This is a genomic window from Pseudonocardia sp. NPDC049635 (genome assembly GCF_040659795.1).
Lineage (GTDB): Bacteria > Actinomycetota > Actinomycetes > Mycobacteriales > Pseudonocardiaceae > Pseudonocardia.
The window spans coordinates 167476-280543 of the sequence record NZ_JBFAON010000003.1; the positions used below are offsets into that span (position 1 = coordinate 167476).

Annotated in this window: 114 protein-coding genes and 1 pseudogene (2 of these 115 running past the window's edge); 42 read left to right on the forward strand and 73 right to left on the reverse strand. The window is 73.4% G+C overall.

Annotation, left to right across the window (positions count from 1 at the left end):
* Positions 1–397, reverse strand: partial view of a radical SAM protein gene (locus tag AB0J24_RS05575; RefSeq protein ID WP_358675883.1) — the 5' portion only. It extends 1127 nt beyond the left edge of the window; only the first 397 of its 1524 coding nucleotides appear in the window; the start codon lies at positions 395–397; the stop codon falls past the left edge of the window.
* 59 nt (positions 398–456) lie between these two features.
* Here AB0J24_RS05575 and AB0J24_RS05580 point away from each other — a divergent pair, with 59 nt between their 5' ends.
* From AB0J24_RS05580 to AB0J24_RS05590, 3 genes are read left to right on the forward strand one after another with little or no spacing between them, the layout of a single operon-like run.
* A complete protein-coding gene (locus AB0J24_RS05580; protein WP_358675886.1) occupies positions 457–990 on the forward strand; it encodes an amino-acid N-acetyltransferase in 534 nt (177 codons plus the stop codon).
* Positions 991–1021: 31 nt separating this feature from the next.
* Entirely contained in the window at positions 1022–1861 is an 840-nt protein-coding gene (locus AB0J24_RS05585; RefSeq protein WP_358675889.1) for a helix-turn-helix transcriptional regulator, read from the forward strand.
* A 13-nt stretch (positions 1862–1874) separates the two neighbouring features.
* A complete protein-coding gene (locus tag AB0J24_RS05590) occupies positions 1875–2336 on the forward strand; it encodes a tRNA (cytidine(34)-2'-O)-methyltransferase (RefSeq protein WP_358675892.1) in 462 nt (153 codons plus the stop codon).
* Positions 2337–2352: 16 nt separating this feature from the next.
* Here AB0J24_RS05590 and AB0J24_RS05595 read toward each other — a convergent pair whose 3' ends face one another.
* Entirely contained in the window at positions 2353–2748 is a 396-nt protein-coding gene (locus AB0J24_RS05595) for a hypothetical protein (protein WP_358675895.1), read from the reverse strand.
* 156 nt (positions 2749–2904) lie between these two features.
* On the opposite strand from AB0J24_RS05595, the gene AB0J24_RS05600 reads away from it, so the two are divergent.
* Positions 2905–3294: a helix-turn-helix transcriptional regulator gene (locus tag AB0J24_RS05600; RefSeq protein ID WP_358675897.1), complete on the forward strand. Its 390-nt coding sequence runs from the start codon at positions 2905–2907 to the stop codon at positions 3292–3294.
* Here AB0J24_RS05600 and AB0J24_RS05605 read toward each other — a convergent pair.
* From AB0J24_RS05605 to AB0J24_RS05680, 16 genes are all read right to left on the reverse strand, one after another.
* A complete protein-coding gene (locus tag AB0J24_RS05605) occupies positions 3209–3508 on the reverse strand; it encodes a gas vesicle protein K (RefSeq protein WP_358675899.1) in 300 nt (99 codons plus the stop codon). The genes AB0J24_RS05600 and AB0J24_RS05605 overlap by 86 nt on opposite strands.
* Positions 3498–3728 carry a gas vesicle protein gene (locus AB0J24_RS05610; protein WP_358675902.1) on the reverse strand — a complete coding sequence of 77 codons (231 nt, stop codon included), beginning with the start codon at positions 3726–3728 and terminating at the stop codon, positions 3498–3500. The genes AB0J24_RS05605 and AB0J24_RS05610 overlap by 11 nt, the downstream gene beginning before the upstream one ends.
* Positions 3725–4474, reverse strand: a complete 750-nt coding sequence (locus AB0J24_RS05615) for a GvpL/GvpF family gas vesicle protein (protein ID WP_358675905.1) — start codon at positions 4472–4474, stop codon at positions 3725–3727. The genes AB0J24_RS05610 and AB0J24_RS05615 overlap by 4 nt, the downstream gene beginning before the upstream one ends.
* 3 nt (positions 4475–4477) lie before the next feature.
* Positions 4478–4954, reverse strand: coding sequence for a gas vesicle protein (locus tag AB0J24_RS05620; protein WP_358675908.1), 477 nt, complete (start codon positions 4952–4954; stop codon positions 4478–4480).
* A gap of 29 nt (positions 4955–4983) precedes the next feature.
* Positions 4984–5604: a gas vesicle protein gene (locus AB0J24_RS05625; protein WP_358675911.1), complete on the reverse strand. Its 621-nt coding sequence runs from the start codon at positions 5602–5604 to the stop codon at positions 4984–4986.
* 445 nt (positions 5605–6049) lie between these two features.
* Positions 6050–6292, reverse strand: coding sequence for a gas vesicle protein GvpG (locus AB0J24_RS05630; RefSeq protein WP_358675914.1), 243 nt, complete (start codon positions 6290–6292; stop codon positions 6050–6052).
* 1 nt (position 6293) lies between these two features.
* The gene (locus tag AB0J24_RS05635; RefSeq protein ID WP_358675917.1) at positions 6294–7043 is read right to left on the reverse strand and encodes a GvpL/GvpF family gas vesicle protein; all 750 of its coding nucleotides are present in this window, start codon (positions 7041–7043) and stop codon (positions 6294–6296) included.
* Positions 7040–7426 carry a gas vesicle protein GvpJ gene (gene gvpJ, locus AB0J24_RS05640; protein WP_358675920.1) on the reverse strand — a complete coding sequence of 129 codons (387 nt, stop codon included), beginning with the start codon at positions 7424–7426 and terminating at the stop codon, positions 7040–7042. The genes AB0J24_RS05635 and gvpJ overlap by 4 nt, the downstream gene beginning before the upstream one ends.
* Before the next feature lie 45 nt (positions 7427–7471).
* Entirely contained in the window at positions 7472–8698 is a 1227-nt protein-coding gene (locus tag AB0J24_RS05645; RefSeq protein WP_358675923.1) for an SRPBCC family protein, read from the reverse strand.
* The gene (locus tag AB0J24_RS05650; protein ID WP_358675925.1) at positions 8691–9545 is read right to left on the reverse strand and encodes a hypothetical protein; all 855 of its coding nucleotides are present in this window, start codon (positions 9543–9545) and stop codon (positions 8691–8693) included. The genes AB0J24_RS05645 and AB0J24_RS05650 overlap by 8 nt, the downstream gene beginning before the upstream one ends.
* A gap of 581 nt (positions 9546–10126) precedes the next feature.
* The gene (locus AB0J24_RS05655) at positions 10127–11002 is read right to left on the reverse strand and encodes a YceI family protein (protein ID WP_358675928.1); all 876 of its coding nucleotides are present in this window, start codon (positions 11000–11002) and stop codon (positions 10127–10129) included.
* 176 nt (positions 11003–11178) lie between these two features.
* Positions 11179–13734, reverse strand: coding sequence for a DNA translocase FtsK (locus AB0J24_RS05660; RefSeq protein ID WP_358675931.1), 2556 nt, complete (start codon positions 13732–13734; stop codon positions 11179–11181).
* A gap of 209 nt (positions 13735–13943) precedes the next feature.
* Positions 13944–14150 carry a hypothetical protein gene (locus AB0J24_RS05665; protein ID WP_358675934.1) on the reverse strand — a complete coding sequence of 69 codons (207 nt, stop codon included), beginning with the start codon at positions 14148–14150 and terminating at the stop codon, positions 13944–13946.
* Positions 14151–14522: 372 nt separating this feature from the next.
* Complete coding sequence (locus tag AB0J24_RS05670; protein ID WP_358676445.1) at positions 14523–16232, reverse strand: ribonuclease J; 1710 nt, start codon at positions 16230–16232, stop codon at positions 14523–14525.
* Positions 16233–16337: 105 nt separating this feature from the next.
* Entirely contained in the window at positions 16338–17363 is a 1026-nt protein-coding gene (gene dapA, locus AB0J24_RS05675) for a 4-hydroxy-tetrahydrodipicolinate synthase (RefSeq protein WP_358675937.1), read from the reverse strand.
* A 27-nt stretch (positions 17364–17390) separates the two neighbouring features.
* Positions 17391–18017, reverse strand: a complete 627-nt coding sequence (locus AB0J24_RS05680; RefSeq protein WP_358675940.1) for a TIGR03085 family metal-binding protein — start codon at positions 18015–18017, stop codon at positions 17391–17393.
* A 225-nt stretch (positions 18018–18242) separates the two neighbouring features.
* Here AB0J24_RS05680 and AB0J24_RS05685 point away from each other — a divergent pair, with 225 nt between their 5' ends.
* Positions 18243–19562 (forward strand): MFS transporter, encoded by a 1320-nt coding sequence (locus AB0J24_RS05685; protein WP_358675942.1) that lies wholly within the window; start codon positions 18243–18245, stop codon positions 19560–19562.
* Between the two features lie 162 nt (positions 19563–19724).
* Positions 19725–20450 carry a Crp/Fnr family transcriptional regulator gene (locus AB0J24_RS05690; protein WP_358675945.1) on the forward strand — a complete coding sequence of 242 codons (726 nt, stop codon included), beginning with the start codon at positions 19725–19727 and terminating at the stop codon, positions 20448–20450.
* Here AB0J24_RS05690 and AB0J24_RS05695 read toward each other — a convergent pair.
* From AB0J24_RS05695 to thyX, 4 genes are all read right to left on the reverse strand, one after another.
* Positions 20395–21108 carry a response regulator transcription factor gene (locus AB0J24_RS05695; protein WP_358675948.1) on the reverse strand — a complete coding sequence of 238 codons (714 nt, stop codon included), beginning with the start codon at positions 21106–21108 and terminating at the stop codon, positions 20395–20397. The two genes, AB0J24_RS05690 and AB0J24_RS05695, sit on opposite strands and share 56 nt — an antisense overlap.
* A complete protein-coding gene (locus AB0J24_RS05700) occupies positions 21099–22310 on the reverse strand; it encodes a histidine kinase (RefSeq protein ID WP_358675951.1) in 1212 nt (403 codons plus the stop codon). The genes AB0J24_RS05695 and AB0J24_RS05700 overlap by 10 nt, the downstream gene beginning before the upstream one ends.
* Entirely contained in the window at positions 22307–23737 is a 1431-nt protein-coding gene (locus tag AB0J24_RS05705) for an alpha/beta hydrolase (protein WP_358675954.1), read from the reverse strand. Before AB0J24_RS05705 ends, AB0J24_RS05700 begins: the two co-directional genes overlap by 4 nt.
* A gap of 87 nt (positions 23738–23824) precedes the next feature.
* Positions 23825–24589: an FAD-dependent thymidylate synthase gene (gene thyX, locus AB0J24_RS05710; protein WP_358675957.1), complete on the reverse strand. Its 765-nt coding sequence runs from the start codon at positions 24587–24589 to the stop codon at positions 23825–23827.
* Positions 24590–24678: 89 nt separating this feature from the next.
* Between thyX and AB0J24_RS05715 the strand changes: the two genes are divergently transcribed.
* The 3 genes from AB0J24_RS05715 (at position 24679) to AB0J24_RS05725 (ending at position 27951) form a co-directional block, all read left to right on the forward strand.
* Positions 24679–25191 (forward strand): toxin-antitoxin system HicB family antitoxin, encoded by a 513-nt coding sequence (locus AB0J24_RS05715; protein WP_358675960.1) that lies wholly within the window; start codon positions 24679–24681, stop codon positions 25189–25191.
* Positions 25188–26174 (forward strand): DUF4097 family beta strand repeat-containing protein, encoded by a 987-nt coding sequence (locus AB0J24_RS05720; RefSeq protein ID WP_358675963.1) that lies wholly within the window; start codon positions 25188–25190, stop codon positions 26172–26174. The genes AB0J24_RS05715 and AB0J24_RS05720 overlap by 4 nt, the downstream gene beginning before the upstream one ends.
* Before the next feature lie 187 nt (positions 26175–26361).
* The gene (locus tag AB0J24_RS05725; RefSeq protein WP_358675966.1) at positions 26362–27951 is read left to right on the forward strand and encodes an AbgT family transporter; all 1590 of its coding nucleotides are present in this window, start codon (positions 26362–26364) and stop codon (positions 27949–27951) included.
* Here the strand turns inward: AB0J24_RS05725 and AB0J24_RS05730 are convergent, their stop codons facing one another.
* Entirely contained in the window at positions 27952–29199 is a 1248-nt protein-coding gene (locus AB0J24_RS05730; protein ID WP_358675969.1) for a crosslink repair DNA glycosylase YcaQ family protein, read from the reverse strand.
* Between the two features lie 171 nt (positions 29200–29370).
* Between AB0J24_RS05730 and AB0J24_RS05735 the strand changes: the two genes are divergently transcribed.
* Positions 29371–29901: a GNAT family N-acetyltransferase gene (locus AB0J24_RS05735; RefSeq protein ID WP_358675972.1), complete on the forward strand. Its 531-nt coding sequence runs from the start codon at positions 29371–29373 to the stop codon at positions 29899–29901.
* Between the two features lie 4 nt (positions 29902–29905).
* Here the strand turns inward: AB0J24_RS05735 and dapB are convergent, their stop codons facing one another.
* Positions 29906–30661 (reverse strand): 4-hydroxy-tetrahydrodipicolinate reductase, encoded by a 756-nt coding sequence (gene dapB, locus AB0J24_RS05740; protein WP_358675975.1) that lies wholly within the window; start codon positions 30659–30661, stop codon positions 29906–29908.
* A gap of 55 nt (positions 30662–30716) precedes the next feature.
* A complete protein-coding gene (locus AB0J24_RS05745) occupies positions 30717–31196 on the reverse strand; it encodes a DUF456 domain-containing protein (protein ID WP_358675978.1) in 480 nt (159 codons plus the stop codon).
* A gap of 222 nt (positions 31197–31418) precedes the next feature.
* Here AB0J24_RS05745 and AB0J24_RS05750 point away from each other — a divergent pair, with 222 nt between their 5' ends.
* The 5 genes from AB0J24_RS05750 to AB0J24_RS05770 all read left to right on the forward strand — a co-directional run bounded on the left by AB0J24_RS05750 (position 31419) and on the right by AB0J24_RS05770 (position 38949).
* On the forward strand, positions 31419–33098 hold the full coding sequence (locus AB0J24_RS05750; protein WP_358675981.1) for an ABC transporter family substrate-binding protein: 1680 nt from the start codon (positions 31419–31421) through the stop codon (positions 33096–33098).
* 135 nt (positions 33099–33233) lie between these two features.
* Positions 33234–34226 (forward strand): ABC transporter permease, encoded by a 993-nt coding sequence (locus AB0J24_RS05755; RefSeq protein ID WP_358675984.1) that lies wholly within the window; start codon positions 33234–33236, stop codon positions 34224–34226.
* A 2-nt stretch (positions 34227–34228) separates the two neighbouring features.
* Positions 34229–35143 carry an ABC transporter permease gene (locus tag AB0J24_RS05760; RefSeq protein ID WP_358675987.1) on the forward strand — a complete coding sequence of 305 codons (915 nt, stop codon included), beginning with the start codon at positions 34229–34231 and terminating at the stop codon, positions 35141–35143.
* Entirely contained in the window at positions 35140–37233 is a 2094-nt protein-coding gene (locus AB0J24_RS05765; protein WP_358675990.1) for an ABC transporter ATP-binding protein, read from the forward strand. The genes AB0J24_RS05760 and AB0J24_RS05765 overlap by 4 nt, the downstream gene beginning before the upstream one ends.
* A 33-nt stretch (positions 37234–37266) precedes the next feature.
* Complete coding sequence (locus tag AB0J24_RS05770; protein ID WP_358675993.1) at positions 37267–38949, forward strand: ABC transporter family substrate-binding protein; 1683 nt, start codon at positions 37267–37269, stop codon at positions 38947–38949.
* A gap of 34 nt (positions 38950–38983) precedes the next feature.
* Here AB0J24_RS05770 and AB0J24_RS05775 read toward each other — a convergent pair whose 3' ends face one another.
* The 4 genes from AB0J24_RS05775 to AB0J24_RS05790 form a co-directional block, all read right to left on the reverse strand.
* Complete coding sequence (locus AB0J24_RS05775; protein ID WP_358676447.1) at positions 38984–40294, reverse strand: pitrilysin family protein; 1311 nt, start codon at positions 40292–40294, stop codon at positions 38984–38986.
* A gap of 70 nt (positions 40295–40364) precedes the next feature.
* A complete protein-coding gene (locus AB0J24_RS05780) occupies positions 40365–42683 on the reverse strand; it encodes a polyribonucleotide nucleotidyltransferase (protein WP_358675995.1) in 2319 nt (772 codons plus the stop codon).
* Positions 42684–42904: 221 nt separating this feature from the next.
* Positions 42905–43174, reverse strand: a complete 270-nt coding sequence (gene rpsO, locus AB0J24_RS05785; protein WP_093337181.1) for a 30S ribosomal protein S15 — start codon at positions 43172–43174, stop codon at positions 42905–42907.
* A 195-nt stretch (positions 43175–43369) separates the two neighbouring features.
* Positions 43370–43966 (reverse strand): hypothetical protein, encoded by a 597-nt coding sequence (locus AB0J24_RS05790; protein WP_358675998.1) that lies wholly within the window; start codon positions 43964–43966, stop codon positions 43370–43372.
* 109 nt (positions 43967–44075) lie between these two features.
* Here AB0J24_RS05790 and AB0J24_RS05795 point away from each other — a divergent pair, with 109 nt between their 5' ends.
* Complete coding sequence (locus tag AB0J24_RS05795) at positions 44076–45080, forward strand: ABC transporter substrate-binding protein (protein ID WP_358676001.1); 1005 nt, start codon at positions 44076–44078, stop codon at positions 45078–45080.
* Positions 45081–45114: 34 nt separating this feature from the next.
* Here the strand turns inward: AB0J24_RS05795 and AB0J24_RS05800 are convergent, their stop codons facing one another.
* The 4 genes from AB0J24_RS05800 to AB0J24_RS05815 form a co-directional block, all read right to left on the reverse strand.
* A complete protein-coding gene (locus tag AB0J24_RS05800; RefSeq protein ID WP_358676004.1) occupies positions 45115–45651 on the reverse strand; it encodes a helix-turn-helix domain-containing protein in 537 nt (178 codons plus the stop codon).
* A gap of 107 nt (positions 45652–45758) precedes the next feature.
* A complete protein-coding gene (locus tag AB0J24_RS05805) occupies positions 45759–46721 on the reverse strand; it encodes a bifunctional riboflavin kinase/FAD synthetase (RefSeq protein ID WP_358676007.1) in 963 nt (320 codons plus the stop codon).
* Positions 46722–46773: 52 nt separating this feature from the next.
* Entirely contained in the window at positions 46774–47670 is an 897-nt protein-coding gene (truB, locus tag AB0J24_RS05810; RefSeq protein ID WP_358676010.1) for a tRNA pseudouridine(55) synthase TruB, read from the reverse strand.
* 170 nt (positions 47671–47840) lie between these two features.
* The gene (locus AB0J24_RS05815) at positions 47841–48500 is read right to left on the reverse strand and encodes a response regulator transcription factor (protein ID WP_358676012.1); all 660 of its coding nucleotides are present in this window, start codon (positions 48498–48500) and stop codon (positions 47841–47843) included.
* Positions 48501–48616: 116 nt separating this feature from the next.
* On the opposite strand from AB0J24_RS05815, the gene AB0J24_RS05820 reads away from it, so the two are divergent.
* Positions 48617–50071, forward strand: a complete 1455-nt coding sequence (locus AB0J24_RS05820; protein ID WP_358676015.1) for a cation:dicarboxylase symporter family transporter — start codon at positions 48617–48619, stop codon at positions 50069–50071.
* 19 nt (positions 50072–50090) lie between these two features.
* Positions 50091–51782 (forward strand): annotated as a pseudogene (locus AB0J24_RS05825) (ATP-binding protein); the annotation flags it as partial.
* Between the two features lie 54 nt (positions 51783–51836).
* Here AB0J24_RS05825 and AB0J24_RS05830 read toward each other — a convergent pair.
* The 9 genes from AB0J24_RS05830 to rimP all read right to left on the reverse strand — a co-directional run bounded on the left by AB0J24_RS05830 (position 51837) and on the right by rimP (position 61033).
* On the reverse strand, positions 51837–53201 hold the full coding sequence (locus AB0J24_RS05830; RefSeq protein ID WP_358676018.1) for an MATE family efflux transporter: 1365 nt from the start codon (positions 53199–53201) through the stop codon (positions 51837–51839).
* Between the two features lie 3 nt (positions 53202–53204).
* Positions 53205–53834 carry a methyltransferase domain-containing protein gene (locus AB0J24_RS05835; RefSeq protein ID WP_358676021.1) on the reverse strand — a complete coding sequence of 210 codons (630 nt, stop codon included), beginning with the start codon at positions 53832–53834 and terminating at the stop codon, positions 53205–53207.
* Positions 53835–53964: 130 nt separating this feature from the next.
* Positions 53965–54981, reverse strand: a complete 1017-nt coding sequence (locus tag AB0J24_RS05840; RefSeq protein ID WP_358676024.1) for a DHH family phosphoesterase — start codon at positions 54979–54981, stop codon at positions 53965–53967.
* The gene (gene rbfA, locus AB0J24_RS05845) at positions 54978–55424 is read right to left on the reverse strand and encodes a 30S ribosome-binding factor RbfA (protein WP_358676027.1); all 447 of its coding nucleotides are present in this window, start codon (positions 55422–55424) and stop codon (positions 54978–54980) included. The genes AB0J24_RS05840 and rbfA overlap by 4 nt, the downstream gene beginning before the upstream one ends.
* Positions 55425–55503: 79 nt before the next feature.
* Positions 55504–55797: a DUF503 domain-containing protein gene (locus AB0J24_RS05850; RefSeq protein WP_358676029.1), complete on the reverse strand. Its 294-nt coding sequence runs from the start codon at positions 55795–55797 to the stop codon at positions 55504–55506.
* 77 nt (positions 55798–55874) lie between these two features.
* Positions 55875–58889 carry a translation initiation factor IF-2 gene (gene infB / locus AB0J24_RS05855; protein ID WP_358676032.1) on the reverse strand — a complete coding sequence of 1005 codons (3015 nt, stop codon included), beginning with the start codon at positions 58887–58889 and terminating at the stop codon, positions 55875–55877.
* A gap of 97 nt (positions 58890–58986) precedes the next feature.
* On the reverse strand, positions 58987–59364 hold the full coding sequence (locus tag AB0J24_RS05860) for a YlxR family protein (RefSeq protein ID WP_358676035.1): 378 nt from the start codon (positions 59362–59364) through the stop codon (positions 58987–58989).
* A gap of 29 nt (positions 59365–59393) precedes the next feature.
* The gene (nusA, locus tag AB0J24_RS05865) at positions 59394–60434 is read right to left on the reverse strand and encodes a transcription termination factor NusA (RefSeq protein ID WP_358676038.1); all 1041 of its coding nucleotides are present in this window, start codon (positions 60432–60434) and stop codon (positions 59394–59396) included.
* Positions 60431–61033 carry a ribosome maturation factor RimP gene (gene rimP, locus AB0J24_RS05870; RefSeq protein WP_358676041.1) on the reverse strand — a complete coding sequence of 201 codons (603 nt, stop codon included), beginning with the start codon at positions 61031–61033 and terminating at the stop codon, positions 60431–60433. Before rimP ends, nusA begins: the two co-directional genes overlap by 4 nt.
* Before the next feature lie 302 nt (positions 61034–61335).
* Here rimP and AB0J24_RS05875 point away from each other — a divergent pair, with 302 nt between their 5' ends.
* Both AB0J24_RS05875 and AB0J24_RS05880 read left to right on the forward strand, forming a co-directional pair.
* Entirely contained in the window at positions 61336–61788 is a 453-nt protein-coding gene (locus AB0J24_RS05875; RefSeq protein ID WP_358676044.1) for a hypothetical protein, read from the forward strand.
* Positions 61789–61867: 79 nt separating this feature from the next.
* Positions 61868–62362, forward strand: a complete 495-nt coding sequence (locus AB0J24_RS05880) for a ferritin-like domain-containing protein (protein ID WP_358676046.1) — start codon at positions 61868–61870, stop codon at positions 62360–62362.
* A gap of 54 nt (positions 62363–62416) precedes the next feature.
* Here AB0J24_RS05880 and AB0J24_RS05885 read toward each other — a convergent pair whose 3' ends face one another.
* Positions 62417–63481: an aminotransferase class V-fold PLP-dependent enzyme gene (locus tag AB0J24_RS05885; RefSeq protein WP_358676049.1), complete on the reverse strand. Its 1065-nt coding sequence runs from the start codon at positions 63479–63481 to the stop codon at positions 62417–62419.
* A gap of 37 nt (positions 63482–63518) precedes the next feature.
* Here AB0J24_RS05885 and AB0J24_RS05890 point away from each other — a divergent pair, with 37 nt between their 5' ends.
* A complete protein-coding gene (locus AB0J24_RS05890; RefSeq protein ID WP_358676051.1) occupies positions 63519–63929 on the forward strand; it encodes a secondary thiamine-phosphate synthase enzyme YjbQ in 411 nt (136 codons plus the stop codon).
* Positions 63930–64009: 80 nt separating this feature from the next.
* A complete protein-coding gene (locus AB0J24_RS05895) occupies positions 64010–64774 on the forward strand; it encodes a hypothetical protein (RefSeq protein WP_358676053.1) in 765 nt (254 codons plus the stop codon).
* A gap of 35 nt (positions 64775–64809) precedes the next feature.
* Here the strand turns inward: AB0J24_RS05895 and AB0J24_RS05900 are convergent, their stop codons facing one another.
* Positions 64810–66567, reverse strand: a complete 1758-nt coding sequence (locus AB0J24_RS05900) for a proline--tRNA ligase (protein WP_358676055.1) — start codon at positions 66565–66567, stop codon at positions 64810–64812.
* A 170-nt stretch (positions 66568–66737) separates the two neighbouring features.
* Between AB0J24_RS05900 and AB0J24_RS05905 the strand changes: the two genes are divergently transcribed.
* On the forward strand, positions 66738–67157 hold the full coding sequence (locus AB0J24_RS05905) for a PPOX class F420-dependent oxidoreductase (protein WP_358676057.1): 420 nt from the start codon (positions 66738–66740) through the stop codon (positions 67155–67157).
* Between the two features lie 3 nt (positions 67158–67160).
* Here AB0J24_RS05905 and AB0J24_RS05910 read toward each other — a convergent pair whose 3' ends face one another.
* Positions 67161–68291: a homoserine O-acetyltransferase gene (locus AB0J24_RS05910; RefSeq protein WP_358676059.1), complete on the reverse strand. Its 1131-nt coding sequence runs from the start codon at positions 68289–68291 to the stop codon at positions 67161–67163.
* A 13-nt stretch (positions 68292–68304) separates the two neighbouring features.
* Complete coding sequence (locus AB0J24_RS05915; RefSeq protein WP_358676061.1) at positions 68305–69615, reverse strand: bifunctional o-acetylhomoserine/o-acetylserine sulfhydrylase; 1311 nt, start codon at positions 69613–69615, stop codon at positions 68305–68307.
* A gap of 494 nt (positions 69616–70109) precedes the next feature.
* On the opposite strand from AB0J24_RS05915, the gene yaaA reads away from it, so the two are divergent.
* Positions 70110–70859, forward strand: coding sequence for a peroxide stress protein YaaA (yaaA, locus tag AB0J24_RS05920; RefSeq protein ID WP_358676063.1), 750 nt, complete (start codon positions 70110–70112; stop codon positions 70857–70859).
* 109 nt (positions 70860–70968) lie between these two features.
* Here yaaA and AB0J24_RS05925 read toward each other — a convergent pair whose 3' ends face one another.
* Positions 70969–71439, reverse strand: coding sequence for a hypothetical protein (locus tag AB0J24_RS05925; RefSeq protein WP_358676066.1), 471 nt, complete (start codon positions 71437–71439; stop codon positions 70969–70971).
* Positions 71440–71759: 320 nt separating this feature from the next.
* Between AB0J24_RS05925 and AB0J24_RS05930 the strand changes: the two genes are divergently transcribed.
* Positions 71760–72668 (forward strand): RIO1 family regulatory kinase/ATPase, encoded by a 909-nt coding sequence (locus AB0J24_RS05930; RefSeq protein WP_358676069.1) that lies wholly within the window; start codon positions 71760–71762, stop codon positions 72666–72668.
* Between the two features lie 597 nt (positions 72669–73265).
* Positions 73266–74498: a DEAD/DEAH box helicase gene (locus tag AB0J24_RS05935; RefSeq protein WP_358676450.1), complete on the forward strand. Its 1233-nt coding sequence runs from the start codon at positions 73266–73268 to the stop codon at positions 74496–74498.
* Between the two features lie 22 nt (positions 74499–74520).
* Here the strand turns inward: AB0J24_RS05935 and AB0J24_RS05940 are convergent, their stop codons facing one another.
* Positions 74521–74961, reverse strand: a complete 441-nt coding sequence (locus tag AB0J24_RS05940; RefSeq protein ID WP_358676072.1) for a lipopolysaccharide assembly protein LapA domain-containing protein — start codon at positions 74959–74961, stop codon at positions 74521–74523.
* 148 nt (positions 74962–75109) lie between these two features.
* Positions 75110–75577, reverse strand: coding sequence for a GNAT family N-acetyltransferase (locus tag AB0J24_RS05945; protein ID WP_358676075.1), 468 nt, complete (start codon positions 75575–75577; stop codon positions 75110–75112).
* 53 nt (positions 75578–75630) lie between these two features.
* Here AB0J24_RS05945 and AB0J24_RS05950 point away from each other — a divergent pair, with 53 nt between their 5' ends.
* Complete coding sequence (locus AB0J24_RS05950; protein ID WP_358676078.1) at positions 75631–77022, forward strand: mycothione reductase; 1392 nt, start codon at positions 75631–75633, stop codon at positions 77020–77022.
* Here the strand turns inward: AB0J24_RS05950 and AB0J24_RS05955 are convergent.
* The gene (locus AB0J24_RS05955) at positions 77019–77828 is read right to left on the reverse strand and encodes a lysophospholipid acyltransferase family protein (protein ID WP_358676081.1); all 810 of its coding nucleotides are present in this window, start codon (positions 77826–77828) and stop codon (positions 77019–77021) included. The two genes, AB0J24_RS05950 and AB0J24_RS05955, sit on opposite strands and share 4 nt — an antisense overlap.
* A gap of 289 nt (positions 77829–78117) precedes the next feature.
* On the opposite strand from AB0J24_RS05955, the gene AB0J24_RS05960 reads away from it, so the two are divergent.
* Positions 78118–78582, forward strand: coding sequence for a peroxiredoxin (locus AB0J24_RS05960; protein WP_358676084.1), 465 nt, complete (start codon positions 78118–78120; stop codon positions 78580–78582).
* Between the two features lie 43 nt (positions 78583–78625).
* Here AB0J24_RS05960 and map read toward each other — a convergent pair whose 3' ends face one another.
* The 6 genes from map to AB0J24_RS05990 all read right to left on the reverse strand — a co-directional run bounded on the left by map (position 78626) and on the right by AB0J24_RS05990 (position 84849).
* Entirely contained in the window at positions 78626–79483 is an 858-nt protein-coding gene (gene map, locus AB0J24_RS05965; RefSeq protein ID WP_358676087.1) for a type I methionyl aminopeptidase, read from the reverse strand.
* A 149-nt stretch (positions 79484–79632) separates the two neighbouring features.
* On the reverse strand, positions 79633–80019 hold the full coding sequence (locus AB0J24_RS05970; RefSeq protein ID WP_358676090.1) for a DUF3054 domain-containing protein: 387 nt from the start codon (positions 80017–80019) through the stop codon (positions 79633–79635).
* 125 nt (positions 80020–80144) lie between these two features.
* Positions 80145–81983 (reverse strand): penicillin-binding transpeptidase domain-containing protein, encoded by a 1839-nt coding sequence (locus tag AB0J24_RS05975; RefSeq protein WP_358676093.1) that lies wholly within the window; start codon positions 81981–81983, stop codon positions 80145–80147.
* Positions 81984–82064: 81 nt separating this feature from the next.
* The gene (locus AB0J24_RS05980; protein ID WP_358676453.1) at positions 82065–82898 is read right to left on the reverse strand and encodes a GNAT family N-acetyltransferase; all 834 of its coding nucleotides are present in this window, start codon (positions 82896–82898) and stop codon (positions 82065–82067) included.
* Between the two features lie 29 nt (positions 82899–82927).
* Positions 82928–84085 (reverse strand): flavodoxin-dependent (E)-4-hydroxy-3-methylbut-2-enyl-diphosphate synthase, encoded by a 1158-nt coding sequence (ispG, locus tag AB0J24_RS05985; RefSeq protein WP_358676096.1) that lies wholly within the window; start codon positions 84083–84085, stop codon positions 82928–82930.
* Positions 84086–84093: 8 nt separating this feature from the next.
* Positions 84094–84849, reverse strand: coding sequence for a DUF899 family protein (locus tag AB0J24_RS05990; protein ID WP_358676456.1), 756 nt, complete (start codon positions 84847–84849; stop codon positions 84094–84096).
* A 184-nt stretch (positions 84850–85033) separates the two neighbouring features.
* Between AB0J24_RS05990 and AB0J24_RS05995 the strand changes: the two genes are divergently transcribed.
* Positions 85034–85405 carry a hypothetical protein gene (locus AB0J24_RS05995; protein ID WP_358676099.1) on the forward strand — a complete coding sequence of 124 codons (372 nt, stop codon included), beginning with the start codon at positions 85034–85036 and terminating at the stop codon, positions 85403–85405.
* A gap of 193 nt (positions 85406–85598) precedes the next feature.
* Here AB0J24_RS05995 and AB0J24_RS06000 read toward each other — a convergent pair whose 3' ends face one another.
* From AB0J24_RS06000 to dxr, 3 genes are read right to left on the reverse strand one after another with little or no spacing between them, the layout of a single operon-like run.
* Positions 85599–86087: a hypothetical protein gene (locus AB0J24_RS06000; protein ID WP_358676101.1), complete on the reverse strand. Its 489-nt coding sequence runs from the start codon at positions 86085–86087 to the stop codon at positions 85599–85601.
* On the reverse strand, positions 86084–87397 hold the full coding sequence (locus tag AB0J24_RS06005) for a site-2 protease family protein (RefSeq protein WP_358676104.1): 1314 nt from the start codon (positions 87395–87397) through the stop codon (positions 86084–86086). Before AB0J24_RS06005 ends, AB0J24_RS06000 begins: the two co-directional genes overlap by 4 nt.
* Positions 87394–88539 carry a 1-deoxy-D-xylulose-5-phosphate reductoisomerase gene (gene dxr / locus AB0J24_RS06010; RefSeq protein ID WP_358676107.1) on the reverse strand — a complete coding sequence of 382 codons (1146 nt, stop codon included), beginning with the start codon at positions 88537–88539 and terminating at the stop codon, positions 87394–87396. The genes AB0J24_RS06005 and dxr overlap by 4 nt, the downstream gene beginning before the upstream one ends.
* Before the next feature lie 77 nt (positions 88540–88616).
* Here dxr and AB0J24_RS06015 point away from each other — a divergent pair, with 77 nt between their 5' ends.
* Genes AB0J24_RS06015 through AB0J24_RS06030 form a run of 4 tightly spaced genes read left to right on the forward strand, consistent with a single transcriptional unit; the run spans position 88617 to position 90257 of the window.
* On the forward strand, positions 88617–88877 hold the full coding sequence (locus tag AB0J24_RS06015; RefSeq protein ID WP_358676110.1) for a DUF2631 domain-containing protein: 261 nt from the start codon (positions 88617–88619) through the stop codon (positions 88875–88877).
* Between the two features lie 5 nt (positions 88878–88882).
* Positions 88883–89851 carry a non-homologous end-joining DNA ligase gene (gene ligD, locus AB0J24_RS06020; protein WP_358676113.1) on the forward strand — a complete coding sequence of 323 codons (969 nt, stop codon included), beginning with the start codon at positions 88883–88885 and terminating at the stop codon, positions 89849–89851.
* 9 nt (positions 89852–89860) lie between these two features.
* Positions 89861–90079: a hypothetical protein gene (locus tag AB0J24_RS06025; protein ID WP_358676115.1), complete on the forward strand. Its 219-nt coding sequence runs from the start codon at positions 89861–89863 to the stop codon at positions 90077–90079.
* Positions 90072–90257 (forward strand): hypothetical protein, encoded by a 186-nt coding sequence (locus tag AB0J24_RS06030; RefSeq protein WP_358676118.1) that lies wholly within the window; start codon positions 90072–90074, stop codon positions 90255–90257. Before AB0J24_RS06025 ends, AB0J24_RS06030 begins: the two co-directional genes overlap by 8 nt.
* Before the next feature lie 22 nt (positions 90258–90279).
* On the opposite strand, the gene mug is transcribed toward AB0J24_RS06030, so the two are convergent.
* Positions 90280–90834, reverse strand: a complete 555-nt coding sequence (gene mug / locus AB0J24_RS06035) for a G/U mismatch-specific DNA glycosylase (RefSeq protein WP_358676121.1) — start codon at positions 90832–90834, stop codon at positions 90280–90282.
* Positions 90835–90924: 90 nt separating this feature from the next.
* Between mug and AB0J24_RS06040 the strand changes: the two genes are divergently transcribed.
* Together AB0J24_RS06040 and AB0J24_RS06045 are read left to right on the forward strand one after the other, a co-directional pair.
* Complete coding sequence (locus AB0J24_RS06040; RefSeq protein WP_358676124.1) at positions 90925–91995, forward strand: ATP-dependent DNA ligase; 1071 nt, start codon at positions 90925–90927, stop codon at positions 91993–91995.
* A 151-nt stretch (positions 91996–92146) separates the two neighbouring features.
* Entirely contained in the window at positions 92147–93016 is an 870-nt protein-coding gene (locus AB0J24_RS06045; RefSeq protein WP_358676127.1) for a type IV toxin-antitoxin system AbiEi family antitoxin domain-containing protein, read from the forward strand.
* 110 nt (positions 93017–93126) lie between these two features.
* Here AB0J24_RS06045 and AB0J24_RS06050 read toward each other — a convergent pair whose 3' ends face one another.
* A complete protein-coding gene (locus AB0J24_RS06050) occupies positions 93127–94119 on the reverse strand; it encodes a LacI family DNA-binding transcriptional regulator (RefSeq protein ID WP_358676130.1) in 993 nt (330 codons plus the stop codon).
* A gap of 214 nt (positions 94120–94333) precedes the next feature.
* Here AB0J24_RS06050 and AB0J24_RS06055 point away from each other — a divergent pair, with 214 nt between their 5' ends.
* The 4 genes from AB0J24_RS06055 to AB0J24_RS06070 all read left to right on the forward strand — a co-directional run bounded on the left by AB0J24_RS06055 (position 94334) and on the right by AB0J24_RS06070 (position 98744).
* Positions 94334–95746 (forward strand): sugar ABC transporter substrate-binding protein, encoded by a 1413-nt coding sequence (locus AB0J24_RS06055; protein WP_358676133.1) that lies wholly within the window; start codon positions 94334–94336, stop codon positions 95744–95746.
* 113 nt (positions 95747–95859) lie between these two features.
* Positions 95860–96717 (forward strand): sugar ABC transporter permease, encoded by an 858-nt coding sequence (locus AB0J24_RS06060; protein ID WP_358676458.1) that lies wholly within the window; start codon positions 95860–95862, stop codon positions 96715–96717.
* Complete coding sequence (locus tag AB0J24_RS06065) at positions 96717–97589, forward strand: carbohydrate ABC transporter permease (protein WP_358676136.1); 873 nt, start codon at positions 96717–96719, stop codon at positions 97587–97589. The genes AB0J24_RS06060 and AB0J24_RS06065 overlap by 1 nt, the downstream gene beginning before the upstream one ends.
* Positions 97590–97619: 30 nt before the next feature.
* Positions 97620–98744: an ATP-binding cassette domain-containing protein gene (locus AB0J24_RS06070; RefSeq protein ID WP_358676139.1), complete on the forward strand. Its 1125-nt coding sequence runs from the start codon at positions 97620–97622 to the stop codon at positions 98742–98744.
* 43 nt (positions 98745–98787) lie between these two features.
* On the opposite strand, the gene AB0J24_RS06075 is transcribed toward AB0J24_RS06070, so the two are convergent.
* From AB0J24_RS06075 to AB0J24_RS06085, 3 genes are all read right to left on the reverse strand, one after another.
* Positions 98788–99411, reverse strand: a complete 624-nt coding sequence (locus AB0J24_RS06075) for a DUF1345 domain-containing protein (RefSeq protein WP_358676142.1) — start codon at positions 99409–99411, stop codon at positions 98788–98790.
* Between the two features lie 69 nt (positions 99412–99480).
* Positions 99481–100593 carry a 23S rRNA (adenine(2503)-C(2))-methyltransferase RlmN gene (rlmN, locus tag AB0J24_RS06080; RefSeq protein WP_358676145.1) on the reverse strand — a complete coding sequence of 371 codons (1113 nt, stop codon included), beginning with the start codon at positions 100591–100593 and terminating at the stop codon, positions 99481–99483.
* Between the two features lie 32 nt (positions 100594–100625).
* Positions 100626–101204: a hypothetical protein gene (locus AB0J24_RS06085; protein WP_358676148.1), complete on the reverse strand. Its 579-nt coding sequence runs from the start codon at positions 101202–101204 to the stop codon at positions 100626–100628.
* 186 nt (positions 101205–101390) lie between these two features.
* Between AB0J24_RS06085 and AB0J24_RS06090 the strand changes: the two genes are divergently transcribed.
* The gene (locus AB0J24_RS06090; RefSeq protein WP_358676151.1) at positions 101391–101846 is read left to right on the forward strand and encodes a Rieske (2Fe-2S) protein; all 456 of its coding nucleotides are present in this window, start codon (positions 101391–101393) and stop codon (positions 101844–101846) included.
* Between the two features lie 104 nt (positions 101847–101950).
* A complete protein-coding gene (locus tag AB0J24_RS06095; protein WP_358676154.1) occupies positions 101951–103234 on the forward strand; it encodes an MFS transporter in 1284 nt (427 codons plus the stop codon).
* Between the two features lie 118 nt (positions 103235–103352).
* Here the strand turns inward: AB0J24_RS06095 and AB0J24_RS06100 are convergent, their stop codons facing one another.
* The 5 genes from AB0J24_RS06100 to rpsB form a co-directional block, all read right to left on the reverse strand.
* Complete coding sequence (locus tag AB0J24_RS06100) at positions 103353–104102, reverse strand: class I SAM-dependent methyltransferase (RefSeq protein WP_358676157.1); 750 nt, start codon at positions 104100–104102, stop codon at positions 103353–103355.
* A complete protein-coding gene (locus AB0J24_RS06105; protein ID WP_358676159.1) occupies positions 104099–105034 on the reverse strand; it encodes a phosphatidate cytidylyltransferase in 936 nt (311 codons plus the stop codon). The genes AB0J24_RS06100 and AB0J24_RS06105 overlap by 4 nt, the downstream gene beginning before the upstream one ends.
* A gap of 6 nt (positions 105035–105040) precedes the next feature.
* Positions 105041–105598: a ribosome recycling factor gene (gene frr, locus AB0J24_RS06110; RefSeq protein WP_358676162.1), complete on the reverse strand. Its 558-nt coding sequence runs from the start codon at positions 105596–105598 to the stop codon at positions 105041–105043.
* Between the two features lie 102 nt (positions 105599–105700).
* Complete coding sequence (gene tsf, locus AB0J24_RS06115) at positions 105701–106516, reverse strand: translation elongation factor Ts (protein WP_358676165.1); 816 nt, start codon at positions 106514–106516, stop codon at positions 105701–105703.
* Positions 106517–106613: 97 nt separating this feature from the next.
* Positions 106614–107474 (reverse strand): 30S ribosomal protein S2, encoded by an 861-nt coding sequence (gene rpsB, locus AB0J24_RS06120; protein WP_358676168.1) that lies wholly within the window; start codon positions 107472–107474, stop codon positions 106614–106616.
* 780 nt (positions 107475–108254) lie between these two features.
* Here rpsB and AB0J24_RS06125 point away from each other — a divergent pair.
* The gene (locus AB0J24_RS06125) at positions 108255–109193 is read left to right on the forward strand and encodes a M23 family metallopeptidase (protein ID WP_358676461.1); all 939 of its coding nucleotides are present in this window, start codon (positions 108255–108257) and stop codon (positions 109191–109193) included.
* A gap of 11 nt (positions 109194–109204) precedes the next feature.
* On the opposite strand, the gene AB0J24_RS06130 is transcribed toward AB0J24_RS06125, so the two are convergent.
* The 4 genes in view from AB0J24_RS06130 to AB0J24_RS06145 are tightly spaced (at most 31 nt apart) and all read right to left on the reverse strand, a layout consistent with a single transcriptional unit that may run on beyond the window.
* Entirely contained in the window at positions 109205–110257 is a 1053-nt protein-coding gene (locus AB0J24_RS06130) for a FliA/WhiG family RNA polymerase sigma factor (RefSeq protein WP_358676171.1), read from the reverse strand.
* Complete coding sequence (locus AB0J24_RS06135; protein ID WP_358676174.1) at positions 110232–111170, reverse strand: tyrosine-type recombinase/integrase; 939 nt, start codon at positions 111168–111170, stop codon at positions 110232–110234. The genes AB0J24_RS06130 and AB0J24_RS06135 overlap by 26 nt, the downstream gene beginning before the upstream one ends.
* Positions 111171–111201: 31 nt before the next feature.
* On the reverse strand, positions 111202–112335 hold the full coding sequence (gene dprA, locus AB0J24_RS06140; RefSeq protein WP_358676177.1) for a DNA-processing protein DprA: 1134 nt from the start codon (positions 112333–112335) through the stop codon (positions 111202–111204).
* An 8-nt stretch (positions 112336–112343) separates the two neighbouring features.
* Positions 112344–113068 carry the end of a YifB family Mg chelatase-like AAA ATPase gene (locus AB0J24_RS06145; protein WP_358676179.1) on the reverse strand. It continues 796 nt past the right edge of the window, so the window shows 725 of its 1521 coding nt (coding positions 797–1521); its start codon lies off the right edge, out of view; it ends in the stop codon at positions 112344–112346.

The window sequence follows — 113068 nt, forward strand, 5'->3', positions numbered from 1 at the left end:
CGTGCGGGGCCGGGGCGTGCCCGCCGAGCACGTCGGCGAGCCGGTCGGCGAGCTCCGGGTAGGCGTCGAAGCCGAGGACGGCGTCCGCCTCCGGCAGGTCGGCGGCCAGCTCCGCACCGTACCGCTCGGCCAGGCAGCCGACCGCCACCACCTTCGCGCCGGCCGGGCGGGCCACGTCGGAGGCCGCGAGCACGGTGTCGATCGAGTCCTTCTTGGCCTGCTCGACGAAACCGCAGGTGTTGACGAGGATGACATCGGGATCCCCGTCCTCGGCGTCGACCAGCTCCCAGCCGGACCCGACCAGCCGGCCGGCGAGCTCCTCGGAGTCGACCTCGTTGCGCGCGCAGCCCAGGGTCAGCAGCGCGGCACGCCGGGGTGTGTTGTCGGGGGAAGCCACGGCCTACAGGGTAGACGGCGGGGAGGTGGTCCCCGGCCCGGCGTCTACGCTCGTCGTCCGTGCCCGACGCACCCGAGCCCCAGCTGCCCGATTCCGGCCCGACCGTGACCGTCCGGCGCGCCCGCACCCCCGACGTCCGGGTGATCCGCGAACTGGTCGACGAGTACGCGGGACGCGTGCTGCTGGCCAAGGAGACCGTCACCCTCTACGAGGCCGTCCCCGAGTTCCTGGTCGCCGAGCTGGACGGGAAGGTCGTGGGTTGCGGGGCGCTGCACGTGCTCTGGGAGGACCTCGGCGAGATCCGGACGGTCGCGGTGTCGCCGTCGGTGGTGGGGCGCGGGGTCGGGCACCGGATCGTGGACGCGCTGATCGACGAGGCCCGCGAGCTGGGCCTGCGGCGGTTGTTCGTGCTGACCTTCGAGAAACAGTTCTTCGCGCGGCACGGCTTCGCCGAGATCGACGGCACACCGGTCTCGGCGGAGGTGTTCGCCGCGATGCTGCGCTCCTACGACGCGGGCGTCGCCGAGTTCCTCGACCTGGCACACGTCAAGCCGAACACCCTGGGCAACGTCCGGATGCTGTTGACCCTGTGACCGCGGGCCGCCTGCGGCGATACTGGTTCCCGTGGCGGAGCGGGCCGGCGCGGCGCGATGGCGGACCTCGGCCGCGCTGCGCCCACTGGTGTCCGAGATCTGGGTGTGGCGGGTGGGCGCCGGTCCGCCCGGTACCCATCAGGGCGTGTCCAGCGGGCACCTGACGGTGACTCTCTGCATCGAGGGATCGGTCGAGCTGTTGCGCAAGCCGGACCCGGTTCGTGGCGCCGGGCGGTTCGCCGCCTCGGTGGCCGGCCTGCACGCCTCCCCCGCGGTGATCGCGACCGGTGAGCCGCAGGCCGGGCTGCAACTGGCACTGACCTGGCGGGGAGCGCGCGCTCTGCTGGGGCTGCCGGCCGCCGAGATCCTCGGCGACGTCGTCGACCTCGCGGACCTGTGGCCGCAGGTGGGCTCGCTGCTCGACCGGTTGCACGCGGCACCGACCTGGACGCGGCGGTGCGCCCTGCTGGACGCGGCGCTCTGCCGGATCGCCGCGCGCCGGCCCGCCCGGGGCGGGCCGCCACCCGAGGTCGGGCTGGCCTGGGACCGGCTGGTCGGCTCCGGTGGCGCGGCGCGGGTCGCCGCCCTCGCCGACGAGGTCGGCTGGTCGGCCCGGCACCTGGGTGAGCAGTTGCGCCGGGAGACCGGCCTGGGCACCAAGACCCTCGCCCGGGTGATCCGTTTCGAACGGGCCTGCGGACTGCTGCGCCACTCCCCGGCCACCGCGCCCGCCTCCACGGCCGAGGTCGCGGCCGTCTGCGGCTACGCCGACCAGCAGCACCTCGCCCGCGAGTTCCGCGCCCTCGCCGGGACCACGGCGGGCAGCTGGCTGGCGGAGCGGCCCGGTTCCGGGGTGACGGAGGCCCGGTGACAGGGTCGGTGCCGTGCTCCGTATCGCCCTGCACACACCGGAGATCCCGCCGAACACCGGCAACGTGATCCGGCTGGCCGCCAACACCGGGGCCCAGCTTCATCTGGTGCGGCCGCTCGGCTTCTCGCTGGAGGCGACCGCGGTGCGCCGGGCCGGGCTGGACTACCGCGACCTCGCCGACGTCGTCGTGCACGAGGACACCGGGGCCTTCGCGGCGTGGGTGCGCGCCTGCGCGGCACGGGTCGTCGCGTTCGTCCCGCGGGCGGACCGGTGGCACACGGACATCGGTTACGCACCGGGTGACGTCCTGCTCTTCGGCCGGGAGTCGACCGGGTTGCCCGCGGAGGTGGCCGGTGCGGACTGGGTGAGCGACCGGGTGGGGTTGCCGATGCGGCCGTCGAGCCGCTCGCTCAACCTGTCGAACGCCGTCGCGGTGGCCGTCTACGAGGCGTGGCGGCAGCTGGACTTCCGCTGACCCGGGCCGGCTCGCGTCAGGCCGCCGCTGCCCGGACCGCCGCGACCAGGGCCCACACCAGCGCGGCCACGACCAGCACGACGAGCGACACGAGCAGCAGCACCGGCGCGAGCGCGACGACCACCCCGATCATGACCTTCGCCGCCGTCCCGAGCGCGGCGAAGCCGGCGGTGAGCGCGCCCCACAGCGGATTGCGGCCCTGCGCGAGCGCCCGTCCGGCGCCGAGTGCGGCCGCCGGGGCGGGCCCGCCCGACTCGGCGATCCGTTCCAGCGAGTCCGCGAGCTCGTCGACCTTCGCCAGGGCGAGCGCTGCGAACCGGTCGAGCACGGCGACGACGAGCCGTTCGGCGGAGTCACGCAATCGCCCGGTCACCCGACCGTCACATCGTTCACCGACCTCGATACCGCTCATGGTCGCCCGCCTCTCGCCGTGCCGATTCCGTCCCGAACGATCAGTGGGCCGTGGGCGGTTCCGGAAAGGGATGCCGTTCGCTCCGTGACGGCCCGGCCGGACATCTGGTGAAATCGCGTCGCGGCACATCGCGGGAACCGGGCCGGAGGGAGAGCCATGGAGTTCCGAGATCGTTCCACGGTCGACCATGTACTGCTCGCCGCGGTGTCGCGCGAACCGGGTGACGGAGCTGCCGTCAGACGGGCCGTGCACGAGCGTTCCGGGGCGCGGGCGTCACTGCCCTCCGGTCTGGTGCACCGGGCCCTGCACCGGCTGGAGCGGAACCGGCTCGTGCGGCGGGAACCGGGGTCTCGGGTGTACCGGCTGACCGCGTCCGGGCGGCGGGTGCTGCGTTCGCACGACCGGGAGCTCGATGAGCGGCTCGGCCTGCTCCGGTCGCTGCGGGACGGTGACGGGCCGCTCACCGGCGGTGCCTCGGCAACAGCGGACCGAGCGGACCGAGCTCCAGATTCAGGTCCTCGGCGGTCAGCCCGAACTGCTCGGTGAGCTCGTCCATCGCCTCCTCCAGGTGCATCAGCGCGGTGCCGAGGTCCTCCACCTCCGCCTCGTTCAGGTCGCCGTCGCCGACCCGGCGCAGCGCCTGCCGTTCCATCAGCTGGCGCAGCAGCTCGACGACCGTCAGCACCAGTTTCATCAGGTCCCGGCGGACCTCGTCGCGGTCGATCGCGATCCGTCCGGAAGGCCGGGTCTCAGCGGTCATCGGTGGGCCTCCCCGTCCCGTCCGTCCCGGCGCCGTCACCGGCCGGCGCGATCGACACGACCAGCGCCCGCAGCGAGATCCTGATCAGGTCCACTCCGGCGAGCGAGATCGTGACGTCCCCGGCCAGCACGACCCCGCCGGCCAGCAACCGGTCCAGCAGGTCGACCAGCGCGATCTCGCGACCCGCCGGCAACAGGGTGGCCTCCTGCGGTTCGCTCACCGCTCGTCCCCGGCGAACGAGTACGGCACCCACGGTCCGGTGACCTCGACGGTGAGCGTGCTCCCGGTGATCGCGGCGTCGATCGCGGCGCACCATCCGTCCCGGTCCGCCTCCTCGACCAGATAGGCGCCGTTGAGCACCATGGTCCCGGGGCGACCGGTCAGCTCCGCGGCGTGCAGCCGGTGCCGCCGCCCGGCCACCGCGAGATCGCAGGCGACCCGGTGCAGCTCCTCGGCAGCGGCGGACGCGGCGTCGTCGTCCCGGGCGGCGTTCGACAGGGCGGCGCGGCGGCGCCGCAGATAATCCGCCCCGGAACTGGGCCGATCCGCACGGGCCTGCGGCTGCGGCGCCCCGGCGAACGCCTTGACCCCCCACTCGGCCCGTCCCCGCAACCGGTCGAAGAGCCCGGTGAACGAGTCGGCACGGTCGGTGAGCATGGCCCGGACCCCGTCCTCGTGGTGATAGACGGTCGCCAGTGCCAGCGGGACGAGCACCGACCTGTGCCCCAGCTCGTCGACGACGCCGTGGTGCTCCCGCGCCGTCCGCGCCAGCCAGGTCAGGTCCTCCAGGTTGGACACCAGTGCCGACTCGCCGAACTCGTCACCGGGTACCTGCCCGGCGGCCGCCCAGTGCGCCCCGTCACCGGTGATCGCGTGGACCGGGCGTCCGGCGATCCCGGTGAGACCGTCGAGGTCGGGAACGGGCGCCTCGGCGACGGCGTACACGTAGACGAGATCCGATGCCACCCCTCAGCCCTCCGACCGGTCGCGCGCGGGACGCCGGGGGGCGGTGCGCGGGTTGCGGCGGCGCGGGGCGTCGCGGTCGGGTGGGTCGGTACGGCCCGCTGCAGCCCGGCGGCCATCGCGGCCCGGGCGCGCGCCGTTACCCGCTGCTCCGTCGGGGAGCGCCCGTTCCAGCCGCTCGACCCGCTCGCGCAACCGGGCGTTCTCCTGCTCCAGGTCGCCTCGTCCCGCCGACAGCGTCGGGTCCCGCTCCCACCAGTCGATCCCCATCTCCTTGGCCCGGTCGACCGACGCCACGACCAGCCTGATCTTGATCGTGAGCAGCTCGATGTCGAGCAGGTTCACCTGGATGTCGCCTGCGATGACGATGCCCTTGTCCAGCACCCGCTCCAGGATGTCGGCGAGGTCGGTGCCGGACTGCTGCCGCGGCTCGGGCCGGCGCTGCTGCACACCGGGGCTGCTCCATCGGACGGTGTCGCTCATCAGGTCCTCTCTCCTGCGGGGTCGCTCGATCAGTCGTCGCCGCGTCCGCGCTGGTAGCGGCGGACCCGCTGGTACGACATCAGCTCGGCTTCCGGATCGAGCTCGGCCTCGTAGACGGCGAGCACGTCCGCGGAGTCCGGGATCCGCTCGGTCTCGACGACCTCGACACCGATCCGCCAGCCTCCGTCCTCCCGGCTGACGAACGTCACGCCCTCCGGGGTCTTCCCGGTCATCTCGTGCACCTGCTCGACGGCGGCGCGGGCGGCCGCGCGGGCACCGATCCGCCGCCGGGGTGCCGGATCGGCCTCCGCGCCGTCGGGCCCGGGAGCGTCACCGGCCGGCCCGGACTCGCCCACTCCGCTGTCGGGGGTCGTCACCTCGTCGCGGTCGGTGGGGGTCTCCACACCGTCGGTGCTGTCGTAGGCCAGGTCCCGTCCGTCGGGCTCGTCGGGCCCGGGGTCGTCGAGCCCGGGGTCGTCGAGCTCGGGGTCGTCGAGCTCGGGGTCGTCGAGCTCGGGGTCGTCGAGCTCGGGGTCGTCGAGCTCGGGGTCGTCGAGCTCGGGGTCGTCGAGCTCGGCACGGTCGGGCTTCCCGTCGCGGGCCACGTCGGCCGGTCCGATCCCGCCGGTCGCCGCCTCGTCCGCTTCCACGGTGTCCGGCGGCGGCCCCCTGCGTCCGGCCGTCCCCCGCCTGCCGGTGGTCGGACGCCGCCCGCGATCGTCGGCCACCGGGGCGCCGTCGTCCGCACCCCGGCGGGCGCTCCGGGGACGGGACGGCGTCCGCGGCCGGTCCTGCTGTCCGCCCTCCTGTCCGCCTTCCGGTCGCGCGGTCCGGCGGCGCGCCGGGCCGCTCCGCCGGCTGTCGTCACCCGCTCGTGGGGACGCATCGGGGTCGGGTGCCGAGTCCCGGGTGGTCCGGCCCTCGTCCGGCGGTCCCCGGCGGCGCGGTCGCTCCCGGTCGGTCCCGCCGGACCGTTCGCGCGGTGCTCGCCGACGGCGGGTGGGCTCATCGGCCGACCGGCGGCCCGCACGGGCCCCCGGTTCTCGTTCGGCAGCCGGCCCGACCCGTCGTCGCCGGGCTCGGCCGGGATCGGGCTCAGCCATCTGCCGGCCCTCCCGAACCCGTCAACCTCGCCAGCAGGAGCTCCTGCTGTTCGTCACGCTCGGCCTCGGTGATCTCACCGCGCTCGTACGCGCGTTCCACCTGGTCGATCTGCCGACGGACCGCCACCGGGTCGTAGAGCTGCGCGTGTGCCTGGTCCCGAAGCTGCTCGCCCACCCACACGACCCCGCGCAGCGGTGCGAGCGGCAGACCGAGCAGGCCGCTGAACAATCCCATCTCAGCTCTCTCCCGTGGGTTCCGGCAGGAAGTCGTACGGCGCGACCGGCCCGATCAGCCGCAACCGGACCCGTCCGTCCCATTCGTCACCGAGGGCGTCCACCGCCTGCTCGAAGTCGGCGAGCCGGTCGCGATGGACGAGCAGTGCCAGCTCCAGGGCGCTGTCCTCCTCAGCCGGATCCTTGGGTGCGACGGCGACCGCGAACGGCTCCAGCCGCTCCCGTGCGAACCCGGCGTCGGCGGCCCGGATCCGGTCGACGTGGACCGAGATCGCCTCCCCCAGGCGGATCCGCTCGTAGTAGGTCGCATCAGGGTCGGCGTCGCGGACGGAATCGCTGAGCTCGCGGATCTCCGCGTCGGCGGCGAGGATCGACGAGACCAGTTCGTCCTGGTCATAGCGGCCGTGCAGGACGAACTGCCGGCATCCGTCGAGCTGTTCCAGGGCCCACACGAAGTAGTCGTGGTGGTGGCCGAGCAGCTCGTCGACCACGGCGGTGTCGTTCTCGACCACGCCCCCGAACCGCATCGGCAGCACGGTCGTCGCCCGGGCGAGGGTGTTCACCACTCGCTCGTGCGCGATCAGGTCGTCGCGGCCGCCGAGCGGCCGGTCCCGGGCAAGGTCGCTGACGACGGCTCCGAGCCGGCCGTGGTCGATGATCGCGACCTCGTCGCCACCGCCCACCGGTGCGAGCCCCTCGGGCAGCTCGACCTCGGCTCCGACCACCGCGTAGATGTAGGTCGCGGTGCTCACGCCTCGCGCTCCTTCCGGGACCGACGTTCGTCGCGGAGGTCGTCGAACTTCTCCTTGCCCGCTTCGATCATCCCTTTGGTCTTTCCCTTCGCCCCTCCTTGCGTCACACCCTCGGTGAGACCGCCGACGACCTGGCCGAGGTCCTTACCACCCTTCTGGTGCAGATCGAGCCGATTCGTCGCCTCCGCGAACCGCAGATAGGTGTCGACACTGGCCACCACGATCCGGGCATCGATCGTCACCAGCTCGATACCGACCAACGACACCTTCACGAAGACGTCGATCACCAGCCCCTTGTCCAGGATCAGATCGATGACCTGCGCGAGGTCGCCCTGGGGGGCACGATCGACGCGGCTGGGACCCTGCCGTTGGCTGACGGTCATGGGGTCGCCCCCTTCGTGGACGTGCTCGGTGCGGGGCAGGTCGGGTCAGGCACGCGAACCCACCTTGCGACGACGGCGGTTCCCGACCCGGCGGCCCTCGTCGGGCTCGTCCGCGGGCGCGTCCTCGGCGCCCTCGAGATCTGCCTCCTCGGTGTCGATGTCGTCGTCCTCGTCGTGGGCCTCGGAGTCGACGTCGTCGGCCCCGTCGTCGGCCCCGTACTCGGCGTCCTCGGGCTCGTTCTCGGTCTCGTCGTACTCGGGCTCGTCGTACTCGGCGTCCTCAGCACCGCCGTCCTCGTACTCGGCGTCCTCAGCACCGCCGTCCTCGTACTCGGCGTCCTCAGCACCGCCGTCCTCGTAGCCTGCGTCGTCGTACTCGGCGTGCTCCTCGTCGGCGGCCTCACGCTCCTCGTCGAGGGCCTCCTCGTGGGTCTTGACGACCTCGCTGTCGCGGATCTCCCCGCGCCAACCCTCGATCTCCTCCTGGTTGAGCAGCGACTCGACCATCACGTGCCGCCCGTAGTGCTTGAACTCCAGCCGGGCCCGGCGGCCGACGGCGCGCCAGATGTTCCCGGTCTTCTCGAACAACCCGACCGGGTAGTACTCCATGACCAGCAGCACCCGCGTCAGGTTCGGCGCCAGCTCGTGGAACGACACGCAACCGTTGACGTAGCCCTTGTCCCCCTGCGACCGCCAGATGATGTGGGTGTCCGGCACCTGCTCGAGGATCGTCGCGCTCCAGCCCCGCTTGGACCAGAACACCTGCGCCTTCCAGTTCGTCTTCTCGTCCGACTCCTGGTCGACCGAGTGCACCTTCTTCATGAAGGTCGGGAAGTCCGCGAACTGGGTCCACTGGTCGTAGGCCACGCGCACCGGGACGCCGACGTCGAGGTGCTCGACGATGTTCATGAACTTGAACTTGCCGCGACCGGCGCCACCGCTCCCGCCGCCGCCCGAGCTGTCACCGCCACCGATCCCGACCGCGCCCAGCACCTTGTCCTTGACCGCCGACAGGCCGCCGGTGACCGCTCCCATGATCGGGCTGCCTCCTTCCGCGGCCGAACGGCCGCCACCAAGTGCTGCCTGGAGGCCCACACCCCCGTTGTCCGCGACGTTCGTCAACCGATCCGTCAGCCCCTCGACCTGTGTCAGCGCCGCACCGACCGCGCGGTCCGCCGCTGTCTTCAGCAGCAGCTGACCCGCCTTCTTGAGCCGGTCGGTGGGCAGTTGGTCGAGGACCGATGCCGATTTCTGCTCATCGGTGTCAGCCATCGGCCCGTGCCTCCGAACGGCTGGAGGAACGCCCGCTGCCGCGGGTCGCGCGACCGTTGCGGGAGGCGCCCTTCGCAGCGCCGCGGCCCGATCCGCCACTGCCCGATGACGAGCGGGAGGCCGTGCGCCGCGTCGTGCCGCTGCCGGACGAGCCGTTCGATCCCGACTCCACCGCGGCGGGACTCCTGGCGGTGCGTCGACGTGGCGCTTCCTTCTCCTCGTCCCCGTCACCGGAGGATCGGCGGCGCCGCGAGGTCGCCGCGGACGCGGCCCTGCCCGCGCCACGTGCCGCCGAACCGGTGGCCTTCGTCGCGCCCTTGGCGGTGCCGCCGGCGACGGGCGCCCGGTCCGCGGTCTCACCCGCGGCGTCGGTCGCGTCGGCCACCGCGTCGGTGCTCCCCTCTGCCGTGTCGCCCGCGCCCTCGGCGATCTCGCCCGCGGCCTCACCCGACTTCTCGACGGCGGCCCCTGCCGCGTCGCCCGCCTTCTGCACGCCCGCACCGGCGGCGTCCCCGGCGGCCCCCGCAGCCTGCTCGACGGGTCTACCGATGTTCTCGACGCGGTCGACCAGCGAGTCCGTCAACGCTTCCAGCCGGTTGCTCGCCGCGGCCACGGCCGCCTGCTTGCCCGCCTCGAGCAGTCGTCCGCGCACCGCGTCGGAGAGGCGGGTGAGTTCCGGTGACGACGCGGCCAGTTTGGACACCTGGGCGAGCACCTCTCCCGGGCTCAGGTTCATCTTCCTGCCGGCGAGCGCACCACCCAGCATGATCGCAAGCTTCGCCATTTTCGTTCTGCCCAGAACGTAGCCGCCGACCACGGCCATTCCGATCTTCGAGGCGTTACTCATACGTCGGTACCTCTCCCGTGACGTTCTACGGGGAACGCCGACCGGAACGTCGACGTCGACCCGTCCTGAATCGGCACTCTGACACACACCGAACCGATCCGCTGAGTGCACGGAATACCCGACAGCGAGAGGTGTACGCATTGATCAGCGACTATTTTCGGTGTCCGCCGTTCGGTCCAGATCGAATTCTCAGGAAATAAGAGATCGACGTGGGGCGAGTTTCCGGATCAGGCATCGGTCGCCGTAAGATCAGGTCTTCGAAAGGAAGAGCGGATTGCTCCGAACGGCCCTCGGCCGGATGCGACCGGTCCGGCGCCGAGCCGCCGGTTCTCAGGTTCTCCGGCTGACCGGCGCACCGTGCGCCGGTCGGCGAACGGTCGACCGGCGCACCGCCGACCGGTCGGCGAACGGTCGACGGTCGCCACCGCTCGGGCCGGGTCGATCCGGACCGACCCCGGAGTCCGGTCCGAGGTCCGGTCCTGAGTGGATGATCGGGGCGGAGTCCGCGCACCGGACCGACGGGGCACCGGTGAACCCGGCGACCGGGCCGGCGGATCGGCAGGACCGTCGAGCCCTGCCGGTCAGGCCTGCCGGACGGCCTGCACGTCCAGCTCGATCTCGATCGTCGAACCCACCACCGGCAGCCCCTTCGCGATCATCTGCTGCCAGTTCAGCGTGAAGTGCTCGCGGTGCAGCTGGGTGGTCGCCACCGCGCCCACACGGTCGCCGTTCCACTCGGCCGAGCCGAGGAACGTGGTGTCCAGCGAGACGTCGCTGGTCAGGCCGTGCAGCGTGAGGTCGCCGTCGACCGTCCACCGGTTCCCGCCCCGCTGCACGAAGCGCACGCTGGAGAAACGCAGCTCGGGGAACTGCTCGACGTCGAGGAAGTCGGGCGAGCGCAGGTGGGTGTCGCGGGCCTCGACGTTGGTGTCCACGCTGGCCGCGTCGATCACGACGTCGACGGCCGATTCGTCGAACGGCTCGGCGATGCGGATCTGGCCGTGGAAGCGGTTGAACCGGCCGTACACCTTGGACAGCCCGATGTGGCGGGCCACGAACCGGACCGAGCTGTGGTCGCTGTCGATCAGGAACACACCCGATGCCGGCGGGCGCAGCGCCGGGTCCTCACCGAGGACCAGCACGCCCATCTCGACGTGCGAGCCCCAGGAGACCTCGACGACCTCGGTCCGCGGCCGGTAACCGCCCGCCTCGACCCGGACCCGGTACCGGCCGGGCATCAGCGAGGCGGCGTACCGGCCGAACGGATCGGTCTCCAGGTGTGCGACGCGCCGGTCGGCGGCGTCGAACACCGACACCTCACAGGCGGGCAGCGCCCCACCCTGCCCATCGCGGACCTGCCCGGAGAGCACACCACCGGTGAGCGGAATCGGGACGAGCGCGTGCCGGTCGGTGGTGCCCTCGGCCGGACGACGACGGTCCTTCTTCCTCCAGAACACCGGGAGACCCCCTTCGCCCGGGCGGGCAGGACGACACACAGGCCACCGGACGACGGCCGGAACCACTCTGGCACGGACCTGCCCCTCCCGTTAACCACCTCCCGCGAAAGAGTGGTTACGCTTGGTGCTCGTCACAGCACCGTCAGGCAGAAGATCGCCACGCTGCGTTCACTCCGTCACTCGTCGTCGACGTCTGCTCCGTCGGCCGTCCCACCGCCGCGGATCAGGTAGAGCGCGTTCTCCAGCTCGTCCGGCTTCACGAGCACGTCGCGGGCCTTCGACCCTTCCGACGGACCCACGATGTTGCGGGTCTCCAGGAGGTCCATCAACCGGCCGGCCTTGGCGAACCCGACCCGCAGCTTGCGCTGCAGCATCGAGGTCGACCCGAACTGCGAGGTGACGATCAGCTCGGCCGCCTGCAGCAGCAGGTCCAGGTCGTCGCCGATGTCGGCGTCGATCTCCCTGGCCTCGCCGGCCTTCGCCGCGGTGACGCCCTCGGTGTAGCTCGGCTCGGCCTGTTCCTTGGTGAACGCGACGATCTTGGAGATCTCGTCGTCGTCGACGAACGCGCCCTGCATGCGGACCGGTTTACCCGCGCCCATCGGCAGGTAGAGCGCGTCACCCATACCGATCAGCTTCTCGGCGCCGGGCTGGTCCAGGATCACCCGCGAGTCGGTCAGCGAGGAGGTGGCGAACGCGAGCCGGGACGGCACGTTCGTCTTGATCAGGCCGGTCACGACGTCCACCGACGGCCGCTGAGTGGCCAGGATCAGGTGGATGCCCGCGGCCCGGGCCTTCTGGGTGATCCGGACGATCGCGTCCTCGACGTCGCGCGGGGCCGTCATCATCAGGTCGGCGAGCTCGTCGACGATGCACATGATGTACGGGTAGGGCCGGTAGACGCGCTCCGAACCGGGCGGCGCGGTGATCTCACCGGAGCGCACCTTGCGGTTGAAATCGTCGACGTGGCGGACCCGGTTGGCCTGCATGTCCTGGTAGCGCTGCTCCATCTCCTCGACCAGCCAGGCCAGCGCTGCGGCGGCCTTCTTGGGCTGGGTGATGATGGGCGTGATCAGGTGCGGGATGCCCTCGTAGGGCGTCAGCTCGACCATCTTCGGGTCGATCAGGATCATCCGCACCTCGTCCGGCGTGGCCCGGCTCAGCAACGAGACCAGCATCGAGTTGACGAAGCTGGACTTGCCGGAGCCGGTCGAGCCCGCGACCAGCAGGTGCGGCATCTTCGCCAGGTTGGCGACCAGGTAGTGGCCCTCGATGTCCTTCCCGAGCCCGATGCCCATCGGGTGCTGCTCCTTGCGGGCGCTGTTCGACCGCAGCACGTCGCCGAGCCGGACCATCTCCCGGTCGGTGTTCGGCACCTCGATGCCGACCGCGGACTTGCCCGGGATCGGGGCGAGCAGCCGGACGTTGTCGTTGGCGACCGCGTAGGCGAGGTTGCGCTGCAGCTGGGTGATCTTCTCGACCTTCACCGCGGGTCCGAGCTCGATCTCGTAGCGGGTGACCGTCGGGCCGCGGGTGAAGCCGGTGACCTGGGCGTCGATGTTGAACTGGTCCAGCACGCCGGTGATCGCCTCGATCATGGCGTCGTTCGCGGAGCTGCGGGACTTCGGCGGCGGGCCGGCCTCGAGCACGTCGGCCGGCGGCAGCACGTACTCGCTCTCGCCGACCGGCTCACGGATCGCCATCGAGAGCTGCTCGCCCTCGGTCGGCGGCACCTGTTCGGCGGGCGGGGTCTCGACGACCGGTTTGCGGGGTGCCTTCCGCGCGGCGGGGGCCGGCGGGACGTCGGCCGGGGCACCGGGCACGTCGGCGTCCACCGGGGCGGGAGCGTGCTCGCCGTCCTCGACCCGGAACGCGTCCGCCTCGCTGGCCTGCTGCCTGCGCCGGGCGGGGCGGCGGCGGGCCGGTTTCGCACCGTCGAGATCGGCTTCGGCGACGGCGTCGGCCACCGTGCGCCGCGTCCCCGTGCCGTGCTCGTCGTCGGCCTGCTCCTCGTCGGGCGGCAGCTGCCCGGTGAGCCGGCGGAAGCGGTCGGGGAGCTCACGGACCGGGATCCCGGTGACCAGCAGCAACGCGTACAGGGTGAGCAGGACGAGCACGGGTACGGCCGTCCACACGGTCAGTCCCGCCTCCAGCGGGGTGCCCGCGACGTAGCCGATCGCGCCGCCGGCGTCACGCCAGGCGTCCGGCTCGGCCGGTCCGCCGCGGGCCAGGTGCACCAGCCCGAGCACGCCGAGCGCGAGCAGCAGGCTCCCCGCGACGATCCGGGGCCGGGCCTCCGGGTGTGCGGGCGTCGTCACCAGCACGACGCCGATCCCCAGCAGGATCAGCGGGATCAGGACCGACGCCACACCGACCACGGCCTGGACGACGAAGGTGAACCAGTAGCCGACCGAGCCGCCCGCCTGCCACCACAGCCCGGCGGCCGCGATCACCGCGAGCACCAGCATCGCGAAACCGAGGCCGTCGCGACGGTGCGCGGGGTCGATGTCGCGGGTCCGCCCGACGGCCCGGCCGGACGCGCGGAAGGTCTTCGCCACGCCCCGGCCCACCGCGTCGATCGACCGGTCGATCAGATCGGGGCCCTGACGCCTGGCCGGGGCCCGGCGGGTGGCCGGCTTGCGGCGGGCGGACGAACGCGAGCCGGACCGCCCCGAGCCACGGCCCGCGGCCGCCGCCGTGCTGGTCCTACGCGTGCCGGTACGTCCTGCCATGTCACCCACGGTAGCCCGTCACGGTGATCGAGCCGGGGACCGACGCGGGGGTCCGGCGGTGCGGACGCACCACTCGGGCCCCGCAGCTCGGGCCCGGCGGACGATCCGACGGCCCAGCGGTGCCCGTGGGACGGGCCACGGGCGACCCGGGGGCTCATGCACCTGTTCCCGGCAGCGGGGGCACCGCGGCCGGGGAGCGCACACCAGGCCTACTCGCCCGCTGACCAGTCCGCGATGAGCGCGACGACCTCGGACTGCCAGGCCCTCGTCCTCGGGTCCGTGTAGCCCGGGTCGTCGGGCACGGCGATGCCGTGCTGGGCGCCGTCCAGTTCCACGAGCCGGTGCGGGCAGGTCAGCGCCCGTGCGGCGCGCCGGGATGATTCGATCGGGATGAACGTGCCGCCGGTGCCGTGCACGATCAGGGTCGGCGCGACGATCGCCGGCAGCTCGGACCGGACGTCCCACCAGAAGACCTCGTTGAGCAGGGCCGGTCCGAGCCGGAAGGTCGGTGAATGCGTCAGGTAACCGTTCTCCTGCAGCGACCTGGCTTCCGCCTCGCCGAGACGATCGGCGTGCCACTCGGGCTTCTGGTCGACGAACCGTGCCGGTCGACCCCGCCGCCGTGCACGAGCACGACACCCCGGCCGGCTCCCGCCGGGACCTCCAGATCCCCGGCCAGCCGGGTGCCGTCCGGTGAGCGGAACGTGTGGCGCACCTGGTGACGTCCTCTCCGCTCAGGCGCTCGGGGCCGGCCGCAGCGCGCGCGACGGCGACCGGCCCCTGGCTGCTCAGACCGCGATGACCGTGGGCACGATCATCGGGCGGCGCCGGTAGGTGTCGGCCACCCAGCGCCCGACGACCCGCCGCACGCCCTGTGCGATCCGGTGCGGATCGGAGACGCCCTCGTTCTCCAGCCGGGACAGCTCGTCCTCGACCAGGGGCTGGGCGGCGTCGAGGGCCTTCGGGTCGTCGGAGAACCCGCGACCGGACAGGGTCGGGCGGGACAGCGCCCGCCCGGTCTTCTGGTCGATCGCGACGGTGATCGCGATGAAACCGCCCTCGCCCAGGGTCAGCCGGTCCCCGAGGGTCGTCTCACCGATGTCACCGACGGCGAGGCCGTCCACGTAGACCTGGCCGACCTCGACCCGTCCGGTGATCGCGGCCCGGCCGTCGACCAGGTCGACGACGACGCCGTTCTCGGCGATCACGACCGACTCCTCCGGCACCCCGGTCTTCACCGCCAGGGCGGCGTTGGCGCGCAGGTGGCGCCACTCGCCGTGCACCGGCATCACGTTCGACGGGCGCACCGCGTTGTAGAGGAACAGCAGCTCCCCTGCCGGCGCGTGCCCGGACACGTGCACCTTCGCGTTGCCCTGGTGCACGACGGTCGCGCCGAGCCTGGTCAGGCCGTTGATCACGCCGAACACGGCGGTCTCGTTCCCGGGGATCAGCGAGCTGGCCAGGATGATCGTGTCGTCCGGGCGGATGGTGATGCTGCGGTGGTCGCCGCGGGCCATCCGGGACAGCGCGGCGAGCGGCTCGCCCTGGGACCCGGTGGAGACGAGCACGAGCTTCTCGTCGGGCAGCCGCATGGCCTCGTCGATGTCGACGAGCAGGCCCTCCGGGATGTTCAGCAGCGAGTGGTCGTCGGCCAACCCCATGTTGCGGACCATCGATCGGCCGGTCAGGCAGACCTTGCGGCCGTGCGCGTGTGCCGCGTCGAGCACCTGCTGGACGCGGTGCACGTGGCTGGCGAAGCAGGCCAGGATGATCCGGGACGGGGCCCGGCGGACCAGGTCGGCGATCACCGGCCCGATCTCGGTCTCCGGCGTCACGAAGCCCGGGACCTCGGCGTTCGTGGAGTCGACCAGGAACAGATCGACCCCCTCCTCGCCGAGCCGGGAGAACCCGGCCAGGTCGGTCAGCCGCCCGTCCAGCGGGAGCTGGTCGAGCTTGATGTCGCCGGTGTGCAGCAGCAGCCCGGCCGGTGTGCGGATCGCGACCGCGAGGGCGTCCGGGATCGAGTGGTTCACCGCGAAGTACTCGCAGTCCCAGTTGCCGTGCCGGACCCGGTCACCCTCGGCGACCTCACGCAGGTGCGGGGTCAGGTGGTGTTCCTTGCACTTGGCGGCGACCAGGGCGAGCGTGAACCGGGAGCCGACGACCGGTACGTCGGGGCGCAGCCGGAGCAGCCACGGCACGGCCCCGATGTGGTCCTCGTGGCCGTGCGTGAGCACGAGGGCGTCGATGTCGTCGAGACGGTCCTCGATGGCCCGGAAGTCGGGCAGGATCAGGTCGACGCCGGGCGAGTCGTCGGACGGGAACAGCACGCCGCAGTCGACGACGAGCAACCGGCCCTCGTACTCGAAGACCGTCATGTTCCGGCCGACCTCGCCGATGCCGCCGAGGGCGAACGTGCGTAGTCCGCCCTTCGGCAGCGCCGGCGGCGGGACGTCCGGCAGCTCGGGCCGGTCGACCTTCTCGGGCGGGGCGCTCAGGGACCGCCCGGGGCGGTTGCGGCGGTCGTTGCGCTGGGGACTCACAGGGTTTCGTGCCTCACAGGTTCGTGTGTGTACTCGGATGACGTCACGGCCGCCGACCGCTCAACGGTGGTATGCGACCTCGGCGCCGATGTCGGTGGGGGTGCGCCCGCCGAGCGCGCCCTGCCCGGGCTCGTAGGCGACGGCACCGGGCCGCGCCTGCGGGTCGAGCGCGACACCGGCCACGGCCAGGTCGCCGGCGATGGCGGCGATCTGCTCCTCGGTGGCCGGAGGCAGCGGGAGCCGGGTGTCCCCGACGTCGATGCCGCGCAGCCGCAGCGCCGTCTTCGCGAAGACCGCACCGCCGACCCGGCCCATCGCGCGGATCACCGGGAGCATGGCGTAGTGCAGCGCGCGGGCCCGCTGGTGCTCGCCCGCGTGGTAGGCGTCGATCATCGCCCGGAGCCGGTCGGCGACCACGTGCCCGATCACGCTCACGAACCCGACGGCGCCGACGGACAGCCACGGCAGGTTCACCGGGTCGTCCCCGGAGTAGTACGCCAGCGTCGTCGTCGCGAGCACCTCGGTGCCGACCCGCAGGTCGTTGCGCGCGTCCTTGACGGCGACGATGCGCGGGTGCTGGGCGAGTCGCTGGAAGGTCTCGACGTCGATCCCGATCACGCTGCGCGGCGGGATGTCGTAGAGCATCACCGGGAGCTCGGCGGCGTCGGCGACGGCGGTGAAGTGCGCGAGCAGGCCCTCCTGCGGCGGCCGCGAGTAGTACGGCGTCACGACCAGCAGCCCGTGCGCCCCGGCCCGCTCGGCGCCCCGGGCCAGCTCGATCGAGTGCGCGGTGTCGTAGGTGCCGGCACCGCTGACGACCGTGGCCCGGTCCCCCACCGCCGAGAGGACGGCGCGGATCAGCTCGGACTTCTCCTTGTCCGAGGTGGTCGGCCCCTCGCCGGTGGTGCCGTTGACGACCAACCCGTCGTTGCCCAGGTCCACCAGGTGGGTGGCCAGCTCCTCGGCCTTCGCCAGGTCGAGCTCCCCGTCGGCGTCGAACGGCGTGACCATCGCGGTGAGGACCTCACCGAACGGGCGACCGGGCGGGTGCTGTACCGCCGGGGTGGTCTGGGAACCGGAGTCCATGGGGGTTGACGGTACCGGGTTGCAGGCTCACATCCCGCGGGGCGCGGCCCGGTAGGTCTCGACGTCGGCGGGCAGCCCCTCCAGCTCCACCCGGGCGGCGTCCCGGCCGAACGCGTGCAGCACCAGCTCCGCCGGTTCGCCGACCACGGTGACCAGCCCGTACCCGGTCGCGACGACCTGCTGGGCACCCTCCGGGCGGCGCAGCACGAGGCCGACCGGGCTGCGCCGGAACAGCAGCTTCGCCTGCGCGGCGAGCAGGGTCCACAGCTGACCGTCCAGCTCGGGATCGGCCGGGCGCGGCTCCCAGCCGGGCTCGCCGCGGCGCAGGTCCTCGTGGTGCACGAAGAACTCGGCGCCGTTGGCGATCTCGTCGACCTTGCCGACCCGGAACGGCGACCAGGCGGGCGGCCCCTTGCGCAGGTCGTCGATCATGTTCGGCCATGCCTCGTCGGCGTAGGATGCCATCGCCCGGTCGGTCACCGAGGACAGCGCGGGGACCACGATCCCTGCGGCGTTCCACGGTTGGCGCTCCCGGACCAGCAGGTGGGTGAGCAGGTCACGGGCGTTCCACCCCTCGCACAGGGTCGGGCGGTCCGGGCCGGATCGCTCGAACTCGGCGCAGATGGCGGCACGTTCGTCGGTCGCGAGGCTCACGCCTCCACCGTAGTCCGGACCGGCGGTCCCCGCCGCACGCGCGCCGAGCGGCCGACCAGCGGACGAACGGTCGACAGATGGTTGACTGTCCGACACTGTTTTGTAGCCAGTGATACAGATCGCACCCGGGGGCGTCCGCATACTCCCGACAGCCCGAACGACAGCCCGAACGGCGGACGTCCGGCTCGTCCTGTCAGCCGGTCCCCAACGGAGAGGACCCCGCCCGTGACTCACGCTGCCTCCTCGCAGCCACCACCGAAGTCGATGCGCAAGATCGCGATGGCGAGCATGACCGGCACGGTCATCGAGTTCTACGACTTCTTCATCTACGGCACCGCTGCCGCGCTGGTGTTCAACCAGGTCTTCTTCCCCGAGCTCGGGGCGGCCGCGGGAACCGCGCTGGCGCTCGCCACCTTCGGCGTCGCGTTCGTCGCCCGCCCGTTCGGCTCGATCCTGTTCGGACACTTCGGTGACCGGCTCGGGCGCAAGGGCACCCTGGTCACGACGCTGCTGCTGATGGGCTTCTCGACGCTGGCCATCGGCCTGCTGCCGACCACCGGGATGATCGGCGTGCTGGCCCCGATCCTGCTGGTGGTCCTGCGCATCCTGCAGGGCCTCGCGGTCGGCGGCGAGTGGGCCGGGGCGACCCTGCTCACCGCCGAGAACGCCCCCACCAAGGCCCGCGGGAAGTACGCGCTCTACCCCCAGCTCGGTCCGTCGGTGGCGTTCGCGCTCGCCTCCGCGACCTTCCTGATCACCGCGCTGACCATGAGCAACGAGTCGTTCGTCGCCTGGGGGTGGAGGATCCCGTTCATCGGTTCGGTGCTGCTGGTCGGCATCGGGCTCTACGTCCGGCTCGCGCTGGAGGAGACCTCCACCTTCACCCGGTCGAAGGCCGCGACCACGGGAACCAGGCTACCGATCACCGAGGTGTTCACCAGCCGTCCGGCGGCGGTGTTCCTCGGCGCCGGTTCGACCACCGCGGTCTTCGCCTTCTTCTACATCGGCGTCACCTACCTGACCAGCTACGGCACCCAGCAGGTCGGGTTGAGCAGGCCGACCGTGCTCGCCATGGGCATCGTCGGTGGCACCGTGTTCGCGTTGACGACGATCGCGTCGGCGATCCTGTCCGACCGGGTCGGCCGGCGGAAGATGGTCGTGATCGGCAACGTCGCGTCGGTGGCCGCCGGTCTGATCGTCTTCCCGATCATCGACATCGGCACCGCCTGGTCGTTCGGGATCGGCATCTCCATCGTGCTGGGCGTCGTCGGCATCGCCTACGGCCCGATCGGCGCCCAGCTGCCGGAGCTCTTCCCGACCCGGTTCCGCTACACCGGTGCCGGGATCGCCTACAACCTCGCCGGCGTGCTCGGCGGTGGCGTGGTCCCGCTGATCGCGGCGGCGGTGGTGCCCCTCTACGGCAGCCTCGCCATCGGCCTGCTGCTCGCCGCGGTCTCGCTGCTCAGCCTCGGCTGCACCCTGGCGCTGCCGCAGACCGACGCCGACTCGTTCCGCGACCAGGACGCCAGTCTGGTCTCCGCCTGAGAACCGCTCGGCCGGACCGGCCCGCTACCCACGGAAGTGGGTAGCGGGCCGGTCCACCGCTTCCCCCTCCCCGGACACCGGGCTACCGTCCGGGCGATCGCGCGGGAGCGACAGCCGGTCGCACCCCGTCACGGACGGAGGTGACGCGTGGGCGTGGACGCGGTGAGCAGTGCGGAGCCGCGGGCTCTGCCCGCGGACACCGGCCCCGACGACCCGCCGGTGTCACCGTTCCTCAGCGCGCCGACGACCGCCCTCACCGAACGGATCGCCGCGCTCGGCACGCCCCGCCGTTACTCCCGCGGTGAGCACGTCTACCTGCAGGGCGAGTTGTCCACCCGGTTCCATCTCGTGCGCTCCGGCCGGGTGCGGATCTACCTGCACCGCCCGGACGGCACCGAACGGTCGCTGGCCTACGCCGAGGCCGGCGCCACCCTCGGCGAGGCCGCCGGCATCGACGGCCGCCCGCGACACCTCGCCGCCACCTGCACCCAGCCGTCGCAGATCGTCTCGATCACCCGGGACGCGCTGCTCGCCGCCGCCCGCACCGATCCCGAGCTGCTGCTGGAGATCACCCGCCGGATCGCCTACAAGCAGCGGGTGATGCAGCTGCACGTGCTGATCGAGGGCCTGCCCGCCCGGGAACGGGTGATCCTGCTGCTCGGGCACCTGGTCGAGGCCTACGGCGAGGTCGCCCTGGACACCACCACCCGGCTGTCGATCCGGCCCGCCGTCGACGAGCTGGCGCTGCTGGTCGGGCTGACCAGGGTCACGATGAGCCGGGAACTGTCCCGGTTGGTCGCCGAGGGCCTGGTCGGCAAGGAGGGGCGCGCCATCATCGTGCGGGACCTGCCGGATCTGCGCCGGAGGGTGCACGCGGTGCTGGCGTGAGCGGGCGGTCCGCGGCCCGGTCGAGGTAGGCGAGCACGGCCAGCACCCGGCGGTGCACCGCCTGCCCCGGCGGCAGCTCCAGCTTCGTCAGGATGCTGCCGATGTGCTTCTCCACCGACACCAGGGCCAGCACCAGCCGATCGGCGATCGCCTGGTTCGACAGACCCTGGGCCATCAGGTCCAGCACCTCGTGCTCGCGCGCGGTGAGCGCGGCCAACGGCCCCCTGCGCCGCCCCCGGTTCAGGAGCTGGGCGACCACCTCCGGGTCCATCGCGGTACCACCGGTGGCGACCCGCTCCAGCGCGTCGAGGAACTCGTCGAGCTCGCCGATCCGGTCCTTCAGCAGGTATCCGACGCCCCCGGCACCGTCGGAGAGCAGCTCGGCGGCGTAACCGGCCTCGACGTACTGGGACAGGATCAGCACCGGCTCGGCCGGATGCCGCTCGCGGAGCCGGATCGCAGCCCGGAGCCCCTCGTCGGAGAAGCCGGGCGGCAGCCGGACGTCGGCGATCGTGATGTCCGGCCGGTGCTCGACGACGGCCCGGACCAGGGACTCGGCATCGGCCACGGCGGCCACCACCTCGTGCCCCTCCCCCGCCAGGATGCGGGTGATGCCCTCCCGCAGCAGCACCAGGTCCTCGGCCAGCACTATCCGCACGGCAGCTCCGCCCTCACCGTCGTCGGCCCGCCGGGCGGGCTGGTCACCGACAGCGTGCCGTCCAGTGCCTCCACCCGGTACCGCAGGCCGGTGAGCCCCGGGCCGCCCGGGTCGGCCCCGCCGCGGCCGTCGTCGGCGACCTCGATCCGCAGCGTGTCCGGGCCGCGGGAGGTCCGGACCCGGCAGTGGGTGGCCCCGGCGTGCTTGGCCGCGTTCGCCAGTGCCTCCGCGGCGACGAAGTACGCCGCCGTCTCGACCGCCGGGGCGGTCCGCCCGCCTGCGGCCCGGTCCAGGTCGACCGGCAGGCCGCAGTCCTCGGCGAGCGCGCTCAGCGCGGCGTCCAGGCCGCGGTCGGTCAGTACCGGCGGGAGGATGCCGCGCACCAGCCGGCGCAGCTCGGCCAGCGCGGCGCCTGCGGTGTCGACGGCTCCGGCCAGGTCGGCCCGGGCCCGGTCGGCCTCCGGCCCGAGCGGTCGCAGCGACCGGCCCAGTGCTGCGAGCTGCATGGTCAGCGCGACCAGGCGGGCCTGCGCGCCGTCGTGCAGGTTCTGCTCGATCCGGCGCAGCTCCGCGGTCTGGGCGTCCACCGCCCGCGCCCGGCCGGCCAGTACCTGCGCCAACCGGTCCGCACCCCCGCACAACCGGGTCTGCGCGGCCCGGGTCTGGGCCGCGGCCGACGTGCGGATCAGCAGCACGACCAGAGCCAGGAGTCCGGCCGCCGCCGTGCGCACCGCCCAGTCCGGGCCGGCCGGCAGGGCGAGACCGCCCGGAAGGACGGCGTCCACCCTCCCCCAGTGACCGTCGAGCAACCCGGCCACCGCGACGACGCCGGGAACCATGACGCCGACCGCGCTGACCGGACCGATCCCGGCGAGCAGGAGCAGGTACCGCCACCGGTCGGCGTGCAGCGGCCCCAGCACCGCCTCGGCGACCCGCGTGACCCGGCCGGCCGGATCGGTCCGCCGCCGGCGCGGGACCTCGAGGCCCACCAGCCGCAACCGGGCGCGTTCGGCCGGCTCCACCAACCGCACGGTCGCGATCACCGGTAGCAACACGGCCAGCGCGAACAGGTTCGTGAACGACGACGCCACGAGCAGGCCCAGGCCCAGCAGCCACAGTCCCAGCACCGCCCCGGCCAGTAGGAACACCAGCTCGTGCGGGACCGGGAGCAGCCACCGGCGGACCGCGGCGAGCCCGCTCACGGCGCGGGCCGCGTCGGTTGCTCGGACCCGCAGGACGCGCCGGGGCCGGGCAGCTCGCCGTCGAGGAGATAGCGGTGCACGGTGTCCCGGACGCAGCGGTTGTCCGGCTGCCCCAGGTAGACGGCGTGGGTGAAGCCGTCGACGGTCAGGACCGCGCCGGGGCCGAGTGCGTCGGCCACCCGGCGCGCCCCGGCCAGGTGGGTCGCCGGGTCGAGCGTGCTGTTCACGACCAGCGCCGGCGGTGCGTCCGGTGCCACCAACGGGCCGGGCGGGTTCGTCCCGGGCAGCGGCCAGCCCGCGCACCGCCAGTCCTCGACCGTCGGGGCGGGCCCGATGCGGGGGGCGACCTCGGTCGCCCGGACCCGTCCGGCGGCGAGCACCGCGTAGTCGTCCGGGAGCGGGAAATCGGCACAGTTGGTGAGCTGCCCGGCGTCCGCGCCGCCGGCCGGGGCCTGCCGCATCGGCGCGGCCAGCGGGGCGGCGTCGCCGTCCCGGGCGGCGAGCAGCGCAGCGGCGTAGCCCCGCGGGTCGGTCTCCGCCATCGACGGCGCGGTCATCCGGATCTCGTCGGCGCGCAGCGCAGGACCGCCCTCGACGGGCAGCGGCGCGCGGGCGACGACGTCGTCCCACAGCTGCAGCGGGTCCTCCCCCGGTGCGCACTCCGGGTCCTCGGTGCAGCGGACCGCGAACCGCTCGAGCAGCGCGTCGCCCGCCGCCGCCCGGTCGATCCGGTCGCGGTCGGTGGACGCGGTGTGGTCGACCACGCTGTCCAGGTAGAGCCGGCTGAGCCGGGTGCCGTGCCGCTGGGCGTAGGCCTGTCCGAAGACGGTGCCGTAGGAGTTGCCGAAGAACGCGATCCGGTCCTCGCCGAGCGCCGCCCGGATGTCGTCGATGTCGTCGGCCGCATCCGCCGCGCTGACGTGCTCGACGAGGTCCGGCGCCCCGGCCCGGCAGGACTCGGCGTACCGGGCCTGGTGCTCCCGGTGCGCGTCGAGGGCCTCCGGCGAGTCGAGCACCGCGATCGGCGGTGCGAGCCCGGGATCGCAGGTCCCGGCGCTGGCGCCGTAACCGCGGGAGTCGAAGGTGACCACGTCGAACCGTTCGGCGAGCTCGGCCACCCCGGCGCGGCGCCCCGGGTCGAGCAGCACCGGGCGCGACGGCGCGGGCCCGCCTACATGCAGCACGAGCGTCCCCCGGCGCTGGGCCGGGTCACGGGCCGGCATCCGGGCCACCGCGATGTCGATCGTCGGCCCGCCCGGGTCCGCACGGTCCACCGGGACCGGCACGGTCGCGCACTGCACGGCACCGTCGGCCCCGCAGGGCTCCCAGGAAACGGCCGGGGACGGGTCGGGATCCGCGGGCGAGCACGCGGCGAGCACCCCCAGCGCGGCGACGCCGAGCAGGGCGGTCAGGCGAGATCGAATCATGATCGTCGATCGTGCGCACCGCACGGCTCCCGCACATCGCAGCGCCCCGTACTCCCGGGGTACGGGCAGCCATACCCCGCCGGCGGGTCAGCCCTCGCTGACCAGCGGGCTGGAGGCGATCTCGGTGCCGTCGGCGAGCTTCTGGATCTCGAAGTCGGCGAACACGTTCGGCACCTCCCGCTGCAACTGGCGCAGGCACTCCACGGCGAGCTCGCGGATCTCGACGTCGGCGTGCTCGGAGGCCCGCATCGCGATGAAGTGCCGCCACGCGCGGTAGTTCCCGGTGACGACGATCCGGGTCTCGGTCGCGTTGGGCAGCACCGACCGGGCGGCCTGGCGGGCCTGCTTGCGCCGCAGGGTCCCGTTCGGCACGTCGGCGAACCGCTTCTCCAGGCCCTCCAGGAGCTTCTCGTAGGACGCCAGTGCGTTCGCCGACGCCTGCTGGAACAGCTCGTGCAGCTCCGGGTCGTCGGCGATCACGTCCGGCTCGACCATCGCGGCGTCGCGCTCGGGCACGTAGCGCTGGGAGAGCTGGGAGTAGGAGAAGTGCCGGTGCCGGATCAGCTCGTGGGTCAGCGACCGGGAGATCCCGGTCAGGTAGAAGCTGACGCTCCCGTGCTCGAGCACCGAGAGATGCCCGACCTCCAGGATGTGCCGGATGTAACCGGCGTTCGTCGCGGTCCGCGGGTTCGGCTTGCTCCAGGACTGGTAGCAGGCCCGACCGGCGAACTCGGCGAGCGCCTGACCACCCTCGGCGTCGGTGGACCACGGCACGTCCGCCGGCGGGAGGAACTCGGTCTTCGCCACCAGCTGCACGCTGAGCGGGACGGTCTGCGGCGCGGTCTCCGACATGCCGAGGAGGGTAACCGTCGCCGGTCGATGACATCATTGGTGACAGCAAGTCCTCGACACGACGTCATCCATGACGCCATAGTGGCGTCATGGACCTCACGCCCTACGTCGCGCAGCTGCGCGACGATCTCGCCGCCGCCGCGGCAGCGGGTGACGAGCAGACCCGCCGCACCGCGGCACTGCTCGGCTCCGCGATCGAGCCCGCGGCCCGCCTGGCGATCATGAACGCGCTCTCCGACCTCGCGTCCGAGGCGACCGCCGCACTCGGCGACCGCTCCGTCGAGATCCGCCTGCACGGCCGGGAGGTCCGGGTCTCGGTCTCCGGCGGTCCGGACGTCGCGCCGCCCGCGCCGGACGACACCGCGACCGAGCGGCCCTCCGCCTCTCCGTTCGGCGGTGACGCCGGTGACATCAGCCGGGTCACGCTGCGCATCGTCGAGCAGATCAAGGCCCAGGCCGAGCAGGCCGCGCAGTCGCAGGGCGTCTCGCTGAACACCTGGGTCTCCCAGGCCGTGCAGGGTGCGCTCGCCGGTGCCGAGGGGCGGGCCCGCGCACGCGACCCCCGTGACGGCCGGAACCTCCGAGGATGGGTGCAGGGATGACCGACGAGCAGAACACCGGGGACCCGGCCGTCGACGCCACCCGCCGCGAGCGGTGGGACAGCGCAGGCCCGGCCGAGCTGGAGATCACCATCGGTGGCGGGCGGGTCCGCGTCGACCTGGTCGAGGACGCCTCGGAGGTCACCGTCGAGGTCGGTGCGGACGGTGCCGGTGCACCCTGGTCGGGCGGTCTGGGTGGACTGCTGGACTGGATCGGCTCGTCGATGAGCGGAGGCTCCCCCGCAGGCGGCGCCGGCTGGTCCGGCCGCGGGTTCGATCCGATCGTCGGCGCACCGTGGGAGCGCTCCGGCGACCCCACCGCCGACGCCCTCGACGCGGTGCGGATCGAGTGGTCCGGAGCCGGCAGGCGCCTGGTGGTGCGCGGGCCGGAGGAACCGGGGCTGAGCGCGGTACCACTGCTCGTCACCGTGTCCGCACCGGCGGGATCGCGGCCCGCCGTGCGCACCGGTGCCGCAGGGGTCGAGGTGAGCGGGCGGGCGTCCTGGACAGCGGTGCGCACCGGTTCCGGAACTGCCCGGGTGGCCGAGGTGACCGGCGACGCCGACATCACCACCGGCTCCGGCGGGATCGACCTCGGCGCGTGCGGCGGGCGGGCACAGCTGCGCACCGGCAGCGGTGAGATCGAGGCCGGTTCGATCGGCGGCCCCTCCCGGGTGCGGACCGGCAGCGGTGACGTCCGGCTCGGTGAGATCACCGGAGACCTGGAGGTGCGCAGCGGATCCGGTGACGTGGTGATCGCCGACGCCGTGTCCGGTGATGTCCGGTTGAGCACCGGATCGGGCAACGTGCGGGTCGGTGTGCACTCCGGCGTCGCCGCCGAACTCGACCTGTCCACCGGGTCCGGCCGGGCACGCAGCGAGCTGGAGGTGCACGACGGCGTCCCCGACCAGCGGGCGGTGCGGCTCTCCGGCCGCACCGGTAGCGGGGACGTGCTGGTCACCCGGGCGGCCACCGCGGCGGTCTGAACCGACGTCCGCGGCGGGCCCGGCCGGAGGCGGCGGACCCGGGCCGGAGGCGGCGGACCCGGCCGGGGCCGCGGCGGGCCGATCCGGCGCGGTGGCGGACCTGCCCGGTGCCGCGCCGGACCCTGCACGATTGCACGACGACGGATACTCTCCCCCACTCGACCGGACGGCCGATGCGGGAGGACCGTTGAGCGCAACACAGCAGGAGACTCCGACCCGGTTCGCCCGGGCACTGGGCGTGGTGGAGCGGGTCGGCAACCGGCTGCCCGACCCGGTGATCCTGTTCGTGGTGCTCTCCGTGCTGCTGGCCGGGCTGTCCGCGGTCCTCGCCGCGGCCGGGTTGAGCGCGCAGGTCCCCGGTCAGGACGAGGTCACCCCGGTGCGCAGCCTGCTCACCGGGGAGGGGCTGCGGTTCGCGCTGACCGAGGCGGTGACCAACTTCGTCGAGTTCCCGCCGCTGGGCACGATCATCGCGGTGCTGCTGGGGATCGCCGTCGCCGACCGCAGCGGGCTGCTCCCGACGCTGCTGCGGGCGACGGTGCTGCGCGCGCCGCGCCGGCTGATCACCCCGGCCCTGATGTTCACCGGGGTGTGCGGGTCGATCGCCTCCGACGCCGCCTACATCGTGCTGATCCCCTTGGGCGCCATGGTGTTCCGCACCGTCGGCCGCAGCCCGGCGGTCGGTGCCGTCGCGGCGTTCGTGTCGGTCGGGGCCGGTTACGACGCCAGCATCTTCGTCACCGCCACCGACGTCCTGCTCGCCGGGATCACCAACTCGGCGGCGGCGATCGTCGACCCGTCGATCCAGCTCACCGCGCTGTCGAACTACTGGTTCAACGTGGTCAGCGCGGTCCTGATCGCGATGGCCGCGGCCGTCGTCGTCGACCGGGTCGTGGAGCCGTCGACGCGGCGGGGCGCAACCACCGGCTCCGGGCCGGCCGCCGATCCCGGTACCGCCGCCGACGGTGAGCCGCGTCGCCCGGACCCCGGCCTCACCGAGCAGGAGGCGGAGGAGGCCCGCGCCGCCATGGTGACCACCGAGCAGGTGCGCGGACTGCGTGACGCGGGCCTGACCCTGCTCGGGCTGCTCGCCCTCTACGCCGCCGTCTGGTTCCCCACGGGCTCACCGCTGCGTGACCCCGAGACCGGCTCGCTGGTGCCCTCGCCGTTCCTCGACGGCATCGCGGTCGTGCTGCTCCTGACCTTCATGACCGTCGGCATCGTCTACGGGCTCCGCGTCGGGACGGTCCGGACACCGGCCGACGTCCCCCGCCTGATGCGCGAGGGGCTCACCGACATCGTGCCGATCCTGGTGCTGTTCTTCGTCATCGCACAGTTCCTCGCCTGGTTCACCTGGAGCGGCATCGGCCAGTGGATCGCGGTGTCCGGGGCCGAGGTGCTCCGGTCCCTCGGCGCGCCGGCGCCGGTGCTGCTGTTCCTGACCGTCGTCATGGTGTTCGTGCTCGGCCTGGTGATCACCTCCGGGTCGGCACAGTGGTCGCTGCTCGCCCCGGTGCTCGTCCCGATGCTGCTGCTGGTCGGCATCGACGCCGACCAGACGATGGCGGCGTTCCGGATCGGTGACTCGGTGGCGAACTCGCTGACCCCGATGAGCCCCTACTTCGCCGTCGCACTGGGGTTCCTCCAGCGCTACCGGCGGGACGCGGGCATCGGCACGCTGATCTCGATGACGTTGCCGATCTGCGCGGCGATGTTCCTCGTGTGGACGGCGCTGTTCCTGGTGTGGGTCTCGCTCGGGATCCCGCTGGGGATCTGATCACCCGGCCCGCACGGCGTCACGCAGCGCGGGCGCCAGGTCGCCCCGCTCCCCCACCTCGACACCGTCGAGCCCGAGCCAACCGGCCATGGTGGCCAGCTCGGCGGCCAGCTCGGCCGCGATCCGGCTCCGCAGTACCGGCGCGGCCGGCTCCGCGAACGCCCCCGGCACGCGCAGCACACCGGCCGCCCGGTCGGCCTTGAGATCCGTCCGCCCGACCAGCGCGCCGTCCAGCAGGAACGGGAAGACGTAGTAGCCGAACTCCCGCTTCGCCTCGGGCACGTAGATCTCGATCCGGTAGCGGAAGCCGAAGATCCGCTCGGTGCGGTCGCGCTCCCACACCAGCGGATCGAACGGGCTCAGCAGCGCGCGCCCGGGCACCGCGCGCGGGACCGTCGCCGACGGGCTCCGGTAGGCGGGCCGCGCCCAGCCCCGGACCGCCACCGGCTCCAGCTCACCCGCGTCGACCAGCTCCGCGATCGCGGTGCGGGTGCGCTCGGGACCCAGCCGGTAGTAGTCGCGCAGGTCGGTCTCCGTGCCGACGCCGAGCGCGGCGGCGGACCGCGCGACGAGCGCGCGGGCCGCGTCGGCCGGATCCGGCGGCGGGGCCGCGTACACCTCGGGCGGGAGGACCCGCTCCGGGAGGTCGTAGCAGCGCTCGAAGTGCCGCCGGGTTCCGACAGCGAGTTCGCCGACCGCGAACAGGTACTCGCAGACCCGCTTCACCTCGGACCGCTCCCACCAGCTCGCGCCCGGAGGGCGGGATCGCACGCCGCCCGCCCGCCCCTCGGGGGCCAGTGCCCGCTCGATCGCACCGGCGCCGATCGGGCCGCGCTCGGCGACCACCGCCCGGATGTCCCCGGCCAGCGACGGGTGCCGCTCCAGGAGCGGTCCGTAGTGCTTCCACCAGCGGCGGGGCAGGGTCTCGTGACCCAGCAGCGGCCGATCGGCGACCGGCACCAGGCTCGCCTCGTGCGCCCACGTCTCGGTGAGCAGGCGGGGCCTGCGGGCCGACGACGACCAGGCCGCGTCGTCGAGCAGGGCGGGCGGGTAGGGACCGAGCCTGCTGAACAGCGGCATGTAGTGCGCGCGCACCGCCACGTTCACCGAGTCCAGCTGCAACAGCTTGATCCGCTCCAGCACCCGTAGCAGATGCCGCCGGGTGACCGGCCCGGACGGCCGGGGGTCGGTGAACCCCTGGGCAGCGAGAAAGGTCCGCCGGGCCACGTCCGCCGAGATCGTCCGCACGGCCGGGATGCTGCCACGGCCCCCCGACAGTTCCTTCGCGCCCGCCCCCGGTGATCCTGTCTCCGGCACCGGAACGGTCGATCGGCGGACGTCCCCGTGCCGGACACGGGATCACGCGGCGGGCACGGCACCCACTGCGTCCGCCGCGCGCCGGCAGGGTAGGCATGACCCATGGCCACCGCGACCGTCCGCCCCGCCACCGACGACGACGTCGACGCCATCGTGAGCATCCAGGACCGCACCTGGCGCACCGCGTACGCCGGGCTGCTGCCCGAGGAGGCGTTCGCGAGCCTCACCTCGGACGCCGCCCGCAGCCACTGGACCGACGCGGTGCACGCCGGTGACGACTTCCACCTGCTGGTCGCGCAGGAGGGCGCCGAGATCGTCGGCTTCGCCGCCGCCGCCCGGTACCCCGGTGCGGACGGCCTGTCGATCGCGGAGGTCTCGGCACTGCTGGTGGAGCCGCGCTGGGGCCGGCGCGGTCACGGCGGGCGCCTGCTCGCCGCCGCCGCAGCCGCGCTGCGCGCCGCGGGCGAGCGGACCGGCCGGGCCTGGGTACCGGAGGCGGACCCGGCGTCCCGCGGGTTCTACGCGCGAGCGGGCTGGGAGCCCGACGGCGCCGTCCGCACCCTGGACACCGGGGCCGGCACCATCCGGGAGCTCCGGATGACCGGCACACTGGACCTCCACCTGGTGGAGTAGCCGGTCAGCCCAGGCCGAGCAGCGGTTCCAGGCCGATCGTCAGGCCGGGCCGCTCACGCACCGCGCGTACCGCCAGCAGCACCCCCGGCATGAACGACGCCCGGTTCATCGAGTCGTGCCGCAACGTGAACACCTCGCCGTCGGTACCCAGGATCACCTCCTGGTGGGCGATCAGCCCCGGCATCCGGACGGCGTGCACGTGCACCCCGTCGACGACGGCGCCGCGGGCCCCGCCCGGGTCGGTGGTGGTCGCGTCCGGGACCGGGCCGAGCCCGGCCTCGGCCCGCGCGGCGCCGATCACCGATGCGGTGCGCGCGGCGGTACCCGAGGGCGCGTCCACCTTGGCGGGGTGGTGCAGCTCGACGATCTCGGCGGAGTCGAAGAAGCGGGCCGCCTGCGCCGCGAAGTGCATCATCAGCACCGCACCGACACCGAAGTTCGGGGCGATCAGCACACTGCCGCGACCCCGCTCGTCGAGGAGCGCGCGGACCCGGTCGAACGCGGCGTCGTCGAACCCGCTGGTGCCGACGACCGGAGCCACGTCACGGGCGAGACACTCCCGGATGTTGTCCAGCGCCGCGCCGGGGTGGGTGAAGTCCACTGCGACGTCCGCGGCGTCCAGTGCGGACAGGTCGTCGCCCACGTCGAGTGCGGCGACGAGTTCGGTGTCCGGCGCCCCCTGCACCGCACGGCAGACCTCGCTGCCCATCCGCCCCTTCGCACCGAGCACCGCGACCCGGATCGTCCCGCTCACCGGCACACCTCGTTCTCCTGCGACGTCGTGACCGGACGAGTCTAGGCGGGCCGGGCGCGACTCAACCGACGACCAGACCCCCGATCCAGACCGCGGTCGCGAGCATCCCGGCGGCCAGCTCGATGAGGATGCTCCAGCCGACGGCGGCGAGCGCCTCGCGGGCCGAGCGCCAGGCCGTCGCGGCGTCCGGCAGCCGGAGGAGCTCGGCCAGCCAGACGCCCAGCACGAAGCCGAGGAACAGCCCGATCACCGGGATCACGAAGAAGCCGATCACGCCGAGGACCAGGCCGGCCAGCAGCGTCCGGGTCGGCACCCCGGACGCCTTCAGTCGTCGTCCGGGGAGCAGGTACTTCGCGACCTGGCCCACGACGGTCACCGCGACCGCGATCCCCAGCACCCACCAGCCGACGGCATCACCGCGGGGCACGGCCCACACCGCCACCCCGCCGACGATCAGCAACGGCCCCGGGAGGACCGGGAGGACGATCCCGGCCAGCCCTGTGGCGATCATCACACCGGCCAGTACCGCGAGTCCCGTCATGCGGTCAGCCTGCCAGACCAGCAGATCCCGCTCTGCGTGATCGTCACGTCACGCAAAGATCATCACAGCTGTGTTAAACACTGAAACTGCATCTGGAACGCGGACGGGTGGGAATGTCAGCCTCCGGACGCACGGCCGGTCCACCCCGTCGCCGCGCCGGGCCGGGTGCGACGCAGCACCCGACTCCCCTGCCCTCACCCGGGGCATCCCCGAAGGAGCACGATGTACGGATCCGCCCGCAACCGGGCACTGACCGTGTCCGCCGCGGCCCTCACCCTCGTCCTGGCCGCCTGCGGGAGCGGTGAGGCGTTCAGCATCGGGACCGGCGCCGAGCTGGCCGGCAGGCCGTCGTTCAACGAGCAGCCCTACGACAACCTCCGCGACGGCGGCACCCTGACCACCCCGATCAGGATGCTGGGCCCGCAGCTCAACGCGTTCCACGCCGATGCGACGGGCGACACGCTGGACGTGTGGGAGTGGTACAACCCGCGACTGCTCACCTACACCCCCGCCGGCGGAGCGGAACCGAACCCCGACTACCTCGCCGATGTAACCGCCGAACTGGCCGCCGGGGACACCCGGGTCACCTACACGCTGAACCCGCAGGCCGTGTTCAACGACGGCACCCCGATCGACTGGCGGGCGTTCGAGGCCACCTGGCGGGCGAACAACGGATCCGACCCGCGTCGCGAGACCCGGTCGGCGGAGATGTTCGGCCGGATCACCTCGGTCACCCGGGGCGCCGACGACCGGCAGGCCGTCGTCACCTACGACGGCGTCGAGGCCTGGTGGCAACGCAGCTTCACCACCCTGCTGCACCCGTCGGCCACCACCGTCGAGGCCTTCAACTCCGGCTACCTGAACCGGCCGCGGCCGGAGTGGGGCGCCGGGCCCTACACGGTGGCCTCCGTCGACATGCAGGCCGGGAACATCACCTTCGAGCGGAACCCGTCGTGGTGGGGCCGGCCCGGCAAGCTGGACAGCCGGGTCCTCACCGTGCGCGACCCCCAGGCGGCGGTCAACGCGTTCCGCAACGGCGAGCTGGACGCCACCCCGGCCGACGGCGCCGAGGCCCTCTCCCAGGCCCGCTCGGTGCCCGAGGCCGACATCCGGGTCAGCGGCACACCGGCCGTCTCACTGTTCACCCTGAACAGCACCGCACCGGTGCTGCAGGACCCGGTGGTGCGCCGCGCGGTGCTGGAGGGGATCGACCGGAACCAGATCGTCGAGATCGCCTTCCAGGGCATGGACTACACCGAGGACCTGCCCGGTTCGCTGATCCAGCAGCCCTACCAGCCGGGCTACCAGGACAACCTGGCCGAGGTCCTGCAGTTCGACCCGGCGGCGGCCCGGGCCCGGCTGGACGCGGCCGGGTGGGCACCCGGCCCGGACGGCATCCGCGCGAAGGACGGCCTGCGGCTGGCCGTCGTGCAGGTCAGCTTCGGCGAGAACCCCACCTCCCGGGCGGTCGGGATGGCGCTGACCGCGATGATGCGTGAGATCGGCGTCGAGCTGCAGATCCGGCAGACCCCGGCCAGCGAGTTCGCCACCGTGCTCGGCGAGCGGACCTTCGACCTGATGCTGACCGGGTTCGAGGCCGAGAACCCGTACGGGATCGCGAGTCTCTGCCAGCTGTACTGCTCCGACGGGTCACTGAACCTGTCCGGCACCGGCAACTCCACCCTGGACGCCGAGCTGAGGGCCGTCGCCGCCCTCCCGACGCCGCAGGACCAGATCGCCGCCGCGAACGAGGTGGAGCGGGTGGCCCTGGCCAACTACGGCGTACTGCCGCTGGGGACCGGCCCGACCGTGTGGGCGACCCGGCCGGGTCTGGCCAACCTCGGCGCCTCGCTGTTCGCCCGCCCGCTCCCCGAGACGGTCGGCTGGCAGGTCGGCAGCTGACGGTGGGGCTCCCGGTGCCCGCGGCACCGGGAGCCGTGCCGTACCCCCCACTCCCCGCCCACCACGCCGTACCCACCACATGCCCTCCCGTACCCGGACGCCACCAGCCGCCTGCCGCGTCGGGGTCGTCAGAAAGTGAGCACCGTGCTCCGCTACCTCCTGCGCCGGGGCGCAGGTTGGGTCGCGATGATCGTCGTCGCCACCAACCTCACCTACCTCCTGGCGAACAGCTTCCTCGACCCGCGCGTGAACTACCTGCAGCTGCGCCCGCCGCGCAGCGACGAGGAGATCTCCCGGTCGCTCGCCCAGTACAATCTGGACCCCGGCACGCCACTGCTGCAGCGATGGTGGACCTGGATCACCGGGATCCTCACCCGCTGGGACTGGGGTTCCTCGCCGGTCGGCGACAGCGTCAACGAACAGGTCGCGTTCCGGGTCGTCATGTCCGGTCAGCTGGTGTTCGGCGCACTCGTCCTCTCGGTCCTGATCGGTGTCGCACTGGGTGTCTACTCGGCCCAGCGCAGGCACCGGCCCGCGGACCGGGTGGCCCAGTTCGTCTCGGTGATCGCGCTGAACACCCCGGTCGCGGTGGCGGGCCTGGTCGTCGTCGTCGCCGCCATCACGATCAACCAGGCCGTCGGCCAGACGCTGTTCTACGTCGCCGGGGCACAGACCCCCGGTGTCACCGGCTTCTGGCCGGTCGTGCTGGACCGGGTGCAGCACCTCGTCCTGCCGACGATCTCGCTGCTGTTCACCAGCTACGCCGGCTACCACATGCTGCAGCGCGCGATGCTGCTCGACGTGGTCGGTTCCGACTACGTGCGCACCGCCCGCGCGAAGGGGCTGACCAGGGGGCAGGCGATCCGCACGCACGGGCTGCGCAGCTCGCTGATCCCGGTCGCCACCCAGGTCGCGTTCGCGATCCCGGCCCTGTTCACCGGGGCCGTCCTCACCGAGAAGATCTTCTCCTGGCAGGGCATGGGCGACTACCTGATCCGCACGATCAGCGAGAACGACGTGCACGGCGTCGTCGCGACCGCGGCCTTCGCCGCGCTGGCCACCGCGGTCGGCGCGATCCTGGCCGACGTCGCGGTCGTCGCCCTGGACCCGAGGGTGCGGGTGGGCTGACGATGAACGTTCCCTCCACGACCCCCGCAGCACCCACCGCCCCGCGCCGGGGCCGGCTCGCCCTGGTGTGGCGCCGCTTCCGGCGTGGCCGCGCGGCCGTCGCCGGTCTGGTCGTGTTCGCCGCGCTGGTGCTGTTCACCCTCCTCGGCGGGTTGCTGACGCCGTACACGCACACCGCCGTCGACTTCACCGCGCTCACCCAGGGCCCGTCGATGGAGCACCCGTTCGGCACCACCGCCGGCGGCAACGACGTCTACGCCCAGGCCGTGCACGGATTGCAGCGGTCGCTGGTCATCGCCGTCACGGTCTCGCTGCTGACCACCGCCATCGGGGCGGTCGTCGGCTCGGGCGCGGCCTACCTCGGCGGTGGCCGGGCCTGGGGCCGCCGCGGTGAGCGCGCGGTGCTCGGCGTCGTGCACTTCCTGATGGTGGTCCCGGCCTTCCTGATCCTCTCGCTCGCCTCGCAGTGGGGCTCCGGCGACTACCGGGTCCTGATCGTCGCGCTGACCGCGCTCAGCTGGATGACCGGCGCCCGGTTGGTGTGGACGGTCGCGACCACGCTGCGCGAACGCGAGTACGTGCTGGCCGCCCGGTTCATGGGCGTGCCGGGTCCGGCGATCGTGCTGCGCCACCTGATCCCGAACATCGGCTCGCTGCTGATCGTCAGCTTCACGCTCACCGTGGTCGCCGTCGTGCAGGCCGAGACCGCGCTGTCGTTCATCGGGTTCGGTGTGCAGGTCCCGGACGTGTCACTGGGCACGATGCTCGCCGACGGCTCCGCCTCGATGACGACGGCGCCCTGGCTGCTGACCGTCCCCGCGACGTTGCTGCTGCTCACCACCGTGTCGCTGGCACTGGTCGGGGACGGGCTGCGGGACGCGCTCGACCCCACCTCGCAGGCAGGAGGCCGCGCATGAACCCGGTCCCGGATCCGGTGCTCTCGGTACGCGGGCTGCACGTCACGTTCGGCTCCGAGGCAGGCCCGGTGCGGGCGGTGCGCGGCGTGGACTTCGACCTGTACCCGGGGCGGACGCTCGGCATCGTCGGCGAGTCCGGTTCGGGCAAGTCCGTCACGTCGCTGGCGGTGATGGGACTGCTGCCCGACACCGCGGCGGTCAGCGGCTCGATCCGGCTCGGCGGCGCCGAGCTCGTCGGGCTCGGCGACCGTGAGCTGTCGGCGGTCCGCGGCCGCGACATCGGGATGGTCTTCCAGGACCCGCTGTCCTCGCTCACCCCGATCTACACCGTCGGCGACCAGCTCGTCGAGGCGATGCGCATCCACCGGGACATCTCCCGGGCCGCGGCCCGCACCCGGGCCGTGGAGCTCCTGGAGCTGGTCGGCATCCCGGACCCGGGGCGGCGGGTCCGCTCGTTCCCGCACGAGTTCTCCGGCGGCATGCGGCAGCGCATGATGATCGCGATGGCGATCGCCAACGACCCGAAGGTGATCATCGCGGACGAGCCGACCACGGCACTCGACGTCACCGTGCAGGCCCAGGTGCTCGACGTCCTGCGGCTGGCCCGCGACGAGACCGGTGCCGCCGTCGTCCTCGTCACGCACGACCTGGGCGTGGTCGCCGGTACCGCCGACGACGTACTGGTCATGTACGCGGGGCGGCCGGTGGAGACCGCCCCGGTACAGGAGCTGTTCGACGCGCCACGGATGCCGTACACCATCGGCCTGCTCGCAGCGGTGCCCCGGGTCGACGCGGTCACCCGCCGTCCGCTCGTCCCGGTGCCCGGCAGCCCGCCGTCCCCGGTGGACCTGCCGCCCGGCTGCCCGTTCGCCGGGCGCTGCCCGGTCGCCGTCGACGACTGCCGGACCGCGGAGCCGCCGTTGCTGCCGCTGCCCGGCAGCGACGCGCACGCCACGGCGTGCCTGCGCACCGGTGAGATCGTCGACGGGCGGATCGGCGGTGCACCGGTCTTCACCGTCCCGGACGTGCCGGACACCGGACCCGGCGGACCCGGCGGGCGCTCCGAGCGCGAGCCGGTGCTGTCGGTGGAGCACCTGCGCCGGACGTTCCCGCTGATGACGGGCTCGCTGATCCGGCGACGGGTCGGCACCGTGCACGCGGTGGCCGACGTGGACCTCGACATCCGGCGCGGCGAGACGCTGGGGTTGGTCGGCGAGTCCGGCTGCGGCAAGACCACGACGCTGCTGGAGCTGATGAACCTGCGGGCGCCCGAGGGCGGCCGGATCCGGATCGCGGGCACCGACGTGGCGCGGGTCCGGGGCCGCGCGGAACTGACGGCGCTGCGCCGGGAGATCCAGATCGTGTTCCAGGACCCGATGGGGGCGCTCGATCCGCGGATGACCGTCGCGGACATCCTCGCCGAACCGTTGCGGGCGGCCGGCCGGTCGGGCCGCGCCCGGATCGCCGCCCGGGTCGACGAGCTGATGGCGATGGTCGGGCTGGACCCGGCACATGCCGAACGGTTCCCGGCGGCGTTCTCCGGCGGGCAACGCCAGCGGATCGGCATCGCCAGGGCGCTGGCCACCGAACCGTCGCTGCTGGTGCTCGACGAGCCGGTCTCCGCCCTGGACGTGTCGGTGCAGGCCGGGGTGCTGAACCTGCTCGCGCAGCTGAAGCGGGACCTGGGGCTGAGCTACCTGTTCGTGGCGCACGACCTGTCCGTGGTGCGGCACGTCGCCGACCGGGTCGCCGTGATGTACCTGGGCCGGATCGTCGAGTCCGGCTCGGTGGCCGAGGTGTTCGGCAACCCACAACACCCCTACACCCGGGCGCTGCTGTCGGCCGTCCCGGTCCCCGATCCCCGCGTCGAGCGGACCCGGGAGCGGATCGTGCTGACCGGGGACCTGCCGAGCCCGACCGGTGAGCAGCACGGCTGCGCGTTCCTGACCCGCTGTCCGCTGGCCCGCACGCTGTCGGCGACCGAGCTGGAGCGCTGCCGCAGCGAGATCCCGCAGCTCGTCGTGAAGGACGGCGCCGCGGACTCCGACGCCGACCACCGCAGCGCGTGCCACCAGGCGCACGGCTCCTGACCGTCCCCCGTCACCCCCCGAGCAAGGAGAACCGTGCCCAGATCCCTGCGCCGCGGTGGCCCCGCGGCCGCCGTCACCGCCCTCGCCCTCCTGCTGACCGCCTGCGGTGCCGGTGCCGGCCCCGAGGACACCCGCACCGCGGAGCAGCTCGTGGCCGCCCCGGCGTTCAACGAGCAGCCCTACGAGAACCTCCGCGACGGCGGCGCGCTCACGCTGCCGCTGCGCGCCGGCATCAATCCCCAGCTCAACCGGCACCAGGGCGACGCCACCCTCGACACCTTCCAGGTATGGCGCTGGTACAACCCGGTGCTGGTCACCTTCACCCCGCAGGGCGAGCCGCGGTTCAACCCCGACTACCTGGTCTCGGCCACCGAGGAACGGGCCGGTGACGACACCCGGGTCACCTTCACCGTGAACCCGCAGGCCGTGTTCAACGACGGCACCCCGATCGACTGGCGGGCCTTCGAGGCGACCTGGCGGGCCCGCAGCGGTCACGACGCCGCGTTCCTCCCCCAGTCCACCACCGGGTTCGACCGGATCGCCTCGGTCGCCCGGGGCGCCGACGACCGGGAAGTGGTCGTCACCTTCGACGGCACGTACCTGTGGTGGCAGGCCTTGTTCGCCGAGATCGTGCACCCGCAGGTCGCCGCCGACCCGGCCGTGTTCAACCAGGGCTACCTCAACCAGCCGCACCCGGAGTGGGGGGCCGGCCCCTACACCGTCGCCGCGCACGATCCGCAGAACTCGACGATCACCTTCGAACGGAACCCGGCCTGGTGGGGCCGGCCGGGCAAGCTGGACACGGTCACCCTGGTCTCGATGGAGATGCCGGCCAAGGTCAACGCGTTCCGCAACGGTCAGCTCGACGCCACCGAGGCCGAGTCCGCCGACCTGCTCGCGCAGGCCCGTTCGGTGCCGGGAGCCGACGTGCGGACCAGCGCCCGGACGGGCACCTTCCTCGCCACGCTGAACAGCGAGTCACCGCTGCTGGGGGACCCGGCCGTCCGCAAGGCGGTGTTCTCCGGCATCGACCGCGCCCAGTTGATCGAGATCATCCTGCAGGGCACGGGGTACTCCGAGGAGCCGCCGGGGTCCCTGGTGCACAAGCCCTACCAGGAGGGGTACCGGGACAACCTCGCCGACGTCGTCGGCACCGACCCGCAGGCCGCGGCCGAGGGTCTGGACACGGCCGGCTGGATCCCCGGTGCGGACGGCATCCGGGTCAAGGACGGGACCCCGCTGACCCTCACCTACGTGCAGACCGGTGACAACCCGACCCAGCGGGCCACCGCGGGTGCACTGGTCGCGATGCTGCGCGCCATCGGCGTCGACCTGCAGGTGCGTCAGGTCCCCGCGACGGAGTTCCCGACGATCCTGGCGAACAAGGAGTTCGACCTGCTCGTCTCCGGGTTCTACGCCGTCGACCCGTACAGCATCGCCACCCTGTGCCAGCTGTACTGCTCGACGTCGACGCTGAACAACTCCGGGACCGGCACCCCGGAGCTCGACGCTCAGCTGCAGCGGGTGGGGACGCTGCCCACCGTCGGCGAGCAGCAGGCCGCCGCCAACGAGGTGGAGCGCACCGCACTCGCCGGGTACGGGGTGCTGCCCCTCTACTCCGGCGCGGAGACCTGGGTGACCCGGCCCGATCTCGCGAACTTCGGCGCGTCGCTGTTCCACCGGGCGCTGCCCGAGACGATCGGCTGGGTCGGCTGACCCGGTGAGGGGGTCCCCACGGCGCGGGGCCCCCTCACAGGTCGCGCAGAGACACCGGCAGCTCGTCCAACGCCTCGTAGGGGCCGACCACGGCCGCGGTCAACGGCCGGCTCAGCAACTCGGTCGCCACCGCGGCCACCTCCGCCGGGGTGACGGCGGCGATCCGGGCGAGGCTGTCGGTCACCGACCGCTGACGGCCGTGGTCCAGCTCGGCGCGACCCAGCCGGTTCATCCGGGACGCGGTGTCCTCGCAACCGAGTACGAGCCCGCCGCGCAGCGACCCCTTCGCGCGGGCCACCTCGGCGTCGGTGAGCCCGTCGACGGCGACCTCGCCCAGCACGTCCCGGACGACGGCCACGACCTCGCCGAGCCGCTCGGGTGCACAGCCGGCGTACACCGCCAGCGAACCGGCGTCGGCGTAGCGGACGGTCGAGGAGTACACCTGGTAGGCGAGCCCGCGCTGCTCGCGGACCTGCTGGAACAGCCTCGACGACAGGCCGCCGCCCAGTGCGGCGTTGAGTACGGCCAGCACCGGCCGGGCGTGCACGTACCGGCCCTCGGTCGCGACCCCGAGCATGATGTGTGCCTGCTCCGATTCGTCGGGCTGCAGCCCGAGTGCCCCGGCCCGCACCGGACGCACCCCGGTCGGGGCGCGCGGCGGCATCGACCGGGCCTCGCCGCGGCCGCGGGTGGCGGCGGCCAGCGCGTCACCGACCAGGTCCACGATCCGGTCGTGCTCGAGGTTCCCGGCGGCCGCGACGACCATCCGTGGCGTGGTGTACTCGCCCCGCCAGAAGCTGTGCAGCGTCTCCCGGCTCATCGACCGGATCGACTCCTCGGTGCCGATCACCGGGCGGCCGAGCGGGTGGTCACCGAACAACGTCTGGTCGAACAGATCGCCGAGCAGGTCCTCCGGGTCGTCGTCGCGCATCGAGATCTCCTCGAGCACGACGCCGCGTTCCAGCTCGACATCGGTGTGCGCCAGCTCGGCGTCGGTCACCACGTCGATCAGCAGGTCCACCGCGAGCGCCACGTCGGTGTCCAGGACGTGCGCGTAGTAGCAGGTGTGCTCCTTGGCGGTGAACGCGTTCAGTTCACCGCCGACAGCGTCCATCTCCTCGGCGATCCCGGCGGCGGTGCGCCGCCGGGTGCCCTTGAACAGCAGATGCTCCAGGAAGTGCGCCGCTCCGGCCTGCTCACCGGTCTCGTCGACCGAGCCGATGCCGATCCAGATACCGAGCGCCACCGACCGGACCCCGGGGACCGATTCGGTGACCAGCCGGACACCGCCGGGCAGCTCGCTGCGCCGCACCGTGTCCGGCTGCACGCCGAGGTCGGCGTGCACGCGGGCGGCGGCCCGGGGACCCTCGGGTCCCCGGGCCGTCGTCGCATCGCCGTTCGTGTCGGCCAACTGCTCAGCTCTGGTCGGCCGTGGCCTCGGCCGGCTCGTCGGCGGCGGCCTCCACCGGGGCGTCCGCCTCGGGCGCGGGCGCTGCGCCCTCCTCCTGCACCGGCACCAGGCTGATCTTGCCCCGGTTGTCGATGTCGGTGACCTCGACGCGGATCTTGTCGCCGACCTTGACGACGTCCTCGACCTTCCCGATCCGCTTCCCGCTGCCGAGCTTCGAGATGTGGACCAGACCGTCCTTGCCGGGGACCAGCGAGACGAAGGCACCGAACGCGGCGGCCTTGACCACCGTGCCGAGGAACCGCTCGCCGACCTTCGGCAGCTGCGGGTTGGCGATCGCGTTGATCATGCCGATCGCCTCCTCCGCGGAGGGACCGTCGTTCGCGCCGACGTAGATGGTGCCGTCGTCCTCGATCGAGATGTCCGCGCCGGTCTTCTCGGTGATCGAGTTGATCATCTTGCCCTTCGGGCCGATGACCTCGCCGATCTTGTCGACCGGGACCTTCACCGCGGTCACCCGCGGCGCGTACTTGCTCATCTCGTCCGGGCCGTCGATGGCCTCGCCGATGACCTCGAGGATGGTCAGCCGGGCGTCGCGGGCCTGGTTGAGAGCGGCCGCCAGTACTGCGGACGGGATGCCGTCCAGCTTGGTGTCGAGCTGCAGCGCGGTCACGAAGTCCTTGGTGCCCGCGACCTTGAAGTCCATGTCACCGAACGCGTCCTCGGCACCGAGGATGTCGGTCAGCGCCACGTACTTCGTCTCCGCCTGCCCGGACTCGTTCTGGATCTCGTCGGAGACCAGGCCCATCGCGATGCCCGCGACCGGCGCCTTCAGCGGCACACCGGCGTTGAGCAGCGCCATCGTGGACGCGCAGACCGAGCCCATCGAGGTCGAGCCGTTCGAGCCCAGCGCCTCGGAGACCTGCCGGATGGCGTACGGGAACTCGTCGCGGTTCGGCAGGACCGGGAGCAGGGCCCGCTCGGCGAGCGCACCGTGGCCGATCTCGCGGCGCTTGGGCGAGCCGACCCGGCCGGTCTCACCGGTCGAGTACGGCGGGAAGTTGTAGTGGTGCAGGTAGCGCTTGCGCGTCTCCGGGCCGAGCTGGTCGATCTGCTGCTCCATGCGGAGCATGTTCAGCGTGGTGACACCGAGGATCTGGGTCTCGCCACGCTCGAACAGCGCCGAGCCGTGCGCCCGCGGGACGACCTCGACCTCGGCCGACAGCGGTCGGATGTCGGTCAGGCCACGACCGTCGATCCGGACCTGGTCGGTCAGGATCCGGCGGCGGACCAGCTTCTTGTTCAGCGCCCGGAAGGCGTTGCCCAGCTCGGCCTCGCGGCCGACGAAGCGCTCGCCCAGCTTCTCCAGCACCGACGCCTTGATCTCGTCCGTGCGGGTCTCCCGCTCCTGCTTGCCGGCGATCGTCAGCGCCTGCGCGAGCTCCTGCTCGACGGCCTCGGAGACGGCCTCGAAGGCGTCGTCGGCGTAGGCCGGGAACAGCGGGTACGCGGCGGTCGGCTTGGCCGCGACATCGGCGAGCTGCTGCTGGGCGATGCACAGGCTCCGGATGAACGGCTTCGCCGCCTCCAGCCCGTCCGCGACGATCTCCTCGGTCGGCGCGGGAGCGCCGCCGGTGACCAGCTCGATGGTGCGCTCGGTGGCCTCGGCCTCGACCATCATGATCGCCACGTCGGACGAGTCGCCCTCACCGACGATCCGGCCCGCGACCACCATGTCGAACACGGCGCGGTCCAGCTGCTCGTGGGTCGGGAAGGCCACCCACTGCGAGGTGGGCCCGGCCCCGGTGTCGTCGGCCACGATCAGCGCGACGCGGACGCCGCCGACCGGACCGGAGAACGGCAGCCCGGCGAGCTGGGTGGACGCCGATGCGGCGTTGATCGCCACGACGTCGTACGGGTCCTGCGGGGCGAGCGACATGACCGTCACCACGACCTGGACCTCGTTGCGGACCCCGTCGGCGAACGACGGCCGCAGCGGCCGGTCGATCAGCCGGCAGGTCAGGATCGCGTCGGTGCCGGGGCGGCCCTCGCGGCGGAAGAACGAACCGGGGATCCTGCCCGCGGCGTACATCCGCTCCTCGACGTCCACGGTGAGCGGGAAGAAGTCGAACTGGTCCTTCGGCCGCTTCGAGGCGGTCGTCGCGGACAGCAGCATGGTCTCGTCGTCCAGGTAGGCGACGACGGATCCGGCGGCCTGGCGGGCGAGCCGGCCGGTCTCGAACCGGACGGTGCGGGTGCCGTAGGCACCGTTGTCGATGACAGCGGTGCTCTCGTGCACGCCGTCCTCGGAGATGACGTCGGTCATACGGGGATCTCTCTCCTCGTCGTTGGGAGTGTTCTCGGCTCCCACCACCGACCACGTCCGGCTCGATCCCCTGCTGGGCCGGTCTTCGATCGAAGCCCCCGGCAGCTCGTGCTCCCGGGGGCCACTACCGAGGACCGGCGGATGTCCGGTCGTCCGATGGTGGGGTTCAGTTGTGGAACGACCCGGCACCGGGATCCGGTGCCGGGTCGGCGGGCTCGGGTCTAGCGGCGCAGACCCAGCTTCTCGATCAGTGCGCGGTAGCGCGCGACGTCGACCGCACGCAGGTACTTGAGCAGCCGGCGACGACGACCGACCAGCAGCAGCAGGCCGCGCCGGCTGTGGTGGTCGTGCTTGTGCTGCTTCAGGTGCTCGGTCAGGCCGATGATGCGCTGCGTCAGCAGCGCCACCTGGGCCTCGGGGGACCCGGTGTCGGTGGCATGGGTGCCGTACTTCTCGAGCGTGCTCTTCTTCTCGGCCGTGGACAGGGCCACTGCAACTCCTTCATCGTGTCGACGGTCCGTGGGGCCGTGCCACCTCGAAGCGAGCGACACCGGGCGGCATCGGGCCGCCGGAGCCGGCGCGCGGCGACAGGCAGTCGGTCGCGGCCGCCACGGACTGCAGCCGGACCCGCGTGAAACGGTACCAGCGCCCCACCTCGCGGCCCCCGCCGCCCCGCGGGTCCGGCCTCATCGGGTGAGCCGGGCGGCCAGACCGTCCAGCACGATCTCCAGCTTGGCCGGGTAGGCGCCGCGCGGTGCCGCGACCAGCCCGCGCATACCCGGTTCGTCGCGCCACGCCCGGTCCTGCGCTCCGCGGTCGAGACCGTCGAGGGCCGCCGCGGTGTCCAGCGCCAGGTCGGCCACCATGTCCAGGGCCACCAGCGCGTCCGCCGGGGTGAAGCCCTGCCGTTCGAGCTCTGCCCGGATCCGCCCGACCTGTGCGACGACCGCGGCCGGCGGGGCCGGCAGCGCCCTGATCAGCCCGGCCGCCCCGGGCCGGCGGGCGGCGAGCTCCCAGAACGTCTCCCCCCATGCGGTGAGCAGCTCCCGCCAGCCCGCACCGGTCGCGGGCCAGCGGGCCTCGCGGGCCAGCAGATCGGCGGCCGCGGCGACCAGGTCGTCCCGGTCGCGCACGTGGCCGTAGAGCGTCGTGTGGTGCACACCCAGGCGGGCAGCGACGGCCGTGAGGGTGAGCGGGCCCGGTCCGACCTGGAGTGCCGCAGCGGCGATCCGGTCCCGGTCGACGACCGCGGGGCGGCCGCGGCGACGTGCGGGGGGAGCCACGGCGCCATCGTCGCACGACCCGCCCGTTGACCTCGGCGCCTATTTTCCCACAGACTGTGAATTAGCTGAGCCTCACCTCATCGACGGCTTCCCTTCCAGGATCGGATCCATGCGCCTCCTCCCCCGTGCCGCCCTCGCGCTCGCCCTGTTGCTGCTCACCGGATGTGCGGGGGCGCCCGCCCCCGCCGACCCGCCGCCCGTCGGCACCCGGGCCGTCACCCACGAACGCGGCACCGTCGAGGTGCCGGCCGACGCCGGAGCGGTCGTCGCGCTCGACGAGTACGCCGCGCTGAACCTGCTCACCGTCGGCGTCCGGCCGACCGCCGTGTTCGGCGGTCTGTCCTCCGAACTCGGCGCCACGGTCCTGCGCGAGGCCGGGCTCACCGTCACCCCCTCCCCGACGATGATCACCAGCCCGGACCTGGAGGCGATCGCCGCGACGAGGCCCGACGTCATCGTCCTGACCTCCCCGGGGTCGCTGCTCGACACCACCTACCCGCAGCTCTCCGCGATAGCGCCGACCCTGGTGCTGCCCTTCGAGGGCGACTGGCGGGAGCCGGTCCGCATCGCAGGGGCCGCGTTCGGTGCCGAGGACCGGGCCGGGAGCGTCGTCCGGTTGCTGGAGGAGCGGCTGACCCAGCTGCGTGCGGCGACCGCACGCCGGCCGCTGCAGCTGTCGGTGCTCGGGTCGTTCCAGGAGATGCTCTACTCGCCGGCTCCGGCGAACCCGGGCTCCCGGCTCGTCGCCGACGCCGGGATCACCCGGCCGGAGCCCGAACTGGCGGCGGCCGCCGGGGCGTCGGCGTCGACGATCCCGGTCTCGGCCGAGACGCTGCCCGCCCACCACTCGGACGTCGTCGTCGTGCTCGACGGGTCGATCTACGACGCCGACGCGGTCACCGGGCTGCCGACCTTCGCCGCGCTGCCCGCGGTACGGGCCGGGCGCACCGCCCGTGCCGTCGGTGAGATGTGGGCGGGCGGCACGGCGCTGGCGACCTGGTGGGTGCTCGACGACCTGGCCGTGCTGACCGACGGCGGTCTCACGCTCGGCACCGTCGACGACGGCCCGGCCAGGGCGGCCGCGCTGCAGGCGGCGGTGGACGGCGCGAGCTGATCCCCCGCCGCCCGGCGGTGGGCGTCGGTCTCGCTCAGCGCCGGGACGCGGCCCGCCGCAGCACCTCGGCGAGCTCCGGGAACGAGGTCGCCAGTGCCGCCGCTGCGGCGACGAGCCGGGCCGGAGTGGTCACCCCGCGCAGCACGTCGTCCGGGTGCTGTACGACGGGGCGGTGCGGTTCCCGGGGCGGGGGCACCGCGGCCGGCACCGGGCCGGCACCGCAGTTGCAGCCGGCGTCCGGGCCCCACGGTGACGTGCCGGACCGGATCCGTTCCAGCAGGCCGGCCACCTCCCCCGGCGGCACCGGCCCCTGGGAGACCCGCCGGTCCAGCGCCACCATCCGGCCCAGAACGGCCGGGTCCCCGATCTTCACCCGCCGCGCGCCGGACAGCTGGCTGAGCATGGCGGGGCTCAGCCCCAGCGCCGCGGCGAGCCGGGCCTGGGTGATCCGCAACGCGGACGTGAGCCGGTGCACCCGCTCCCCCAACGGCTCGCCGTAGAGCTCCCGCTGCCGGGCGCGGTTCTCGGACAGCTGGTCGTGGTCGGGCCGGGGAGCGGGGACGTCGTCCATGCCCCCGATCCTCGGCCTGCCGTGGCGCGGCCCGGGCCCGGTTCCCGGGAGGCAGGGGTTTCCACTCAACCCCGGGTGTTCAGCACTGCGTGTTCAGCACTGCCTGTTCAGCGCGGCTCGTCGTCGGGGCCGGGCGCACCGCCGGAGTCGGTGAGGATCGACCGGGCGTCCGCCACGTCCTGCGCCATCTGCGCGATCAGCGGTTCGACACCGTCGAAGTGTTCCTGCCCGCGCAGCCGGGCGACGAACTCGACGCCGACCTCGTAACCGTAGAAGTCCTCGTCGACGTCGAGCACGTAGGCCTCGACGGTGCGCACCCGGCCGGAGAAGGTCGGGTTGGTGCCCACCGAGATCGCCGTCATCAGCCTGCGTCCGCCGATCAGGAACCAGCCGGCGTAGACGCCGTCCGCGGGGATCGCGGTGTGCGGCGGGCACGCCACGTTCGCGGTGGGGAACCCCAGGTCACGACCGCGCTTGTGGCCGTGCACGATCACCCCGTCCACCCGGTGCCAGCGGCCCAGCGCGTGCGCGGCCTCCCGGACCTCCCCCGCGTCGATGCAGGAGCGGATGTAGGTGGAGGAAAAGGTCACGTCGTTCTCCGAGATGAGATCCAGGGCCTCGCAGGAGAAGCCGAACCGGCGGCCCAGCTCGGCCAGGGTCGCGACGTCGCCGGCCGCCCGGTGGCCGAAGGTGAAGTTGCTGCCGACGACGACGACCGCGGTGTGCAGCCGGTCGACGAGGATCTCGTGCACGAAGCCCGCGGGCTCGGTCCGGGAGAGCTGCTCGGTGAAGGGGATGACGCAGAAGACGTCGGCGCCGCGCTCGGCGACCAGCTCGGCACGCCGGTCCAGGGTGGTCAGCCGCGCCGGATGGGTGCCGGGGCGGATCAGTTCCGCCGGGTGCGGGTCGAAGGTCACCACCACGGCCGGGAGATCGCGCTCGCGGGCCCGCCGCACGGCCCGGTCGATCAGCTCCCGGTGCCCGCGGTGCACTCCGTCGAACACGCCGATGGTGACGACGCACCGCCCCCAGCCGGGCGGGACGGCCTCCAGACCACGCCAGCGCTGCACGGTCGCGAGCCTACGGAACGGCTCGGCCGTGCACTGCACCGGCGCCGCGTTCTCAGCCCGCCGGAGCCAGCACCACGACCGGGCGGGCGGAGGTGCCGCGGTCGGCCATCAGGGCGAGCGCCGAGCCGTCCGGCCCGAACACGCCGTAGGTGCCGGGGATCCCGGCGGCGGGCAGCGAGCGGCCGGTCCGCACGTCGGCGGCGGCCGCGTCGTCGACGTCGACCCGTGGGAACGCCGTCGCGACGGCGGCGGCGAGGTCCAGCGACAACCCGGGGGCTGCGGCCAGCTCGGTGACGGTGCGGGCGTGCGCCAGCGTGAAGGGCCCGACCCGGGTACGGCGCAGTGCGGTGAGGTGTCCGCCGACCCCCAGCGCGACGCCGAGATCGCGGGCGAGTGCCCGCACGTAGGTGCCCGAGGAGCAGTCGACGGCGACGTCGAGGTCCAGGTACGGCCCCTCCCGGCGCTGCGCCAGCAGGTCGAACGCCGACACGGTGACCGGCCGGGCCGGGATCGCCACGGTCTCGCCGTCGCGCACCCGCTGGTAGGCCCGTTTCCCGTCGATCTTGACCGCGGAGACCGCGCTCGGGACCTGCTTGATGTCACCGGTCAGCCGCGCCATCTCCGCGCGGATCTCGTCGGTGCCGGCGTCGACCGGGACCGGCTCGCCGAGCGGTTCGCCCTCGGCGTCGTCGGTGCCGGTGGCGACACCCAGCCGGACCGTCGCGGTGTAGGCCTTGGTGTCCAGCGACAGGTGGCCGAGCAGCTTGGTCGCCCGCTCGATCCCGATCACCAGCACACCGGTCGCCATCGGGTCCAGGGTGCCGGCGTGCCCGACCTTGCGGGTGCCCATGATCCGGCGCAGCTTCCCGACGACGTCGTGGCTGGTCGGGCCGCGGTCCTTGTCGACGATCACGAGACCGGGTGGCGGGGGCGGGTCGCGGGGCGGCACGAGCGACGATCGTAGTCGCGCATCGACACAACCGACGGTCGCAGCCGCCCACCGACACAACCGACGGTCGCAGCCGCCCACCGACACAACCGACGGTCGCAGCCGCCCACCGACACAACCGACGGTCGCAGCCACGCACCGACACAACCGACGGTCGTGACGGCGGGCGCTCAGAGCGCCAGCCGGTACCCGACCCCGCGGACGGTCAGCACGACGTCGCGGTCGCCGAGCTTGGAACGCAGCGACGCCACGTGCGCCTCCAGCGTGCGGGCCGCGGACGCGTCGGCGATCCCCCACACCTGCTCGAGCAGCTCGCTGCGCGGCAGCACCGCGCCCTCCCGCCGGGCGAGCGCGGCGAGCAGGTCGAACTCCTTACGGGTGAGCGCGATCCCGGCGCCGTCGGCGGTGACCGCACGCCGGTCCAGGTCGACGACGACGTCCCCGACCCGCACCGTGGCCGCGACCGCCGCGCCGCTGGCGCGCCGCAGCACGGCGTCGATCCGGGCCAGCAGTTCGTCGGTGGCGATCGGTTTCACCAGATAGTCGTCGGCGCCCGAACGCAGGCCCTGCACCCGGGCCGCGACGTCACCGCGGCCGGTGATGGCCAGGATCGGCACCCGGGAACGCTCCCGGATCTCCCGGCAGACGCCGAGGCCGTCGCGGTCGGGCAGGCCCATGTCGAGCAGGACGACGTCCGGTTCCCGTTCGGCGACCGCGGCCAGCGCGGCGGTGCCGCTGCCCACCAGGTCGGTCACGAAACCGTGCTTGACCAGGGTGCGGCGCAGCGCGTCGCCCAGGATCGGGTCGTCCTCGACCAGGAGCACGCGCACGTCGCCAGCCTAGCCGTGCTTCCTCAAAGGTTGCTCAAACCCGGTGCCGGCTCCGTTGCAGCGGCACACGGTCCGCCCGCACTGTTCTCGCACCGAACGCGTCGAGGAGGACGGACATGGCAGAGGTCGGCACTGCAGCCGGTTCGACCGGGCAGGAGGGTGGCACCGCCGGCACCCCCGCCCGCCGGAAGAAGAAGGTCTACACCCAGCTCTGGTTCTGGGTGATCATCGGTATCGTCGCGGGCATCGCGCTGGGCCTCGTCGCCCCGGACGTGGCGAAGCAGTTCAAGTGGTTCGCGGACACCTTCGTCCAGATGATCAAGGTGATCGTCGGTCCGGTGATCTTCTGCACGGTCGTCGTCGGGATCGCGTCACTGGGCAACCTGGCCCGTGCCGGCGGGCTGGCACTGCGCGCGCTGGGCTACTTCCTGCTGATGACGGTGATCGCCCTGTCGATGGGCCTGATCGCCGCGAACGTCTTCCAGCCCGGCGCCGGTTTCGAGGCGGCGCCGACGCCGGAACAGCTGGAGCAGGCCGCCGACCAGTTCGAGACGGGCAGCTCGGAGTCCGGCGTCGTGCCCTTCATCCAGGACTCGCTGCTCCCGCAGAGCTTCCTCGGTCCGTTCGTCGACAACTCGGTGCTGCAGGTGCTGGTGCTGGCGATCCTGACCGCCTGCGCGATCTCCTCACTGAACGACGGCCTGCGCGCCCGCCTGGTCGGCGGCATCGAGTCGATCGCCCAGGTCATCTTCGGCATCATCAAGATCATCATGTGGGCGGCGCCGGTCGCCGCGTTCGGCGGCATGGCCTACACCGTCGGCCAGTTCGGCTCGGCCTCGCTGGCCAACCTGGCGCTGCTGATGGCGGTCTTCTGGGGCACCTGCGCGGTGTTCGTCGTGGTGGTCCTGGGGATCGTGTCCCGGATCGCCGGGTTCAGCGTCCTCAAGGTCATCCGGCTGGTGAAGGACGAGCTGCTGATCATCGTCGGCACCTCGTCGTCGGAGTCGGTGCTGCCGCGGCTGCTCACCAAGCTGCAGTCGGCGGGTGCGTCCAAGCAGACCGTCGGCATGGTCATCCCGACCGGGTACTCGTTCAACCTCGACGGCACCTGCATCTACCTGACCCTGGGTGCGCTGTTCATCGTCCAGGCCGGCGGCGCGTCGCTGCCGATCGGCGTGCAGATCGGCCTCGCCGTGCTGATGGTGCTGACCTCGAAGGGAGCCGCCGGTGTCACCGGGGCCGGCCTGGTGACCCTGGCCGCCTCGCTGCAGGCGTTCGGCGGCGAGTTCTTCACCCCGGAGGCCATCGTGGTCGGGTTGGCCCTGATCGTCGGCATCGACCGGGTGATGTCCGAGGGCCGGGCGCTGACCAACTGCATCGGCAACGTCGTCGCGACCCTGGTCGTCGCCCGCTGGAACGGCGAGCTGGACCGCGAGCGGCTCGCCGCGGTGCTCGAGGACCCGACGCTGGTCGAGGCCGACATGGAGGCCGCGCACGGCAACACCCCGGCCCCGGCCGAGCCCGCCACCGACGCCGAGGAGCCGCGCCAGAAGGTCGGCGCGAGCACCTGACCCGCCGCCCCGGCTCGTCATGAACCCCACCCGGCCCACCCTGTCACCCCCGCGGTGGCAGGGTGGTGTCGTGCGCCGGCCACCGCGTCCGTCGCTGCGCCGGTCACGGCTGGTGCGGCGGTTGTTCGTCCTGCAGGTGGTGACCGTGCTGCTGACCGTCGGCGGTCTCACCGCGCTCGGTGTCCTCGGCGCCCGGGAGCTCGAACACGACGCGGCGGCCCGCCTCACCACCGCGGTCGCGTCGAGCGTGGCCACCGACCCGCAGGTCGTCGACGCACTGCGGGCGGGCGGCGACGTCGACACGCTGTCCGCGCGGTTGCAGCCGGTCGCCGAGCGGATCAGGGCAGCGACCGGCACCAGCTTCGTCGTCGTCATGTCACCCGACGGGATCCGGTACAGCCACTACGACCGGTCCCGGATCGGCGGGCCCTACCAGGGCAACATCGCCCCTGCGCTGGCCGGGCGGACCGACACCGAGGTCTATCCCGGCACGCTGGGCCCCTCGGTCCGCACCGTCACCCCGGTCGTGGTCGGCGGCCGGATCACCGCCGTCGTCTCGGTCGGCGTACTGCAGACCCGCATCTCCGACCTCGCGCTGCGCTGGCTGCCCGCGACCGTCACCGCCGCCGGTGCCGCCCTGGTGCTCGGGTTCGGCCTCGCGGCGGTGCTGGCCCGGCGGCTGCGCAGGCAGACCCTGGGCCTGGAGCCCGAGGAGATCACCGCCGCCTACACCCACCACGACGCGGTGCTGCACGCCGTCGGCGAGGGTCTGCTGGTGGTCGACGGCCGGGGCAGGCTGGTCGTGGTGAACGCCGAGGCGCGGCGGCTGCTCGCGGCCCCCGATTCCGGTGACGTCGGCGACGCGGCTCCGGGCCGGCTCCTCGGCGAGCTCGGCATCGATCCGGCGGTGCGGTCGGTGCTCCAGCGCGGGTTGCATGAGGACCTGCACGACGTGACCGCCCTCGCCGGGGAACGGATGCTGCTCGTCAACAGCAGGCACGCCGGTTCGGCCGCCGGGCCGGGCACCCGGGTGTTCACCCTGCGCGACCGCACCGAGCTCGCCGGTGTGCTGCGCGAGCGGGATCTCGCCCAGGACAAGGTCGCCGCGCTGTCCGGCCAGGCGCACGAGTTCGCGAACCGGTTGCAGACCGTCCTCACCCTGATCGAGCTCGGCGACACCTCCGACGCCGCCGCCGCGGGCTCCGCCGCACTCGACCGGACCCGCGGCCCGGGGGCCCGGGTCACCGCCGAGGTCCACGACCCGGTGCTGGCCGCGCTGCTCGCGGACAAGGCGTGGCAGGCGGCCGAGCACGACATCACGTTCGAGGTCACCGACGCCTGCGATCCCGGCGTCCTGCCCGACCTGCGGCTCCCGTTCGCCGCGGACGACCTCGTCTCGCTGCTCGGCAATCTCGTGGACAACGCCGTCGAGGTGGTCGCGGAACTCCCCCGCGACGTGGAGCGACGGGTCGCCGTCACCCTCCGCACGGTCGGTGACGAGCTGGTGGTCGAGGTCGCCGACAGCGGTCCCGGCGTGTCCGAGGAGACCGCGAACGAGCTGTTCACGTTCGGTTTCAGCACCCGTGCGACGCCGGAGGGCCGGCCGCGGGGGATCGGACTCGCCCTGGTCGACCGGATCACCCGGCGCCTGCGCGGCACGGCGACCGTGGGCACCCGGGCCGACGGCAGCGGCGCCGTGTTCACCGTCCGGCTGCCGCTCGCCCCGGCACCGTCGGACGGGTTTCCCGGGCGGAGCGTCGCGGGGTCAGCCCCGGACCGCCCCCGGGACCGCCCAGCGCCCCGAGTACGTCCGCCATCCCACCGCCACCAGCCGGACCACCATGAACGCGGCGAGTCCCGACCAGATCCCGACCAGGCCCCAATCGAACACCAGCGACAGCCAGATCAGCGGGAGGAACCCGCCCAGCGCGGCCAGCAGCGTCGTCGTGCGGAGGAAGGCGGCGTCGCCGGCTCCGAGCAGCACGCCGTCGAGGGCGAAGACGACGCCGGCGATCGGCTGCAGCGCGGTGAAGAACCACCAGGCGGCCGGGATCGTCGCCAGCACCAGCGCGTCGGTGGTGAACACGCCCGGCAGCACCGGGTACAGCGCGGCGAACACCGCTGCGAAGACGCAGCCCAGCAGCAGGCCGTAGCGGGTGACCCGGGCGGCGACGGCGCGGGCCCGCACGGTGTCGGCGGTGGTGCGGGCGGCCCCGAGCGCGGACCCGACGAGTGCCTGGGCGGCGATCGCGACGGCGTCGAGCACCAGTGACTGGAACACCCACAGCTGGAGCACGATCTGGTGCGCGGCGACCGATCCGGCGCCGAACCGGGCGGCCACCGCGGTCGCCGAGAGGAAGCACGCCTGGAAGCCGAGCGAACGGATCACCAGGTCGCGGCCCATCGTCGTCTGGGCGCGCAGCACCGCGGTGTCGGGGGCGAGCCGGACCGGATCGGACGCGGGTGCCCGGCGCCGCTCGATCACCAGCGCCCGCAGGAACAGCGACGCCGACACCGTCTGGGCGACGACGTTCGCGACCGCCGAGCCCTCCAGCCCCCAGCCGTCCCAGTCCCCGGCGCCGTGCACCAGGAACGGGCAGAGCACCGCGGACAGCGCGTTCCCGGCGATCACGTAGCGCATCGGGCGCACGGTGTCCTGCACGCCACGCATCCATCCGTTCCCGGCCAGCGTGATCAGCACCATCGGGGCGCCGAGCAGCGCGATCCGCAGCCAGTTGGTCGCACCGTCGGCGATCTCGTCACTGCCGGCGAGGGCGCGGGTGACCGGGGCGGCGACCAGCTGTCCGACCCCGATCACGATCAGCCCGACGACGACCGCCAGCCACGTCGCCTGGATCCCCTCGGTGACGGCCGCGGACCGTCGTCCGGCCCCGTAGAAACGGGACGCACGCGCCGTCGTCCCGTAGGACAGGAAGGTCAGCTGCGTCGTGACCTGCGCGAACAACACCCCGGCGACGGCCAGCCCGGCCAGCGGGACCGCGCCGAGTCGCCCGACGACGGCGGTGTCGACGAGCAGGTACAGCGGTTCGGCGGCCAGTACCGGCAGAGCCGGTACGGCCAGCCGCAGGATGTCCCGCGCCCCGCCCGGGGTGCGGGTGCTCCCGGGCACGGCTCAGCGCCGCGGGCGCCGGCAGAGATAGCAGAACGCGGGTGGGAGATTGCGCCACACCGTTCGGGTCGTCGCGACCTCGTCGAAGGTGTCGCGCAGCGTCGTGCGGAACCGGCGGGCCGAGCGCATCGGCAGCGTGTGCGAGTAGGCGAACGTGGCGAAGGCACCGGTCTCACCGACCACGTCCACCACCTGGCCGAGGATCTCCTCCTGCGCCGCCTGGTCGAACAGCGACCACGGCAGCCCGGAGACGACCGCGTCCACCCGCTCGATGCCGCGTTCGGCGAGCAGCGTGCCGAGTTTGCGGGCGTCGCCGTTGATGACCTCGACGCCCGGGTGCCGGCGCTGCAGGTAGTCGGCCATGCCCGGATCGAGCTCCACGGCGAGGTGCCGCCCGTGCGGCGACAACCGGCGGGCCACCTCGCCGGTCACCGCGCCGGTGCCGGGCCCCAGCTCGACGACGACGGGTGTGCCGTGCCCCGGCGCGATCCGGGCCAGCTTCTCGGACAGCCGTCGCGAACTCGGCCACACGGCGCCGACCCGCACGGGGTTGCGGACCCATGCACCGAGGAACTCCCGCCACCCGCTGCTGTCACCGGGGCCGTCCGGGGCCGGAACGGGCTGCGAACTCACACGAACCTCCTGAGGTGATCGGCGGATACGCTACGGCGCCCGGGGGCGGCCCGCCGGACCGCCCCTTGTCCCACCGCGCCCGGACGGCGCTCCGGTGTACCCGGGCGGGCGGAATGCACTCCGGCGTCGCTCAGGTCGTCGCCGCGTCCAGCTCGGAGCGCAGCAGCGCGAGGAGCTCGTCGCGGGTGCCGGCGCGTTCGAAACCGGCGGCGGCCGCGTGCCCACCGCCGCCGAGCGCCGACGCGACCCGGGAGAGATCCGGTGACCCGTTGCCGCGCAACGATACCGACCACTGGTGCGGCTCGCTCTCGGTGAGCAGTGCGGCCACCCCGTCCCCCGCCGTGGCGAGCAGCTGCCCCACCACGGTGGCGGTCTGGTCCCGGAACCGGGTGGCGGTGGGGACGTCGACGGCCGCCCACACCAGGCCGGCGCCACCGGCCGCGGCCGGCTCCCGCCGGGCCCCGGCCAGCACGGCGGCCTGGGCCGCCAGCCAGCCGAACGGACGGGTCCCGGTGAGCTCGCGCATCAGTGCGCGCGGGTCGGCGCCGGCGTCGACGAGCTCGGCACCCAGGCGCAGCGCACCCGAACCACCCCACCGGAACCCGCCGGTGTCGGTGTACAGCCCGGCGAACAGGGCGCGGGCCAGCACCGCGTCGAGCTCGGCGCCCAGCTCGGCGAGGACGGCCCGCACCAGCAGCACGGTGGCCGGGGCAGCCGGATCGACCAGGTGCCGGGTGGCGAACCCGGAGAACGACGCGTGGTGGTCGATGGCGAGCGACCCGCCCGCGGTGTCCAACCGGTCGGCCAGGTCCCCGAGCCGCTGCGCCGACGACACGTCGCAGGACACCAGCAGCTCGGGCGCGACCGGCGCCCGGGACGACGGGACGACCAGGCCGTCGGGGTCCAGCGTCCCGAGGGCCGCCGGCACCGGATCCGGCCCGCCGAACGACACCGTGGCCGCGACTCCGGTCCGGCGCAGGGCGGTGGCGATCGCGATCGCGCTGCCCGCGGCGTCGGCGTCCGGCCGGACGTGCCCGACGACGAGCACCTCCCGCGCCGCACGCAGTACCGCCGCGGCCCCGGCCGGGTCGACCGGGCCGGGCCCGGGCAACGGTGTGCCGGAGGAGTCGGCGCCGGAGGCGCTCACTCCGACTCTGCGTCGCGCGGCGCCCGGTAGGGGTCCGGATCTCCCGCCGGAGACGCCGATGCGGCCAGCCGGGCGACCTCGGCGTCCGAGGCGCGGGTGCGGGCCAGCAGCTCCTCCATCCGCCGCGCCTCGTCCGGAACCTGGTCCAGGATGAAGGCGAGGCTGGGGGTGTGCCGGACGCCGGTCTGCTGACCGACCCGGCTGCGCAGGACGCCGGTGGCGCCCTCCAGCGCGGCGGCGGCGCCCGCGGTGTCCGGCGCCTCGTCCAGCGACGCCCCCAGCACGGTGTAGTAGACGGTCGCCTCCCGCAGGTCGCCGGTGACCCGGGTGTCGGTGATCGTCACCATCGACAGTCGCGGGTCCTTGACCTCGTGCTCCAGTGCCTCGGCGACGATCTGCGAGATCCGCTTGGCAAGCTTGCGTGCGCGCGCGTGGTCGACCATGTCGTGCTCCTTCCACCGGCAATCCCGCGGCAGAGTCTATGCGCGGCGTACGCACCCGTGGGTGCGCGCGCGGCGCCGGTCAGTTGTCGTCCGGCCCGAACAGACGGGTCCGGGCCGACAGCAGTTCGAGTTCGGGGCGAGCCGCGACCAGCCGCTCGCACCGTTCCAGCAGGGCACGCACGTGCGCCGGATCGGCGGACACGCAGCTGACCCCGACCAGTGCCCTGCGGTACAACTCCTGATGGCCCGCCTCGGCGGCCGCCACCTCGAATCTGCGTAGCTCGGCCAGCAGCGGGCGCACCGCGGACCGCTTCTGCTTCAGCGACCGGACGTCGCCGAGCAGCACGTCGCACTCCAGCGCACCGACATACATCGGACCTCCTGGGTGGGTGGGCGGAAAGCAGGCGGGGCGGCCGGTGAACACCGACCGCCCCGCCTGGCTGACCTGGGTCAGGCCCGCGGCTTCTCCCGCATCTCGAACGTCTCGATGACGTCGTCGACCTTGATGTCGGAGTAGCTGCCGAGCGTCAGACCGCACTCGAAGCCCTCACGGACCTCCACCACGTCGTCCTTGAACCGACGCAGCGAGGAGACCGGGAGGTTCTCGTGGATCACCCGCGAGTCGCGCAGCAGGCGCGCCCGGGCGTTCCGGCGGATCTCCCCGCTCATCACGAGGCAACCGGCGATCGTGCCGAACTTCGAGGACTTGAAGACCTCGCGGACTTCCGCGCGGCCCAGCTCGACCTCTTCGTACTCCGGCTTGAGCATGCCCTTGAGGGCCGCCTCGATCTCGTCGATCGCCTGGTAGATCACCGAGTAGTAGCGGATCTCCACGCCCTCGCGGTTGGCCAGCTCGGTGGCCTTGCCCTCGGCACGGACGTTGAAGCCCATGACGATGACGTTGTCCGCGATGGCGAGGTTGATGTCGCCCTCGGTGATCCCGCCGACGCCGCGGTGGATGACCCGCAGCTCGACCTCCTCACCCACGTCCAGCTTCATCAGGGCTTCCTCGAGCGCCTCGACGGTGCCCGAGTTGTCACCCTTGATGATCAGGTTGAGGGTGTTGGTCTCCTTCAGCGCGGCGTCCAGGTCCTCCAGGCTGACGCGCTTGCGGCGGGAGGCCAGCTCGGCGTTGCGCTCGCGGGCGCGCCGCCGGTCGGCGATCTGGCGGGCCACCCGGTCCTCGTCGACGACCAGGAACGTGTCACCCGCACCCGGGACCGACGTCAGACCGATGACCTGCACCGGACGCGACGGGAGCGCCTCGGTGACGTCCGCGCCGTGCTCGTCGATCATCCGCCGGACGCGCCCGGAGGCGTCGCCCGCGACGACCGAGTCGCCGACCCGCAGCGTGCCGCGCTGGACCAGCACCGTCGCGACCGGGCCGCGACCGCGGTCCAGGTGCCCCTCGATGGTGACGCCCTGGGCGTCCATGTCGGGGTTGGCCCGCAGGTCGAGCGCCGCGTCGGCGGTCAGCAGGATCGCCTCGAGCAGCGCGTCGATGTTGGTGCCCTGCTTCGCGGAGATGTCGACGAACATGGTGTCGCCGCCGTACTCCTCGGCCACCAGGTTGTACTCGGTGAGCTGCTGACGGATCTTGTCCGGGTTCGCGCCCTCGACGTCGATCTTGTTGACCGCGACCACGATCGGCAGGCCTGCCGCCTGGGCGTGGTTGATCGACTCGACGGTCTGCGGCATCACGCCGTCGTCCGCCGCCACCACGATCACCGCGATGTCGGTGGACTTCGCACCGCGGGCACGCATGGCGGTGAACGCCTCGTGACCCGGGGTGTCGATGAAGGTGATGAGCCGCTCCTCGCCCTCCAGCTCCGCCGGCACCTGGTAGGCGCCGATGTGCTGGGTGATCCCACCGGCCTCGCCCTCGCGGACGTTGGCCTTGCGGATCGTGTCGAGAAGGCGCGTCTTTCCGTGGTCGACGTGACCCATGACGGTGACGACCGGCGGCCGGGCCGCCAGTGCCTCCTCGTCGCCGAGGTCGCCGAACTCGATGTCGAACGACTCGAGCAGCTCGCGGTCCTCCTCCTCGGGGGACACGACCTGGACCCGGTAGTTCATCTCCTGGCCGAGCAGCTCCAGGACCTCGTCGGAGACCGACGCGGTCGCGGTCACCATCTCGCCGAGATGGAACAGCACCTGCACCAGCGACGCCGGGTTGGCGTTGATCTTCTCGGCGAAGTCGGTCAGCGAGGCGCCACGCGGCAGCCGGATCGTCTCGCCGTTGCCCTTGGGCAGGCGGACGCCGCCCACCGAGGGCGCGGCCATCGAGTCGAACTCCTGCCGCTTCTGCCGCTTCGACTTGCGGCCACGCCGGGCGGGACCACCGGGGCGCCCGAAGGCACCAGCGGCACCGCCGCGACCACGACCGCCGCCGCCACCGGGGCGACCGCGGAAACCACCGGCGGGAGGAGGCCCACCGGGACCGCCACCGCCGGGACGGAAACCGCCACCGCCACCGCCACCACCGGGACCGCCGCGGCCGCCACCGGGGCCACCACGACCGCCCCCGGGACCACCGGGGCCACCACGACCGCCACCGGGGCCGCCGCGACCGCCGGCACCGGGCCTGCCGGCCGCCGGACGCGCGGGCATCATGCCCGGGTTCGGACGCGGCGGCATGCTGTTCGGCGACGGACGCGGGCCGCCGGCACCGGGAGCACCGCCACCGGGACGCGGCGGCCGCGGCGGGGCCTCACCGGAGCGGGCGGCCGGCGCGCTCGCGCCGCCGCCCTGCTGGCCCTGCTGCCCGCCCTGCTGCGGTGCAGCCGGACGCGGGCCGGGCTTCGGCGAACCCTGCCCGACACCGAACGGGTTGTTGCCGACCCGCGGCTGACGCGGACCGGGCCTGGGCTGGCGGGGTCCGCCCTCGCCACCACCCTGGCGCTGACCGCCCTGGCCCTCGCCGGGGCGGCCCTGGGGGGCCGGGCGCGGGCCGGGACGCGGCCCCGGCGCAGCGGGACGGGCCGGAGCCGACGCGTCGGCGGCCGGGGCCTGGGGCTGCGGCTGCGGGCCGGGCTTCGGCGCGGCCGGGCCGGGACGCGGACCGGGCTGTGCGGGACGGGCCGCAGGCGTCTCCTGGGCCGGGGCCGGAGGGCCGGGGCGCGGGCCGGGCTTCGGCGCGGGGCCGGACGGCCCCGGTGTCGGGCCGGGCTTCGGCGCACTCGGCCGGGACGGCGACGGGGCGCCGGAACCGCCACGCGGCGCGGCACCGCCGGGACCGCCGGCACGCGGGCGACCGGCACCGGGAGCGCCGGAACCGCGGCGCTGACCGCCGCCGGCGCTGCCGCCGGAGGCCATCGCGTCACGCAGCTTGCGCGCGACCGGGGCCTCGACGGTGGATGAGGGGGACTTCACGTACTCCCCGAGGTCCTGCAGCTTGCTGAGGACCTGCTTACTGCTGATTCCGAGCTCTTTCGCGAGCTCGTGCACGCGGGCCTTGCCTGCCACTGCTCTCCTTGTCCTGACCGGAGGCCGGGCGGCAGCATCCCGCTCGACCTCGAACCTAGTGTCGAAGCACGTTCATGGTGCGATCTTCACTGCTGGCTCATGACTGGTCGACCTTGCTTTCTTCCGATGACGGGCCGGGGAGGCTCCCCGACCCCTGCTGATCCTGTATCCGGAGCCGTACGGCCGTGGCGTCCAGTGGAGCTCGGACGCGCAACGCCCGACTGAACGCCGAGCGGCGCTCGGCCCGGTCGAGGCACCCCGTCTCGGCGTGCAACCAGGCACCCCGGCCGGGGAGGCGGCGCCGAGGATCCGGGACGAGATGTCCGTTCTCCGCGACCACCCGCAACAGTGCGTCGGCCCGTTCCCGGGCCCGGCACCCCACACACGTCCGGATCGGGATCGACCGGGGGCCTGCGGGCGACGGACCGCGACCGCGGACCGTCTGTGAGTGTAGCGCAGAGGACGGACCGGTCATTCCCTCGCCCGCCCCTGCCGCACTCCCGGCTACGACGACACCTCGGCCGGGTCACCACCGGCACCGACCGGGTCGCGCGGGTCGGCGTCGCTCCGGATGTCGATCTTCCAGCCGGTCAGCCGGGCCGCCAGGCGGGCGTTCTGCCCCTCCTTGCCGATCGCCAGCGACAGCTGGAAGTCCGGCACGACGACGCGGGCGATCCTGGCGCGCTCGTCCAGCACCGTGACCGAGACCACCTTGGACGGCGAGAGAGCGTTGCCGACGAACTCGGCCGGGTCCTCGGACCAGTCGATGATGTCGATCTTCTCGCCGGCGAGCTCCGCCATCACACCGCGGACGCGGGCACCCATCGGACCGATGCACGCCCCCTTCGCGTTGAGGCCGGGCCGGGTGGAGCGGACCGCGATCTTGGAACGGAAGCCGGCCTCCCGGGCCACCGACACGATCTCGACCGTCCCGTCGACGAGCTCCGGGACCTCCAGCGCGAACAGCTTGCGAACGAGGTTCGGGTGGGTCCGCGACAGCGTGATCGACGTCCCGCGGGGGCCGCGGTGCACACCGATGACGTAGCAGCGGATCCGGTCGCCGTGCCGGTAGACCTCACCGGGCACCTGCTCGGCGGCGGGCAGCACCGCCTCCGTGCCACCGGACCCGCCGAGTGCGACGACGACCATCCCGCGGGCGTTCGCCCGGGCGTCGCGCTGCACGATGCCGGCGACGACCTCGCCCTCCTTGGCGGCGAACTCGCCGTAGGTGCGCTCGTGCTCGGCGTCGCGCAACCGCTGCACGATGACCTGGCGGGCGGTGGTCGCGGCGACCCGGCCGAAGCCCTCGGGGGTGTCGTCGAACTCCGGGCCGGGGGTGCCGTCCTCGGCCCGGTCGGCGGCGTCGCGGGCCATCACCCGGACGACGCCGGACTTGCGGTCGATCTCCACCCGGGCGTCGGGATGGTGACCCTCGGTGTGCTTGTAGGCGGTCAGCAGCGCGGTCTCGATGGCGTCGATCACCGTCTCGAACGGGATCTCCTTGTCCCGCTCGATGGCCCGCAGCGCAGGGATGTCGACGTTCACCGGTTCTCCTCGTTCGCGCTGGTGCTCGTGGCAGTGCTGCTCTCGGTGCTGGCATCAGTACTGGCCCCGGTGCCGCCCGCGCCCAGCAGTGCGGCCTCCGCCGCCGGGGGAGCCTTGAACTCCACCTGCACCTGGGCGTGCTCCACCTCGGCGTAGGTGATCTCGCGCAGCTCCGGCTTCCGGCCGGGCAGCGCGACCTGGACCCGGTCGTCCCCGGCCCGGCCGATCCTCGCCTCCAGGCTGTCCCCGCCGACCAGGGTGATCCGCGCCAGACGCAGGAAGTTCCGCTGCCAGTGTCGGCGACGGGTGAGCGGGCGGTCCACCCCGGGCGAGGTCACCTCGAGCGTGTAGGAGCCCTCGATGAGGTGCTCGTGCGGGTCCAGCTCGGCGGCAGCGGTCCGGCTGAGCCGGGCGATGACGTCCAGGTCGATACCGGTGGCCGGGGAACTCTCGGGCAGGTCGACCACCAGCTTCACCGCGTGCCGCCGCCCGGCGGTGCGGACCTCGACGGCGTCGATCTCCAGCCCGGCCTCCACGACGACCGGCTCGAGCACGCCGCGCAGCTGGTCTGCCAGCGCTGCGGGGTCCGGACTGCGCATCGGGTGATTCTCCTCGTGGTCGCGTCGGTCGGCTGCCATCGGGCGCCGACCCGCCCCACCGCCACGACCGCGGCCGGGCATCCCGCTGCGCGGCGTGTCTCGGAGACGGCACCGTCCGGCTCGGGCGGACGCGGACGACGGCAGGGGACGGCCCAAGAGCTTAGCGCGTCCGATCCGGGCACCCGCGGTCGCGGTGCCGCACCGGTTCCGCCGGTCCGTACCCACCCGGTCGGTGACGACGGGGCCCACCTCGGCTGGCAGCATGACCCTTCGTGAGGGACCGGAGGCATGCGGTGGCGGGTGTGACCGGACCGGTGCTCGGCCGCCGCCGGCTGCTGGTCTCGGCCGCCGCGGTCGTCGCGCTGCCCCCGGTGCTCGCGGCCTGCTCCCCCGGCACCGACCGGCGGGCCGACGCGAGCGAGGCGCTGCTGGCGATGGCCGACGCGGCCCGGCGCGACGCCGCGCTGGTGGCCGCCGCCGTGACCTCCGACCCGGCACTGGCCGGCCGGCTGGAACCGCTGCGCGCCGCACGCCTGGAGCACGCCGCGGCGCTGGACGAGGCGGGCGGTCGCCCGCCCGGAGCCGCACCGGTCCCCGCGACCCCGCAGGCCGCCGACGTCGCCGCGGTCCGGGACTCCGTCGACGGGTCCGCCCGCACCGCGAGCGAGGTGGTGATCGAGGCGTCGGCACTGCAGGCCGGCCTGGTCGCCGAGGTCGCCGCGTGTTGCGCCGCGTACGTCGTGGCCCTGCAGTGAGCAACAGCACTGCAGCGAGCGACAGGGCTGCTGCGAGCGACAGCACTGCACCGAGTCGCAGGAGAGCAGGAGGCACCCGGTGAACCGGCATCTCGTACCCGCCCAGGACGGTGGCGGTCAGGACGGCACCGAGCAGCCGTCGGCCCAGGTGGCGAAGGAGGCACTGCAGCGGTCGCTGGCCGGTGAGCACGCCGCGATCTGGGCGTACTCGACGGCGCTGGCGTTCCTGCCGCCGGACGCCGCGAGCAGGGCCAGGACCGAGCTCGAGGCGCACCGCACGCTGCGCCGCGAGGTCAGCGAGGCGCTCACCGAGCTGGGCGAGCGGCCGGTCTCGGCGCAACCCGCCTACACCCCGCCGCAGCCGGTCGTCGACGAGCTGTCCGCGAGCGCGCTGCTGGTCACCGCCGAGACCGACGCCGCTGCGGCCTGGCGGTCGCTGGTCGAGCGTGCGCCCAGCCGGGAGATGCGGCAGGCCGGACTCACCCGGATGATCGAGTCGACGGTGCGGTGCGCGTTCTGGCGTCGTGCGACCGACCGGAGCCCGGCGATCCCGGTCTTCCCCGGGCGGAGCTGACCACGACGCCGGCTGCGCGGCGCCGGGCCGTTCGATCGCACGACGGCCGGACCGTCAGCCGCACACCGCCGCCGCGGCCAGCTCGACGTCGTCGGCGGTGTTCGTCAGGTGGAACGCCAGCCGGGCCGCGCCGTCCCGGACGGCGGCGGTGATCCCGGCGCGGGCCAGCCGCTCGGCGGCACCGTCCGCCCGAACCGCGACGATCGCCGATCCGGTCGCCGGCATGTCCAGGCGCTCGCGCAGGGCGTCGGCCAGCCCGGCGCAGTGCGCCCGCAACGACTCCGGATCGAGCGAGGCCAGCCACGGCACCGAGACGGCGGAACCGACGTGCGCGAACCACACCGGTGACTCCTCACCGCCCGCCGGGCCGGGGCGGGCAGGCGGATCAGGGGTGTACAGACCACCACCCCACCGGTCCCGGGTGCCGTACCAGCCGGCACCGTGCCGGACGACCTCCGGCCAGCACCCGCCCGGACCGTCCACCCAGGTCGGCCGCTGGGCCAGCCAGGCGCTGCCCCGCGGCCCGAGCAGCCACTTGTACCCGGCCCCGACCACGGCGTCCGCCCGGTCGAGCCGCAGCGGCAGCCAGCCGGCGGCCTGGGTGACGTCGAGCAGCAACCGGACCCCGTGCCGCTCGCGAGCCTCGAACAGCGCGTCCAGGTCGGCGATCCGGCCGTCCGCGGACTGCACCACCGACACCGCGACGAGATCGTGTCCCGCGGCGTGCGCGGCCACCTCCTCGAGGGGCACCTCGGTGATCCGGACGCCGCGGTTCGCCTGCAACGCGAACGGCCGGGTCACGCTGGAGAACTCGCCGGCCGCGACCAGCACCCGGGCGCCGTCCGGTACCGCGGCGGCGAGCGGGCCGAGCAGGCCGGACACCGTCGCGCCCTGGGCGACGTCGGCGACCGGCACCCCGGTGATCGCGGCGAACCCGGCCCGGGCGGCCTCCACGGCGTCGTCGAAGTCGCGGGGCGAGGACCTGCCCTCCGCCCATGCCCGGACGGCGGCGGCCACCGCGTCGGACGCGTCCCGTGGGGGGACGCCGATGCTCGCCGTGTTCAGATAACCGGGGCGGCGGGGCAGCTCACGCCCGAAGACCGTCACCGTGCTCTCCACGCTGCCCGACCCTATCGGTGGTCCTAGGGTCGGGAGGGTGCACAGTGAGCTGATCGAGATCCGGACCGGTTCCGAGGAGGCCGTGGTCGACCTGACGAGCCGGATCGAGCGATTTCTGGCCGAGGCGGGCGCAGGCGACGGGCTGCTCAACATCTTCGTCCCGCACGCGACGGCCGGGATCGCCGTCATCGAGACCGGCGCGGGCAGCGACACCGACCTGCTGGCGCAGCTGCGCGAGCTGCTGCCCGCCGACGACCGTTGGCGGCACCGGCACGGCAGTGCCGGGCACGGGCGGGACCACGTGCTGCCCGCGTTCGTGCCGCCGTCCACGACGATCCCGGTCGTCGGCGGGCGGCCTGCCCTCGGGACCTGGCAGTCGGTCTGTCTGGTCGACACCAACGTGGACAACCCGACGCGGTCGGTGCGCCTGTCGCTGCTCGCGGGGTGAGGCGACCGCCGGACGACCCGGCGCCGCCGCCCGGCGGCGGACCGTCGGCGGTCCCCGGCCGCTCACCGTAGGCTGCGCCGGTGAATTCCGGCGCGTCGACGACCGGGCGTCCGGGTGCAGCCCCGCAGGGCCACCCGGGTGAGCCCGTTCCCCCTAGCGGCGCACGCCGGCTCCGCCCGGTTCTGGCCGGGCTGGTCGCGGTGCTGCTCGTGGCGGGCACGGTCGCGGCGCTGACCGGGGTCGGCGACTCCCCCGCGGCTCCGGTCACCTCCGTCCCGCCACCCACGGTCGCGCCGCCGGACACGTTCGCCGTGACACCACCCGACGGGTGGACGTCGGTCTCCGCGCCGGCTGGTCCGCTCGACGTGTTCGGGGTGCCCTTCACCCGCCTCGCCGAGGTGCCGCCGTTCGCGGCGGGCGAGTGCCCGGCCGATCCGGCACCGCGCGGGGTCGCCGCGGCCGCCCTGGTCGCCGTCCCGGCCGGGACGAGCATCGAGGAGGCGGCCCGGGCGTTCGCCCGCGGCGCGGGCGAATCCGCCTACGCCGGCGCCGCCCCGCAGGTCGCGGTCGGACCGGCCGGCCCGCGGCCCGGGCCGGACGACGCGGAGGACGGCATCTGGGTCGAGGCGACCGTGCGCACCGACGGGACGGCTGCCGGCCGGCCCGGCTGCCGGGCCACCGACGGCGCCGTCGGGGTGCTCGCGGTGCCGCGGGCCCAGGCCAGGGACGGCTCTACCGGGGTCGCGATGCTGGTCGTCGTCACCGACATCGGGGGCGGGCCGGGCGCCCCGGTGAGCCGGGACGCGCCCGCTGAGCTGGCCTCGTCGGCGGTCCGCCCGGGCTGAGTCCGGCGCGACGCCCGCATCCGGTCCCGCCCGGTTCAGGCCCCGCGGACGACACCGGCGACGTGCTCGGCGACACCCGCCCGGGCGATCTCCGTCCGCTCGCCGCTCGCCCGGTCCTTCAGCTCGACCTTGCCCTCGGCCAGCCCCCGCCCGACGACCACGATCGTCGGCACCCCGATCAGCTCGGCGTCGGCGAACTTCACCCCCGGGGACGCCTTGCGGTCGTCCAGGACGACGTCCAGGCCCAGGGCCTCCAGCTCGGCGGCGATCTCCTCGCCGCCGGCCAGCAGCTCCGCGGACTTCCCCGCGACGACGACGTGCACGTCGTAGGGGGCGACGGTGCGCGGCCAGACCAGGCCGTGCTCGTCGTGGCTCTGCTCGGCGATCACCGCGACGAGCCGGGACACGCCGACGCCGTAGGAGCCCATCGTGATCCGGACCGGCTTGGAGTCCGGGCCCAGCGCGTCGAGCCCGAACGCGTCGGTGTACTTGCGGCCGAGCTGGAAGATGTGCCCGATCTCGATGCCGCGGGCCGCCTCCAGCACGCCCTGGCCGTCCGGCGACGGGTCGCCGGCTCGCACCTCGGCGGCCTCGATCGTGCCGTCCGGGACGAAGTCGCGCCCGCAGACCAGGTCGACGACGTGGTGGTCGGCCTTGTCGGCGCCGGTCACCCACGCGGTGCCGGTCACGATCCGCGGGTCGACCAGGTAGCGGATCCCGTTCGCGGCCAGCGCACCCGGCCCGATGTAGCCCTTGACCAGGAACGCGTTGCGGGCGAAGTCGGCCTCCTCGAGCAACTCGACCTGGGCGGGTTCGAGGGACGCCCCGAGCCGCTTCATGTCGACCTCGCGGTCACCGGGGACCCCGACGCCGAGCAGTTCCCACTCCGCCGACCCCGGCTGCTTGATCTTGACCAGGACGTTCTTCAGGGTGTCGGCCGCGGTGAAGGTCCGGCCGTCGCCGGTCTCGGGATGGGAGTTCAGGTAGTCGACCAGGCTGGCGATGGTCGGCGTGTCCGGCGTGTGGTGCACCTGCGCGGCGGGCAGGCCGTCGAGCGGGATCGCCGGGGGCGCGGGCGTCGTCACGGCCTCGACGTTCGCCGCGTAGCCGCCGGGGCCCCGGACGAAGGTGTCCTCACCGGTCGCGGACTCGGCGAGGAACTCCTCCGACGCCGACCCGCCCATCGCACCCGACGTCGCCGCGACGATCACGTAGTCCAGGCCGAGCCGGTCGAAGATCCGGATGTAGGTGTCGCGGTGCTTGCGGTAGGACTCGGCCAGGCCCTCGTCGGACAGGTCGAACGAGTACGAGTCCTTCATCAGGAACTCGCGGCCGCGCAGGATGCCCGCGCGGGGCCGTTCCTCGTCGCGGTACTTGGTCTGGATCTGGTAGAGCACGACCGGGAAATCCTTGTAGGACGAGTACTCGCCCTTGACCGCGAGCGTGAACAGCTCCTCGTGGGTGGGCCCGAGCAGGTAGTCGGAGCCCTTGCGGTCCTTGAGCCGGAACAGGTTGGGGCCGTACTCGGTCCACCGGTTCGTCGTCTCGTACGGCTCGCGCGGCAGCAGCGCCGGGAACTGGATCTCCTGGCCGCCCATGGCGTCCATCTCCTCGCGCACGACGGCCTCGATGCGGCGGAGCACCCTGAGGCCGAGCGGCAGCCAGGAGTAGACGCCCGGGGCGACGCGACGGACGTAGCCGGCGCGGACCAGCAGCTTGTGGCTGGGCACCTCCGCGTCGGCCGGGTCCTCACGCAGGGTGCGCAGGAACAGCGACGACATCCGGGTCAACACCCGGAGCAGCGTAGCGACGCCCCGCACGCCGCTCCACGCCGGTTCTCCTCCGGCTCCCGCACCGGGTCACCGCGTCGGCCCGGGATCGGAGGTCGGTGCGGACGGCACGAACCCGTGCGAACCCGCCGTGCGGGGAACACGGTGGACGCGAGGGGTGGTTGGGTGGGGGTATGGGTGAGGAACAGCACGAGCTGCTCGAGAAGGCGAAACAGGGCACTCTGGCGACGATCAAGCGGAGCGGGATGCCGCAGCTGTCCCCCGTCACGCCGCACTACGACCGGGCGGCCGGGACGATCCGGATCTCGATGACCGAGGGCCGGGCGAAGACCGCGAACCTGCGCCGGGACCCGCGCGCCGCGTTGAGCGTGGAGAGCGCCGACGGCCGGGCCTGGGCGACCGCCGAGGGCCCGGTGGAGATCGTCGGTCCGGACGACTCGCCCGACGGGCCGGCCGTGCAGGCCCTCGTCGACTGGTACCGGGACGCCGCGGGCGAGCACCCCGACTGGGACGAGTACCGCCGGGTCATGGTCGACGACCGGCGGGTGCTGGTCACGATCCGGGTGCAGCGCGTCTACGGCGAGCGGGTCTGACGCTCAGGAGTTCAGGAGTTCGGTGAGCAGCCGGGCCACGGTCGGGGTCTCGACCAGGAACCCGTCGTGACCGTACGGCGAGTCGATCACTTTGAGCGGCTCGGCGTTCGGGATCCCGGCGGCCAGCTCCTCCTGCTCGGCGAGCGGGTAGAGCCGGTCGGAGGTCACCCCGGCCACGAACGTCCTGGCCCGCACCCGGGCCAGCGCGGAGGCGATGCCACCGCGGTCCCGGCCGACGTCGTGGTGGTTCATCAGCTGGGTCAGCCGCACGTAGGACGCGGCGTCGAACCGGTGCACCAGCTTCGCCGCGTGGTGGTCCAGGTAGGACTCGACGGCGTAGCGGCCGCCGTCGAACGGGTCCTCCGTGCCCTGCGGGTCGCGGCCGAACCGGGTCGCCAGTTCGTGTCCTGACCGGTAGCTCAGGTGCGCGATCCGACGGGCGATCCCCAGCCCGCGCCACGGCCCTTCCGGCAGCAGATGGTAGTCGCCGCCGTGCCAGTGCGGGTCGGCCCTGATCGCCTCGATCTGCGGGTTCGCCCAGCCGATCTGGTCCGCCGAGGAGGCCGCGGGGCCGGCCAGCAGGAACAACCGGTCCACCCGGTCGGGCTCGGTGGCCGCCCACTCCAGCGAGCGCATCGACCCCATCGAGCCGCCGATCACGCAGGCGAACGCGTCGATGCCCAGCGCGTCGGCGAGGTACTGCTCGGCGGCCACCGTGTCCCGCACGGTGACCACCGGGAACCTGCTCCCCCACGGCCTGCCGTCCGGCGCGGTGGACGCCGGGCCGGTGCTGCCCTGGCAGCCGCCGACCGCGTTCGGTGCGACGACGAACCACCGGGCCGGGTCCAGCGGCCCACCCGGTTCGATCAACCCGGGCCACCAGCCCGCCGTCGGATGTCCCGGACCGGCGGGCCCCTCCAGGTGGGTGTCGCCGGTCAGGGCGTGCAGCACGAGGACGGCGTTCGACCGGTCCGGGGCGAGCTCACCCCAGGTCTCGTACGACAGCCGCACCGCGGGCAGCTCGCCGCCCGCCTCCAGTTTCAGCGGCGTGGGCAGGTCGAGGAACCGACGGCGTCCGGGGTCGTCCCCCTCCCGCCACGCACCGGTGGCGGGAGGGAGCGGCGTGTCTCTCACGTCCAATAGAAGATCAGGCGCCCTTCGACGCGCGGAAACCGGCTTCCAGGTCCGCCTTGATGTCCTCGATGCCCTCCAGCCCGACCGACAGCCGGACCAGGCCCGGGGTGACGCCGGAGGCCAGCTGCTCCTCGGCGGACAGCTGGCTGTGCGTGGTGGACGCCGGGTGGATCACCAGGCTGCGGACGTCGCCGATGTTGGCGAGGTGGCTGTGCAGCTCGAGAGCGTCGACGAACTTCTTGCCCGCCTCCACCCCGCCCTGCAGCTCGAAGGCCACGATCGCACCGCCGCCGCGGGGCAGGTAGCGCTGCTGCGCGGCGTGCCACGGGGAGGACTGCAGGCCGGCGTAGTGCACCTTCTCGACCTCGTCGCGCTGCTCCAGCCACTCGGCGAGGGCCTGCGCGTTCTGGTTGTGCCGCTCGATCCGCAGCGACAGCGTCTCGATGCCCTGGATGATCAGGAACGCGTTCTGCGGGGAGATCGCCGGGCCGAGGTCGCGCAGCAGCTGCACGCGGGCCTTGATGATGTAGGCGATCGGCCCGACGGCGTCGGTGAACACGGCGCCGTGGTAGCTCGGGTCCGGGGTGGTGAGGCCGGGGAACTTCTCCGCGTTGCCGACCCAGTCGAACTTCCCGGAGTCGACGATGATGCCGCCGATCGAGGTGCCGTGGCCGCCGAGGAACTTGGTCAGCGAGTGCACGACGATGTCGGCGCCGTGCTCGATCGGGCGGACCAGGTACGGGGTCGGGACGGTGTTGTCCACGATCAGCGGGACGCCGGCGGCGTGCGCGACGTCGGCGACGCCGGCGATGTCGAGGATGTTGCCGCGCGGGTTGCCCAGGGTCTCGCCGTAGAGGAGCTTGGTGTTCGGCCGGATCGCCGCGCGCCACTCGTCGAGGTTGTCGGGGTCGTCGACGAAGGTGACCTCGATCCCGAGCTTCGGGAACGTGTAGTGGAACTGGTTGTAGGTGCCGCCGTAGAGCGAGGCGCTGGAGACGATGTGGTCCCCGGCCTCGGCGATGTTCTGCACCGCGAGGTGCTGAGCGGCCTGCCCGGAGGCGACGGCGAGCGCCGCGGCACCGCCCTCCAGCGCGGCGACGCGCTGCTCCAGCACGTCCTGCGTGGGGTTCATGATCCGGGTGTAGATGTTGCCGAACTCGGCGAGCCCGAACAGGTTCGCGGCGTGCTCGGTGTCCCGGAAGGCGTAGGACGTCGTCTGGTAGATCGGGGTCGCCCGGGCACCGGTGGTGGGGTCGGGGGCGGCACCGGCGTGCACCTGCTTGGTCTCGAACGACCAGGAAGCGGTCTTGTCGGGGTCGGTCATGAGGAAACTCCTGGGTATCGGCCGTCACCGTCGGCGGTCGGGGGCCGGTCCGTGCGGGCCGGCGGGATGGCGCCTGCGGCGTCGGCGGTCGGGTCGGCGGAGGGATACGGCCGTGCGCTCACGCACCGCCGATCGGGCACGAGGTCAGCGACAGGGGCGACAGGTCGCGCTCGTGATCCGCATGCAGTCGACGTGGAGGCGCGCCACGAGGCAGGTCACGCCCGGAAACCTAGTCCGGTACTCCGTCCGGCACAACGCCCGGACCGGGTGCGTCCGCACAGCTCGGACCGGGCGCATCGGCACAGCCCGGGCCGGGCACCTCGGCACAGCCCGGGCCGGGCACCTCGGCACAGCCCGGGCCGGGCACCTCGGCACAGCCCGGGCCGGGCACCTCCGCACAGCTCGGACCGGGCACATCGGCACAGCCGGACCGGGCACATCGACACAGCCCGGGCCGGCGTCGCGTCCGTGGCGGGCCACTAGGGTGGCGAGCCGTGCTCGTGCTGCTTCCGCCCTCCGAGACCAAGCGTCCCGGTGGGGACGGCGCCCCGCTGGATCTCGCGGCGCTGTCCCACGACGCGGAGCTGGGGGCCGTCCGCAAGGAGTTGTGCGACGAGCTGGTCGCGCTCGCCGCGGACCGTCCCGTCGCCCGGGCGGCCCTGGGCGTCTCGCAGCGACAGGATGCCGAGATCGAGCGGAACGCGGCGCTCTGGAGCGGTGCGACGCTTCCGGCGCTCGACCGCTACACCGGCGTGCTCTACGACGCGCTCGACGCCGGCTCGTTCACCCGGGCCACCCGGGACCGCGCCCGGTCCCGGCTCGCGGTGTGCTCGGCGCTGTTCGGGCTGCTCGGCGCCGACGACCCGATCCCGGCGTACCGGCTCTCGGCGGGCTCGAAGCTGCCCGGTTCGGGGACGCTCGCGGCGCGCTGGCGGCCGGTGCTCGATCCGTTGCTCGGCCGGATCTCCGGCGGCGAGCTGGTGGTCGATCTCCGTTCCGGCGGTTACGCGGCGCTGGGTGCGGTGCCGGGCGCGGTGACGGTGAACGTGCTGGCCGAGCGCGCCGACGGGTCCCGGTCGGTGGTGAGCCATCACAACAAGGCGCACAAGGGCGGGCTGGCGCGATTGCTGGCGACCTCGCGGGCCGAGCCGGCCGACGCCGGGGCCGTGGCCCGGATCGCCCGCCGGGCCGGGCACACCGTGGAACGGACCGGCGACCACCTGGACCTGGTGCTCCCGGCCTGATCCGGGCCGCCAGCAACGCCTGAGATCGACGCCCGCGATCGACTCGGCCCGGTCGGCCCGGTGCCGGTCGACCCGGTGCGGTCGGCCCGGTGCAGTCGGCCCGGTGCCGTCAGCTCAGCGCGGTGACGGCGCCGACCGCGAGCGCGCCGAACGCGACCCCCCAGACGACGATGGTGACGACCTGCCAGATGATCACCTGCTGCCGGTTCAACCCGGCCGCGACCATGGCGAAGGCGGTGATGGAGATGGCCATCAGGGTCGGCGCGGCCAGCGACGCGATCGGCACGCCGTAGCGGTCGACCCGGGCGAGCAGCTTGCGCCGCCGCTCGCTCTGCGGACGCTGCCCGCCCTTCGTCAGACCCCGGCGCGCCCGGTCGCCCAGCCACACCGCGGCGGCCAGCGCGATCAGGTTGCCGATCACGGCCGCGGTCACCGCGAGTACCACCGGCATTCCCGCCACGACACCGATCCCGGCGCCTACATAGGACTCCAGGAAGGGCACGATCCCGATCGCCAGTACGGCGAGGACCTGCACCAGCGGGTGCAGGGTGTCGACGAACACGTTCAGCTGCTCGATCATGCCCCGATCCTCCCGGTTCCCCCGATCGCCCGGAACGTCCGGTTGTCATCGGCGCACCGCAGCGTTGCACGGATCAGCAGTGACAGATGTCAGGCGGCTGTCAGGCGGCCCGGAAAACCGGTGGCACCGATGCCCGGGCTGCGCGAACGTGTCCGGAGCCGGAGGGACCGGCGTGTGCCGCGCAGGGACGAGGAGGTGCGTACCGATGGCCCCCGCCCCCACCCGGGCGCGCACCGTGCGCCCGCCACGCCCGTCCCCGCCTCGCGGCTGACCCGGCAGCGCCGGAGCCGCGTGGCCCCCGCTGCCCTCCGGAGCCCCACGTGCACTCGTCCCGACCGACCGAACCCGTCCGCCGTCGCCGCCGCCGGTTCGACGACGACGAACCCCTCCCCCACCGACCGCTCGGCCCGGCGTCCGAGGTGGACGGTCGTACCGTCTCCCCGGACGCACCGCCCGAAGGCGACCGCTGGAGCACCTGGCCGTCCGTCCCGGCGGGCTCCCGCGGGCCCCGGCCGTGGCCGTCCTGGCTCGTCACCGATGCCGGCGCGGTCGACCACGAACGCGGTGTGCTCAAGACCGGCAAGGAGGCCGACGTCCACCTCGTCGAGCGCGGCCTTCCCGGCCGGCCCGGCGTGCTGCTGGCGGCCAAGCGCTACCGCGACACCGACCACCGGCTGTTCCACCGCGACGCGGGTTACCTGGAGGGGCGCCGGGTCCGCCGGTCCCGGGAGAACCGGGCGATGGCCCGCCGCACCGCCGTCGGCCGGGAGCTGATCTCCACCCGCTGGGCGGCGGCCGAGTTCGACGCACTGGGCCGGCTGCACGAGGCCGGCGCGTCCGTTCCGTACCCGGTGTCGGTCGCGGACACCGAGGTGCTGATGGAGTTCCTGGGGACCCCCGACGGGGTGGCAGCGCCGCGACTCGCCGCGCTGCGGCCCGACCCGGCCGCGCTCGCCGCGCTGTGGGCCGGGCTCGCGACCTCGCTCGGCGTCCTCGCCGACCTCGGCCACACCCACGGCGACCTGTCCGCCTACAACGAGCTGGTGTACGACGCCCGGCCGGTGCTCATCGACCTGCCGCAGGTGGTGGACGTCGTCGGGAACCCGCAGGGCCCGAGCTTCCTCGAACGGGACGTCCGCCGGATCGGTGAGTGGTTCACCGCGCGCGGCCTCGATCCGGACGCACCGGCGGAGCTGCTCGGCGAACTGCAGGATCGCGTCCGGTCCTGATCGCCGGGCCGTGACACCGCTCACGCCCCGCCCCCGAGGAGCGACACCGCCGTGTGCGTGCCGGGTGGCGGGGCGTACCGTGGCTGGACGAGCGCCCGGCCCGAGCCGCCGGGCCGAGCCTTCCCATCACGGAGCGCGCGCCGCGAGGACGCCGAGCCGCGCCCGGGCCCGTCGGCCGAGCACCCGTCACCGAGGTCTCCGCAGGACGTGCCACGTCACGCGAGGAGACCTGTGACCAGGCCCCAGTTCCGCCCGCCGTCGTCCGACGCCGGTCAGTCCACCGACGCACGACCGCCCCGCCGCCGCGCCTCCCGGCCCGCCGGGTCGGCGGCCCCCGCCCCCGACCGCGCCCCGGTGGGCGGTGAGCGTCCCGGCCGCGCGGCCCGCGGCGCCGCACGACGCACCGACGCCGAGCACCCTCGCGGCGCCCGCACCGAGGGCAACCGCGCCCGCGGCGCCGACGCCCCGGCCCGGGCCGCCGGCCCGAACCGGAGACGCCGCGGCAAGGGCTCCGGCGCCCCGCAGCAGTCCCGCGGTCCTGCCGGGCCGGCGCGCACCGCCGCCCCGGAGGTCCAGTGGACGGCACCCGAGTCGGGCATGCCGTCGTTCGCCGAGCTCGGGTTGCCCGAGGCGCTGGTCAAGGCACTCGCCGACGAGGGCTTCACCGCGCCGTTCCCGGTGCAGGCGGCGACCCTGCCGGACACCCTCGCCGGGCGTGACCTGCTCGGCCGCGGCCAGACCGGCTCGGGCAAGACGCTCGCCTTCGGGCTGGCGCTGCTCGCCCGGCTCGCCGGTGACCGGGCCCGTTCCCGGATGCCACTCGGGCTGGTCCTCGTGCCGACCCGCGAGCTCGCGACCCAGGTCGTGGACGTGCTCACCCCGCTGGCCGGGCCGGTGAACCTGCGGCTCGCCACCGTCGTCGGCGGGTTGTCCATGTCCAAGCAGGTCGCCGAGCTGCGCCGCGGCGTCGACCTGCTCGTCGCCACCCCGGGCCGGCTCGCCGACCATCTCCAGCAGGGCACCTGCGACCTGTCCGAGGTCACCGTCACCGCCCTCGACGAGGCGGACCGGATGGCCGACATGGGCTTCCTGCCGCAGGTGCGGTCGATCCTCGACCGCACCCCGTCCGACGGCCAGCGGCTGCTGTTCTCCGCGACCCTGGACGGCGACGTCGACACCCTCGTCCGCCGCTACCTCACCGATCCGGTGACCCGGTCGGTCGCCCCGGCCACGGCGAGCGTCGACACGATGGAGCACCACGTGCTCGTCGTCGGCTCGGACGACCGGGCCCGGGTGATCGCCGAGATCGCCGCCCGGGAGGGCCGCACGATCCTGTTCGTGCGCACCAAGCACGGTGCCGACCGGATGGTGCGTGTGCTGCGCCGCCAGGGCGTCGCCGCCGGGCCGTTGCACGGCGGACGATCGCAGAACCAGCGCAACCGCGCCCTCGACGACTTCCGGTCGGGCGAGGTGCCGGTGCTGGTCGCGACCGACGTCGCCGCCCGCGGCATCCACATCGACGACGTCGGGCTGGTCGTGCACGTCGACCCGCCCGCCGACCCCAAGGCGTACCTGCACCGTGCCGGGCGGACCGCCCGGGCCGGTGAGGACGGTGTGGTCGTCACCCTGTCCACCCCGGAGCAGAAGCCCGAGGTGGACACCCTCACCCGGCAGGCCGGGGTCAAGCCCGAGGTGGCGCGGGTCGGACCGGGGCATCCGGATCTGGTCCGGGTGACCGGGTCGCGCGAACCGTCCGGCGAGCCGATCCCGACGCCGCGCAGCCAGCAGCCCGCACCGGCCAGGGGCCGCGGGCGGGGCAGGCGGCGCTAGCTGCCGGCCCGGGGCCCGGGGGCTAGTGCTTCCGGGCCTCGCGCCGCAGCTGCAGGATCCGGCCGGTCCCGGGGACCGCGACCAGCAGGATCCCGGCGATCGCCGCGAACAGCAGCGCCACACCGGTCGGCAGGGTCCCGCTCAGCCACAGGAAGTTGATCACCACCGGTGTGGTGTTCTGCACGATGAAGACCAGCAGGAAGATCAGCACGACCGCGGAGAGGATCAGCGCCGCCCACAGGGCGCCGATCCGGGTCTGCGGGATGGCGCGCCGCTCCGTCGTGCTGTCGTCGCCGTCGGGCTGCAGGTCGGTGGGCACGGCCACCGTCGGCTGCTCGGAGGGTTCGAGCTCGGTCGACGTGTCCGGGACCCGCAGCGCCGGATGCGTCGCCGGGTCCGCGGTGGGATCCTCCGGCCCGACCCGGCCCCACGCGGGTCGCTCGCCGCGTCGCTCGTCGCTCATCGATCCCCCTCCCGATCGTTCTCACCCGGGAGTATCGCCTACGACCGGCCGGCCACGGCCCCGACGCGCGAGCATGATCGCGACCCGATCCGAGGACAGCGGGTGCCGGTCGCCGAACGCGATCCCGAACCCGGCGCACCCACCGCCGTCAGGGCCGCGACCGGCTCATCGGCACGTGCGGGATCCCGTCCTCGGTGAACGGCTCCCCCGCGACGACGAACCCGTGCCGTGCGTAGAAGGCGGCCTGCGCCTGCTGGGCGTCCAGTACGCAGTGCCCGTCGCCGACCTCGGCCAGCGCGGCCTCCATCAGCCGGTGCCCGAGACCCCGGCCGCGGGCGTCGCGCCGGGTGCAGACCCGGCCGATCCGGTAGCCGCCACCGGCCTCCTTCAGCAGCCGCAGGGTGGCGAGGATCTCGATCTCCCCGTCGCGTTCGGCGGCCAGCCAGTAGTGCCGGGTCCGCTGTTCCAGGTCGCGGCCGTCGAGCTCCTGGTAGGGGCAGTTCTGCTCGACGACGAACACCTCGGTGCGCAGCGCGAGCAGCGCGTAGAGGGTGCCGGTGTCGAGATCGGGCGCCCAGCTGCGGCGCACCGTGGCGCCCGTCGTGTACACGGTCACCTGCCCTGGGTACCAGACCGCGGAGCCACCACGGAAGCGACTAGCCTCGCACTGTGTCCCACCACGATCTGGTCGTCATCGGCACCGGCTCCGGCAACACCTTCCTGGACGAGCGGTTCGCCGACCTGGACGTGGCGCTCATCGAGCACGGGGTGTTCGGCGGCACCTGCCTGAACGTCGGCTGCATCCCGACCAAGATGTACGTCTACGCCGCCGACGTCGCCGAGACCGTCCGCCGCGCGCACACCTACGGTGTCGACGCGAGCATCGACAAGATCCGTTGGGCCGACATCCGGGACCGGGTGTTCGGCCGGATCGACCCGATCTCGGAGGGCGGCCGGGAGTACCGCGTCGAGCGCAGCCCGAACGTCACCGTGTACTTCGGGCACGCCCGGTTCACCGGTGAGCGTGAGCTCGCCGTCGACCGGACCGACGGCTCGGGCACCGACGTCGTCACCGCGGACCGGGTGGTCGTCGCCGCGGGATCGCGACCGAGCATCCCGCCGGTGGTAGCGGCCTCCGGTGTGCCGTTCGAGACCTCGGACACCGTGATGCGGATCGACGCCGTCCCGCGGCGGCTCGCGATCCTGGGCAGCGGGTTCATCGGCAGCGAGTTCGCGCACGTGTTCTCCGCGCTCGGCGCCGAGGTCACGGTGATCGCCCGGGGCCCGCGGCTGCTGCGTCACCTCGACGACACGATCTCCGAGCGCTTCACCGAGATCGCCGCCGCCCGCTGGGACTGCCGGCTCGGCCGGCAGGTGAGCGCGCTGTCTGGTGACGGGACCGGCGGCGGCGGTGAGGTGACGATCACTCTCGACGACGGCTCCGAGGTCGTCGCGGACACCCTGCTGGTCGCCACCGGCCGCATCCCCAACGGGGACCGGATGGACCTCGACCGGGCCGGGATCACGATGCACGCCGACGGCCGGGTCGCCGTCGACGAGTTCCAGCGCAGCGTCTCCGCCGAGGGGGTCTGGGCGCTCGGTGACGTCAGCTCGCCGCACCAGCTCAAGCACGTCGCCAACCACGAGGCGAAGATCGTCGGCCACAACCTGAGCCGTCCGGCGCAACTGCGCGCCACCAACCACGATCTCGTCCCGTCCGCGGTGTTCACCGAGCCGCAGATCGCCGCCGTCGGTCTCACCGAGGCCGAGGCGCGCGAGCAGGGGCTCGACGTCACCGTGAAGGTGCAGAACTACGGCGACGTCGCCTACGGCTGGGCCATGGAGGACCGCACCGGCCTCTGCAAGATCATCGCGGAGAAGGGCACCGGGCGGCTGCTCGGCGCGCACATCCTGGGCCCGCAGGCGTCCACCCTGATCCAGCAGCTGATCCAGGCGATGGTGTTCGGACAGGACGCGCGGTCGCTGGCCACCGACCAGTACTGGATCCACCCGGCGCTGCCGGAGGTCGTCGAGAACGCCCTGCTGGGCCTGGAGATCTAGCTCGCCGCGCGCTCCGCCGGATCGACCGGGTCGCCCGGTGTGCCGGGGCGGTCGGCCTGCTCGGGGTCGTACGGCGCGGCCGGCCGGGTCTCCTCGCGCAGCCCCTCCAGCAGCGTCGTGACCTCGTCCATGATCTTCTTGGTGGCGGCGTCGAGCGTGCTGCGGGTGAGCGGGCGGTCCGCGAACTCGGACAGGTCGACGGGCGGGCCCAGCGCGATGCCGATCCGCTTGCGCGGGCGGAAACGCGGGCGGCCCTCGGCGGGCAGGAAGTCCTGGGTGCCCCAGTTGGCCATCGGGATCACCGGTACGCCGGAACGGAGTGCGATCCGGGCGACACCGTTCTTCGGCTTCATCGGCCAGCCGTCCGGGTCGGCGGTGTAGGTGCCCTCCGGGTAGACGGCGACGATCTCGCCCCGCTCCAGCGCGTCGATCGCGCCGGCGAACGACTCGGTCGCCCGCTTCGAGGCCCGGTAGACCGGGATGTGCCCGCCCCCGCCGAGCACCCACTTCACCACCGGCACGCTCCACAGCTCCGACTTGGCCATGAACCGCGGCATCCGGCCGTGCGTCGTGCCGAACGCGATGTCGAAGATCGGGTCGGAGAACGAGACGTGGTTGGCCACCAGCAGCGCGCCCCCGGTCCGCGGCAGGTGCTCACCGCCGCGCCAGCCCAACCGGGTGCCCCACACCACGAACGGCCAGATCACCGCGATCGCCAGGCCGAACCAGAACCCCGACCCGCGACGGCGCCGCCGCAGTGTGGCCGCGATCCGCTGCCGCACCGTCAGCTCCGGTGGCATGCCCATCGTCCGTGCTCCTCGCATCCGGTCTCCCCGCCCGGTCCGGTCGTGCCGGGGGCGCACGCCATTCTGGTCACCGGGCGGCCGCCGGATCCACCGGGCCCGGCCGGTCGGCCGGGTCCGGGCAGCGGTGCCGGTGAACCGGCACCCCCGGCGAGGATCCGCGGGTGGTCCGGCCCACACACGACGCCGGCGGGCGGCGCGGCGCGCGGGATGGGAAGCTGATGATCATCGCCCCGGAGACCCCCGCCGGGACGAACACGGGGCGAGCCCCCATCCGCCACGAGGAGACATCATGGCCGTCGGCGATCTCGCGACCGACTTCGAACTGCCGGACGAGACCGGCACCCCGCGCAGGCTGAGCACCCTGCTCTCCGACGGGCCCGTGGTGCTCTTCTTCTACCCCGCCGCGATGACGACCGGCTGCACCCAGGAGGCGTGCCACTTCCGGGACCTGTCCGCGGAGTTCGCCGAGCTGGGCGCGCAACCGGTCGGGATCTCCAGCGACCGGGTGGACAAGCAGGGCATGTTCGCCGCCGCCAACGCACTGTCGTTCCCGCTGCTCTCCGACGCCGACCACGCCGTGGCGAAGTCGTTCGGGGCGTGGCGGGCCTGGCTTCCGGGGCACTTCCACACCCGCCGGCGGACGTTCGTGATCGACACCGACCGACGGATCCTCGCCGAGATCGGCTCCGAGACTGCGATGAACCGGCACGCCGACGACGCCCTCGCCGCGCTCCGCGCCCACCGGGCCGCCTGAGCTCGTCCCGTCCCTGCTGCGACGGCCGCGGCGGGGGACGCGCTCAGGGGAGGGTGAGGATCTCCGCGCCGTCGTCGGTGACGACGATCGTGTGCTCGAACTGCGCGACCCACGACCTGTCCCGGGTGACGACGGTCCAGTCGTCGTCCCAGGTGTCGTGCTCGATCCCGCCGAGGGTGATCATCGGCTCGATGGTGAAGGTCATCCCCGGTTCGAGGACCGTGTGCACGTCGGGCTGGTCGTAGTGCAGCACGACGAGCCCCGAGTGGAACTCGTGGCCGATGCCGTGACCGGTGAAGTCGCGCACGACGCCGTAGCCGAAGCGCTTGGCGTAGGACTCGATGACCCGGCCGACGACGTTCAGCTCCCGCCCCGGGCGGACCGCCTTGATCGCCCGCATGGTGGCCTCACGGGTGCGCTCGACGAGCAGCCGGTGCTCCTCGGCGACGTCGCCGGCCAGGAACGTGGCGTTGGTGTCACCGTGCACACCGCCGACGAACGCGGTGACGTCGACGTTCACGATGTCGCCGTCGTTGATCACCGTGGTGTCCGGGATGCCGTGGCAGATGACCTCGTTGAGGCTGGTGCAGCAGGACTTGGGGAAGCCGCGGTAGCCCAGCGTCGAGGGGTAGGCGTCGTGGTCGACGAGGAACTCGTGGACCACGCGGTCGATCTCGTCGGTGGTGATGCCGGGCCGGACGGTCTCCCCCGCCAGCCGCAGCGCCTGCGCGGCGATCCTGCCCGCGTGCCGCATGAGCTCGATCGTCTCGGGGGTCTGCACGTCGCCGCGGCGGCTGCGCGCCGGGGACGGCTTGCCGACGTACTCGGGCCGCGGGATGTGTGCGGGCACCTCGCGGATCGGGGTCGGCGTACCGGGGACGAGCAACGTGCGGGTGGCCATGCGTTCCATCGTATGCCTCGCCGCGCGGCGCCGACCGGGCCGCGGGTGTGACCTGGGAACGGTCTCCTGCCCGGAGGCGAGGTCCGCCCGACGACGGCAGGCCCGCCGCCGGTCCAGGGCGGGCGCGCGGTCGCTGCGACCCGGCCCGATCAGCCGTGGGACGGTTCGCGCGGCCCGCGCAGCCGGGCCACCACCCCGGCCAGCACCCGCCAGCCGAGCAGCAGTACCGCCAGCGCCACCACCGCGACGACGGCGAACGACAGCGGCAGCCGCCCCAGGAAGCCCAGCCGCAGCACGAACCCGATGCCCACGCTCAGCGCGAGCACCACGAACCCGGCCCGCAACGAGGTGGGTGAGGACCGCACCCAGGGCGTCGCCCAGGCGGCGGCGGCGCCGATCAGGAACGGCAGCGCGGTGCCGGCGAGGCCGACGAGGCTGTCCGCCTCGGCGTGGCTGATCCGGCCGACCGCGGCGAACACGACGACGGCGACGAGATCGGCTGCGAGCGCCAGGGCGGGGATCCGGCTCGGGTGCACGCCGACCAGCGTAAGTGGCGGGGCAAGGGACGGCGTGCGAGCGACCCTCCCCGCCGGAGATCACGGATCGGGAACCGGAACGTCCGGCCGTCGAACGTGCCGGTGCCCGATAGCGGATCAGCAGGTCAGCGGGGCACCTCGGCCAGGAACCGCGCCGACAGGCTCACCGCCGGGCCGGACGAGCCGCCGTCGACGATCAGCGTCGCGAACGCCAGGTCGCCGCGGTAACCGGTGAACCAGCCGTGCGCGCGGTTGGTCCCGTCCGGGCCCGCGTACTCCGCGGTCCCGGTCTTGCCGAACACCTCACCCTGCCCGTTCGCCGCGGTCGCGGTCCCGGAGGTGACCACGGCCCGCATCATCGGCCGGAGCTGGTCGAGCACGGCCCGGTCCGGGACACCGGGGGCGATGGTGGCCTCCGTGGGCAGGCCGCGGATCAGCGTCGGGGTGACCGGGGCCCCGTGCGCGATCGTCGCCGACACCAGCGCCATCCCGAACGGCGACGCCAGCACGTCGCCCTGCCCGATGCCGTCGACGGAGCGCTGGAGGTCGTCGGTGGCGGCGTCCACCGAGCCGGTGATCGTCGTCATGCCGGGGACGGTCCAGTCCGCGCCGAAACCGAGCGCACGGCCCGCCTCCGGGAGGCCCTCGGGCGGCAGGCCGAGCGCGAGCCGGGAGAACGTCGTGTTGCACGATCGGGCGAACGCCTGCTGCAACGGGACCGTCCCCAGCACGAACGAGTCCTCGTTGGGGATGGTGCGGCCGTCGATCACGGTGGTGCCGGGGCACTCCACCGGCGACTGCGGGGTCAGGTTCCCGGCCGGCATCGCCGCGTAGGCGGTGACCATCTTGAACGTGGATCCCGGCGGGTAGCGGCCGGTCAGCGCGAGCATTCCGTCGGAGTCCGCGGCCGCGTTCTGCGCGACCGCCAGCACCGCGCCGGTCGACGGCCGGATCGCGACGATCATCGCCTGCCGCGACTCGCCGTCCACGGCGCCCTGCGCGGCCTCCTGCACGGTCCGGTCCAGCTCGAGGGTGACCGGCTCCCCGGGCGTGGGAGGCGCGCCGGCCAGCGACGACACGGTGCTGCCGTCGGCGCCCACCGCGTCGATCGACCAGCCCGGGGTGCCGCCGGTCGCCCGGTCGATCTCGGCTCGCGCGCCCTGGATCAGCCGGCCCGCGAACCCGGAGTCCGGCGGCAGCAGCCGGGTGGAACGCACGAACCGCACACCGGGGAGGTCCTCGATCCGGTCGCGGACCCGCTCGTGGTCGGGTTCGCGCAGCACGGCGACCGTGTACGCCTGGCCCTCCGGGGTGCGGTTCGCCCCGTCGGTGATGCTGCGCCCGGTGATCGCCGGGTCGATGTCCCCCAGCACCGAGCCGAGGGTCGACGCCGTCGCCGCGAGATCACCCTGCCTGCGGTCCAGAGTGATCGAGATGACCGGCACGGGTGCGAGCAGGGTCGCCCCGGAGGCGTCGAGCACCGGCGCGGGTTCGGCGTTCACCGTGCGGTTGACCGGGCGCTGCCCCTCGGCGAGGCCCGGTGCGAACGCGGCCGGGGACCAGTCGACGGCCCAGCCGGTGTCGTTCGCGGCAGACCGCGGAGCGATGACCAGCGGGAGTTCCAGGGTGTAGGTCCAGCGACGGCCCTGCCCCAGGTCCCAGTCGACGTCGACGACCGAGGTGGCCCGGGTGTCGCCGCCGTCGGTGCCGGTGACCCGGGCGGTCATCGACGTCGCATCCAGGTCGGTGCGGGCGCGCTCCAGGTACGCCGCTGCGGCCTGCGGCTCACTGGTCAGCGCACCGGCGGCCGGTGCGTCGCCGGCGGCCCACGCGGCGACGTAGCGCTCCGCGACCCGGCCCGCCCCGTCCCAGGGCCGGAGCAGGGCCACGACCACTCCCGCCGTCGCCAGGACGGCGAGCACGACAGCGAGCACGACCGGTCGGATCCGCAGGGAGCGCAGCACGGTCGCCGAGTATGACGGGCCCGGGATCACACCGGCATGAAGCCTCCCGGGCTGCGGGACCGGCCGGCCGGGACGGGGCCCTCAGAACAGGACGGTGGCGAACCGTGCGACCTGTGTGAACCCCACCCGCCGGTACGCGGCGCGGGCCGGGGAGTTGAAGGCGTTGACGTAGAGGCTCGCGCAGCGCCCCATCGCCGCCAGCGCCACCGCGACCGACGCCGTGCCCGAGGTGCCGAGCCCGTGCCCGCGCCACGCGGGGTGCACCCAGACCCCCTGGATCTGCCCGACCCGCCGGGACAGGGCGCCGATCTCGGCCTTGAACACGACCTCACCGTCCTGGAACCGGGCGAACGCCCGGCCGGAGGTGATCAGCTCGGCGACCCGTGCGCGGTAGCCGACACCACCGTCGCCGTCGCGCGGATCGACGCCGACCTCCTCGGTGAACATGGCGACCGCGGCGGGCAGGTAGCGGTCCAGCTCGTCGATCCGGACCGGCCGCACCTGCGGGTCCGGCGGGACGGCCGGCATGCCGGTGAGCGTCATCAGCGGCTGGTCGGGGCGGACCTCGCGGGCGGGGCCCCAGACCGAGGAGAGCTCGTCCCACATGGGGAGCACCAGCTCCGCCCGGCCGACCAGTGACGAGCAGGCCCGGCCGGAACGCCGGGCCCGGTCGGCGAACGCCCGCAGCGCGGAACGCTCCCCGCGCAGCGGTACCAGGTTCGCCCCGGAGAAGCAGAGCCCCTCGGCGGGCCCCCCGTAGGACCAGAGCTCACCACCGAGCCGCCACGGGTCCAGCCCGACGGCCTCGACCCGCGCCGCGACCATGCAGGAGGCGACCGGGTCGGCGTCGAGCGCGTCGTGCACCCCGGAGCGGTGACGATCGTCGAGAAGCCGTGCTCCGGCCACCCTCAGCACGTGACTCATGATGCCACGTCGGACAACGCTCAGCCGACCGTCACCTGCGGTTCGCCCGGAACGGTCTCGCCCATCTCCTCGGCGATCCGCATGGCCTCCTCGATCAACGTCTCCACGATCTTGTGCTCGGGCACGGTCTTGATGACCTCACCCTTGACGAAGATCTGGCCCTTGCCGTTGCCGGACGCGACCCCGAGGTCGGCCTCGCGGGCCTCGCCCGGCCCGTTCACGACACAACCCATGACGGCCACGCGCAGCGGGACCTCCATGCCGGTCAGACCGGCGGTGACCTCGTCGGCGAGCTTGTAGACGTCGACCTGGGCGCGCCCGCAGGACGGGCAGGACACGATCTCCAGACGGCGCGGGCGCAGGTTCAGCGACTCCAGGATCTGCTGGCCGACCTTGATCTCCTCGACCGGCGGCGCGGACAGCGAGACCCGGATGGTGTCACCGATCCCCTGGCGGAGCAGCGCACCGAAGGCGACCGCCGACTTGATCGTCCCCTGGAACGCCGGCCCGGCCTCGGTGACGCCCAGGTGCAGCGGGTAGTCGCACTGCTCGGCGAGCAGCTCGTAGGCGCGCACCATCACGACCGGGTCGTTGTGCTTCACCGAGATCTTGATGTCGTGGAAGTCGTGCTCGGCGAACAGGCCCGCCTCCCACATGGCCGACTCGGCGAGCGCCTCCGGGGTGGCCTTGCCGTACTTCTGCATCAGTCGCTTGTCCAGCGAACCGGCGTTGACCCCGATCCGGATCGGGGTGCCGTGGTCCTTCGCCGCCTGGGCGATCTCCTTGACCTGGTCGTCGAACTTGCGGATGTTGCCCGGGTTGACCCGGACGGCCGCGCAGCCCGCCTCGATCGCGGCGAACACGTACTTGGGCTGGAAGTGGATGTCGGCGATCACCGGGATCTGGGACTTCGCGGCGATCGCCGGGAGTGCCTCGGCGTCGTCGGCGGACGGGCAGGCCACCCGCACGATGTCGCAGCCGGACGCGGTCAGCTCGGCGATCTGCTGCAGCGTCGCGTTGATGTCGGAGGTCAGGGTGGTCGTCATCGACTGCACGGAGATCGGGTGGTCCGAGCCGACGCCGACCGGGCCGACCTGCAGCTGACGGGTCCTGCGGCGCGGGGCAAGGGTCGGCGCGGGCTCAGGTGAGACTGCGGGCATTCCGAGGGCGACACTCACGACCACCACTATCCCATCGCCGCGGGCGGACCGCCGTTCCCGGTGAGCGGACGCACCCGCGGGCCGGTCAGTGGCAGTGCCGGTGAGTGCCAGTGGCTGTGCCGGCCGAGGGTGGCCACCGCGGTGGCGCCGGCACGGGTCCACTGCGGCACCGGACGGCTGGTCGGCCCCGAGGCGGGGCTCCCGGCGGCGTCCGTGCGCCAGTACCAGCAGGCGTCCCGGTCTCCCGGCCCGTCCTCCCACGCCTCGCCCCGGCCGCGCGGCGTCCGGTCGAGCAGCGCGAACGACCCGCTCACCGGCTCGTTGCGGCGGCCGGTCGTGGAGTAGGTGAGGAACGTGCGGTCGCCGTCGCGCAGGTAGCTGGTGAGGAAGCCCATGTCGCCGCCGACCGGCTCGTCCGGCCCGCGCACCGAGTACAAGTGCCGTGGGTAGCCCATGAACCCGACGTAGCCGGCCGCCACCTCGTCCCACTCGCCGGTGGTGACGACGGCCACGGAGACCCCGCGGGCGCTGGGGCAGACGGTGTCGCGCAGGTGCCAGGCCGTGGTGGTGCAGCCCTCGCACTGGTCCTGGTGCGGTGCGCCGTCGTTCCACGTGTGCTTGTGGACGACGAGCTCGTCCCGACCCTGGAACAGGTCCCGGAACGGGACCGGGCCGTCCGGACCGACGACCTCGACGGGTCCGTCGAACTCCACCATCGGCGGCCGCCGGCACTGCGCGGCGAGTGCGTCGCCCGCACGGGTGTGTGCCTTCTCCCGGACCAGGAGCTCGTCCCGGGCGGCCTGCCAGGTGGCCCGGTCGACGACCGGCCGGGGGCGGGGTCGTCGTGCGGTGTCTCCGGTGTGTCCGTCATCGGTCCTCCCGGCACCCGGGGTCGCCGCGCGCCCTGCGGCGGCGGTCGCCGGTGAGGAACTCAAATTGACGTTGAAGGTAGCTTGGACTACGGAAATGACCTTCGGTGCCACGCAATTGTCCGAAACGGCAAGGCGATACACGGCCCCACGCGCGATTCCCCGACGATTACCCGGCGGTGCCAGTATGAGGAAGTCAGCCTCGGAAGAAGTCCAGAAGGAGATCCTCGACCTGCTGCAGATGGGACCCGAGACCGCAACCAGTCTCGCCACGATGCTCGATGAAGAAACAGAGAGTCTGATTCTTTCATCACACTCGTCACTGCTCGAAGGTATCGTGATCGCGGTTCGAAATCTACAGGATGACGGAATGATTCAATGCTCGACACGATTCCCGGCAATGTGGGAACTGACCCCGTTCGGGAGATCGATCGCGCGGACTCGCGGTGCTGTTCAGGACGACCTCTGAGCGACGCACCCTCGCCGAGTGCACTCATTGGAGGACTGGGGCAGCAGTCGTGGGGTGGACGGCTTGAGGCAGCCCGAATCTTGCGTTCGGAGCGTTCCTCGCCGCGATGGCGGCCGGCTGCGGACACGGGCGTAGCGCCGGCGCGAGTGCACGATGCCGTGCAGAGCACGGTCGGGAGTTGGCGGACTCCGGATCAGGTGCGGCCGTGCTTCTCCTGCGCGTCCTGCAGGGTCGACGAGTGCGGCAGCCAGGTGGCCAGCTCGACCGGCCAGCCGTCGTCGGCCAGCACCCGCACCACGGCCGGGTCGTCGTCGATGATCATCGCGATCTCCCGGTCCCTGGCGAGACGGCGCAACACCTCGCGCTTGACGTAGCGGGCCGGGCGGTGGTCGTCGTCGGGCCGCATGTACAGCGGGCCGGTGGCCAGACCGAACCCGGCCAGCCAGTCCTCGGTGAGCCGCCGGTTCCGCTCCGGCCGGCCGGTCAGATAGACCACGTCGTAGCGCTCCAGCGCCTCCGCCAGCCGCTGCGCGCCCTCCTCCAGCAGCGGGTCGGCGTGCGCGGCGGCGAAGAACTTCTCCCACCGGTGCACGTCGAGGAAGTGCAGCCGGTGCGAGACGTCGGCCAGCACGCCGTCGATGTCGAACACCGCCAGCGGGCGCGGATGGTGCTCCGGGCTCATCCGAAGAACCGGACGGGGTTGACGATGTCGGCGACCGCGAGGATCAGCGAGAAGCCGAGGAAGACGATGACGAAGACGTAGGCCACCGGGAGGAGCCGCGCCGCGTCGACCGGACCGGGGTCCGGTCTCCCGAGCGCGCGCGCCGTGTTCCGTTTGATCGACTCCCAGATGGCCGGGACGATCTGCCCGCCGTCCAGCGGCGGGATCGGCAGCAGGTTGAGCAGGAACAGCGAGATGTTGACCGCTGCGAGGAGCCCGAGGAACAGCGACACGTCCTGCTGCCAGGGCACGTCCTCCTGGGCGAGGATCTCGCCGCCGATACGGGACACCCCGACGACTCCGACGGGACTGTCCGGCTCGCGCTCCTCGCCGAGGAACGCGGCGCCGAAGACGGCGGGGACGCGTTCCGGGATCTGGGTAATCGCCTCGCCCGTGCGGACGATCATGGACCCGATCTCGCTCACCACGGCACCGGGCCCCTGCCGCACGTAGTCGGGCAGCAGCGACACCCCGATGAAACCCGCGGTCACGGTACGCGTCGGATCCTGGAAGTCCTGCACCTCGTTGTCGATGATGTCCACCGACATCGCGATCCGCTCGCCGGCCCGCTCGACGACGATCGGTGTGGGGCCCGAGGCGACCCGGATCGCCTCACGCAACTGCTGCCCCTGTGCCGGTTCGATGTCCTGGCCGGCGAAGCTCACGACACGGTCGCCGGGAAGCAGGCCGGCGGCGGCCGCCGGGGTGGGCGGCGCACCCGCCGGGCACTGTTCGACCTGCTGCGTCGCGGCGATGCTCGCCGGGACGACGCACTCGCTGACGTCCCGGATGCGGGTGCCGTCGGTCGCCTGACCGACTCCCATCAGCAGGACCGCGAACAGCGCGACCGCGAGGATCAGGTTCATGAACGGCCCGGCGAACATGACGACGATCCGCTTCCACGGCGACCGCGTCCAGAACTGCCGGTCGACGTCCTCGGGCAGCACGTCCAGCCGGGACTGGGCCCTGGCGTCGTCCATCAGGCCCTGGAACGGCCCGGTGCGCCGGCTGCGGCCGAGCGTCTTCCCGGGCGCCGGGGGCAGCATCCCGATCATCCGGACGTAGCCGCCGAGCGGGATCGCCTTGATCCCGTACTCGGTCTCCCCCCGCTTCACCGACCAGATCGTCCGGCCGAAGCCGACCATGAACTCAGGCACCTTGATGCCGAACCAGCGGGCGGTGGCGAAGTGCCCCAGCTCGTGCCAGGCGATCGAGATCAGCAACCCGACGAAGAAGATCGCGATCCCGACGATCGTCCAGAAGATGGTCACGAACCCGCCTTCTCCCTCGCATGGGCGCGGGCCCATTCCTCCGCCGCCAGCACGTCCGCAACGGTAGCCGGGTCACCCGTCCAGGCGTCGGCCGCCTCCAGCACCTCGGCGAGCAGGTCGGTGATCCCGAGATAGCCGATCCGGCCGCGCACGAACGCCTCGACCAGCTCCTCGTTGGCGGCGTTCAGCACGGCCGGCAGGCAGCCCCCGGCGCGCCCGGCGGCCCGCGCCAGCCGGACGCCGGGGAACGCGTCGTCGTCGAGCGGTTCGAAGGTCCAGCTCTGCGCCCGGGTGAAGTCGCACGGGGTGGACGCACCGGGCAGCCGGTCCGGCCAGCCCAGTGCCAGCGCGATCGGGAGCCGCATGTCGGGCGGGGACGCCTGGGCCATCGTGGAACCGTCGGTGAAGGTGACCATCGAGTGCACGATCGACTGCGGGTGCACGGTGACGTCGATCCGGTCGTAGCCGATGCCGAACAGCAGGTGCGCCTCGATCACCTCCAGGCCCTTGTTCACCAGGGTCGCCGAGTTGATCGTGATGACCGGCCCCATCGCCCAGGTGGGGTGCTGCAACGCCTGCTCGACGGTGACCTCGGCCAGCGCGGCCCGGGTGCGGCCCCGGAACGGTCCGCCGGATGCGGTCAGCACCAGCCGGTCGACCTCGGCGGCCCGCTCGCCGCGCAGGCACTGCGCGAGCGCCGAGTGCTCGGAGTCGACCGGCACGATCTGCCCGGGCTCGGCCGCGGCGAGCACCAGCGGACCACCGGCGACCAGGGACTCCTTGTTCGCCAGCGCCAGCCGGGCGCCGGTGGCCAGCGCGGCCAGGGTCGGCCCGAGACCGCGGGACCCGGTGATCCCGTTGAGCACGACGTCCGCGCCGCAGGCGGTGACCAGCTCGGTGGCCGCGTCCGGCCCCTCGATCACCTCGACCCCCGGCAGCGCGGTCCGCAGCTGCGCGGCGGCCGCCGTCGACGAGACCGCCACCCGGGGGACGTTGTGTGCGCGGACCTGGGCGACGAGCGCGGGCACGTCGGACCCGCCCGCGGCCAGCCCCGACACGGTGAACCCGCCGGCGCGGGTGATCACATCGAGGGCCTGGGTGCCGACCGAACCGGTGCTGCCCACCACGACGAGTGACTTCATCACTGCCCATCATCCCCGGTGCGCCCGCTGTGCGACGATGACCCCGGTCTGCGGCGGGACGTAACGGGAGGAAGCACGTGGCGAGCAAGACACGCGAGGTCGCGGTCCGGTCGGGCGTCGACCCCGAGGCGGAGCCGTCGGTCGACTGGGGCTGGCACCAGAACTTCACCAAGGGGCTGCCGATCGCCGCCGGTCTCACCGGGATCATCCTGCTGCTGTTCACGATCGGGCACCCGATCAGCTGGACCGAGTTCCTGTTCATGGCCGTCCCGGCCGCCGTCTGCCTGATCGGCGCGGTCACGTACCCGATCTACAAGCGGCGCAGCTGGCGGCACTGAGCGCCATGCCCGCCGACGCCGGTGCACCGATCGAGCTGACGATCGGCGACCGCGTCGTGCGGCTCTCCAGCCCGGACCGGGTGTACTTCCCGGAGCGCGGCGAGACCAAGCGGGACCTGGCCGAGTACTACCGCTCGGTCGGCGACGGCGTCGTCCGCGCGCTGCGGGACCGGCCGTGCATGCTGCACCGGTTCCCGACCGGCGTCACCGGGGAGAAGGTGCACCAGAAGCGGCTGCCGCGCGGCGCGCCGGACTGGGTGCGCACCGTGCGCGTGCACTTCCCGCGCTACGACCGCACCGCCGACGAGCTGTGCGTCGCCCACCTGGCCGACGTGATCTGGGCGGTCCAGATGTCCACCGTGGAGTTCCACCCGTGGAACTCCCGCGCGGCCGACGTCGAGTCCCCCGACGAGTGGCGGATCGACCTGGACCCGATGCCGTCCTCGTCCTGGGCGGACGTCCGCCGGGTCGCCGGCGTCGTGCACGAGGTGCTCGACGAGCTGGGTGCCACCGGGTACCCGAAGACCTCCGGCGGTGCGGGGTTGCACGTGTACGTGCGGATCCCGCCCGATCACGGCTTCGCCGACGTCCGCCGGGCCGCGCACGCGTTCGCCCGCGAGGTGGGCCGGCGCTGCGACCGCGTCGACCTGTCCTGGTGGCGCAAGGACCGGGACCCCTCGAAGATCTTCGTCGACTACAACCAGAACGCCCGCGACCACACGATCGCCTGCGCCTACTCGGTGCGCGGCACGCCGGACGCCCGGGTGTCGGCACCGGTGCGCTGGGACGAGATCGGCGCGTGCGAGCCCGCCGACTTCACCGTCGCCACGATGCCCGCCCGCTACGCCGAGCTCGGGGACCTGCACGCGGAGATCGACGAGACCCCGTTCGCGATCGACCCGCTGCTGGAATGGGCCGACCGGGACGCCCGCGACGGGTCGGATCCGCCGGATCTGCCCGACCTGGACCGGTAGGCTCCGCGCATGGCCGACGACGGACGTGAGCCCGACGACCACTCGGCCGACGGCGACTCGGCCAACATGGGGATCGGGCTCGGCGTCGCCCTCGGGCTCTGCCTCGGGACCGGTGTCTCGATCGTGTTCGACAACTGGGCCCTCCTCGGCTTCGGCCTGCTGGGCGGCATTCTCGTGGGCCTGGCCTACGACCACCGCAACGCCCGGCCGGAGGACGGCGATGGCTGACGACCACCGCAGGCAGCGGCTGCAGCGGCTCGGCTACGGGATAGGTGGCGGGCTCGTGCTCGGCACCGTCGTCTGGACGCTGTCCGACACCTGGTGGTGGGTGGTCGTGTTCCTCGCCGTGGGGTTCGCCGTCGGCCTGTTCCTGAAGGCGACCACCCCGCCCGAGGCCGGTCCCTGATCCCCGGCGCCGATCCCCGAGGTCAGCAGCGCCCGCGGAGCCGGCCGAACTCGGCGACCATCGCCTCCCGCGACCAGTGCGCGTTCAGCCCGGACGGGTTCGGCAGTACCCACACCCCGGTCCCGCCGAGCCGGTCGGCCTGCTCCCCGACCGCTGCGTCCCGGCGCCCGAACGCGGTCCGGTAGGCGCCGATCCCGACCACGGCGAGCCACGCCGGGCGGTGCCGCGCCACCAGGTCGCGCAGCCGCTCGCCGCCGGCGACCAGCTCGTCGTCGGTCAGCTCGTCGGCGCGGGCGGTCGCCCGCGGCGCCATGTTCGTGATCCCCAGACCCAGCGCCGCCAGCTCGCCCTGCTCGGCGGGGAGCAGCAGGCGCGGGGTGAACCCCGCCTCGTGCAGCACCGGCCAGAACCGGTTGCCCGGCCGCGCGAAGTGGTGCCCGGTGGCCGCCGAGACCAGCCCCGGGTTGATCCCGCAGAACAGCACCCGCAGCGGCGGGTGACCGGGTCCGGGCAGCACGTCGGGGATCGTGCGGTCGCGGGCGCGGTCCAGCTCGGCGCGGTCGGGCAGGCGGGCCATCGGGGCAGTCCAGCACGGCACCGATCAGTTCACCGCGCCGGCCGGGTCCACCCCTGCGAACACGCCGCCGTGAGAGGAGACTCCACCCCCGTGGACCTGCCCGTGATGCCCCCGGTGAAGCCGATGCTGGCCAAGCCCGCGCCGTCGATCCCGGACGGACGGCTCTACGAGCCCAAGTGGGACGGCTTCCGCTCGATCGTCTTCCGGGACGGTGACGAGATCGAGATCGGCTCCCGCAACGAACGGCCGATGACCCGCTACTTCCCCGAGGTCGTCGAGGCGGTGCGGGCGAACTTCCCGTCCCGCGCGGTCATCGACGGGGAGATCGTCGTCGCCGACCGGGAGCACAACCGGCTCGACTTCGAGGCACTGCAGCAGCGGATCCATCCCGCCGCCAGCCGGGTGACACTGCTGTCCACCGAGACCCCGGCGTCGTTCGTCGCGTTCGACCTGCTCGCACTGGGCTCCGACGACCTGACCGGGCTGCCGTTCGCGCAGCGCCGCGCGATGCTGGAGGAGGCGCTGGCCGATGCCGCCCCGCCGGTGCACCTCACCCCGATCACCTCCGACACCGGCACCGCGCGGCGCTGGTTCGAGCGGTTCGAGGGGGCCGGGCTGGACGGGCTGATCGCGAAGGACCCGGCGGGGGTCTACCAGCCGGACAAGCGGGTGCTGACCAAGGTCAAGCACGAGCGCACCGCGGACTGCGTGCTCGCCGGGTACCGGGTGCACAAGTCCGGACCGGACGCGGTCGGCTCGCTGCTGCTGGGCCTGCACGACGAGCGCGGGGTGCTGGTGTCGGTCGGCGTGGTCGGGGCGTTCCCGATGGCCCGCCGCCGCGAGCTGATGGCCGAGCTGGCCCCGCTGGTCACCGACTTCGACGACCACCCCTGGGCGTGGGCGAAACAGCTGGAGGGCGAGCGCACCCCGCGCAAGTCCGAGACGAGCCGGTGGAACGCGGGCAAGGACCTGTCGTTCGTCCCGCTGCGCCCGGAGCGGGTGGTGGAGGTCCGCTACGACTACATGGAGGGCGCGAGGTTCCGGCACACCACCCAGTTCGTGCGGTGGCGCCCGGACCGGGACCCGGCGTCGTGCACCTACGAGCAGCTCGAGCGCCCGGTGCGCTTCGACCTGGACGAGGTGCTGGCCGGGCGCGGCTGACCATGATCCCTGTTTCGGGAGTGCCGGGGTGCGCATCCCGCTCCAGGACTCCCGAGACGGGGATCATGGTCGGCCCCGCGGACCTTTGCCGCGGCGAACCGGTTCCGCCGAACCCGCCCGGCCCTGGTCGCGCGCGGGCAGGCTCCCGCGGATGCGCTTCCAGGACGTCCTGCGCGGCCAGCACGGCGTGATCACCCGGGCCCAGGCCCGGGCCTGCGGGATGTCCCCGGCCCTGGTCCGGCGCCGGATCGCGCGCGGCGAACTCGTCGAGGTCCACCCGGGGGTGCTGTGCTCGACGGCGCACCGGGCGACCAGCCGGATGCTGGTCACCGCAGCCGCACGCTGGGCGGCCCCGCACGGCGTGCTCGACGGCGTCGCCGCGGCGGTCGTGCACCGGATGCTGCCGCGGCTGCCCGACCGTTCCCGTCCGGTGGGGGTGACCGTGCCGCACCGGATCCGGCGGACCGTGCCCGACGGGATCCGGCTGCGCCGCCGCGACCTCGCCCCCGCGGACCGGGTGGTGCGCGATGGCCTGCCGCTCACGTCTCCCGGGCTCACCGCCCTGGAGGCCGCCGCGACGCTCCCGGACGGTGCGGCCTTCCTGGACCGGGTGCTGCAGCGCGGGCTCCCGTTCGCCGAGCTGCTCGCCGCGCACCACCGCAACATCGGCCCCGCGGGGCTGCCGCGCGCCCGGTCGCTGCTGGTGGAGGCGGCAGACCGGGCCGACTCACGGGCCGAACGACGGCTGATCGGGCACCTGCGGCGAGCCGGCATCACCGGGTTCGAGCACGGGTTGCCGTTCGGGCCGTGGTTCGTGGACGTCGCGTTCCCGCGCAGCCGGCTCGCCGTGGAGGTGGACGGCTGGGCGTTCCACTCCGATCCCGAGCGGTTCCGCGCCGACCGTCGCAAGCAGAACGCGCTGGTCGAGGCCGGCTGGACCGTGCTGCGCTTCACCTGGCACGACATCCGGGACCGCCCGGAGCAGACGGTGGCCCGGATCCGGCGCGCCCTCGGACCATGATCCCTGTCGTGGGAGCATCGGTGCGCGATCCAGGCTCCGGCACTCCCAGAACAGGGATCATGATCGGCGCTCCGGCATTGCTCCACGGGGCCGGCGCTCTCCGGGCCGGATCATGGTCGGCCGTCCCGCCCGCAGCCGCAGGACTCCCGGTGCACGAACCGGGCAGGCAGCCGCACCGAGCGGGGCTCCGCGCCGGGTTCGGCCATCCGCCGCAGCAGCAGCCGCACCGCCTCCCGGCCGATCCGGGCGAAGGGCTGCGCGACGACGGTCAGCCGGGGACTGAACGCGTCCGCCCAGGGGAAGTCGTCGAAGGCGGCGAGCGCGATGTCACCGGGGATGCCCAGGCCGACGTCGTGGGCGGCCTGGACGGCGCCGATCGTCATGGCGTTGTTGCCGGTGACCAGCGCCGCCGGGCGGTCCGGGCGCTCGAGCAGCTCACGCACCGCCCGGCGGGCCGGCTCGGCCTCCGAGTGACCCTCCACGACCAGTGAGTACGCCAGCCCCGCGCGGTACAGGCCGAGCCGGTACCCGGCCAGCCGCTCGACGGTGGTCGCCAGCCCGGCGTGCCCGGCTACGAAGCCGATCCGGGTGTGCCCGGCCGCCGCGAGGTGTTCCACCAACCCGGCCACCGGCTCGACGTTCTCGGTGCCGACCTCGTCGTGCCCGCCGCCGAGCATCCGGTCGACGAGCACCGTCGGCACCTTCTGCGCGGCGAGCGCGGCCAGCGTGCCCGCCGAGTCGGCGGACGGGGCCAGCAGCACCCCGTCGACCCGGCTGCGGAGCCGGGACACCGCGGTCGCCTCGTAGCCGGGGTCGTCGTGCGGATCGGCGAGCAGCAGTGTGTACCCGGCCCGGGCGGACTCGTCCTCCACGGCGTGCAGCAGTTCGCCCAGGTACGGGTTGGAGATCGCGGACAGGGCGAGCCCGAGGGTGCGGGTCCGGGCGGTGGCCAGCGACCGGGCCGCCTCGTTCGGCGTGTATCCCACCTGCTCCATCGCCGCCAGAACCTGTTGGCGGGTCTCCTCCCGGACCAGCCGGGTGCCGTTGAGGACATGCGAGACGGTCGCGGTGGACACCCCGGCCAGCCGGGCGACCTCAGCCATGGTCGCGATCGTGCACCTCCGGATCACGGTTCGAACGCACGATACAGGCAAGCGCTTGCGCAAGCGGTTACTTGGCGCATACCGTACACGAGTCCGCCGAATGGACGTGTGCCGAATCACAGTCGTCGGCAGACGAGCGCCGCGTCCACACCCCAGCCCTCGACGACGAGGAGAGCGCCGTGCGCAACGGCCGAGCCGAACGGAACCAGTCGCCGTGACCCCCGGGAGCACGACCCGCCACCGCCGACGGCCCACCGTTGCCGCCGCCCTGATCGCGGTCCTCTCGCTGGCCCTGTCCGCGTGCGCGGGCGCCGGCGCGCTGGGCCTGCCGGAGGGCGCCCGGGTGGTGACCATCGCGATCGTCTCCAACCCGCAGATGGAGGACGCGATCGCGCTCACCCCGCGCTTCGAGGCGGAGAACCCGGACGTCCGGCTGCGCTTCGTGAGCCTGTCCGAGAACGAGGCCCGTGCGAAGATCACCGCGTCGGTCGCCACCGGCGGCGACGAGTTCGACGCGGTGATGATCAGCAACTACGAGACCCCGCAATGGGCCGAGAACGGCTGGCTGGTCGACCTCGACCCGCTGATGGCCGACACCCCCGGCTACGACCCGGACGACTTCACCCCGAGCATCCGGGACGCGCTGTCCGGACCGGACGGTCACATGTACTCGGTGCCCTTCTACGGCGAGTCGTCGTTCCTCATGTACCGCGAGGACCTGTTCGCCGAGGCCGGGCTGACGATGCCCGAGCGGCCGACCTGGCCGCAGGTCGCCGAGTTCGCCCGCAGGCTCACCGACCGGGACCAGAACCGCTCCGGGATCTGCCTGCGCGGGCTGCCCGGCTGGGGTGAGGTGATGGCCCCGTTGAACACGGTGGTCAACGCCTTCGGCGGCCGCTGGTACGACGAGCAGTGGAACGCCCAGCTGACCTCCCCCGAGGTCCGCCGGGCCGTCCAGTTCTACGTCGACCTGGTGCGCGAGAACGGCATCCCCGGTTCGGCCCAAGCCGGCTTCTCCGAGTGCGGCACCCAGTTCAGCCAGGGCAACGCCGCGATGTGGTACGACGCCACCGTCGCCGCAGGCCTGGTGGAGAACCCCGAGGAGTCCCAGGTCGTCGGGAACGTGGGTTACGCGCCGGCCCCGGTCGGTGACGACGGCCGCCCGTCCGGCTGGCTGTACTCCTGGGCGCTGGCGATTCCGCAGACGACCGCGGAGAAGGGTCCCGAGCAGGTCGACGCGACGTGGAGGTTCCTGTCCTGGATGACCTCCAAGCCCTACCAGCGACTCGTCGGCGAGGAGTTCGGCTGGACCTCGGTCCCCCCGGGCGCCCGCCGGTCGACCTACGACATCCCGGAGTACGTCGAGGCCTCGGCCGCCTACGCGCCGCAGACCCAGCAGGCCATCACCGACGCCGACCAGGAGAATCCGACCCGGGACCCGGTGCTCTACACCGGCGTGCAGTTCCTGGCGATCCCCGAGTTCCAGGACCTCGGCACCCGGGTCAGCCAGCAGATCTCCGCCGCGATCGCCGGTCAGCAGAGCGTCGACGAGGCACTGGAGCAGGCCCAGAACTACGCCGAGACCGTCGGCGAGTCCTACCAGGAGCAGCAGGGGGTGGACCGGTGAGCACCTCGGAGGCGAGCACGTCGGGCAGCGGACCGGCCGTCGCCGATCCCGCGGCCCCGCCGTCGAGGGCCGGGCGGCCCGCGGCCGGGCCCGGTTCACGCCGGGACGGCTGGATCCGGCGGGGACCGCTGCTCCCCGCGCTGCTCTTCACGATCGTCGTGACGCAGCTGCCGTTCCTGTTCACGATCTACTACTCGACGCAGTCCTGGAACCTGGTCAACCCGGGCAGCCAGCGGTTCGTCGGGTTCGAGAACTACGTGACGGTGTTCACCGACTCGCAGTTCCGCGGGGTCGCGCTGAACTCGATCGTCCTCACGCTCGGCTCGGTGCTGATCGCGATGCTCCTGGGCCTGGGGATCGCGCTGCTGCTCAACCGGAGCTTCCCGGGGCGCGGCCTGATCCGCACGCTGATCATCACCCCGTTCCTGATCACCCCGGTGGCCGGCGCGCTGATCTGGCAGACGGTCATGTTCGACCCCACCTACGGCCTGGTGAACTTCGTCCTCTCCCCGTTCGGGGCCGGCACCACCGACTGGATCTCCAGCTACCCGCGGGCCGCGGTGATCGTCGCCCTGGTCTGGCAGTGGACACCGTTCATGATGCTGCTGATCCTGGCCGGGCTCGGCTCGCAGCCGCCCGAGGTGATCGAGGCGGCCCGGATGGACGGAGCGGGCGGCTTCGCGGTGTTCCGCGAGGTCACCCTGCCGCACCTGCGCCGGTTCATCGAGCTGGGCGTCGTGCTCGGGGCGATCTACCTGGTGAACACCTTCGACACGATCTACATGATGACCCAGGGCGGCCCGGGGACGGCGAGCGCGAACCTGCCCTTCTACATCTACCAGCGGGCCTTCCTGGGCTTCGACATCGGCGAGTCGGCCGCGATGGGCGTGGTGACCGTGATCGCGACGATCATCGTCGCCACCCTGGCGCTGCGCCTGATCTTCCGTAGCTTCTCCACCGAGGAGGCGTGATGACCGCGGTCTCCGACAACACCCGCGCGACGCCGGGCACCGGGGCTCCCGCCCGGCCGAAGGGCCGCGGCACCGGAACGCTGCTGACGGTGCTGGCCTGGATCGTGGGCATCGGGTTCTTCTTCCCGGTGCTGTGGATGGTGCTCACCGCGTTCAAGCAGGAACGCGACGCCTACACCGACCCACCGACCCTGTTCTTCACCCCGACGCTGGACCAGTTCGCCGGCGTGTTCGGCGGCGGGGTCACCCCCTACCTGCTGAACTCGCTGTTCGCGACGCTCATGTCGACGGTGCTGGTGCTGCTGCTCGGCACCCCGGCGGCGTTCGCGCTGAGCCTGCGGCCGGTCAAGCGCACCCAGGACGTGCTGTTCTTCTTCATCTCCACCAAGATGCTGCCGATCGTCGCCGCGATCGTCCCGATCTACGTCGCGGTGAACCTCATCGGCGCGCTCGACAACATCTGGACCCTGGTCGTGCTCTACACCGCGATGAACCTGCCGATCGCGGTCTGGATGATGCGCTCGTTCTTCCTCGAGGTGCCCAAGGAGCTGCTGGAGGCCGCCAGCATGGACGGCGCCTCGCTGTGGCGCTCGCTGCGCGAGGTCGTGCTGCCGATCATCTCGCCCGGGATGGCCGCCACCGCGCTGATCTGCATGATCTTCAGCTGGAACGAGTTCTTCTTCGCGGTGAACCTCACCGCCTCCCAGGCCGCGACCGTCCCGGTCTACCTGGTCGGTTTCATCACCTCCGAGGGCCTGTACTTCGCCAGCCTGTGCGCGGCGGCGACGGTGGCCGCGCTGCCGGTCGTGATCATCGGCTGGATCGCCCAGAACAAGCTCGTCCAGGGCCTGTCCTTCGGAGCCGTCAAGTGAACGTGTCGCAGAAGCAGAGGGGGGCCCGCCGTGGCTGACGTGGTGTTCGACCAGGCGAGCCGGATCTACACCCCCGGCGCGAAGCCGGCGGTCGACCGGCTGGACCTCACCGTGGAGGACGGCGAGTTCGTCGTCCTGGTGGGGCCGTCGGGGTCCGGGAAGTCGACCGCGCTGCGGATGCTGGCCGGGCTGGAGGAGATCGACGGCGGGGCCATCCGGATCGACGGCGAGAACATGGTCGGTGTGCCGTCGAAGGACCGGGACATCGCGATGGTGTTCCAGAACTACGCGCTGTACCCGAACAAGACCGTGGGCGAGAACATGGCGTTCCCGCTGAAGATGGCCGGGTTGGACAAGGAGGCGCGGGCGACGAAGGTCCGGGAGGCCGCGGCGATCCTCGGGCTCACCGACTACCTCGACCGCAAGCCGCGGGCGCTGTCCGGCGGCCAGCGGCAGCGGGTCGCGATGGGCCGGGCGATCGTCCGCGAGCCGCGGGTCTTCCTGATGGACGAGCCGCTGTCCAACCTGGACGCCAAGATGCGGGTCTCCACGCGCACCGAGATCGCCGCGCTGCAGCGCAGGCTGGGGGTGACCACCGTCTACGTCACGCACGACCAGGTCGAGGCGATGACGATGGGCGACCGGGTCGCGCTGCTCGCGGACGGCAGGCTGCAGCAGTTCGCCACCCCCGCCGACCTCTACGACCGGCCGGACAACGCGTTCGTCGCGGGCTTCATCGGCTCGCCGGCGATGAACCTGTTCACGGTGCCGGTCACCGAGCGCGGTGTGCGGCTGGCCGGGCACGAGATCGGCCTGCCGCAGGACGTCCGGTCGACGATCGGTGCCCAGCAGCTCACCACGGTGACCCTCGGCATCCGGCCCGAGCAGTGGAGCGTCACCTCGGCCGGCGGGGAGGGCATCCCGGCGCGGGTCGACGTCGTCGAGGAGCTGGGGTCGGACGCCTACCTCTACGGCACCCTCGCCGAGTCCTCCGGCGACCTGTCCGACACCGCCTCGCTGACCGGCTCGACCGACGACGCGGTCGTCGTCCGCACCGGGGGGCGCTCCGGGGCCCGCCGGGGCGACCGGGTGGCCCTCACCCCCTCGGTGGAGGGACTGCACCTGTTCCACCCCGAGACCGGCGCGCGCCTGTAGGCGGCCCGGCCCGGTGGCGCGAGGGGGCCACCGGGCCGGGCCGTCACCGGCCGGTGATCACGCCGATCGCGATCCCCAGGATCGCGGCGTTGAACAGGAACGCCAGCACGCTGTGCGCCAGCAACCGCAGGCGCAGCGCCGAACCGTGGCTCTGCACATCGGAGACCGCGAACGAGGTCCCGATGCCGAACGAGAAGTAGGCGAAGTCGACCAGCGTCGGGCGATCGGTACCCGGGAAGTCGAGGATCCGCTCCGGCAACGCCGCGTAGTAGTCGCGCGCGTAACGCTCGGCGTAGCCGAAGTGCAGGATCGCCCAGGACAGCAGCACGGCCGGCACCGCGACGGCCTCCTCGGCGAGCTGCATGTCCGGATCCGGGTCGCCGATCACGATGATCAGCCCGGCGGAGATCCCGGCCAGGCTGGTGATCGTCGTGAGCAGCAGACCGCTGCGGCCGCCGAGCACGTTGCGCAGCCAGACGTCCTCGGCGCCCGGTGGGCGGCGCGCCGCCCGGACCAGCCGGCCCAGCCGGACCACGAGGTAGACCAGGGCGAGCACGTCCCAGGCCAGCACGACGAGCACGCTCTCCTGGACGAACACCGCGACGCCGAGCGCGATCAGGGCGAACTCGATCACCCGGGAGACGATCAGGGGCAGGCGTGCGACCACGGGCGGCGTTCCTCGGGTGAGTCGGGGCCCGGCCAGCCTAGGGCCGCGGCGCCCGCGGGAGCGCCCGGATCACCCGCCCGGGTGCGAGGCGGCGAGCTGACCGCAGGCGGCGTCGATCTCCTGGCCGCGGGTGTCGCGGACCGTGCAGGCGACGCCTGCGGCGCGCACGCGGCGCACGAACTCCTCCTCGACCGGCTTCGGCGAGGCGTCCCACTCGCTGCCCGGTGTGGGGTTGAGCGGGATCAGGTTGACGTGCACCCGGGAGGTGCCGATCCGCTGCCGCAGCAGCGTCCCGAGCAGGTCGGCCCGCCGCGGCTGGTCGTTGACGTCGCGGATCAGCGCGTACTCGATCGAGACGCGACGACCGGTGGTGGTGGCGTAGCGACGCGCGGCGTCGAGGACCTCGTCGACCTTCCACCGGTTGTTCACCGGAACCAGGGTGTCGCGCAGCTCGTCGTCCGGGCAGTGCAGGGAGACCGCCAGGGTGACCGGGAGGCCCTCGTCGCGGAGCCGGTCGATCGCCGGGACCAGTCCCACCGTCGACACGGTGACGCCGCGGGCCGAGATGCCGAACCCGTCCGGGGCGGGTGAGGTGATCCGGCGGACGGCGGCGACGACCCGCTTGTAGTTCGCCAGCGGCTCACCCATGCCCATGAACACCACGTTCGAGAGCCGGGTGGGCTCGTCGAGCACGCCGTCCCTGGCGTCGGCGGCGGCGCGGCGCACCTGGTCGACGATCTCGGCCGTGGACAGGTTGCGCTGCAGCCCGCCCTGGCCGGTCGCGCAGAACGGGCAGGCCATCCCGCAGCCGGCCTGGCTGGAGATGCAGACGGTGGCCCGGTCCGGGTAGCGCATGAGCACCATCTCGGCGAGCACACCGTCGTGGCCGCGCCACAGCGTCTTGCGGGTGGCGCCGTTGTCGCAGGCCTTCTCGGTGAGCGGGGTGACCAGCGGCGGCAGCAGCGCGCCGAGCTTCTCCCGCGCCGCGGCGTTGAGGTCGGTCATCGCCTCGACGTCGGCGGTCAACCGTCCGAAGTAGTGCCGGGCCAGCTGGTCGAGGCGGAACTTCGGCACGCCGAGGTCCGCGGCGGCGGCGGCACGCTGCGCCGGGTCGAGGTCGGCGAGATGGCGCGGCGGAGTGCCACGACGGGGGGCGTCGAAGACGAGCGGAAGGCTGGACATGACGCCCACCAGTGTGCCAGCCCGCCGGCGTGCTAGCGCAGGCCGGGGATCCGCAGGTTGTAGCGCCGCGCGAGGTCGTCCAGGATCCCCAGCCTGCGCAGCGCGGCCACCCACAGCACGAGGCCCGCGCCGAGACCGATCACCGGCTGCGACGCACCGGTGCCCTGGCCGGTCCAGGTGAGCGCCAGGAACGCCCCGAACGCGGCGATCAACAGCACCAGCGCCCCGGTGGCGACCAGGCTGCGCTCCTCCAGCACCGTGGACGCCTGGATCAGCAGGGCCCCGACCAGCGCGGCGGACACGGCGATCGAGATCTCCCGGTAGCCGACCAGCCCGAGGATCGCGGGCAGCAGGACCAGCCCCGCGACGCCGATCAGGATCAGCCGCTGCATCCGGCGTTTGCGCTCCGGGTGCAGGGTGACGAGCATCGCGGCGTTGCGGCGCCGCACGACCCACATGTACGCGGCCAGGAACAGGCCGAGCGCGACGAGCACGGTGCCGAACCCGCTGTCCAGGCCGCCCGCGCCGACCGTCCAGGCGAGGGTGCCGAGGACGATCTCCAGGCTCGGGGCCGGCACACCGAGCGAGGGCTGACGCGTGGTGTACGGCATGGGTCCACGGTAGCGAGACCGGTCGCCCGTTCGCCGCCACTCCCCCACGTCCGACGAACGGTTCGAGTTGACGCCCGTCCCACCGGAAATCGGACATCGTGGGACGCTGACCGCCCGGGCGGGCCCCGAACCTCGCCCGGTACACCACCACGGCCGGCCCCCGATCCGGCGCAGCGAGGAGCAACGATGACCCGTCCCGAGAAGATCGTCCCGGCCCCGGGCCCCGGCATCGGCCGCCGGGCGGTGTTCGCCGGAGCCGGCGCGGCCGTGATCGGCGCCGTCGCCGCATGTGGTGGTGCCACCACCGAGGACACCGGTGGCCAGCCGCAGAGCGGTGACGTGCCGGACGGGGCGCCCGGCGCCGAGCTCGGCCCCGCCTCGGACGTGCCGGTCGGTGGCGGGAGGATCTTCTCCGAGCAGCGGATCGTCGTCACCCAGCCCACCGAGGGGCAGTTCACGGGCCTGTCCTCGATCTGCCCGCACCAGGGCTGCTCGGTGGGGTCGGTGGCCGGCGGAGTGATCGTCTGTCCGTGCCACGACAGCCGGTTCGGCCTCGACGGAGAGGTGCTGCAGGGCCCGGCGCGGGGGCCGCTCGAACCGCGGCCGGTGACGGTCGCGGACGGGACGATCACCCTGGCCTGACTGGCGCGCCGAGGATCCCGCACCGGGCTCCCGGCTCCGGCCGGTCGCCCGGGGCCCGGCCGGCCCTTGACCTGAAGTGAACTTCAAATCCTACCGTCCGGCTCATGGTGAACACGAGCCGCCTGCGAGTGCTCCGGCCCTTCCGGTTGCGGGCCTACCGCGGACTCGCCCTCGCCCTGTCGATGTCGATGCTGACCTCGGGCATCTGGACGGTCGCCATGGTGTGGGAGGTGATCCGCATCGGTGGCGGCCCGGCTCAGGTGTCGCTGGTGGCCACCACGGCGACGGTCGTCGCCATCGTCGCCATGCCGATCGGCGGGGTCGTCGCCGACCGGGTGCCGCAGAAACTGATCATGATCGGAGTGCACGCGACCAACTCGGTCGCCCTCGGCGCCCTCGCCGTGCCGGCCCTGGCCGGGCAGACCCGATCCTGGATGCTGGTGACGGCGGCCGCCGTCGTCGCCACCGCCGGTGCGTTCGCCTTCCCCGCCTACTCGGCGTGGGTGCCCGCGCTGGTCCGGCCCGACGACCTCCTCGCGGTCAACGGTATCGAGGGAGTGCTGCGGCCGACGATGTTCGCGGCCGCCGGCCCGGCCGTCGCCGCGGCGGTGATCGGTGTCGCCTCGCCTGCTGCGGCCGTGGCCGTCGCCGCGACGTCGGCGGCCGTGGCCGTCACCGTCACCGCGACCGTGCCCCGGACACCGGTACGCCGCGCCGGTGCGCCGGGGGCGCCGGGCCTGCGGGGGGCGGTGGCCGATCTGCGGTCGGGTGCGTCGTTCGTCGTGCGCACCCGCTGGCTCGCGGTGACGCTCCCGATGGCCTCGGTCATGGTCCTCGCCCTGATGGGACCGTTCCAGGTGGTACTGCCCTTCCTGCTGCAGAACGACCACGCGGCCGACGTGGGGGCACACGCGGCGGCCGTCGCGGCGTTCGGGACCGGTGGCGCGGTCGCCTCGTTGGCCGTCGCGTCGCTGCGCTTCCCGCGGCGCTACCTGACCGCGATCGTGACGATGTGGGGCGCGCTCGCGCTACCGCTCGCCGTGATCGGGCTGGCGGACACCGTCGTCGTGGTGGTCGGCGCGGCGTTCGTCATGGGTGCGTTGTTCTCCGCCCCGAACACGCTCTGGGGGACGATCCTGCAACGGCGGGTCCCGCCGGAGTTCATCGGGCGGGTCTCCAGCCTGGATTTCCTGGTCTCCAACACCTTCACCCCCGCGTCGCTCGCGCTGGCCGGGCCCCTGGTGCTCGTGATCGGTGCCCCCGGGGTGTTCCTCATCGCCGCGCTCGTCACGCCGGTGGCCCTGGTCGTCGTGCTGCTGGTCGGGCGGCTGGGCCGGGACGAGACCGCTCATCCGCTCCGCGATCCCGACCCGGTGGGCGCTCCCTGACTACAGCAGCTGAGCTCGGCGGTCGGCGCCGGCGTGCCGCTGCGCCGTCGCCGGCGCACCCCGTCCCGCCCCCGACGTGGAGCGCCGGGCACCGGGCGGGTGCGGAGACCCGCCGGACTCAGAGCAGGACCAGCCCGGTGGGACGGCGCCGGGTGTGCACCCGGTAGCCGACCCGGACGGTCAGCCCGGCGACGTCGTCGATGGCCCGCTGCGCCGTGCGCGCCGAGAACTCGATGCGCAGCACGTCCTCCAGGTCCGAGCGACGGGCGAAGCGCCAGGTCGTCGTGACCCGGCGCAGCGCGAACCCGTGCCGGGCGAAGAAGCGGTCCACCGCAGGCGGGTCGTACCGGGGCAGCTCGGCCCGCAGCCAGTTCCCGTAGGGCCGGGACGTGAAGTCGAGATCGACGACGGCGAGCACACCACCCGGCCGCAGCACCCGCTGCGCCTCGGCCAGCCCCGGCTCGCAGCCCGGCCCGAAGAAGTACGCGGTGCGGGCGTGCACGACGTCGGCGGACGCGTCGGGCAGCGGGAGCGACTCCGCCCCCGCCTCCAGCACGGTGATCCGCTCTTCCCCCGCGCACCGGCGGCGTGCCCGCTGCACCAGCGGCGGGTGCGGCTCGACCCCGGTCACCGTGGACGCGTCCTGCGCGAAGCGGGGCAGGTGGAACCCGTCGCCGCAACCGACGTCGACGACGTCACGCCCGGCCCAGCCGCCGGTCTCCTCACGCAATGCCGACCAGAGCTCGCCGTCGGCGTCCTGCGCCCGGTTCTCGATCTCGTAGACCTCGGGCCAGTTCCAGATGTTCGGGCTCGGGATCGCCGGGCCGGGCCGCGGCTGCCCCCCGAAACCGGTCCAGGTGCGCCTCACGCGACCGGCACAACGAGCCCGAGGACCGCCCACGCCACGAACGCGGCCGGCAGCAACGAGTCGAGCCGGTCCATCAGGCCACCGTGCCCGGGCAACAGGGTGCCCATGTCCTTGATGCCCAGGTCGCGCTTGACCAGCGACTCCACCAGGTCACCGACGGTCGCGGTGGCCACCAGCAGCGCGCCGACCAGGGTTCCCCAGTACCACGGGACGCCGAAGAACAACGCGACGCACAGCGAACCGGCGACCATCCCGGCGATCTGCGAACCGGCGAAGCCCTCCCAGGACTTCTTCGGGCTGATCGTCGGCGCCATCGGATGCCTGCCGGCGACCACGCCCGCCGCGTAGCCGCCGACGTCGGAGGCGATCACGCAGATCAGGAAGGTGAGGACCCGGCCCACGCCCTGCGGGGCGACGGTCAGCTGGACCGCGAATGCGACCAGCAACGGGACGTAGAGCGCGACGAACACCGACGCCCCGATGTCCCGGACGAAGTGTGCCGCGCCCTCTCGCATCCGCCAGATCAGGCATCCGAGGACGGTCGCGGTGAGTGCGATCGCGGCGCCGCGCAGACCGAACGGCCAGGACAGCCAGACGACGGCCTGCCCGCCGGCCAGAAGGACCGGCAGCGAGACCCGGATCCCGGCGCCCCGGCGCAATGCGCCGGCCAGCTCCCAGGTGCCGATCGCGGTGACCGCGGCGAGGACGACCACGAAGCCCTCGGGCACGATCAACAGGCTGACCAGGATGACCGCGCCCAGCCCGACGCCGACGGCGATCGCCGCGATCAGGTTGCGGCCCAGCCGGGAACGCTTGTAACCCTTCATCCCGCGGACCAGCGTCGGCTCGCCCGCCGTCGCCGGGACCCCGGCCGGTGCCTCACCGGGCAGGTCGGAGGTCACGGGGACGGCGGCGTCGCGAGAGGGAGTCACCGGGCGTCAGACCTCGAGGAGCTCTGATTCCTTGTTCTTCACCAGTTCGTCGACCTGCGCGACGTACCGGTCGGTGAGGTTCTGCAGCTCCTTCTCGGCGCGCACGACCTCGTCCTCGCCGGCCTCACCGTCGCGCTGGATGCGGTGCAGCTCGTCCATCGCCTTGCGGCGCAGACCGCGCACCACGACGCGGGCGTCCTCGCCCTTGCTGCGGGCGACCTTCACCATGTCGCGGCGGCGCTCCTCGGACAGCGCGGGAATGATCACTCGGATGATCTGTCCGTCGTTGCTGGGGTTCACGCCGAGGTCGGACTCGGCGATCGCCTTCTCCATCGCCTTGAGCTGGCTGGCGTCGTAGGGCTTGATGACGGCCATCCGGGCCTCCGGGATGGAGACCGACGCGAGCTGGTTCAACGGGGTCGCGGCACCGTAGTAGTCGACGACGATCCGGGAGAACATGTTCGGCGTCGCCCGGCCGGTGCGCACGGACGTCAGGTCGTCCCGCGCGACGGCGACGGCCTTCTCCATCTTCTCCTCGACGTCGAAGAGGGTTTCGTCGATCACGGTTGCCTCACCCCGGCCTGTCGTACTCGCTGTTCCCACACCGATCCTCTCACCCCGGGCCCGGGCGGCGCGTACCGCACCGCCCGGGCCGGGTGAGCCGGATCAGTCCTGGCCGACCTCGAAACGGACGAAGTCCTTGACGGTCAGGCCCGCCTCGTCGGCGATCGCCTTCACGGACTTCTTCGGGTCGAGCACGGACGGCTGCTCGAGGAGCACGACGTCCTTGTAGAAGCCGTTGACCCGGCCCTCGACGATCCTCGGGAGCACCTGCTCGGGCTTGCCCTCCTCGCGCGCGGTGGCCTCGGCGATGCGCTTCTCGTTCTCGACGAGGTCGCCGGGCACCTGGTCACGGGTGGTGTACTGCGGGCGGGCCGCGGCGACATGCATCGCCAGGCTGCGGGCCGTCTCGTCGTCACCGCCGTCGTAGGACAGCACGACGCCGATGCCGGGAGGCAGGTCGGTCGAACGCTTGTGCAGGTAGACGGCGGTCGGGCCGTCGACGTTCACGTAGCGCTTGAGCTCGAACTTCTCGCCGATCCGGGCGGAGAGCTCCTGGACGGCCTCGCCGACGGTCTTGTCGTCGAGCTTCGCCTCGGCCAGCTCGGCCAGATCGGCCGGCTTCTGCTCGACCGCGGCCTTGAGGATCTTCTCGGCCAGCGCGATGAAGTCGTCGGACTTGGCGACGAAGTCGGTCTCGCAGTCGAGCTCGACCATGATGCCGCCCTCGGCGACGACCAGGCCGTTGGCCGTGGCGCGCTCGGCGCGCTTGCCGACGTCCTTCGCACCCTTGATGCGCAGGAGCTCGACGGCCTTGTCGAAGTCGCCCTCGGACTCCTCCAGGGCCTTCTTGCAGTCCATCATCCCGGAGCCGGTCAGCTCCCGGAGCCGCTTGACGTCGGCGGCGGTGTAGTTCGCCATCAGGTGTCTCTCGTCCTCTGGGTCGTGACGGGAATGGATCGCCCGGGAAGCACCGGCGACGGGACCCGGGCCGGGCCGTGGCCCGGCCCGGGCCCGCTCAGTTCTGGGTGCCGTTGCTGGAGGTGGTGGGCGCGGTCGCGGCGGAGGCACCGTCGCTGCCGGCGGCCGCGATGGCGGCACCGTCGGTACCCACCTCGGAGCCGGCCAGCACGTCCTGCTCCCACTCCGCGAGCGGCTGCTCGGCGGGGGCCTCGCCCTCACCGCGGCGGGCACCACGGGCGACCAGGCCGTCGGCCGCCGCCTTCGCGATCACCTTGGTGAGCAGCGCGGCCGAACGGATCGCGTCGTCGTTGCCCGGGATCGGGAAGTCGACCTCGTCCGGGTCGCAGTTGGTGTCCAGGATGGAGACGACCGGGATGTTGAGCTTCCGGGCCTCGCCGACGGCGATGTGCTCCTTCTTGGTGTCCACGATCCAGACGGCGGACGGGACCTTGGACATGTCGCGAATACCGCCGAGGGTCTTCTCGAGCTTGTCCTTCTCACGGGTGAGCGTGAGGATCTCGCGCTTGGTGCGCCCCTCGAAACCACCGGTCTGCTCCATCGCCTCGAGCTCCTTGAGGCGCTGCAGCCGCTTGTGCACGGTCTGGAAATTCGTGAGCATGCCGCCCAGCCAGCGCTGGTTCACGTACGGCATGTTGACCCGGCCGGCCTCGTCGGCGATGGCCTCCTGGGCCTGCTTCTTGGTGCCGACGAACATGATCGTCCCGCCGTGCGCGACGGTCTCGCGCACGAACTCGTAGGCGCGGTCGATGTAGGACAGCGTCTGCTGGAGGTCGATGATGTAGATGCCGTTGCGCTCGGTGAGGATGTAGCGCTTCATCTTCGGGTTCCAGCGACGGGTCTGGTGCCCGAAGTGCACGCCGCTGTCGAGCAGCTGCTTCATGGTGACGACGGCCATGGCCTGCGTTCACCCTTCGTATCGGGCGCGGCGGATGCCGCGCGTGCGGTTCACTGCGGGACCACCCGGTGGGTGGGCCGCCCTGGCGCCCGCCGCGGGACCGGGCCCGATTCACCGGCCGCCAGAGAACTCGACGATCGGATCCGCGGGACCGCCCGGTCTCCGCTCCCGGCGCCGTACCCTGCAGGGAGCTGCAGCGATGGCGAGCCGGGGACGCGGGCACGCGAAGTCACCACACAGAGCGTGGTGCGGGTACCAGTGTACGCCCGGGGTGTCCGGCCGCCCGCGGCGGAGCCCGTTCGCGGTCGCGCAGCCGTCGCCGAGCTGCGTCCGGGCATTCTCAGCGGGCCCACCGGTGGTGCTCTCGGACGCTCCACAGGTACCCGATCCGTCCACAGGTCCGCGATCCGCGGGTGCCGGCGCCGCGGGCGGTCGCAGGCTCACGAGGTGGACTCGACACGGGTGGTCACACCGTCCCCCGCCCGGCCGCTCGGACCGCCGCGGGGCAGGTCCGCGGTGACGGGGCGCGCCGTCCGGGCCGGGCCGGGTACGCGCTCAGGTGGCGGTGAGCGTTCGGGGGTGAGGCGCGCGTGGGGGGTGCCAGGCCCGCGGGAGGAGTCGTTCCCGGGGCAGGTGTCGTTCCCGTGGTGGGCGGCGTTCCCGTGGTGGGCGGCGTTCCCGTGGTGGGCGGCGTTCCCGTGGCGGGCGGCGTTCCCGGGGCGGGCGGCGTTCCCGGGGCGGGGGGACCGTCCGCGGCACGTGCACCGGCCTGGGCCCCGGATGCGGGGCCTGCTCCGGGCGGTGGCGATCGGTGCAGCCGTGGCGGTCGTGCTCGCAGCGGCGACCGGGCCCTGGCCGGCCGGGGCCGACCCCGCGGAGCAGAGCGTCCGGGCGGTGATCCGCCCACCGGCCGCTCCGGCCGGTCCGGCCGGTCCGGCACCGGATCCACCGGCGCCACCGCCTCACGTGGCACCCGGTCCCGGCACGCCCTCCGTTCCCGAAGACCCGGACGGTCCCGGAGACCCGCACGGTCCCGGTGACCCGCACGGCCACGGAGACCCGCACGGCCACGGAGACCCGCACGGTCCCGGTGACCCGCGGAGTCCGCGGGGCCCGGGGGGCACCGGAGGCCCCGGGGGTTCAGGAGAACTCGCGGGGCCGGGAGGTCCCGAGGTTCCGGGGGCGGCGGCCGCACCGGTTCCCGCACCGCCGCGCCCCCCGGGGGCCGGGATCCCGGCCCCCGGGGCGCACTACTCGTGGCCGCTGCATCCGCCCCCGCCGGTCACCGGTGCGTTCCGCCGCCCCACCTTCCGCTACGGCCCCGGGCACCGCGGCGCCGATCTCGCCGGCGGGACCGGACAGGCCGTCCTCGCCGCCCGGGAGGGGACCGTGGCGTTCGCCGGCCCGGTGGCGGGACGCGGGGTCGTGTCGATCGACCATCCCGACGGCCTGCGCAGCACCTACGAACCGGTGACGGCGACGGTCACGGCCGGCAGCACCGTCGCGGCGGGTGACCCGCTCGGTGCGCTGCAGGCCGGCCACCCCGGGTGCCCGGTCGCGGCATGTCTGCACTGGGGCGTGCGACGTGACCGGCTCGACCATCTCGATCCGCTGGTGCTGTTGCGCCCACCACGGGTCCGGCTGCTGCCATGGGACGGCGCTCCCCCGGACCACCGCCCCATCCCGGACCGGCAGGCCCCGGAGGTGGGCAGCCGGTGAGCGGCCGGAGATCAACCGGCGATCGCGTGCACCATCCGGCCGCGCAGTCTCGTGATCACTCTGGCGTGCAGCTGACACACCCGGGACTCGGTGACCCCGAGCAGCGCACCGATCTCGGCGAGCGTCAGGTTCTGCAGGTAGTAGAGCTGCACGACCATCCGGTCCCGCTCGCCGAGCTGCGCGATCGCCGCTCTGAGCTCCTGCGAGGTCTCCCGGCGGACCGTGACCGCGACCGGGTCCAGGGAGTCGTCACCGAGCAGGACGGGCAGGCCGTCCTGGCCCGGCATCGCGTTCTCCGCCAGGTCCTCGCTGCTGACGAGGTGACGGGGCCGGACCGCGAGGCGCAGCTCACGCAGGCCGATGCCCAGCTCGGCCGCGAGCTCGCGGTCGGTGGCCGGCCGCCCCACCCGGGAGCGGAGGGCGTCCCGGGCCCGTTCGACCTCCCGGATCCTGGCCCGCACGGTCCGCGGGACCCAGTCCTGGGCGCGCAGCTCGTCGAGCATCGCCCCGCGTATCCGCTGGGCCGCGTATCCCTCGAAGCGGATCCCTCGGGCCGGGTCGAACCGGTCGACCGCCTCCATCAGGCCGAAGGTGCCCGACTGCATCAGGTCGACCAGCTCGATCGAGGCGGGCAACCGCACGGCGAGCTTCACGCCGACGCCCCGGACCAGCCGCCCGTGCCGCTCCACGAGCCTGCGCCGGACATCCGGGCACCGGTGCGCGAGGAACGCGCGCCACAGCGGCACCTCGTCGGGATCGACGGTCTCGATCAGGTGGTCCCGCACCGGCCCGGGCGTGTCGGCCGCCGCAGCGCCGCCCGGTGGGACCAGCGCGATCCACCCGTCGCCCGCCCGGGGCGGCGAGGGGCTCGGGGGCCCGTCGACCGGGCCGCCCGGTTCCCGCGGAACGTCCGGGGGCGGCTCCGCGACGGCCGCGAGCGTGCTGTGCGGCAACGCGGCGCCGCTCGTCCTCCGGCCGAGGGCCGCTCCTGGGGTACCGGGGGACGCGGGAGGCCGGACGGACGCCCGCGGGGGCGCCTCACGCCCGAGGGTGGGCCTGGTCATGAACCACCTTCAGCCGATCAACGGTCACATGTGTGTAGAGCTGTGTCGTTGACAGCGTAGCGTGACCGAGTAACTCCTGTACGTAACGAAGATCCGCGCCCCCCTCGAGAAGATGCGTCGCTGCGGCATGCCGCAGCCCGTGCGGCCCCACGTCGGTGGCGCCCGGGACCGCCTGCATCGCACGGTGCACGATCGTTCGAGCCACCCGCGGATCCAGCCGCCCGCCCCGCACCCCCAGCAGGAGCGCCGGCGGGGACCCCGGCCGCGCCAGCGCGGGCCGACCGCGATCGAGCCAGCGACGCACGGCCCGTGCCGCCGGGACGCCGAACACGACCGTCCGTTCGCGATCACCCTTGCCCCTCACCCGCAGCGTGCGGCCGGCTTCGTCGACCTGGTCCAGGTCCAGGCCGCAGAGCTCCGCCACCCGGATCCCGGTGCCGTAGAGCAGCTCGAGCACGAGCAGGTCGCGCAGGGCCTCCGGATCGTCCTCGGTCGCCCCGGAGAGCACCGCGTCCAGGACGGCCGCCGCTTCCTCGACGGTCGGGACCTCGGGCAGTGCCGTGGCCGTGCCCGGCGAGCCGAGCCGGACGGCCGGGTCGTGCGCGAGGCGCCCGGTGCGGACGGCCCAGGCACAGAACGTCCGGGCGGCGGCCGTGCGACGGGCCATGGTCGCCCGCCCGGCGCCGGCGGCGTGTGTCGCGGCCAGCCGCCTGCGCAGGTGGTCCAGATCCAGCGCACCGAGCCCGGGCAGGTCGCGCAGGAGATCGGTGAGGTCGGAGCGGTACCCGCGCACGGTGTGCCCCGACCGACCGCGTTCGTGCAGCAGGTGACCGGTGAACGCCTCCAGCGCCGAGGAGACCTCCGGAGCGAGGCAGTTCTCGGGGTCGGCCCCGCCGGCCCGTGTGCGCGCCATGCACGGACCGTGCGCGGCCGCGGCTGCCCGGTCAAGGACCGCTCCGGCGCGCCGGGCGTTGCCACAGACCCTGGTGGTACTCGACCAGCCCGCGCCCCTCCAGCTCGACCAGCGCGATCCGCACCGCGTCGGGTGCGACACCCGCGACCTCGCCGATCCGGGCGGCCGACCACGCCGCGCGCACCGGGAGCGCGTCGTGCACCGCGAGTGTCCCGGTTGCGAGCCCGTCGGTCGGGCGGCGTTCGGCGACCCGTTCCGGTGCGAGATCGGCGCCGAGCCTGCCGATGATCTCCAGCACGTCCTCGGGCCTGCCGACCAGTTCCGCTCGCCTGCTCCGGATCAGCTCGTGACAACCCACCGACATCGCCGAGGTCACCGGGCCCGGAAGGGCCATGAGCGGGCGGCGGAGCGCCACCGCGTCCGACGCCGTCCGCTTCGAACCGCTGCGGGTTCCGGCCTCGACCACCAGGCAACCCGCCCCCAGCGCCGCGAGCAACCGGTTCCGGACCAGGAACCGGAGCCGGCCAGGGACGGTGCCGGGCGGGTACTCGGTGAGCACCAGCCCGGTGTCGGCGATCCGCTCGATCAGTTCGGCGTGCGCAGCCGGGTAGACCCGGTCCGGGCCGCAGGCCAGCACGGCGACGGTCCGGCCACCGGCCGCCAGCGCCCCGCGGTGCGCTGCGGCGTCGATGCCGAACGCGGCACCGGAGAACACGGTGACGCCCCGGCGGGCGAGTACCGAGGCGAAGTCGGCGGCCGCATGCAGGCCGTAGCGGGTCGCTCCCCGGGCCCCGACGACCGTCACCGACCGGTCCGCCAGGATGGACGGGTCACCCGGGCCCCTGGCCCACAGCGCCACCGGTGGTGCCAGATCGGCCCGCCGGGTGGTGTCGAACGCCGCGAACTGCCAGCCGGGCCACTGCGGGTCCTCCGGCACCAGCAGCCGGGAGCCCGCCGCAGCGGCCTCCGCGAGGTCGGCCTCGGAGGTGTCGGCCCCGCGGCGGGCCGCCGCCCGCTCCAGCAGCGCCTCGGGCACCGCGCCCCGCCGCACCCGGTCCGCGACCTCGACCGGGCCGTGCTGCTCGATCAGGCGCACCAGATCCCGGCTCGGGGGTTCGACCGTGCGCAGCAGGTAGGCGCGCGCCCGGAGGACCTCCTCGGGCACCGGCGGGATCACGCCGCCCCCCGGTCCCGGAAGTAGAGCGCCGCATCCACGTCCGCGCGACCGGGCCGGGCGGAACCGGCCAGATCCGCGAGCGTCCAGGCGACCCGCATCGCCCGATCGACCCCCCGCGCGGTCAGCTCCCCCGCCTCCAGCCGCGCCTCCAGGGAGGCCAGCACGGCCCGCGGCAGCCGGAAGCGGGAGCGCAGCACGGTACCGGGCACCTCGGCGTTGCATCGCCAACCGTCGGCCGACCAGCGCTCGACGGCGGCCGCCCGTGCCTCGAGCACCCGGGCCCGGACGGTCGCGGTGTCCTCACCGCGCTCCCCGGCCGCCGAGAGCACCGTCACCGGGGACATCTGCACGCGCAGATCCACCCGGTCGAGCAGCGGACCGGACAGCCGGGACAGGTAGCGGCGGCGGACGTCGGGCCGGCATCGACAGTCCCGGTCGACCGGCGGTGCGCACGGACAGGGATTGGCTGCCAGGACCAGCTGGAAGCGCGCGGGGTAGCGGACCGTCCCGTCGGCCCGGGCCAGCCGCACCTCACCCTCCTCCAGCGGGGTCCGCAGCGAGTCCAGCGCGGTCGCCGGCCAGTGCGGACACTCGTCGAGGAAGAGCACCCCGCGGTGCGCCAGCGACACCGTTCCCGGCCGCGCCACCCCGCTGCCGCCACCGAGCAACGCCGCGACCGACGCCGAGTGGTGCGGTGCCACGAACGGAGCGAGCACGCTCA

Coding starts and splice junctions, on each gene's coding strand:
- AB0J24_RS05595 (WP_358675895.1), bottom strand. CDS start 2,748: ATGAGCGGTATCGAGGTCGGTGAACGATGTGACGGTCGGGTGACCGGG.
- AB0J24_RS05600 (WP_358675897.1), top strand. CDS start 2,905: ATGGAGTTCCGAGATCGTTCCACGGTCGACCATGTACTGCTCGCCGCG.
- AB0J24_RS05605 (WP_358675899.1), bottom strand. CDS start 3,508: ATGACCGCTGAGACCCGGCCTTCCGGACGGATCGCGATCGACCGCGAC.
- AB0J24_RS05620 (WP_358675908.1), bottom strand. CDS start 4,954: ATGAGCGACACCGTCCGATGGAGCAGCCCCGGTGTGCAGCAGCGCCGG.
- AB0J24_RS05630 (WP_358675914.1), bottom strand. CDS start 6,292: ATGGGATTGTTCAGCGGCCTGCTCGGTCTGCCGCTCGCACCGCTGCGC.
- gvpJ (WP_358675920.1), bottom strand. CDS start 7,426: ATGACCGTCAGCCAACGGCAGGGTCCCAGCCGCGTCGATCGTGCCCCC.
- AB0J24_RS05645 (WP_358675923.1), bottom strand. CDS start 8,698: ATGGCTGACACCGATGAGCAGAAATCGGCATCGGTCCTCGACCAACTG.
- AB0J24_RS05650 (WP_358675925.1), bottom strand. CDS start 9,545: ATGAGTAACGCCTCGAAGATCGGAATGGCCGTGGTCGGCGGCTACGTT.
- AB0J24_RS05660 (WP_358675931.1), bottom strand. CDS start 13,734: ATGGCAGGACGTACCGGCACGCGTAGGACCAGCACGGCGGCGGCCGCG.
- dapA (WP_358675937.1), bottom strand. CDS start 17,363: ATGGACTCCGGTTCCCAGACCACCCCGGCGGTACAGCACCCGCCCGGT.
- AB0J24_RS05705 (WP_358675954.1), bottom strand. CDS start 23,737: ATGATTCGATCTCGCCTGACCGCCCTGCTCGGCGTCGCCGCGCTGGGG.
- thyX (WP_358675957.1), bottom strand. CDS start 24,589: ATGTCGGAGACCGCGCCGCAGACCGTCCCGCTCAGCGTGCAGCTGGTG.
- AB0J24_RS05715 (WP_358675960.1), top strand. CDS start 24,679: ATGGACCTCACGCCCTACGTCGCGCAGCTGCGCGACGATCTCGCCGCC.
- AB0J24_RS05720 (WP_358675963.1), top strand. CDS start 25,188: ATGACCGACGAGCAGAACACCGGGGACCCGGCCGTCGACGCCACCCGC.
- AB0J24_RS05735 (WP_358675972.1), top strand. CDS start 29,371: ATGGCCACCGCGACCGTCCGCCCCGCCACCGACGACGACGTCGACGCC.
- AB0J24_RS05745 (WP_358675978.1), bottom strand. CDS start 31,196: ATGACGGGACTCGCGGTACTGGCCGGTGTGATGATCGCCACAGGGCTG.
- AB0J24_RS05750 (WP_358675981.1), top strand. CDS start 31,419: ATGTACGGATCCGCCCGCAACCGGGCACTGACCGTGTCCGCCGCGGCC.
- AB0J24_RS05760 (WP_358675987.1), top strand. CDS start 34,229: ATGAACGTTCCCTCCACGACCCCCGCAGCACCCACCGCCCCGCGCCGG.
- AB0J24_RS05765 (WP_358675990.1), top strand. CDS start 35,140: ATGAACCCGGTCCCGGATCCGGTGCTCTCGGTACGCGGGCTGCACGTC.
- AB0J24_RS05780 (WP_358675995.1), bottom strand. CDS start 42,683: ATGACCGACGTCATCTCCGAGGACGGCGTGCACGAGAGCACCGCTGTC.
- AB0J24_RS05795 (WP_358676001.1), top strand. CDS start 44,076: ATGCGCCTCCTCCCCCGTGCCGCCCTCGCGCTCGCCCTGTTGCTGCTC.
- AB0J24_RS05800 (WP_358676004.1), bottom strand. CDS start 45,651: ATGGACGACGTCCCCGCTCCCCGGCCCGACCACGACCAGCTGTCCGAG.
- AB0J24_RS05820 (WP_358676015.1), top strand. CDS start 48,617: ATGGCAGAGGTCGGCACTGCAGCCGGTTCGACCGGGCAGGAGGGTGGC.
- rbfA (WP_358676027.1), bottom strand. CDS start 55,424: ATGGTCGACCACGCGCGCGCACGCAAGCTTGCCAAGCGGATCTCGCAG.
- AB0J24_RS05850 (WP_358676029.1), bottom strand. CDS start 55,797: ATGTATGTCGGTGCGCTGGAGTGCGACGTGCTGCTCGGCGACGTCCGG.
- AB0J24_RS05860 (WP_358676035.1), bottom strand. CDS start 59,364: ATGACCGGTCCGTCCTCTGCGCTACACTCACAGACGGTCCGCGGTCGC.
- rimP (WP_358676041.1), bottom strand. CDS start 61,033: ATGCGCAGTCCGGACCCCGCAGCGCTGGCAGACCAGCTGCGCGGCGTG.
- AB0J24_RS05905 (WP_358676057.1), top strand. CDS start 66,738: ATGGGTGAGGAACAGCACGAGCTGCTCGAGAAGGCGAAACAGGGCACT.
- AB0J24_RS05915 (WP_358676061.1), bottom strand. CDS start 69,615: ATGACCGACCCCGACAAGACCGCTTCCTGGTCGTTCGAGACCAAGCAG.
- AB0J24_RS05925 (WP_358676066.1), bottom strand. CDS start 71,439: ATGATCGAGCAGCTGAACGTGTTCGTCGACACCCTGCACCCGCTGGTG.
- AB0J24_RS05935 (WP_358676450.1), top strand. CDS start 73,266: ATGCCGTCGTTCGCCGAGCTCGGGTTGCCCGAGGCGCTGGTCAAGGCA.
- AB0J24_RS05940 (WP_358676072.1), bottom strand. CDS start 74,961: ATGAGCGACGAGCGACGCGGCGAGCGACCCGCGTGGGGCCGGGTCGGG.
- AB0J24_RS05955 (WP_358676081.1), bottom strand. CDS start 77,828: ATGGGCATGCCACCGGAGCTGACGGTGCGGCAGCGGATCGCGGCCACA.
- AB0J24_RS05960 (WP_358676084.1), top strand. CDS start 78,118: ATGGCCGTCGGCGATCTCGCGACCGACTTCGAACTGCCGGACGAGACC.
- map (WP_358676087.1), bottom strand. CDS start 79,483: ATGGCCACCCGCACGTTGCTCGTCCCCGGTACGCCGACCCCGATCCGC.
- AB0J24_RS05995 (WP_358676099.1), top strand. CDS start 85,034: ATGACCTTCGGTGCCACGCAATTGTCCGAAACGGCAAGGCGATACACG.
- AB0J24_RS06000 (WP_358676101.1), bottom strand. CDS start 86,087: ATGAGCCCGGAGCACCATCCGCGCCCGCTGGCGGTGTTCGACATCGAC.
- dxr (WP_358676107.1), bottom strand. CDS start 88,539: ATGAAGTCACTCGTCGTGGTGGGCAGCACCGGTTCGGTCGGCACCCAG.
- ligD (WP_358676113.1), top strand. CDS start 88,883: ATGCCCGCCGACGCCGGTGCACCGATCGAGCTGACGATCGGCGACCGC.
- AB0J24_RS06025 (WP_358676115.1), top strand. CDS start 89,861: ATGGCCGACGACGGACGTGAGCCCGACGACCACTCGGCCGACGGCGAC.
- AB0J24_RS06030 (WP_358676118.1), top strand. CDS start 90,072: ATGGCTGACGACCACCGCAGGCAGCGGCTGCAGCGGCTCGGCTACGGG.
- mug (WP_358676121.1), bottom strand. CDS start 90,834: ATGGCCCGCCTGCCCGACCGCGCCGAGCTGGACCGCGCCCGCGACCGC.
- AB0J24_RS06045 (WP_358676127.1), top strand. CDS start 92,147: ATGCGCTTCCAGGACGTCCTGCGCGGCCAGCACGGCGTGATCACCCGG.
- AB0J24_RS06050 (WP_358676130.1), bottom strand. CDS start 94,119: ATGGCTGAGGTCGCCCGGCTGGCCGGGGTGTCCACCGCGACCGTCTCG.
- AB0J24_RS06065 (WP_358676136.1), top strand. CDS start 96,717: ATGACCGCGGTCTCCGACAACACCCGCGCGACGCCGGGCACCGGGGCT.
- rlmN (WP_358676145.1), bottom strand. CDS start 100,593: ATGTCCAGCCTTCCGCTCGTCTTCGACGCCCCCCGTCGTGGCACTCCG.
- AB0J24_RS06085 (WP_358676148.1), bottom strand. CDS start 101,204: ATGCCGTACACCACGCGTCAGCCCTCGCTCGGTGTGCCGGCCCCGAGC.
- AB0J24_RS06090 (WP_358676151.1), top strand. CDS start 101,391: ATGACCCGTCCCGAGAAGATCGTCCCGGCCCCGGGCCCCGGCATCGGC.
- AB0J24_RS06095 (WP_358676154.1), top strand. CDS start 101,951: ATGGTGAACACGAGCCGCCTGCGAGTGCTCCGGCCCTTCCGGTTGCGG.
- tsf (WP_358676165.1), bottom strand. CDS start 106,516: ATGGCGAACTACACCGCCGCCGACGTCAAGCGGCTCCGGGAGCTGACC.
- rpsB (WP_358676168.1), bottom strand. CDS start 107,474: ATGGCCGTCGTCACCATGAAGCAGCTGCTCGACAGCGGCGTGCACTTC.
- AB0J24_RS06125 (WP_358676461.1), top strand. CDS start 108,255: ATGCGGGGCCTGCTCCGGGCGGTGGCGATCGGTGCAGCCGTGGCGGTC.
- AB0J24_RS06130 (WP_358676171.1), bottom strand. CDS start 110,257: ATGACCAGGCCCACCCTCGGGCGTGAGGCGCCCCCGCGGGCGTCCGTC.
- AB0J24_RS06135 (WP_358676174.1), bottom strand. CDS start 111,170: ATGGCGCGCACACGGGCCGGCGGGGCCGACCCCGAGAACTGCCTCGCT.